The following is a 103310-nucleotide window of genomic DNA, read 5'->3' as shown; positions in this document are numbered from 1 at the left end:
GCTCGTGTACCCCGAAAGGCCTTACCGCTCGACTTGCATGTGTTAAGCACGCCGCCAGCGTTCGTCCTGAGCCAGGATCAAACTCTCCGTAAAAGACTCTAGAAACAACAATCCGAAGATCGTGAATCAGTCAAATGACATCAAGTCCACATCACTAGCAAAAAAACTCAACTAGCATTACAAAAAATCTTCTCACCCCAGACGGGAAGAATGAAGCAAGAAGATGTCACACCCACACCCCAAAAGGCATGAGCACCAAAAACATTCGGCACTGACATTCATCGACACACTGTTGAGTTCTCAAAGAACACGCACACACCGAACAGCCAAGAAACCGTAGCTTCAGGGTGTTTGGGGCAACTTCTCCAGCCTATCCCAGCTTGGTCTCGGATGCAAGCTCCGACTCTTGGTGGGTAGAACTGGAATTTCATGTTCCGTCAGGCTCCGACGTCCAACCTCGTGTCCGGGACCGTGTAGGCCCTGGTCGGTGTCCGTGTCGCTCTGACTCGACAAAAGTTACGCGAGCAGAATCCGTCGCGCAAATCGCCAGGTCGAGGAAATCCTGGACAACATTTCCGCAGGTAGCTCGCTCGTCACGACGAACTCGAAAGCGCCTCGTCGCAAAATTCGTGAATGTGACGCCGGACATAGACGCGTTCAGAATTGTCGAACGAGGGCCAGAACATGCTCGGGCACAGGGATTCTCACGTCCACGTCCGCCGCCCGAGTCGGCTCGGCGAAGTCGTCGCGCACGGGAACGACGCCTGCCCACACTCCACCCGCGTCGACATCTCGCTCGTCGTCCACCGGGTCTCCGGTCCGCGCCTTCACCGATGCCTCGTGGAGCGGGAGGGCGAGCACCACCGTTGCCGCCAACTCTTTCCGCGTGTGCGCACGAAGATGCTCACTGCGCCCGTCCACCACCTGATCGACGATCGCCGCAAGTGCGCGCACGCGTTCCTCGTCGTCGCCAACCAATCGCGGCCGGCCGTACACGACGGCGCTTCGGTAGTTCATGGAGTGATGGAACGCCGACCTCGCCAGAACCAGGCCGTCGAGCACGGTGACGGTCACGCAGATCTCCCCATTCGGCGCATCGACCAAGCTGCGAGCGGCCACCGATCCGTGCACGTACAGAGTGCCGCCGGGATCGGGACCGTCATGATCGACCGCGAACACAGTAGGAAGAACGCGCACGCTCCCGTCGACCACCACGCCGAGGTGGCATATCCGCGCGGTCGCCAGCACGTCCGCCAGGTCCGAGCGATCGGTTCGTGCTCGGACTCTGCCTCGCCTGATGGTGGTGCGTTCGGTCGGCGACAAACCGGCTTCGGTACTCATACTGTCGATCCTCGGTCATGATTGGCCTACTGTCATGATCCAATCAACTCGATTTCCAATAGACCACTTGGAGGCGAGCATGCTGCCGATGTCCCTGATCGTCTCGGTCGACCGGACGGATCCCCGCACGCTGCCGGTGCAGATCGCGGACGGGATACGCGCGGCCATAGACTCCGCTCGTATCGAACCGAACACCCGATTGCCAAGTAGCAGAGCGCTTTCGGTCGAGCTCGAAGTCGCTCGGGGCGTGGTGGAGAGCGCCTACGATCAACTGACCGCGGAGGGGTGGCTACAACCGCGCGCAGGATCGGGAACGTTCGTGCGCCGCCTCAGCGGCGTCACCACACCGACGCGGCCGTCGACCACATCCCGTACCGCCGGAACCACGGAAACCCTAGGCCGTATTCGACTTGCCACCGGAACACCGTGGGTGCCCCCGAGCTCGGCGGCGTGGAAGCGAGCGTGGCGGGACGTCAGCGCAGTCCCGCAACCGCAGGAATACCCGGACCCTCGCGGTGACCACCGACTCCGAGCCGCCCTTGCAGACCTACTGGGCCGCGCGCGTGGGCTTCACACGTCAGCCGAATCCATAGTGGTCACCACGGGGAGCATGCACGGGATGAGCCTGGCCCTGGCCGCACTGTCGACCGAAGACGGCACTTCACGTCCGGTCCTGGCACACGAGAACCCGGGCTACCGGGTCGCGACCACAGCCGCACGACGCTGGGGGTGGTCCGTCTTCGACGTTCCCGTCGACCTCGACGGAATTGTCACCGAACGTCTGGACATGACGCCACGGACCACACGCGCGGTGTACGTCACTCCGTCTCACCAGTACCCCACCGGCGGCCTTCTTACCGTCGGCCGCCGTCGCGCCCTCGCATCGTACGCACGATCACGCGACGCGATGATCATCGAAGACGACTACGATTCCGAATTCCGTTACGACGTAGCACCTTTGCCCACCATCGCGGAGCTGGCGCCCGACCGCACCGTCTATCTCGGAACGGTGGCGAAGACCCTGGGCGGAGGTATCAGACTCGGTTGGCTCGTTGCCCCGCCCGATGTCGTCGAACTCATCGCACACGTTCGCACCGACCTCGGCGACTATCCCTCCACACCGGTCCAACACGCGATGCTCTCGCTGCTACGCGACGGCGAGTGGGACAGAACTGTGCGTGCTGCCCGCCGCGTCTATCGGCAACGCGACAAACTGGTCGCCGCTGCTCTGGCGCCCTTCGGTGAACTTCGTGGTGTCGGCGCTGGAATGCACACCACACTCCTGCTCGACGCCACGGTCGCGGTCGCCGTGGCAGAACGAGCGGCAGCGGCCGGCGTCGATGTCGACACTCTCGCTGGATCCACACGTTCCCCGTCGCCCATCACCGGACTGATCGTCGGATACGGATCGGTGTCCGACGACGAACTGGCCTACGGACTCGACGTACTGGTCGACGCGCTGACGTCCGTCAGCTGACTCGCTCGATGCTTCCGCCGAGCTCCGTCAGGTTCTCCACGAACCTCGGGTAACCCCGATCGATGTGGTAGACGTCGTGCACCTCGGTGACCCCGTCGGCGCACAGTCCTGCGAGTACCAGTCCTGCACCCGCCCTGATGTCGGACGACCACACAGGTGCACTCGACAACTGGGCTACGCCACGCACCACCGCGTGGTGACCGTCGGTACGGGCGTCGGCGCCGAGTCGGATCATCTCCTCGACGAACCGGAAGCGCGCTTCGAACACGTTCTCGGTGATCATCGACGTTCCGTTGGCCACCGCCGCGAGGCCGATCGCCATCGGCTGCAGATCGGTGGGAAAACCGGGGAACGGCAACGTCGCGAAGTTCACGGCGGTCGGCCGCTCACGCTGGACCACGCGGAACCCGTCGGCCTCGGACGTCACCTCCGAACCCGCAAGCCTCAGCTTGTCCAACACGAGTGACAGATGCTTGGGGTTGACGCCTCGAACTCGCACGTCGCCCCGCGTCATCGCGGCAGCGATTCCCCACGTCGCGGCGACGATACGGTCACCGATCACCTTGTGCGTGGTGGGCTTCAACGACTCGACGCCCCTGATGGTCAACGTGGAGGTGCCGGCGCCGCTGACCTGCGCCCCCATCTCGTTGAGCATGTTGCACACGTCGACGATGTCGGGTTCGCGCGCAGCGTTGTCGATGACGGTGTCGCCCTTGGCGAGCACTGCTGCCATCAGGATGTTCTCCGTCGCGCCGACCGACGGGAAAGCAAGACGGATGTTGGCGCCCCGAAGTTCCTCGGCCTCCGCCACGACGCAGCCGTGCTGGATCTCGCTGTGCGCACCGAGCAGGCGCAGTCCCGACTGGTGCATGTCCAACGGACGAGACCCGATTGCGTCACCACCGGGAAGAGCCACCACCGCTCGTTTGCACCGGGCGACGAGCGGACCGAGGACACAGACCGATGCTCGGAACTGCGTGACGGCCGGGAAATCTGCATGGTGCTTGGGTTCCGCCGGCGTGGTGATGTGCACGACGTCGCCTTCCAGCACGACCTCGCACCCCAATCCGCGGAGGACCTCGGCCATCAACGGCACGTCGAGGATGTCGGGGCAGTTGGTGATGGTGCTCGTGCCCTCGGCGAGCAGCGCTGCCGCCATCAACTTGAGCACGCTGTTCTTCGCGCCGCCGACCGACACCTCACCGACGAGCCGGTTACCACCGGAGACCAAAAAGCGTTCACTCACAGTTCGACAGCGTAGCCAGGGTTCGGTCGCCCCATCCGGGCGGTACCGTAGCGCCATGGCTGTGCACCTGACTCGGATCTACACCCGCACCGGTGACGACGGAACCACCGGTCTCAGCGACTTCTCGCGGGTCGGGAAGAACGATCCGCGGCTCGTTGCCTACGCGGACTGCGACGAGACCAACGCGAGCCTCGGAGTCGTTCTGGCACTGGGCAATCCGTCGGAGAAGGTCGTCTCGGTCATTCGAACGATTCAAAGCGATCTGTTCGACGCCGGAGCCGATCTCTCGACACCCGTCGTCGCAGACCCCGAGTATCCACCCCTACGCATCGATCAGTCCTACGTCGACCGGCTCGAAGGATGGTGCGACGAGTTCAACGAAGGCCTGAAGGCGCTCGACTCGTTCATTCTTCCCGGCGGCACTCCCCTGGCGGCGCTGCTGCACACCTCCCGAACCGTGGCGCGTCGAGCAGAGCGCTCGGCATGGGCCGCGGTGGACGCCAACCCCGAGAACACGAGCGTCCTACCGGCGAAGTACTTGAACAGGCTCTCCGACCTGCTGTTCATCCTGAGCAGGTACGCGAACCCCGAAGGTGACGTGAAATGGGTGCCGGGAGCATCACGCTCCACCGACACGTAGATCAGGCGGCGGGCCGACCCCGCCGAGAACGGCCGGACGGACGCGATTCCAGCCACGACATGAATGCGGTGAGCGCACCGCGGTCGAGAGCGATCTCGTAGCCCAGGCCCTGATCGGTCAGCTCGAGAATCGCGATCTCGTCGGACATGATGTCGAACTCGTCGTTGCGTGGGGTGCGCCGCTCCCCGACCTCGATGCCCTGACGGCTCATCCGGTGGTCCGGGCCGGGCCGCAGGCTCGACAGCTTGAAGAACACCAGGGTGTTGTCTCCGTACCGGATGACCCCGTGCCGCCAACCGCTTCCACCCGCAGCGGGCGTCATGCGCAGAATGGCAGCCGTTCCACCGCGACGAAGAATGGTGAGACGGTACAGAAAAGCCGCGACGAGGCCTGCGAGCAGCACAACCAGAATGATCAGAACGATCACTCCCATGTGCATCACAGAACCTCGTCGCGGCTTTCTCTTGGAACCTAGGCCCGCTCGACGGCGCGAATTCGGCCCTTCGCCACAGCGAGGGCTTCCTTGTCGTCGCCGCCGGCGTCGAGGACCGAACGGGCTGCGTCGACGTCGATGTCCTGAGCGAAGTCCGCGGACTCCGCCAGGACCGTGACGGTCTTACCCGTCACGGACAGGAACCCACCGTGAACCGCAGCAACGATCTTCTCGCCGTCGGTCGTCGTGATGGACACCGTGCCTGCCTCGACGAGCTGGCCGAGCACTGGCTCGTGGCCGGCCATGATGCCGATCTCGCCCTCGGTCGTCTGAGCACTGACCAGAGTTGCGTTGCCGGACCACAACTCGCGCTCGACCGCGACGAGAGCGACCTCCATGCCGGAGCTTTCCGCAGAAGTCACGTCGGGCTACTTTCCGGCGATCTTCTTGGCTGCAGCCTCGACGTCGTCGAGTCCACCGCAGCTGTTGAATGCCTGCTCGGGAAGGTGGTCGTACTCGCCCTTGGTGACCTTGTCGAACGCCTCGATGGTGTCCGAGAGGGACACGACCGAGCCGGCCTCACCGGTGAACTTCTCGGCGACGATGAAGTTCTGTCCGAGGAACTTCTGGAGGCGACGTGCGCGACCGACCAGAACCTTGTCCTCTTCCTGAAGCTCGTCCATACCGAGGATGGCGATGATGTCCTGCAGTTCCTTGTACTTCTGCAGGATCCGCTTGACCTCGTTGGCGACGCGGAAGTGCTCCGCACCGACGATGCCCGGCTCGAGGATTCGCGACGTCGAGCTGAGCGGGTCCACAGCGGGGTAGATACCCATCTGCGAAATCGGACGCGACAGCTCGGTCGTTGCGTCGAGGTGGGCGAACGTCGTCGCAGGTGCCGGGTCGGTGTAGTCGTCGGCGGGAACGTAGATCGCCTGCAGCGAGGTGATCGAGCGTCCACGGGTCGAGGTGATGCGCTCCTGGAGCTCACCCATCTCGTCCGCCAGCGTCGGCTGGTAACCCACGGCAGAAGGCATACGTCCCAGCAGGGTCGACACCTCGGAACCTGCCTGCGTGAAACGGAAGATGTTGTCGATGAACAGCAGCACGTCCTGGCCCTGAACATCGCGGAAGTACTCCGCCATGGTCAGTGCGGACAGGGCGACGCGCATACGCGTGCCCGGCGGCTCGTCCATCTGGCCGAAGACGAGGGCGGTGTCCTGGAGGACGCCCATCTCTTCCATCTCGAGGTGGAGGTCGGTTCCCTCACGGGTGCGCTCACCGACGCCGGCGAACACCGACGTACCGGAGAACTCACGCGCGATACGGGTGATCATCTCCTGGATCAGAACGGTCTTGCCGACACCGGCGCCACCGAACAGACCGATCTTTCCACCCTTCACGTACGGGGTGAGGAGGTCGATGACCTTGATGCCGGTCTCGAGGATCTCCGTCTTGCCCTCGAGCTGATCGAAGGCTGGTGGCTTGCGGTGGATGCCCCACTGCTCGCCGTCGCGTCCGAGGCCCGGGCTGTCGAGGCAGTCACCGAGGGCGTTGAACACGTGGCCCTTGACGACGTCGCCGACGGGCACCGAGATCGGCTTGCCGGAGTCGGACACCGAGGCGCCACGGACCAGACCGTCGGTCGGCTGCATCGAGATGGTGCGGACCAGGTTGTCACCGAGGTGCTGTGCAACCTCGAGTGTCAGGGTCTTCGCCACCGTCGGCAGCGTGATCTCTGCGTGGAGTGCGTTGAACAGGGCGGGGATGGAGCCGCGCGGGAACTCGACGTCCACAACGGGGCCGATGACCCGAACGACACGGCCGGACTGAGTGTCCGCTCCGCTCGCGTTCTCTTGGGCTACTGCTGCGGTCATTGCTTAGTCACTTCCTGCGCTGTCAGCCAACGCGTTTGCGCCACCAACGATTTCGCTGATTTCCTGGGTGATCTGGGCTTGCCGAGCCTGGTTCGCCTGACGGCTCAAGGTCTCGACCAATTCGTTCGCGTTGTCCGTGGCCGCCTTCATGGCAGTACGGCGCGCGGCCGACTCGGATGCAGCCGCATCGAGCAACGAGGAGTAGACCCTCGTGCTGATGTACTTCGGCAGCAGAGCCGACAGGAGAGTTCCGGCTTCGGGCTCGAAATCGTACTGAGCCTGAACCTCGGACGCCGACGGGGAATCGGTCAGAGCATCCGCGCCCAGCTCGATTTCCTCGTCCGTGTACGACACCTCGAGCGGAGCCATACGCCGGACCTCGGGCTTTTGCGTCAGCATCGACACGAACCGCGTGTAGACGATGTGCAGTTCGTCGACGCCCTCGACGGTGCCTTCACCGTTGGGAGCCTCGACCTCGGAGCCCGAACCCGCCATGAACAGCTCGACCAGGTGCTTGCTCGCCTTGGCTGCATCCGCGTAACCGGGCTCCTGCGAGAAGCCGGTCCACGCGCCCTTCACGTCGCGCTGACGGAAGGTGTAGTAGCCGAGGCCCTTTGCGCCGAGCACGTAGATGACCGGATCCTTGCCCTCCTTGCGCAGAAGCTGGAACAGCTCCTCCGCTTCCTTGAGGACGTTGGAGTTGTAGCCACCGCACATGCCGCGGTCACTGGTGACGACCAGAACTGCTGCGCGCTTGGGCTCGTCACGCTCGTTCAGCAGCGGGTGGTCGAGCGAACCCGACGCACTGGCCAGCGCGGAGAGGACCTTGGTGATCTCCTCCGCGTACGGCTTCGACGCTGCCACGCGCGCCTGCGCCTTGGTGATTCGCGACGTCGCGATCAGCTCTTGAGCCTTGGTGATCTTCTTCGTCGAGTTGACCGACTTGATCCGGGAACGTAGCTCGAGAATGCTTGCCATCTAGCTGTTCACGCTCCCTTCTCTGCTCGTAAAGACACTTGGCATCTCGTAAGACCTACTTACTGACTGTCTTGCGAGTGACGTTGACCTGCTCCTGGCTGACCTCGTCGGGGTTCAGCGTGTCCGCCTCAGCCTCGTTGACGACGCGGTTGCCCTCGGAGTCGAGGAACCCTGCCTTGAACTTCTCGGTTGCCTCGAGCAGCGACTTCTGAGCGTCGTCGTCGAGAGCCTTGCCGCCGGCGATGCTGTCGTAGACGCCGCTCGCGTTGCGATGCAGGTCCTCGAGCAGCTCGCTCTCGAAGCGACGGACGTCGCCGACGGGAACGGAGTCGTACGTGCCCTGACCGGCGAGCCAGATCGAGACGATCTGATCCTCGACGGCGACCGGTGCGTACTGGTCCTGCTTGAGGAGCTCGACGAGGCGAGCACCGCGGTCCAGCTGAGCCTTCGATGCAGCATCCAGGTCCGACGCGAACGCCGAGAATGCTTCCAGCTCACGGAACTGAGCGAGCTCGAGACGAAGCGAACCGGAGACCTTCTTCATGCCCTTGGTCTGCGCAGCGCCACCGACTCGGGACACCGAGATACCGACGTTGATCGCGGGACGAACACCCTTGTTGAAGAGGTCCGACTCGAGGAAGACCTGTCCGTCGGTGATCGAGATGACGTTGGTCGGGATGTATGCCGAGACGTCGTTGGCCTTGGTCTCGATGATCGGCAGCGCCGTCAGCGATCCACCGCCGAGCTCGTCGGACAGCTTCGCCGAACGCTCGAGCAGACGAGAGTGCAAGTAGAAGACGTCACCGGGGTATGCCTCGCGGCCCGGCGGGCGACGCAGCAGAAGCGAGATGGCGCGGTACGCCTCGGCCTGCTTGGTCAGGTCGTCGAACACGATGAGGACGTGCTTGCCCTGGTACATCCAGTGCTGGCCGATGGCCGAACCGGTGTACGGAGCGAGCCACTTGAAGCCGGCCGAATCGGATGCGGGAGCCGCGACGATGGTCGTGTACTCGAGTGCACCCTGCTCTTCGAGCGCAGCCTTGACGCCTGCGATCGTGGAGCCCTTCTGACCGATGGCGACGTAGATGCAGCGAACCTGCTTCTTCTCGTCTCCGGACTCCCAGTTGGCCTTCTGGTTGAGGATGGCGTCGATGCAGACGGCGGTCTTGCCCGTCTTGCGGTCACCGATGACGAGCTGGCGCTGTCCGCGACCGATCGGCGTCATGGCGTCGATGGCCTTGATGCCGGTCTGCAGCGGCTCTTCCACCGGCTGGCGCTCGAGCACGGACGCAGCCTGCAGTTCGAGGGCGCGGTTCTCGCTGGACTCGATGTCGCCGAGGCCGTCGATGGGCTGGCCGAGTGGGTTGACGACGCGGCCGAGGTAGCCGTCGCCGACCGGCACGGACAGAACGTCGCCGGTGCGCTTGACTTCCTGGCCTTCTTCGATGTGCTCGTAGTCACCGAGGATGACGGCACCGATTTCGGTGGCATCCAGGTTGAGCGCCACACCGAGAACGCCACCGGGGAATTCCAGCAGCTCGTTGGACATCGCCGACGGCAGTCCGGACACGTGAGCGATACCGTCGCTCGTGTCGGTAACCGTGCCGACCTCCTCGCGAGAGGACTCCGGTGAGTAGCTCGCGGTGAAGTTCTCGATCGCGCTACGGATCTCGTCGGAGGAGATCGTCAGCTCCGCCATATTTTTTCCTGCTCTTCCTTCAATGTTCGCGGTGTGAAGGGCTTCGAAGGTTCGAAACGCTTCTTCGTAAGAAGTGGTGTCCGCTCGCGGACTACTTGAGGGTCTTTCGTAGTGCGGCGAGACGACCCGCCCCGCTGCCGTCGATGACCTCGTCGCCGACCCGGACCACCAGTCCGCTGAGCAGTTCGGCATCGACCTCGACATGCACGGTGACCGGCTTGCCGTAGGTGCGTGTGAGTGTCGCGGTCAGCTTCTCGAGCTGGCTGGCGCTGAGCGGAGCAGCACTCCGCACGTGTGCAACAGCCCGATCGCGAACCTGTGCCGCCAAGCCTGCAAGCGCATCGAGTGCGTCCGCAGGTGCCGTCTTGCGCAGGCGGCTGACCGTCTGGATTGCCAGGGCTTCGGTCACCGCGGTGACCTTGCCGTACAGCAACCGGCCCAGCAGCTCACGCTTCGCCTGAACCGGCTTGCCGAGATCCGACAATGCCTGTTCCAGCTGAGGATTCGCGGCGACGATGCGACCGAGGCGGAACAATTCGTCCTCGACCGTGTCGAGCTGATCCTGATCGGCCGCGGCGCGAAGCAGTGCTTCCCGACCCAGTTCGACCAGAGAGTTCAGCAGGTCCGACGCCTTGGACCAGTTGTCCGCGACGGCGGACTTCAGGATCTGCGCCGTGGTGGCGGAGACCTGACCGGCGAACACTTCCTCCGCGAGCGCGCTGCGACGTTCGGCAGAGACCGAAGCGTCGGCCAGCGCAGTACGCAACGTGCGCTGGCCGTCGAGGGCCTCCACGACTGCGAAGAGCTCTGCACCGGTCTGAGCAGCGACCGCTGTCGCGTCCCCCGCCTGTCCCAGTGCTTCGTTCGCAACCGAACGCGTGCGAGCGAGAGCCTCGCGAGAAGTTGCGTACATGGTTATCTCACTTTCCCGCTGCAGAGTCAGCGGTGACGGAGTCGAGTTCGCTCAGGAAGCGGTCGATCGAACCAGCGCGCTTGGCCTCGTCGGACAGCTGCTCTCCGATGACCTTCTCTGCGAGTTCGACTGCAGTGCGTCCCAGGTCGCCACGGAGTTCCGTCACGATCTGCTGGCGCTGCGCAGCGAGCTGGTTGTGGCCTGCAGCCACGATCCGGTCGCTTTCTTCCTGTGCCTTCGTCTTCATTTCGGCGAGGATGGCCTGGCCTTGAGTGCGCGCTTCCTCACGGATCTGCGCAGCCTCGGCGCGGGCGTCGGCAAGCTGCTTCTGGTACTGCTCGAGAGCAGCCTTGGCTTCTGCCTGAGCCTCTTCGGCCTTCTTGATGCCGCCTTCGATCAGATCGCTACGCTGCGCCAACACTTCCTGGAACTTCGGAAGGATGTACTTCCAGAAGACGAAGCCGATGACAGCGATGCAGACCGCAGACCAAACGATGTCGTATGTCGCGGGGAGGAGAGGATTGATGTCCTCGCCTTCCTCCGCGGCCAAGATCGCGATGTTGGTTGCCATAGTGGATTAACCGAACAGGAAGCCGGCGACGATACCGATCAGCGCGAGCGCTTCGGTGAACGCGATGCCGAGGAACATGTTGGTACGGATGGTGCCCTGAAGCTCAGGCTGACGAGCGATGCCCTCGATAGCCTTTCCGACCACGATGCCTACACCGATGCCAGGTCCGATGGCAGCGAGGCCGTAACCGATTGCGCCGTAGCCGCCACCCGTGACGGTGGTTTCGGTGACTTCCTGTGCCAGGTACGCGAGGCTCATTTGATTTCCGTTCCCTTTCTGTTGCCCATCACCGGTCGGTGCGTGGGTCAGGTAGATCTTGGTCGTGCGGTCTAGTGAGAATCGGCGTGCAGATCAGTGCGAGTCTGCATGCAGGGCGAGATCGATGTACACCGCGGTCAGCAGTGCGAACACGTACGCCTGCAGACCGATGACGAGCATCTCGAACAGCGTGAAGCCGAAGCCCGCTGCAAGGGAGAACACGCCGAAAATCTTCATTCCCGCCGCGGCCTGGATGAAGAAGAACTGAGTCGCGCTGAAGAACAGCACGAGCATGAGGTGGCCGGCCAGCATGTTCGCCATGAGACGAACGGTGAGCGTGAACGGACGGAGGATGAACGTCGAGATGAACTCGATCGGAATCAGAATGATGTGCAGTGCGGGCGGGACGTCCGGAACCACGACGCTGCTCTTGACGTACTTGAAGAATCCGTACTTCTTGATTCCCACGTAGTTGAACGTCACGTAGGCGATCAGTGCGAGCACGATCGGCATACCGATTCGAGCGTTCGGCGAGATGTTCAGGAACGGGATGATGCCCGACAGGTTCATGAACAGCACGGCGAAGAAAATCGTCATGATGATCGGCAGGAACCGCCTGCCCTGCTCCTTGCCGAGAATCTCGTCGGCGATCTGCACCTTGACGAAGTCCAGCATGTACTCGATGCAGTTCTGCAGACCACGCGGAACGACCTTCGGGCTGCGCATGGCCACTGCGAACAGCACGACCAACACGAGGGTCATCAGGATGCGGATCAGCATCAGCCGGTCGAGTTCGAAGGGTGTGCCCTCGAACAGCACAGCGGGAGGAAAGAAGTCGGATAGTGACGGCGGGTGGAACTCCGCAGCCAGGTTGGTGACGCTCAGCGGTCTCTCCCGTGTTCGGGCCGCAGACGCCAAAGGACTGCGGTTCGATCGGACATTGACGATCTATCAAGTCGACGAGATCGGCTCGAGGTCGTCAGCAGCTGAGGCCTGGTCTTGAAAGGCCAGCGTCTGTCGGGTGTCGGCGACTCACGTCGACTCGGTAACTTTGCGGCCGCGTCTGTAAGCAATTTCACGCAGCTTCGGTTACCTGCAAGGGCTGTTCTGCACGCCTTTTGTCCTATTAGCGGCAGTCCTACCCTTACTTGGTCGGAACTTTATCAACACAACTACGACGTTGTGTAGGTGGGGCTACTTCTTGACCGATTACGACTGGTCGTCGTACTACGCCTTGTCGGATTCAGGATCGTCGACGTAGGGGGCCTTCGTACGGACGACACCGTATACCTCCGCGCCGAGAACCAGAACCAGTGCGGCGATCACCACCCCGGCAAGAGCTTTTCTGTTGTAGAAATCCATGTCCTTCAGAACCGCGAGCACGACAACGGCGATAAGCATCTTCACGATCCAGCCACCGAGCAGCACCGCGCCTGCCATCGTCGGCGGAAACTTGGACGTCAGGGCGATGGACAGCGCCGTGGTGAGAATGAATCCCCCACCGAGTGCCGCACCGATGAGCGCACCCCACAAACCGGGAAGACCGGCGGCCACCGTGGCGACGACGGCTCCGAGAACCGTCAGCGCAAGGAGGCCGATGATTCCGTACCGAACCGCGGCTCGCATCGAGTCGGACTGATCGGGCACCGGAGAAGGAGAGAAGCTCACAGCCGCACAGACTACCCAGCCATGTCCGACTTCAGGCCCGACGGCCTCGTCCAGCGGACTTTCTGGTGCGCCTGCGCTGCCTGGCCATGTCGAGACGGATGCTCGGCACGGCCGTCACCACCAGCGCGAAGACCAATCCGGCAGCAACCAGCAACACCACTATTCGACGGTCGATCAACGACGAGCCGACGGCGCCGAACGCGAGGACACCGACCCAGAGGTAGATCACCAACACCACGCGCCGGTGAGAGTGCCCGATCTGCAGCAAACGGTGGTGCAGGTGCATCTTGTCCGGACTGAACGGACTTCGGCCTGCGCGCGTCCGTCGGATCACCGCGAGAAGGAGATCGAGGATCGGGATGAACATCACCGCGCCGACCAGGAGCAACGGCGACAGCAGACCGAGGAGGTCGCGTGGGCCGTACGCGACGAGCGGGATTCTGCCCGACGCACTGGTCGCGACCGTCGCGAGCATCAGCCCGATCATCATGGACCCGGAGTCGCCCATGAAGATCCGCGCAGGCTGGAAATTGTGCGGAAGAAATCCCAGGCAGGCACCGGCCAACGTCGCCGCGATGATCGCCGGCGGATAGATACCGGTGTCGCCGCCCTGCTCGTGCAACAGTCCGACGGAGAAGACACAGATGGCGAGCGACGCGATCAACCCGAGCCCTGCCGCGAGGCCGTCCAGACCGTCGACGAAGTTCATGGCATTGACCATCACGACCGTCACCAGCACCGTCACCAGCCCGGCTTGAAGCTGATCGAGCACGAGAGTGCTACCGCCGTCCGGCCCCCAAGGCAGATAGACGATGTTCCAACTCACGCCCATCACGACGAGCACACCCGCCGCCGTCACCTGCCCGACGAATTTGGTGAGCGCGTCGAGGCCCCATCGGTCGTCGATGATCCCCACCGCCACGATGACGAACCCGGCGACGGCCGCAGCTCGGACGTCCTGGTTGTAGGCCGAGTCGAAACCACGTGCGAGAGCAGGCAGCTGCGACGCGAACAACAAGGCAACCAGCATCCCGAGGAACATTCCGGTTCCACCGAGACGCGGCGTCGGCGTCACGTGCACGTCGCGGTCACGGGGAGCGGCGACGGCACCGAACTTGACGGCGAGCACCCGCACACCACCGGTCGCCAGGAAGGTCACCACCGCAGCCGTGAAGAACACCAGCAGGAGTTCGCGGATCGGAACGCCTGCGCCCTGGCCGGACTGAGCGAGAACCTCGACCGTCATATGCCGGGATACGCAGGCTTGCGTGCCACGAGGGTGGTGACCTCGTCCCTGACGGCGGCGAGTTCACGGTCACCGTTGGCGGTGCCTGCCTCGGCGCGCACCGCACGGGCCACGAGAGATCCGACCGCGTTCATGTCCGCCGCGTCGAACCCCTGTGTCGTCACAGCCGCGGAACCGACCCGGATGCCCGACGCCACCGCAGGCGGCGCGGGGTCGAACGGAATCGCGTTCTTGTTGAGGGTGATGCCGGCTGCGGCACATCGTGCTTCGGCGGTACGTCCGTCGATCCCCAGATGCTGGAGGTCGAACAGAATCAGATGTGTGTCCGTCCCTCCGGACACGGCACGCATCCCGGCGTCGGTCAAGGACGCGGACAGTGTCTGCGCGTTCGCGACGACCTGGGCTGCGTAGCGTGCATAGCTCTCGGTCTGCGCCTCACCGAACGCGACGGCCTTGGCCGCGATCGTGTGCATCATCGGCCCGCCCTGGCCGAACGGGAAAACAGCCTTGTCGATGGCGCGTGCGTGCTCCGCGCGGCACATCAACATTCCTCCGCGAGGCCCTCGCAGCACCTTGTGAGTGGTCGCGGACACCACGTCGGCGTACGGCACGGGCGAGGGAATCGCCTTGCCTGCCACCAGTCCGACGAAGTGCGCTGCGTCCACCCACAGGATGGCGCCCACCTCGTCGGCGATGGCTCTGAAGGCCGCGAAGTCGAGCTCACGCGAGTACGCCGTCGCCCCGGCGACGATGATGCGCGGGCGGTGGACCAACGCGAGTTCACGGACCTCGTCGTAATCGATCAGTTCCGTGTCTTTTCGCACGTGATACGGCACCGCGGTGAACCATCGGCCGGAGAAGTTGACCGTCGCCCCGTGGGTGAGGTGGCCGCCGTGCGGGAGGCTCATCGCCAGAATCGAGTCGCCCGGCTGCGCGAAGGCTGCATAGACCGCGAGGTTCGCCGAAGCGCCGGAATGAGGTTGCACGTTGACGTGATCCGCGCCGAACAGTGCCTTCGCTCGTTCGATCGCAATGGTCTCCGCACGATCGACGACCTCGCAGCCCCCGTAGTACCGCGCACCCGGGTAACCCTCGGCGTACTTGTTGGTCAGCACGCTCCCCTGCGCCGCGAGGACAGCAGGCGACGTCAGATTCTCACTCGCGATGAGCTGCAGACCGCCACGTTGACGGTCCAGCTCGTCCAGGACGATGCCCGCGATCTCGGGATCGGATGCCTCGAGCGCCGCGAAGTCGGGTCCGTGGAAACGCGGCTCGGTCATGTCGAACTCCCCTGCGTCAGGCTCTCCGCCGTCACTCCGAGCACCTCGGCGACGGCTTCGGTCGCGATGGCTCCGGCGCGCAGGATCCTCGGCTGCTCGGACGTGAGATCGACGATCGTCGACGCTTTCGCGTGCGCCGCAGGCCCGCCGTCGAGATACACCGCCGCAGATCCGCCGAGCTGATCGCGAGCTTCGACGACCGTCGTAGCCGGCGGTTGTCCGGAGATGTTCGCACTCGAGACGGCGAGCGGTCCGACTTCGCGGAGCAGTTCGAGCGCCACCGGGTGCAGCGGCATCCTGAGCATCACCGTGCCCTGCGCGTCACCGAGGTCCCAGGCAAGGGACGGTGCCTGCTGCACGACGAGGCTCAGTGCGCCCGGCCAGAAGGCCCGAATCAGATCTCTGGTGCGCGGCCTGACACTGCCGACCAGCCCGTCGATGGTGTTCCACGAACCCACGAGAACGGGGACCGGCATGTCGCGCCCACGGCCCTTGGCGCGGAGAAGGTCGGTGACCGCGCTGCCGTCGAATGCATCGGCCGCGAGGCCGTACAACGTGTCCGTCGGCATGACCACGAGGCGGCCGGATTTGAGTGCGCCTCTGGCTGCAGACAACCCTGCTGTTCTTGAATCGGCGTGCTGGCAGTCGTAGACGGTACTCACCCGTTCATCTTCTCACCTGTGCCTCCCGCGGTGCAGGACGCCTCTGCCGTGCGTCGCCTACCCGTCCGGCGGTAGCCGAGTGATGTCAGCTGTCTGCGGACACTGCCCGCGAGGCGACGACGAACCGGGGCCGTCCGGACAGGTCGGGATGCTCGACGACGTCGCCGAACACGCGGCGCTTCTCGAACAGCGCAGCCACGCGATCACCGTGAGAATCGTCGTGTTCGACGCCTACTCCCCCGCCGACGCGGAGCCACCGCGCGATGTTCTGGATCATCGGCTCGATCACCGACAGACCGTCGACACCTCCGAACAGGGCGAGATGCGGGTCGTGATCGATCACCTCGGGATCCAGCTCGGCGCCCTCCGGGATGTAGGGCGGATTGGCGACCACGACGTCGACGCGGCCGTCCAGCTCTCGTAGCAGTTCGCGGTCGGTGACATCGCCGTGGTGGAGGGTGATGGGCGTGTCTCCCCGCTCGGCCCGCAGGTCGGCGTTGCGTCTGGCCCACGCGAGAGCCGACGGGTCGAGTTCGACGGCGTGGACCTGAGCGTCGGGCCTGGCGTTGGCGAGCGCCAGCGCGAGTGCCCCCGATCCGGTACACAGATCGAGAATCACCGGCGGCTTGCGATCGACGCCCTCGAGGAATGCGAGCGCCCACCCGAGCAGCAGCTCCGTCTCCGGCCGCGGAACGAAAACCCCCGGTCCGACCTCGACGTCGATGTTGCCGAGCGCCGTCGTTCCGGTGATGTACTGCAACGGGATTCGCTTGGCACGCTGTTCGATGGTGCGGTTGTAGGCCTCGACCACCTCGGGTTCCACGAGAGGGACCAGCCCGAGCCGACCACGCTCGACTCCGACGAGATGAGACGCGAGGAGTTCCGCGTCCACCCGCGGGCTCGGAACACCGGCCGCTTCGAGTATCGCTGTTGCTTCGAGAATGGCCAGTCGAAGAGGTTTCCGGGTCACGGTTACAGCCTGCCACGTCCCGCCGGCCACCCACGCGACGGTCAGATTCGCTTCAGCAGCTCGGCCTTCTTCGAGAAGAACTCGTCGTCCGTCAGGATGCCTTTGCCGTGCAGTGCCGCCAACGCCTCGATGGCCGACGTGATCTCGTCGAGATTCGTCGACGGTGGCGCTACCGGGCTCGTCGCCGGCGTGGGATCTGGTGCGGAACCGGAGATCGAATCGGCCGGCGCGGGATCCACCAGCGGAAGACTTGCCGCGGTGAACGTTCCGTACTGGCTGGTGAACTCCACCGAGCCTGGACTCCCGCCCTGCTGTTGCTGAACACCGCCGATGGAGTGGTCGAGAGTGTCGTACACCGACAACCGTCCACCGACCAGAACCGCGAGCCGCCGCGCAGCAGGAAAATACGCGTACTGCGAACCGTTCTGACCCCCGCTCGAACTGGGGCTTCCGAGGCCGCTCGGCCACCACTTCCCGCCGAAACCCTGGTTCGACTGCAGCGGCGGATAGATCTGGTGCGAGGCCAGAAGCTCGGACAGATCGCGGCACAGGCCGTCGACGCGAGCTTTGAGACCGTGATCGAACATGTTGCCGACCATCGTCATTCCGCCGCGCATCCACTGCCCGCCGCCACCGAGCTCGGGAATGTGGAACTGCGCCATCGATCCCCGGCCTGCATTCACGGCGTCGAGCATCGCCCGCACAGCGTCGGTGGATACTCCGTGGCGAGCGGCCAGGTCCGCCACGGCGTCCTCGCCGGTGGGTGTGAGCTGCTGATGCATCGGTTCCCCTTCGTGTGCCCGTGCGGTGTCGTGCAGCGGAACCTACGCGCTCACGACCACATCATTCTGCCTGCATCCGAGCGTCGCGGTCGGCCTTGCCCAGAGCGTCGAGGAGAGCGTCGAGCTCGCCGTCGAGCACCGCGTCGAGATTGTGAGACTTGAACCCGATCCGGTGATCGGTGATGCGGTTCTCTGGAAAGTTGTACGTGCGGATGCGTTCCGAGCGGTCGACGGTACGGACCTGGCTCGCCCGACCGGCCGCGGCTTCCTCGTCGGCAGCCTCTTCGGCTGCGGCCTGCAACCGCGCGGCGAGTACCTGCATCGCACGCGCCTTGTTCTGCAACTGCGACCGCTCGTTCTGGCAGGTGACGACGATGCCCGTCGGCAAGTGCGTGATGCGCACCGCGGAGTCCGTTGTGTTGACGCCCTGACCACCCTTGCCCGAGGACCGGTAGACGTCGATGCGCAGGTCGGTCTCGTCGATCTGGACTTCCTCTACCTCGTCGGGCTCCGGATAGACGAGAATTCCGGCGGCCGACGTGTGCACTCGGCCCTGCGATTCGGTCACGGGAACGCGCTGCACGCGGTGGACTCCACCTTCGAACTTCAGCCGCGCCCAGACGCCGTCGAGCGGATCGCCTTTGGCTTTGATCGACAGGGTCGCGTCCTTGTAACCGCCGAGATCCGACACGTTCGCGTCGAGAATTTCGACGCGCCATCCGCGACGCTCGGCGTACCGGACGTACATCCGTGCGAGGTCCGCGGCGAACAGCGCTGATTCCTCGCCGCCCTCACCGGACTTGACCTCCATGACGATGTCGTCGCCGTCGTGCGGATCGCGCGGTGCGAGCAGATCGGCGAGCGTCTGTTCGAGCGACTCGACGGTGTGCTCGAGCTCCGGAATCTCGGCAGCGAAGGATGCGTCGTCGGCGGCGAGCTCACGAGCGGCAGCCAGATCGTCCGTGGCGGACATCAGCTTTCCGTGCACCGACATGATCGGCGCCAGCTCGGCGAAACGCTTGCCTGCCTTGCGCGCAGCGGACGGATCGTTGTGCAGAGCCGGATCGGCCAACTGCTGCTCGAGGCCTGAATGTTCGGCCAGAATGTCGTCGATGGCCGAAGGCTTCGTGGTCCTCGCCATGGTGTCGCTCCGCTCTGCTTCCCTGAAAAAGAATCGGTGGTGAAAAGCCGAACGCCCGCCCTGCAGACATCGCAGGACGGGCGTCGGGAGAGCAGCTAGCTGTCGGCTGCAGCCTTCTTGCCGGCGCGCTTTCCGTAGCGAGCCTCGAAGCGTGCAACGCGACCACCGGTGTCGAGGATCTTCTGCTTGCCCGTGTAGAACGGGTGGCACTGCGAGCACACCTCGACGTTGATGCGCTCTTTGTCGGTGGTGCTGCGCGTCTCGAAAGTATTTCCGCAACCGCACACGACCGTGGTCAGCGTGTAGTCGGGGTGAATTCCTGCCTTCATGGTGTCCCTTTCATATGGTCGCCGGGTCGACCTCGCCGTTCGAGGACGTGAACCGGAACCGGACTCGGCCGTTCAGTATGCCAGATATGCGATCCGACCTGCTAATCGCTCACCGACAGTGGCTTCAACACGAACCCCTGTCGGCTTGTTCCCCGCTGGGAGTACTTGTGTGTCCCAGGGGACACACAAGTACTCACGAGGTCAGTCGTCGAGCGCGCCGGGTGCCGTCTTCGACACCTGGATCAGGAACTCGATGTTGCTCTTGCTCTTCTTCAACCGGTCGATCAGCAGATCGATCGCCTGATGCGAATCGAGACCGGACAACACACGACGCAGCTTGTGCAGCACCGCGGCTTCGTCGGAACTCAGCAGCAGTTCGTCCTTGCGGGTACCCGACGGGTTGACGTCGACCGCAGGGAACACACGACGCTCGGCGATCTTGCGATCGAGCTTGAGCTCCGCGTTACCGGTGCCCTTGAACTCCTCGAAGATCACCGTGTCGCCGGTCGAACCGGTCTCGACCATCGCCGTGGCGATGATGGTGAGCGATCCACCGTTCTCGATGTTGCGAGCAGCACCGAGGAAACGCTTCGGCGGGTAGAGGGCCGTGGAATCGACACCACCGGACAGGATCCGGCCCGACGCAGGTGAACTGTTGTTGTACGCACGACCCAGACGGGTGATGGAGTCGAGCAACACGACGACGTCCTGGCCGGCTTCCACGAGACGCTTCGCGCGCTCGATCGCGAGCTCGGCGACCGAGGTGTGATCGCCCGGCGGACGGTCGAACGTGGAGGCGATGACCTCACCGTTCACCGAACGCTGCATGTCGGTCACTTCCTCGGGACGCTCGTCGACCAGAACGACCATGAGGTAGCACTCGGGGTTGTTGACCGAGATCGCGTTGGCGATGGCCTGCAGAACACTCGTCTTGCCTGCCTTCGGCGGGCTCACGATCAATGCACGCTGGCCCTTACCGATCGGCATGACCAGGTCGATGATGCGCGTGGTCAGGATGTTCGGCGTGGTCTCGAGCCGCAGACGCTGGTTCGGGTACAGCGGCGTGAGCTTGCCGAACTCGGGACGCTTGCGCGCGGCCTCGACGTCTCCGCCGTTGACCGTGTCCAGACGCACCAGCGGGTTGAACTTCTGACGCTGGTTCGACTGCTCACCCTCGCGGGCCACCCGGACGGCGCCGGTGATCGCGTCACCGCGACGAAGACCGTTCTTGCGCACCAGGTTCATCGACACGTACACGTCGTTCGGGCCCGCAAGGTAGCCGGACGTACGCACGAACGCGTAGTTGTCCAGGACATCGAGGATGCCCGCTACCGGCTGAAGAACATCGTCCTCGCGGATCTCGGGCTCGCGCTCGTTGCCACCGCCGCCTTCGCCGCGGTCACGACCACGCCGACGCTCACGGAACCGACGGCCCCTGCGTCCGCGGCCGTCGCCGTCGTCCTCGGCGTTGTCCCGGCCGTCACGCGGTCCGTTGCCGCGGTCTTCGGAACGGTTGTCGTTCTGGTTCTGATTGCGATTGCGGTTCCGGCCGTTCTCGCCGCGCGAGTTCTCCCGGTTGCCGTCACGGCTGTCCCGGTTGCCGTCACCACGGTTGCCGTCACGGCTGTCCCGGTTGCCGTCACCACGGTTGCTGTCCCGGTTGCCGTCACCACGGTTGTTGTCGCGGTTGCGGTCTCCGCGGCCACCCTCGGCGCGGTTGCCCTCGCCGTCCTGGCCTGCCGAATCACGGCCGGGTGCGTCACCGCGCTGTGCGCGAGCACCGTCGTTGCTGTCGGCAGCGTTGCGGTTATCGGCAGCGTTGCGGTTGTCGGCAGCGTTGCGGTTCTCTCGGTCACCACGATCGGCGCGAGCGCGACGCGGTCGCGTCGATGAACCGGTGTCCGACGCCGGGGCATCGAGGGTCGATCCCGAGTCCTGCTGAGCGGCGTCCGAATCGACCGACTGCGAGGCAGTGTCGTCCAGCGGAAGCTGGTCGGGAGCGCCTGCTCGGCGGCCTGCGGTGCGTCGACCACGTGTCCGGCGGGGCGGCTCGGTCGACGCGTCGTCGGACGCGGGCGCATCTGCTGCGGCCGGGGCTTCGGCTGCAGGAGCCTCGGCAGCGGGAGCGGCGTCCTGCGCACGAGCCTTGTCGGCTGCGCCTCGCCTTGTTGCCTTGGGCGCCTCGGTCGTTGCCGACGCACCACCGCCCTGACGTGCAGAGATGGCGGCGATCAGATCGCCCTTGCGCATGCCGGAAATGCTTTTGATTCCGAGTTCGCCCGCGAGAGTACGCAGCTCGGTGAGCACCATTCCGGACAGGCCAGCTCCACGACGCGTCTTTTCGGGCGCAGAGATCAGTTCCGTATCGGTCACGGAGGTCCTTTCCTTCCCTCGCTCGCAGTCTGCGCAGCCAAGGGTTCGTTCCGCAGCTCGAATCTCTTTCGAGCACGGATATTGCCGTTCACGATCACGCCACTTCCGACGGACGACCGACCCGCAGCCGTGTGAGAACCACGGTGGGTCGAAGCCGGCGACTTCCGGTCACTCCGCAGGCTCCTCTCCAAGGACGACCGCCGACTCGGGCGTGGAACCCCCCGAATGCGATGACGTGATTGCCCTGGCGAAAACCGGCGTCTGAAGCGCACGATGTACGGACGACCCTCAGGATAGCGTCGATCCTCTCGGTCGGCAAGAAGCACCTACCGGCGAGTCACGAAAGGTTTTCTCAGGATGTGCTGACGCCGTCGGCGACGTCGAGTTCCAGGACCCGGAGACCGTCGGCGACGGCTTTGTCCTTGAAGTCCTGCGGGAACGGTTCGGTGCAGAGAGCAAGGACCGTCGGTCCGGCACCGGACAGTACTGCCGCGATTCCCCTGGACCGAAGTGAAGCAATCAATTCCGTGGCACCCGGGAGCGCGCTCGCACGTTGCCCCTGATGCAGCATGTCCTCGGTCGCGGGAATGAGAAGGTCCGGACGCTGGGTGAGCGCGACGACGGCCAACGCGCCGCGGCTGACGTTGAACGCGGCGTCACGGTGCGGAACCAACTCGGGCAACAGGCCTCGCGTGTGCGATGTCGACGATCGCTCCGCGGGGACGAACGCCACCACGTGGATGTCGGGGTGCACGGGCAGTCGCACCGCGGAGTACGTCCGCTGCGTGATGCTCGCGGGCTCGCTCCAGGAGACGACGGCACCGCCCAGGACGCTCGCCGACGCATTGTCCGGGTGACCTTCGAACTCGGATGCGAGCTGGACCAACTGGGCATCCGACAAGGCGAACGACGAGTCCAGTTTGGCCGCAAGACCGTTCGCTGCCGACAGTCCACCGACGACAGCGGACGCCGACGAGCCGAGCCCACGTGAATGCGGAATCACGTTGGTGCACATCACGTCCAAGCCGTCAGCCCAGACACCGGCGGCTTCGAGGCCCCGTTCGATGGCGCGGACGACGAGATGCGAAGGTCCCCACGGGACGTCGTCGGCACCTTCGCCCTCGACGTGAATACTCAGACCCGACGCCGTGGTGGTGACCTTGATCTCGTCGTACAGCCCGAGAGCAATCCCCAAGGTGTCGAATCCGGGGCCGAGGTTGGCGCTCGACGCAGGAACCCGCGCCGTGACCGTCAAACCGTGCGGCAGTGTCGTCGTCATGGAACGAGACTCTGCCACTACGCCAACTCGAGCGCAGATGCCACAGCGACAGGGTCGACGGGAATGGGCTCGACCACCGGCATTCCGGACAACGCGGTGTCCGGATCCTTGAGTCCGTTGCCGGTGACCGTGCAGACGACGCGCAGGCCGCTGTCCAGCCAGCCTTCCTTGCGGGCTGCGATCAGGCCGGCGATGGAAGCCGCGGACGCGGGTTCGACGAAGACGCCTTCGGTCTTCGCGACCAGACGGTACGCCTCGAGGATTTCGTCGTCGGTGGCCGCGCGGAAGGCACCGCCGGACTCTTCTTTCGCGGCGACCGCACCGTTCCAGGACGCGGGCGAGCCGATCCGGATGGCCGTGGCGATGGTCTCGGGGTCCGCGACGGGCGCGCCGTGAACCAGCGGTGCAGCACCGGCGGCCTGGACGCCGAGCATGCGCGGCTTCACCGTGGTCAATCCGTCACGGAAGTACTCGGAGTAGCCCCGCCAGTAGGCGGTGATGTTGCCTGCGTTGCCCACCGGCAGCGCATGGACGTCGGGCGCGTTGCCCAGTGCGTCACAGATCTCGAACGCAGCCGTCTTCTGGCCCTCGATGCGCACCGGGTTGACCGAGTTGACGAGGCCGATGGTCGGGAACTCGGCCGTGGTCTTGCGCGCCAGCTCGAGGCAGTCGTCGAAGTTGCCCTGCACCTGAATGATCTTGGCGCCGTGCATGACTGCCTGCGCGAGCTTGCCCATCGCGATCTTGCCCTGCGGGACGAGGACAGCGCAGCCCATACCTGCCTTCGCGGCGTACGCGGCAGCGGACGCGGACGTGTTGCCCGTCGACGCGCACAGCACCGCTTCCTGGCCGCGCGCAAGGGAATCCGTCACGGCCATGGTCATGCCGCGGTCCTTGAACGAGCCCGTCGGGTTCAAGCCCTCGACCTTGAGATGGACTTCGCAGCCCGTCATCTCGGACAGACGCTCGGCGTGGATCAGCGGCGTGCCGCCCTCGAGCAGCGTGACGGTCTTCCAGTCCGGTCCGATCGCCAGACGATCGCGGTACGCCTCGATCAGTCCCGGCCACGGCGTATGCACGGTCATTCGGTGCCTTCCAATCTCAGAACACTGACTACAGAGGTGACGACGTCGAGCTTGTCCAACGCCGAGACGGTTTCGGACAGAGCGGAATCGGCGGCGAGGTGGGTGACGACGACGAGCCTCGCCCCGTCACCCGAACCGGCCTGGCGAACGGTGGAGATGCTGACGTCGCGAGTGGCGAACTCCGCCGCCACGGTCGCGAGGACCCCTGGCTTGTCCGCCACCTGCATGCTGACGTAGTACCGCGTGGGGATGTCGCCCATGGGAGCTACCTTCAGCTTCGCGTACTTCGACTCCAGCGGGCCTCGGCCGCCGTAGAACTTGTTGCGGGCAGCCATGACGAGGTCACCCAGAACTGCCGACGCGGTCGGGGCTCCGCCGGCACCCTGCCCGTAGAACATCAGGCGTCCAGCGGCTTCCGCCTCGACGACGATGGCGTTGAAGGCCCCGTTGACGGTGGCAAGCGGGTGGTCACGCGGAACGAGCGCCGGGTAGACACGCGCCGAGATGCGTTCCTTGCCCTTGGGCGTCGTGATGCGCTCGCAGATCGCCAGCAACTTGATGGTGCAGTCGAGCGAGCGAGCCGTCTCCAGGTCCGCCGAGGTGATCTTCGAGATTCCCTCGCGGTAGACATCCCCCGCGGTCACGCGGGTGTGGAAGGCAATGGACGCCAGAATCGCAGCCTTCGACGCCGCGTCGTATCCCTCGACGTCGGCCGTGGGATCGGCTTCGGCGTAGCCCAACCGTCCGGCCTCGGCCAGGGTTTCGGCGTAGTCCGCGCCGGTCTCGTCCATGGCGGACAGGATGAAGTTGGTGGTGCCGTTGACGATTCCGGCGACCTTGTTGACGCGGTCACCTGCAAGCGACTGCATCAACGGACGTACGACGGGAATGGCACCGGCGACCGCGGCCTCGAAATACAGGTCTGCGCGTGACTTCTCGGCAGCGTCGGCAAGCTCGCCGGTGTACTCCGCGAGAAGAGCCTTGTTGGCCGTGACGACCGACTTGCCCTTCTCCAGAGCCGACAGGATCAGTTTGCGCGGGATGTCGATACCACCGAGCACCTCGACGACCAGGTCCACATCGTCGCGGGCGACGAGGGACTCGGGATCGTCGGTGAGCAACGCGGTGTCGACTCCGCGATCTCCATCGACTCGCCGGACCGCGATGCCGCGAATCTCGAGAGGTGCACCGACACGTGCGGCGAGGTCCTCGGCGTTCTCGGTCAGAATTCGGACGACTTCACTTCCGACGTTCCCGAGGCCGAGAACGGCTACTCCCAACGGCTTCGTTGTCATGGCTGCACCTCCAAGCTGAGCAGGTCTTCGAGTGTCTCTCGGCGCAGGACGAGCCGAGACTTTCCGTCTTTCACCGCGACGACGGCGGGTCGCGTCAGCAAGTTGTACCGGCTGGACATCGAGTAGCAGTACGCGCCGGTCGCGGCGACGGCAAGCAGATCACCGGGGCCGACATCGCTCGGCATCCAGGTGTTCTTGATCACCACATCACCGCTCTCACAATGCTTTCCGACGACGCGAGCGAGCACTGCATCGGCGTCGGAGTCACGCGAGACGAGCCTGCAGTCGTACTCCGCCTGATACAGGGAGGTGCGAATGTTGTCGCTCATTCCGCCGTCGACGCTCACGTAGCGTCGACGAGTCTGCGCGTCGACGGTGACGTCCTTGATGGTCCCGACCTCGTACAGCGTCACCGTTCCCGGGCCTGCGATGGCACGACCGGGCTCGACGTCGATGTTGGGCACCGGAAGACCCACCAGAGCGGATTCCGTGGCGACGATCGACTTCAGCTTCGCGGCGAGTTGATCGACCGGCGGCGGATCGTCGCTCGGCACGTAGGAAATTCCCATTCCTCCGCCGAGATCGACCGTCGAGATCTGGGACGTCTTCTCGACGCCGAACTCCGCCACCACGTCTCGCAGCAGGCCCAGCAACTTGTGCGCGGCCAGCTCGAAGCCGTCGACCTCGAAGATCTGCGAACCGATGTGGCTGTGCAATCCGACGAGGCGGAGGTGGTCGGTCGCGAACACGCGCTTGATCGCTTCGAGTGCCGAACCGTCGGCGAGGGAGAAGCCGAACTTCTGGTCCTCGTGCGCCGTCGCGATGAACTCGTGGGTATGAGCTTCCACGCCGACGGTCACGCGAACCAGAACGTCCTGGACCTTCTTCTCGTCCGCGGCGACTGCGTCGAGGCGGTCGATCTCGATCATGGAATCGAGCACGACGTGCTCCACGCCCGCTCGAACACCGGCCGTCAACTCCGCGACGGATTTGTTGTTGCCGTGCATCGCAATTCGCTCAGCGGGGAAGCCCGCCGCGAGTGCAATCCCCAGTTCACCGCCGGAGCAGATGTCGAGGGACAATCCTTCGTCCGCCACCCACCGTGCGATCTCGCCGCACAGAAATGCCTTCGAGGCGTAGTGAACCCGTGCGGGATCACCGAACGCTTCCGCCATTTCCCTTGCACGGGAACGGAAATCGTCCTCGTCGATGACGAACAGCGGAGTCCCGTACTGCTCGGCCAACTCGGTGACCGGCACACCCGCAAGCGTGACCACACCGTCGTCGCCGCGAGCAGCGTTGCGCGGGTAGACGTGCTCGGGAAGAGCAGTCATGTCGGAAGCGACCTTCGGGCGTTCGGCGAGCCCGTCCTGGGAGCGTACGTCCGCGTGCTTCGGACCCGCCGGATGCGCGCTCACATCCGCTCCGGTGCGCTGACACCGAGCAGGCGCAGGCCGTTGGCCAGTACCTGACGGGTTGCGTTGCCCAATGCCAATCGAGCAGTGTTCACGGGGCCTGGCTCCTCGTCTCCTTGTGGCAGTACTCGGCATGCGCCGTAGAACCGGTGGTACGCGCCGGCCAATTCTTCCAGGTACCGCGCGATGCGGTGAGGCTCACGGAGGTCGGCAGCGCTGGCGACGACCCGCGGATACTCGCCGATGGTCCTGATCAATTCGCCCTCCTGATCCTGCGTGAGCAGGCTCAGGTCCGGATCGTCCCCACTGATACCCAGTTCGGCGGCGTTGCGCGCCAACGACGCGAGCCTCGCGTGCGCGTACTGCACGTAGTAGACCGGATTCTCGTTGCTCGCGCTCGCCCACAGTTCGAGATCGATGTCGATGCTCGAGTCCACCGACGAGCGGACCATCACGTAGCGGGCCGCATCCACACCGATGGCCTCGACCAGGTCGTCGAGGGTGATGACCGTGCCCGCACGCTTGCTCATCTTCACCGCGACACCGTCGCGGACCAGGTTGACCATCTGGCCGATCAGAACCTCGACCGTGTTCGGGTCGTCTCCGAACGCTGCCGCGGCGGCCTTGAGGCGGCCGATGTACCCGTGGTGGTCCGCGCCGAGCATGTAGATGCACAGGTCGAAACCACGTTGCCGCTTGTTCTGGAAGTACGCGATGTCCCCGGCGATGTAGGCGGCGTTGCCGTCGCTCTTGATGACGACGCGATCCTTGTCGTCGCCGTAATCGGTACTACGCAGCCACCACGCACCGTCGTCCTCGAAAAGACTTCCCGAGTTCTTCAGGAATTCGACGCTCTTCTCCACTGCACCGGATTCGAACAGCGAGTTCTCGTGGAAGTACACGTCGAAGTCGACACCGAACTCGTGCAGGTTGTTCTTGATCTGGTCGAACATCAACTCGACACCGATCGACCGGAACGTCTCGGCCTGCGGAACATCGGCCATGGCCAGAACCTCGGGGCTCTTGGCGAGCACCTGCTGCGCGATCTCGTGGATGTAAGCGCCTGCGTAACCGTTCTCCGGAGCAGGCTCACCCTTCGCCGCAGCGATCAGGGAGTTGGTGAACCGGTCGATCTGAGCACCGTGATCGTTGAAGTAGTACTCGCGTACCACCTCCGCGCCCTGAGCCGACAGAATGCGGCCGAGTGCGTCGCCGACCGCAGCCCACCGCGTTCCACCCAGGTGGATGGGACCCGTCGGATTGGCCGAGACGAACTCGAGGTTGATCTTGGTACCTGCCAGCGTCGACGAGGTGCCGTACGCGGCACCCGCGTCGAGCGCCTGCGCGACGATCGCGCCCTGGGCGTCGGCGTCGAGACGGATGTTCAGGAAGCCGGGACCTGCCACCTCTGCACTGGCGATCGATGCGTCGGCGCTCAAGGCCTCGGCGAGCCACCCGGCGAACTCACGAGGGTTCGCGCCTGCCTTCTTCGCGACCTGAAGGGCGACGTTGGTGGCGTAGTCGCCGTGTTCGGGGTTGCGTGGGCGCTCGACCGTCACCTTGTCAGGCAGGACGGATACGTCGAGGCCACGGTCGGCGAGTACCGCACTTGCGGTCGCGCGTAGTAGTTCGGCAAGGTCGGCGGGAGTCACAGGTGTCTATCCTATTGTCTGAGGTGCCCGAGGTTCGAGGCGCCCGTGGTCTGAGGCGGGGACTGTCGGCAACCACTGGCCCGAGGCAACGCGAGCCCGTACTGGCGGCACCTCAAAGCAAGCACTCAGACTAGGACCGTACAGTAAGGGCGCTCTGCGATCACAAGTAGTTTTTGCGCGCCCAACTGCACCTCCGACAACCGAAAGAGCGACGACAGCGATGCCCACGGGTTCCAACAACGGCGGTCCGGACAAGAAGTCTGCAGCCAAAGCCAACAAGGCCATCAAGGCTGCGAAGAAAAGCAGCGGCGTCCCCGCGACCAGAAAATCGGGCGCGCCGAAGAACCGTCAGGTCCCATGGCTGACCGTTGGAGCCGTCGTCGTCGTGGTCGGCCTCATCGCGGCTCTCGCCATCAACCTCTTCCCGAAGTACCAGGACCGCGCCGAGGCGCAGCGCTGGGAGCCCAGCGAAAGCAACCAGGACCCCTCGTCGGAAATCGCCGACGTGGTGGTTCAGCCGTACGAGGCTGCCCTGCACGTGTCCGCCACCCAGCGCGTCGCCTACGACCAGACGCCTCCGTTCGGCGGACCCCACGACGCGACGTGGGCCACCTGCACCGGCGTCGTGTACCCGGAAGCGATCCGCACCGAGAACGCAGTCCACTCCCTCGAACACGGTGCCGTGTGGATCACCTACAACCCCGACGCACTGTCCGAGGACCAGATCCAGGTTCTCGCCGACAAGGTCGACGGTGAGACGTACATGCTGATGTCGCCGTACCCCGGTCAGGAATCTCCCGTCTCGCTGCAGTCCTGGGGACACCAGCTCAAGGTGGACAGCGTCGACGACGAGCGCGTGGACCAGTTCATCTCGGCGCTCCGCCTCAACCGGTACCAGTACCCCGAGGTCGGCGCGAGCTGCTCGACGGTGCCCGGTGGCGGATTCGATCCCGACAACCCACCGCCGTTCGACGCCTCGGCACCCGGCCCCGACGCCGTCCCGATGGACGGCGCAGGCATCACACCCGACGCCAGCGAGACGGGCGCGACCGGCGGCCTGCCGTCGGACCTGCAGCTTCCGAGTGACCTCCAGATCCCGACCGAAGCACCGGCAGCTCCGGCACCTGCTTCCTGATGACTGCTCCCACGAAGCCGAGGGTCAGCAGGCCACAGTTGGTCGCCCTGTTGGCCCTCGGCGTCGTCGCCGCAGTCGCAATCGGGTTCGCTCTGGGTTTCTTGGCACGAACGAACTTCCTCGGCGGAAACGACAACGTTCCTGCATCCGATTCGGTGGACGTCGGCTTCGCGCAGGACATGTCGGTGCACCACAATCAAGCCATCGACATGTCGTCGATCGCGCTGACCAACGCCTCCGACCCACTCGTCCGTAACCTCGCGTTCGACATGCTCACTTCGCAGCAGAACCAGGTCGGCCAGATGCAGGGCTGGCTCGCCATCTGGGACCGCTCCCCCGTCGGGACCGACGGCTACATGGGCTGGATGTCCGGCGACGAGCACGGCCACTCGATGGCCGGAATGTCCGCCGGCTCCGACGGATCCGAGTCGACGGGCCCCGTCGCGGCAATGCCGGGAATGGCGACCAGCGACGAACTCGCCGCCCTCCGCCAGGCAACCGGACCGGCTGTCGACGTCATGTTCCTGCAACTGATGCTGCGTCACCACCAGGGTGGGCTCTCGATGATGGAGTACGCGGCGGATCACGCCGAGACTCCGGCGCTCGTCCGTCTCGCTCAGTCGATGATCTCGACTCAGGAAAGCGAATCCACCCTGATGACACAGATGCTCGCCGAGAAGGGCGCTCAGCCCCTCGGTACTAACTGACGGTCGGCGAGTACGTCCAGTCCGCTACCTCGGGCATGTCCTCCATGTGCTCGACGACGTAGGTCGCATGCCGCTCGAGTTGGGCGTTGCAGTAGGACACCAGCTCTCCGCCGCGCTCCGGTACCCGCCTCGATCGACGCAGGGCCTCGAGCACGAGGTGGTAGCGGCTCATTCTGTTGAGCACCACCATGTCGAACGGCGTTGTGGTCGTGCCCTGTTCGTTGAAGCCGCGCACGTGGAACCGATCGACCTTCGGCCGGCCGTGCAGTAGTTCGTGGACCGCGCGGGGATAGCCGTGGAACGCGAACACCACGTCGGTGTCCGCGGTGAAGAGATCGACGAACTTCTCGTGCGTGAACCCGTGCGGGTGGTCCCCCGGCGTCACCAGCGCCATCAGATCCACGACGTTGACGACGCGGATCCGCAAGTAGGGAACCCACTCGGCGAGGATCTGTGCGGCGGCGAGGATTTCCTGGGTCGGTACGTCACCCGCTGCGGCGAGCACCACGTCGGGTTCGCTGGGGCTCCCGGCGGACTCGGTTTCCGTTCCCGCCCAGTGCCACACCGACGCGCCCGCGGCACAGTGCTCGGCCGCCTGTTGGAGCGTCAAATACTGCAGGTGAGGTTGCTTGTCCACGACGATCAGGTTCACGTGGTCCCTGCTGCGGAAGCAGTGATCGGCGATCGACAGCAGGGTGTTGGAGTCCGGTGGTAGCCAGATTCGCACGACCTCGGGCGAGAGCGGAATCGCGGCGTCGATCATGCCTGGTCCTTGATGGCTGAACCCGTTGTGGTCGTTGCGCCAACACGTACTGGTCAGCAGCACGTTCAGCGACGCCACCGGTTCTCGCCACGGCAGATCGGCGGCGTGCTGCAGCCACTTGACGTGCTGGATCATCATGGACACGCTCACCATCGCGAATGCCTCGTAGCTCGCGAACAGTCCGTGGCCTCCCGCCAGCAGATAGCCTTCGAGCCACCCTTCGCACAGGTGCTCGCTGAGTACCTCCATCACACGTCCGTCGGGTGAGAGGTGGTCGTCCCAGTCCTCCGTCGGGAGTTGCCAGCAGCGGTCGGTCTGCTCGAAGACCGCAGCCAAGCGGTTGCTCGAGGTTTCGTCCGGTGAGAACAACCGGAAGTTTCCTCCACCGTCGTCCGTGGTGTTCCCCGCGTAGATGTCGCGCATCAATTCACCGAGCACCCTCGTCGTCTCGTGGAAACCTGCGCCGGGCGACTCGATCGAGATCTCGTAGTTCTCGAGTGGCGGGATACGTAGTGGTTGCAGCAGACGGCCGCCGTTGGCGTACGGCGTCGACCCCATCCGTTTGTCCCCCGCCGGAGCCAGCGCGGCGATCTGCGGGGCCAGGGCTCCGTCGCCGTCGAACAGTTCGTGGGGACGGTAGGACTGCAGCCAGGTCTCCAACTGCGCCAGGTGCTCCGGGTTGGTCCTGACACCGGACAGGGGCACCTGGTGCGCCCGGAAAGTGCCCTCGACGAGGACACCGTCGACGGTGTGAGGGCCCGTCCAGCCCTTGGGTGTGCGCAGGATGATCGCGGGCCATCGGGCACCGGTCTCGGGCTCCCCGGTTCGAGCGGCGCTTTGGATCGCTCGGATTCTCCGATGCGACTCACGAAGCACGCGGAGCAGTTCCGGGAACACCACACGTGGATCGTCACCGGCCACCACGACGGGTTCCCATCCTTGCCCGTGCAGGAAGTCGACGATGTCCTCGTCGCGACTCCGGCCGAACACCGTCGGCCCCGCGATTTTCGCGCCGTTCACGTTGACGATCGGCAGCACAGCACCGTCGCGTCGTGCGTTCAGGAAAGCCGGGAGCTTCCAGGAGCCCGCGAGCGGACCCGTCTCCGCCTCTCCGTCACCGATGACGCACGCAACCGTCAACTGTGGTCGGTCGAATGCTGCTCCGCCCGCATGAACGAGTGCATAGCCGAGTTCGCCGCCCTCGTGGATGCTGCCCGGTGTCTGCACGCTGACGTGACTCGGTATGCCGCCGGGAGCGGAGAACTGACGGCACAAGCGTCGTATTCCGTCCGCGTCGCGGGACACGTGCGGGTAGATCTCGGTGTACGTCCCTTCGAGATAGGTCGACGCCACGAGCGCCGGGCCGCCGTGTCCCGGTCCTGTCACGTAGAGCCAGTCGGTGTCGGTCTCTGTGATGTGACGGTTGAGCAGGGTGTAGATCATCGACAGGCACGGGCTTGTCCCCCAGTGCCCGAGCAAGCGCGGTTTGATGTGCGACGCATCGAGCGGATCACGCAGAAGCGTGTTGTCCTTCAGGTATATCTGCGCGACGGTCAGATAGTTCGCTGCCGACCACCACGCCAGGTCGAGATCGAGAGCGTCGTCCGAATACTCGTAGTCGGTCATGCCCTCGACTGTCCTCTTGTTGCGTTAACACCAGGTGCGATTTCAGGTGACGGTTGCAATGCGCTAGTCTTGGAGCCGCCCAACAGGCACGCCGAATACGCAGGTTTTCTTCGTCTCGGCGCGCCCCCGTAGCTCAGGGGATAGAGCGTTCGCCTCCGGAGCGAAAGGCCGCAGGTTCGAATCCTGCCGGGGGCACACATTTTTTCCGCGCGGTGCAACAATTGCGCACATGTCCTCCGCCGAACTCGACGACGTTGCAGCCGAGCTGTATTCCGTCGATCCGGCCGAGTTCGTCGCCGCTCGCACATCCGCTGCCGCAGCCGCCAAGGACTCGGGGAATCGAAAACTAGCGGCCGCGATCAACAAGCTCCGTAAGCCGACGACCGTCGGATGGATGGTCAACCTCCTCGTCCGTGAAGAACCCGAGGACGTGGCAGATCTGTTCGACCTCGGCGACAGGCTTCGCGACGCCCAGCGCCGATCGGCCGCCGGGGACCTCCGAGAACTGTCGGCGGACCGTCAGAAATCGATCCGCGCCCTCTCCGCCCGTGCGGTCGAGATCGCCGCCGATCGCGGACGGACCACCACGGAGGACGCGGCCCGCGAAGTCGGTCAGACCCTCGGTGCCGCACTCGCGGATCCCGATGTCGCCGAGCGCGTACGCGGGGGACGAGTGGTGACGGCCGAGTCCTACAGCGGCTTCGGCCCGGCCGTGCTGTCGTTGGCGCCGGAACCGGCCACATCCACCGACACTGCCGAACCCGAGCAGCCGGACGAGGCGACGCACGAGGAGGACACAGAGGCGGCCGCCAGGGCCGCGGAGGTGCGAGCGGTGGCTCGGAAGCGACTCGACGAGGCCAAGGAACGGCTCGAGGAGGCTCGGGAGGACGAGGAGGCAGCCGAGAACGCCGCCGCGGCCGCCGACGCCGCGGCCGAGGCTGCGTCGACCCGATTGACCGAGATCAAGGAGCGGTTGACTCAGCTGCGCTCCGAGTTGCACGACGCCGAAGAGCACGAAGCCGACGCCAGAAAGGACGAGAAATCGACCGAGCGCGAATCCCGCCGTCTACGAAGGATTCTCACCGATGCACAGGCACGGACGGCGGAGCATCGGGCAGCTCTGGACGAACTCGACCGTCAGGATTCCTGAGCACGAGGTACCGGTCCAACTCTGCAGCACCGCTGAGCATCGCGCGCCCGCGAGCATGAATCCGGTCGTGCCAGTCGTCCATCAGATCCACAAGCGGTTCCACCCCGCCCGCGCTTCGAACGTGAGCAATCAGCGGCGCAATCCGGCTCAGCGCAAACCCTCCTCGCCGCAGCTGCCTGATCAGCTGCGCGTCGCGTACCGCGGACTCGGCGTAGACCCGATACCCCGTCTTCCTGTCACGGTCGGGTCGCACCAAACCGGCGCGCTCCCACTTGCGCAAGGTCGCGGGCTCGACACCCAGCTTGTGAGCAAGCGGGCCGATGAACAACCCGGCGCCCGACGAGGCCACAGGCTGCACTCCCCCTCGAGTCGTTCCTGCAGGCTGCACTCCCCCTCGAGTCGTTCCTGCAGGCTGCACTCCTGCCAGAGCATGTTCGACCGAGCGCAGGGTTGCACGTTCTTCGCGCAGCTGTGCGTGTGCGTCGTCGATCGTCTGAAGCGCGGCGTCGACATCACCGGAGTTCACAGCGCACATGATTGCCGTCGACATCGCGTGACCGTGCCCCGCGGTGAGAGCTCGGAACGTCCTCAAGGCTTGCGCGTGCATCGGCGTGTACGTCCGGTAACCGTGCTCGGTTCTCGTGGCCGCGGGAAGTATTCCGGCATCCTCGTAATTACGCACAGCTTGCGTCGACACCCCGTGTTCGCGAGCCAGGTCCACGGGACGCAATCGAGACTTTTCAGCAGCCGAAATGGCAGGATCCTTCCAAAGCTTCAACCGTTGGTTCAACGATAGCGTTCACTGTATGCCTGCTTCGATCGATCACGCCGTCCACCCAGTCGGATCGTCGTCCCTCGTCCGCCTGCTGGGTACCCGGCCGCGCCTGCTCGCCGTGGGAGAGCCGACCCACGGCGCTCATGGACTCCTGGAACTGCGGAACGACCTTTTCCGCGAACTCGTCGAGAAGGAGAAGTACCGCACCATCTCCATCGAAAGCGACTGCCTGATGGGTCGGTTGGTCGACGACTACGTCGTGAGCGGCGTCGGCACACTCGATCACGTTCTGGCACAGGGTTTCAGCCACGAGTGGGGCACGTTGGACGGGAATCGGCAGCTCGTGCAGTGGATGCGAGAGCACAACCGTCGGCGCCCGGTATCCGAGGCCGTTCGATTCGCTGGTTTCGATGCACCGCTGGAGATGGCGTCGGCAGCCAGCCCACGGCACGCGCTCACCGAACTCCATGCCTACCTCGCCCGTTGGGTGGAGTCGGATCTGATCCCCGTCACCGGTGAGACTCTGGATCGGTTGCTCGGTCCGGACGAGCGATGGACCGATCCCGACGCGATGCACTCCCCGTCCCGCTCCTTCGGACGCAGTGCACAAGCCATCGAATTGCGGCTCGTCGCAGACGATCTGGCGAGCCTGCTCGATATGCAGGCGCCACGTCTCCGCGCGGTGACGACCCACGAGTCCTGGTTCGATGCGCACCTGTGTGCTCGGACCGCCGCCGGGTTGCTGCGCTACCACTACTGGATGGCGGACGACTCCGCGGCACGCATCACGAGGTTGTGCAGCCTCCGAGACTCCATGATGGCGGAGAACCTCCTGGCACTCGCCGAGCGGGGACCGACGCTGGTATCGGCGCACAACAGCCATCTCCAACGCTGGAAGAGCAGCATGCAGATGTGGCAGGGGCGAATCGAATGGTGGAGTGCGGGCGCACTCGTCGACGCCCGACTCGGGGCCGACTTCGCGTTCCTGCCGACCGCAGTCGGCACGATCGAACGCCACGACGTCGGCCCACCGTTGCCGAACACGGTGGAGGGCCACCTGTTCTCGTTGCGTGCCGGGCGAAGCCTCGTCGACACTCGCGTGCTGGCCGAAGCGCTGGCAACGGAGTGCCCCGATGCCCGCGTGTCACCGTGGTTCGGTTACGCGCCGCTCGACCCCGATCACCTCGTCGACAACGACGGCTTGCTTTTCGTCGACGACGCCGATCACTCCGCCGAGGACGGTCCAGCGGGTTCGCCCGCTTGATCGTCGGGAACGACGATCGTCGTGATGGCGGTGATGTCGCCGGCGGGGATGGCGAAATGTTCGACCGTGGACAGTGTCGTGTTGTCGTCCAGTTCGATTCGGTACCGTGCGACGACGAAGGACTCCCACTCCTCGATGTCCACGTCACCGACCGCGGTGACGCGACGGTACCGCGACGACTGTTCCAGGTCGTCCCGAATGTGTTGCCCGCTCTCCCCGGTGACGTCGCCGTTCTCGACGCGTCGGCACTCCTCCGCGAGGCGCAATTTGGTGGCGTCGTGACTCGTCAAGGCCTTGATGTATTCGCGTGCCATCGCGACGCGTCCGGTGTCTGCTTGCCTCGTCGCATGCCGGGCGATGCTCGCCAGCAAGGGCTCTGCGAGTTCGGTACGGCAGATCAGCAGATCCGGGAGGTAGGGATGAGACTGGTTGTACAGCAACGGCGTTCCGTCGATGCGTGAGCAGTGCAGGCCTGCCGCGAGGGCAACGCCCACTGGCGCAGCCGAATCCCATTCCCACTGACCGCCCGAGTGCACGTAGGCGTCGGCGTCCCCGCGGACGACGGCCATCGCCTTCGCCCCGGCCGATCCCATCGTGACGACATCTCCACCGACGTCGTCGGCGACCGCTTCGATGTAGTACGGCGGACGGCTGTCGCTCACGACGAGGGTAGGCCTGCCGTTCGACGGCGCCCGTTGCCCCGTCTTCGTGGTCGAGTAGACGGCTCCGAGAGCAGGTTGAGCAACCGCGGACGCGGTCATCCCCTTCCCGGCCTCCCAGAGTCCGACGTGGACCGCCCAGTCCTCACGCCCCTGGATTCCGTACTCGCGCGACCCGTCCAGTGGATCGATGATCCAGACGCGCTGTGCGTCGAGCCGGGCCGGATCGTCGGCGGACTCCTCGGACAGCACGGCATCGCCCGGCCGATCGGCTCTCAATCTGGCGAGGATGAGACCGTTCGCCTCGGCGTCTCCGAGACGGCCGAGCTCGCGCCCTTCCGTTCTTCCGTTCTCGCGCGTACGAATGTCGAGCAGCACTCTGCCCGCGGCCTGCGCAACGTCGGCTGCGAACCGTGCGTCGTCTTCGGGTGTAAAGGATGCACTCACAGGTTCACAATTCCACGATTGCGCTCGATCGTGTGGCGGAGGTGTGCGCGGCGGCCGCCTAGAGTGTCCACCATGGCTCCGACACGCTGGCAGACCGAGAACGACGAGGCACAGTCCAGGAAATACGTCGACAGGTTCGCTCGGCTCGAGGCTCGGGGCGTCGACTTGCACGGTGAGGCACGGATGGTCGACGCGCTCCTCACGCCGGGCAGTTCGGTCCTCGACGCGGGTTGTGGCACAGCGCGTCTCGGCGCGGAGCTCGCCCGTCGAGGACATCGGGTGACCGCAGTGGACCTCGACCCCGTGTTCGTCGACGCAGCCCGCCTGAACCCGGACATCACCGTTCACCAGGCCGACCTGACCCAGCTGGACCTCGGTGAGACGTTCGACGCCGTCGTCGCGGCCGGGAACGTGATGGTGTTCGTGGAGCCCGGAACCGAGCGCAGTGCGGTGGAGCGCATCGCGGCGCATCTGACGCCGGGCGGCGTGTTCGTCGCGGGCTTCGCCACCGACCGGGAGTACACCGTGGGACAGTTCGACGACGATCTCGCCGCGTCCGGCCTGATCGTCGAACATCGTTTCGGCACTTGGGATCTGCGACCCTGGCGATCGGACTCCGACTGGGCGGTCACCGTGGCGCGGGCGGCTCGGCTCCTGGCCTGAAGCTTCCGGCTCGAAGCTGGTCGGGTAGTGCATCGAACCAGTCGAGTGTCGCCTGCTCGTACCTGATTCCGAAATCCAATGTGGCCAGATCGAACACACTCGCGCCGCCCGACGCGGCGCGCTGCTCCCGGTAGCGAGCCAGGGTGTCTGCGTGCCGACGCCGGTGGTCGGCCAGTATCCCCGCCACCCGCCCCGGGGCGAGATGCTCGCCGAACGCCAGAGTCAGCAACAGCGGGTGTCGAATGTTCTCCTCACCGGGAGCCCGGTCGATCCACCGGGCGAACTCCGCCCGCCCGTCATCGGTGATGGTGAACGGTTTCTGAGCCCTGGCTCCCACCGCGCCTTCCTCGATCAGGCCCCTCGTGGTCAGCGCCGCAAGTTCCCGATACACCTGACTCCGCGTGACGGTCCAGAAGCCGCCGATGCAGGCAACGGCAGTGGCATGAAGGTCCCAGCCGGTCATGGAGCCGCGATGCAGGAACCCGAGCAGTGACGCCGCGGTCGCGTTCAACGGTGGTGTTTCGGGCACATCGTCATGCTCCCACACCTTGACATTCCACAGTGGTAGGTCGATGCTGGACACACCCCGACAGTCCACAATGGAACGTCAGCCCGGAGTTGGAGTGCAGATGCCGTACCAACCGAACGTCCGTGAAACGAACTCGAACACCCGCCTGTCCGACGCGCACCGCGACGCCGCCGTCGACCTCCTGACCAGCCATGTGGCGTCCGGCCGCCTGACGATCGAGGACTTCGACGGACGCGCCGCCCAGGCCTACGCCGCCGTCACGCGCGCCGACCTCGACGACGTGTTCCGCGACCTCCCCGCACCTGTCGCCTCGACACCGGTGGCCTCGACACTCATCGAGCCGCAGTCCCCGCAACGTCCACCGATGAGCCGCGAACTGCTGACGTGGGCGAGCGTCGGAGTCCTGTGCCTGACCATCTGGGCCGTCACCTCGGTCGCCACCGGGAACTTCCTCTACCCCTGGCCGGTGTGGGTCATCGGCCCATGGGGAGCGATGCTGGCACTGCACCGGGTCACCGGAATGCCGATGGGTTGCACCAGTCGCTGACACCACGTCACGAACCGGGAATCACGACGACCTTGCCCGGCAGGTTCCCCGCTGCGGCGCGGGCGTGCACCGTCGCGAGCTCACGGAGCGCAACTCGGTCGGCCACGTCGACGACGAGCTCGCCTCGGTCGACACGCGTCGAGAGTTCGGACAGTTGCGCGGCGTCGCTGCGGAGGTACATGTCGATGCCGCGAACACCGCGCGCCTCGTCACTCGGCGCGGGCATCCAGACCGTGGTGTTGACGACCACGCCGCCGTCCGCGACTCGGGTTGCCAAGGCGCCGAACAGGTCCGGCGTGATGGGCGCGAAGTTCACCAGAACGTCGACGGGCGTCGTCAGCGCGACCACGACGTCGACCGCCGAATGATCGACGACCTCGTCGGCACCGAGCTTCCTCAGACGCTCTGTCTCCGACGCACGCCCCGTCGCGACGACGTACGCGCCTGCCGCGTGGGCCAACTGCACAGCGAACCCACCGACGGCCCCGCTCGCGCCGTTCACCAGGATGCGTTGTCCGCGCTTCAGCTCGGCGTGATCGAACAACGCCTGCCACGCGGTCAGTCCGACCACGCCGAGCACTGCCGAATCAGCGAGCGGAATCGACGTCGGAGCCGGTGCGAGCGCGTCGGCGTCGACGACCACGAATTCTGCTGACGCACCGTCCGTGACGAACGGAAGGAATCCGATCACCCGGTCCCCGACCTTTCGGTTGTCGACTCCGTCGCCCAGCGCGTCGACGGTTCCCGCGACATCGACACCCGGGATGTGCGGCAGGGTCAGTGGCATCGGCTCCTGCATGTTGCCCGCCCGGATGTTTCCGTCGACGCCGTTGAAGGTGGTTCCTGCAACGCGAACGCGAACCTGACCGGCTGCGGGAACGGGAGTCCCGACGTCCTCGTACCGCAGAACATCGGCGTCGCCGTACTGGTGGAAGCGAATGGCCTTCATGGTGTTGCCTCTCGTCGAACCCGAAGTGCTTCGATTTCGAAGCACACCGCAAAGCTAGTACTGTTGCGAATTCGAAGCAAGTCTTTCGAATACGAAGCAGTTGTAGAGTGGCCTCATGTCGGAACAACCGCCCGCCCTCGACTCCGTTCAACTCGGCGCGTACTTCGCGCTCATGGAGGTCGCCGGCCTGCTGCGTCACGCGGTGGAGCAGCAATTGAGGGAGGACGGAGACCTCAGCTACGTGCAATTCCAGTTGCTCGCCCGCCTGGCCCTCGACTCGCCATCGGGCAGCGAACGCATGACCGACCTCGCCGACGGCGTCGTCTACAGCCGTAGCGGACTGACCTACCAGGCTGGATTGCTCGAAAAAGCGGGTCTCGTGTCCCGCGGACCGTCGCCCGACGACGAACGCAGCGTCACCGTCACGGTCACCGACTCCGGACGGGCGTTGATCGCCAAGGTGATTCCCGGCCACGTCGAGATCGTTCAGCAGCAGCTGTTCTCGTCGCTGTCGCCGTCGGACACCCGGGCTCTCGGCGAACTCCTGTCGCCGGTCCGCGATCACATGCGCACAGCACCCCCACGCTCGGCGGCAGCCCGCCGGAAGCGCTGAGCAGAACCAGCGCGGAACACGTCGGCCGGCGGACGGCGCAGGGTGAGAAAAGCGGAACCGCCAGGCATGTCGCCTGGCGGTTCCTTCGAGCGAGCGACGGGATTCGAACCCGTGTAAACGGCTTTGCAGGCCGGTGCCTAGCCACTCAGCCACACCCGCATCGAGGACAAGAGTGCCCCAGTGAACCCGATGTGACCATGGTTCTGCTCAGCGTGATTTCAAAGCCACGGCAGACGACGGCGCCCAGGCCGGATGCCATGGGAGGATGGACGGCATGTCTGCTTCGTCGCCGCTTCCACTCGATCCCATTGCAGAGGCCCACCGTCAGTGGACCAAGCATGGATGGGGCGACGTCGCCGACGGGATGGCCGCGGTCACGTCGCTGATGCGCGCGCAGCAGATCATGCTCGCGCGGGTCGAGGAAGTGCTGAAGCCGACTGGTTTGACGTTCTCGCGCTACGAGTTGTTGACGTTGCTGACCTTCACCAAGACCGGTGCGATCCCGATGGCAAAAGCAAGTGCGCGCCTGCAGGTCCACCCGACGAGTGTCACCAATGCGGTGGATCGGCTGGAGACCGCCGGGTACGTGCGCCGGACGCCGCATCCGAGCGACCGACGCACCACCCTCGTCGAAATCACCGACAGCGGCCGCGAACTGGCGGTCGATGCCACCGAGAAGCTCAATGCGCAAGTGTTCGGCAAGCCCGGTCTGGCGAAGGACCGGTTGACGTCGCTGGTGCGAATCCTGGCCGAACTGAGGCGCACCGCTGGCGATTTCGAGGACGACGGGGCCACTGCGGCCTGGTGAATCGCGCTCGCTCACCCGTTTCATGATCAAATGGTCACCGGGTGTGGCGGGGGCCGCTCCCAGGTTGGAGCAAAGCAGTGTTGGTTGTGGGTGTAGGCGCGGGCGCACACGGTGCGCGCGCAATCCTGACGTATCTCGACAGTCCTCATCGCGCGCCGGTGGCGTCGCGTACCGTGCGTCGGCGACGAGGTCAGTCGTTGGTGTCCACGATCTCCGACGGGGTGTCCGCCCTGCATGCGATCGCCGCGAAACTGTCGCTACCGGTGCAGTATTCGGCCATCGCGTACCGGCTGGCCGAGGAAGCCGACGCTATCAGCGCCCACCGTGATCCGCGCTACGCCCAACTCGTGCACGAAACCGCGGCGCAGCTGCGTTACCTTCGGTTCACCGGAACCGTTCCCGCGCACGGCTCGACGGTGCTGTGCGATCTGGGGAGCACCGGTATGACGGTGTCCGTGCTGGATCTGGCCGCGGGCAGAACCGTCGCCGCCCGTCGAACAGAGACGTTCTGCGGTGACGACCTGGACCACCTCGTTCGCCGACATCTCGCCGACCACGGAGTCCGGACGGACATCGACTCGTCCCGCGCACTCAAGGAGCGGCTCAGTGACGGCGGAGTGGTGAGCGCACACGATCCCGACGGCGCCGGCCACCACGTGCTGACGCGCGGCGACTTCGACGACATCATCGCCGGTCCGGTGCGCTACGCGACGATGGTGGTGGAACAGACGATCGAACTGTCCGGCACCAAACCTGCGTCCATCGTCCTGCTGGGTGGAGGCGCCAACGTCACCTCGATCGGCGCGGCCTTCGAGAAACGCCTGCGTCTGCGGACGGTGGTGCCGCAGCGCCCCGAGCTCGTGTCGGCCCGGGGCGCCGCGTTGCTGTCCACGATCAGTGGTGCAACCGATCAGCAGTTCAGCGATTGACGAACTTGGCCTGACGCTTCTCCACGAACGCGGCCATGCCTTCCTTCTGATCCTCGGTCGCGAACGTCGAATGGAACAGGCGACGCTCGAACCTGACTCCCTCGGCGAGCGACGACTCGAACGACCGGTTCACGGCGTCCTTCGCCATCATCGCAACAGGAAGCGACATCTCCGCGATCGTGGTCGCCGTGGCGATGGCGTCGTCGAGCAGGTCGGCTACCGGGACGACACGAGAGACGAGGCCGGCTCGCTCGGCCTCCTCGACCTTCATGTTCCGCCCGGTCAGCACCATCTCCATCGCCTTGGCCTTGCCGACCGCACGAGTCAGACGCTGCGAACCACCGATTCCGGGAATGACGCCGAGCTTGATCTCGGGCTGGCCGAACACCGCGGTGTCCGACGCGATCAGGACGTCACACATCATCGCGAGTTCGCACCCACCGCCGAGTGCATAACCGGACACCGCCGCCACGATCGGCGTTCTGGCCGCGGCGAGACGATCCCACGCCGTGAAGAAGTCGTCGAGGTAGACGTCCATGTAGGACTTGGGCTGCATCTCCTTGATGTCCGCCCCGGCAGCGAAGGCCTTCTCCGAACCGGTGATGAGGATGGCGCCGATGTTCTCGTCACGATCGAGTTCCTCGACGACCGAGACGACCTCGTGCATCAGCTGAGAGTTCAAAGCATTGAGAGCTTTCGGTCGATTCAGGGTGATGATGCCGACGCGCCCACGACGCTCGAGCAGAATGGTCTCGAAATCCGTCACTGTGCTGCTCCTGTCGAACGCTCACGAATGTCGTTGATGATGCCGGAGAAGTCGACATCGGTACCGCCGCCGGACGTCTCCTTGAACTTCGCGTAGATCTCGGCGGCCTGCAACCCCAGAACTCCCTCGACACCGTTGTCGCGCAACGCATTGGCAGCGAGACCGAGGTCCTTGTCCATCAAAGCAGCGGCGAATCCCGGCTTGTAGTCGTTGTTCGCCGGCGACGTGGGGACCGGGCCCGGAACCGGGCAGTTGGTGGTGAGCGCCCAGCACTGACCGGACGCCGTCGACGCAACGTCGAACAGAGCCTGATTGCTGAGTCCGAGCTTCTCCCCCAGCACGAACGCCTCGCTGATCGCGATCATGGACACGCCGAGGATCATGTTGTTGCAGATCTTGGCGGCCTGACCGTTACCGGCCTGCCCGCAGTGCACGACCTTGCGGCCCATTACATCGAGAAGTGCTGCTGCCGAGGCGAAGTCCTCCTCCGAGCCACCGACCATGAACGTCAACGTCCCCGCAGCCGCCCCGCCGACTCCGCCGGACACCGGCGCGTCGAGACCGCGGTGGCCCCCGTCGTCGATCAGCTTGTGCGCGGCGTGGGCGTCGGCGACATCGATCGTGGAACTGTCGATGAACAACGTGCCCGGCGCCGCCGCCGGCAGCAGATCCTTGTACAGATCGAGGACAAGCCGTCCGTTCGGAAGCATCGTCACGACGATGCCCGCGTCCTTCACTGCCGCCACCGCAGAGTCGACGACGGTCACCCCGTCGGACTCGGCCTGCGCCAATGCCGCCGGGACCAGATCGAAGCCCTGCACCGTGTACCCGGCCTTGACCAGATTGGCCGCCATCGGGCCGCCCATGTGGCCGAGACCGATGAAGCCGATCGTCTTCTCACTCATGTGTTCTTCTCCAGTCCCATCGGCCGTTTCTGCAGGCTCCACTCCAGCCCCAGTTCCCTGTCACCCAACGATGCGAAGTACCGATCGACGTCGGCGTCGGTCACGTCGGCGAGCGTCGCCGGCGACCACTTCGGGTTTCTGTCCTTCTCCACGACCTGCGCGCGGATGCCCTCGACGAGATCGTGTGATTCGAGGCTCGCGAGCGAGACTCGATACTCCTCGTTCAACACCTCCTCGAGCGACGACGCCGTAGCCGCGTGCCGCAGCGAGCGCAAGGTCACCTTCAGCGAGACAGGCGATTTCGATTCGATGTCGCCCGCAGCTTTCTCGGCGTCGGGTATCCCGCTGCCGCGCAGTCCGTCCACGATGGCCTGGACACTGTCTCCTGCGTAGTACCTGTCGATCCACTCACGTGATGCATCGAGCGTCGACGCAGGTGCTTCTTCGGTGAACTCGTCGAGAGCGTCGGACAATTCACCGGATTCCAGGGCGACGTAGAATTTCTCCAGATTCTCCGACGGCATGTAGTGGTCCGCAAATCCTGCTGCGATCGCGTCGCCTGCGTCCATGCGCGCCGTCGTCAGGCCGAGGTGGGTGCCGAGTTCTCCCGGCGTCCGCGCGAGAAGGTACGTGCCGCCGACGTCGGGGATGAATCCGATCCCGACTTCCGGCATCGCGATCTTCGATCGCTCGGTGACGATTCGGACGTTCCCGTGAGCGGACAACCCGACGCCGCCGCCCATGACCACACCGTCCATGATGGCGACGTAGGGCTTGGGGAATCGAGCGATCGCCGCGTTGAGGACGTACTCGTCGCGCCAGAAGTCCTTGGACCCGCTGCCGCCCTCTTTGGCGTCGTGGTAGATCGAGACGATGTCACCGCCCGCGCACAGACCACGTTCGCCTGCGCCGACGAGCAGCACCAGATCGATAGCGTCGTCGGCCGCCCACTGGTCGAGCTTCGGCGCAATCTGCTGCACCATCGCGTGATTGAGCGCGTTGATCGCCTTGGGGCGGTTCAGCGTGATCCGGCCGACTCCGCCGGCGACGTCGAACAGCACTTCTGCTTCGGATTCGGTAACTGCCTCGGTCATGCTGCTCCCACTATCGAGCGAGCCACCACGACTCGCATGATCTCGTTGGTTCCCTCGAGGATCTGGTGCACACGAAGATCGCGGACGATCTTCTCCACACCGTATTCCGCGAGGTAACCGTATCCACCGAGCAACTGCAGCGCAGCGTTGGCGACCTCGAAACCCGTGTCCGTGGCGAATCTCTTTGCCATCGCACACAGTTCGACCTTGTCCGCCTCGTCGTTCTGCAGTGCGTCGGCGGCGCGCCAGAGCATGGTGCGTGCAGCTTCCAGTTCGGTCTTCATGTCCGCCAGCCGGAACTGCAGAGCCTGCGAGTCCAGCAGCCGGGCACCGAACGCCTTGCGTTCGAGGAGATAGGCAACGGCCTTGTCCAGTGCGCTCTGCGCCCCGCCGATGGAGCAGGCTGCAATGTTGAGCCGGCCACCGTTGAGTCCGTTCATCGCGATGCGGAAACCGTCGCCCTCGTTACCGAGGACGTTGGCGGCCGGGACGCGAACGTCCTCGAAGATGACCTGGCGTGTGGGCTGGGCGTTCCACCCCATCTTCTTCTCGTTCGCCCCGAAGGACAGGCCGGGCGAATCTTTGGGCACGATGATCGCGGAAATTCCCTTGGGACCCGCAGTGCCCGTTCGGACCATCACGACGTACACGTCCGACGTACCTGCACCGGAGATGAACTGCTTGACGCCGTTCAGCACATAGTCGTCACCGTCGCGAACAGCCTTGGTACTCAAGGCCGCCGCGTCGGACCCCGCACCGGGCTCGGTGAGGCAGTAGCTGCCCAGCTGGTCCATCGAGCACAATCCCGGCACCCACTGGCGACGCTGTTCGTCGTTGCCGTAGGTGTCGATCATCCACGTCACCATGTTGTGGATGGAGATGTAGGCCGCGATCGACGGATCACCCGTCGCGAGCTGCTCGAAGATGCGGACCGAATCCAGCCGCGTCAAGCCGGACCCACCGACGTCCTCACCGATGTAGATACCGCCCATTCCCAGACCGGCCGCCTTGCGCAACACGTCCACCGGGAAGTGCTTGTTCTGGTCCCATTCGACTGCATCGGGAGCGAGGAACTCGTCGGCGAAATCCCGTGCGGTTTCGTTGATCGCCTTTTCGTCTTCGGTCAGTGTGAACATGCGTCAGTCCATGTTGGGGATGACGAAGTGATTGGCAGCTTGCTCCTTGGTGCCCGACGGCCACCGCTGCGTGACGGTCTTGGTCTTGGTGTAGAAGCGCACCGAGTCCGGTCCGTGCTGGTTGAGATCGCCGAAGCCGGAACGCTTCCAGCCGCCGAACGTGTGGTACGCGATCGGCACCGGAATCGGGACGTTGACGCCGACCATGCCGACCTGCACGCGCGAGCAGAAGTCGCGAGCAGTGTCGCCGTCACGGGTGAAGATGGACACGCCGTTGCCGTATTCGTGCTCGGTCGGCAGACGCAGTGCGTCCTCGTAGTCCTCGGCGCGCACCACGATGAGGACCGGTCCGAAGATCTCTTCCTTGTAGATGCGCATGTCCGTGGTGACCTTGTCGAACAACGTTGCACCCGCGAAGAATCCGTTCTCGTGGCCCTCGAGCACGAAGTCCCGGCCGTCGACGACGAGCTCGGCTCCTTCGTCGATCCCGATCTGGGTGTAGTCGTTGACCCGCTTCAGCGCGTCGCTTCCGACGAGCGGCCCGAAGTCCGCGGCCTCGTCGTCGGAGCGGCCGATCTTCAGCGTCGCGACTCGTTCCTTCAGCTTGGCGACGAGTGCATCGGCAGTCTCCTCACCGACAGGAACGGCAACCGAGATGGCCATGCAGCGCTCGCCCGCGGAGCCGTAGGCAGCACCGAGGAGGGCGTCGGCGACCTGATCGAGATCGGCGTCGGGCATGACGAGAGCATGGTTCTTGGCGCCCCCGAAGCACTGCGCGCGCTTGCCGTTCCTGGCGGCTTCCTCGTAGATGTACTGCGCGATCGGAGTCGACCCGACGAAGCCGATGGCCTTGACGCGATCGTCGTTCAGCAGCACGTCGACGGCGTTCTTGCCGCCGTTGACGACGTTGAAGATGCCCGGCGGCAAACCGGCTTCGAGGAACAGCTCGGCCAGCTTGAGCGGTACCGACGGGTCACGCTCGGACGGCTTGAGGATGAACGCGTTGCCGCACGCAATGGCCGGGCCTGCCTTCCACAGCGGGATCATCGCCGGGAAGTTGAACGGGGTGATACCCGCGACGACGCCGAGGGGCTGGCGCATCGAGTAGACGTCGATTCCGCCGCCCGCGCCTTCGGTGTACTCACCCTTGAGCAGGTGCGGGATACCGACGGCGAACTCGACGACCTCGAGGCCGCGCTGGATGTCGCCCTTGGCGTCGGCGATGGTCTTGCCGTGCTCGCTCGACAGCAAGCGAGCGAGCTCGTCCATGTCGCGGTTGATGAGCTGCAGGAACTTCATCAGCACGCGGGCGCGGCGCTGCGGGTTCCACGTCGCCCACTCGCGCTGCGCCTGCTCGGCGTCGGCGATGGCCGCCTCGACCTCGGCGTCACTGGCCAGCGGAACGAGCGCCTGAACCTCGCCGGTATTGGGGTCGAACACGTCGCCGAAATTCCCCGACTCTCCGGGAACGTGCTTGCCGCCGATGAAATGCGTGAGTTCGCGAGCCATGGAATCCGTCCTAACAGGTACGAGAATGAAGTGTGCTCATCCTATAGTCGGACTTCCATGTATGTCCAGCACGTGAGCGGGTCAGAGCCGGTCGTACAACGCCCGCAGCTCGGCAACAGCCCGGCTGACCTCGGCCTCGTTGGACCCGTCGGCTCGGAAGACCTTGCGCAGGATCAGCGGGTCCAGGTCGTCCATCGCCGGCGCCGACGTCGGTTTCGGAAGAGCCGGCAGTCTGGCGTCGTCCCCGAACCAGTCGCCGGAATCGAGTTCGTCGTCGCCGTCACCGACGCCCTCGATCAGTTGATCCAAATCGACGCCGCGGAGCGTCAGAATTGTCGCGGCGGACGCATCGACGTGTTCGGCGGCGATGTACATCAACGCAGCCGCATGCTTGCACGGCCAACCGTCGTCGGGGCAGGTGCAGTCGAAGTCCAGCTGACCGCGGTCGTGCGGAAGAAGAATCGACGCCAGTGCCTGTGGGATCGAGTTGGACGCCAGTTCGGCCAACATTCCTGGGTTGGATGCGACGCGGCTCATCAGCGCCGAGATCTGACCGTCGGTCAGCGGATCGACGGTGATCGACGCCGAGAACGGTTCCAGCTGGCTGCCCTGAACCTCGCCATAGATCTGGCCGCGTTCGACACCGAGATTGAGCACCTGCCCCTGTCGCGCGTACGTCCGGCCACGGGCGATTCTGCCCGGATCGGCCAGGTCCTCCATGGCGGTGACGAAGTGCCTCCCCCACCAGGTCTGGCCGAATGCGCCGCGCTTGTTGCGGGACTCGATGCCGCCCTTGGCTTTCCGACGCTTGCCGTACTGACTGAAGTCGACCATCACTCACCTACCGCGTCTTCGCTGAGACGAAACAGTTCGTGCAGTTCTGCGGTATCCATCTCGGTCACCCAGTTCTCGCCGGTGCCGACGGCGAGATTCGCGAGGTCTTGTTTGGAGTGCAACATCGAATCGATGCGCTCCTCGACCGTTCCGACGCAGAGCAGCTTCTGCACCGAGACATTCTTGCGCTGGCCGATCCGGAAGGCGCGGTCGGTCGCTTGGTTCTCGACCGCCGGATTCCACCAGCGGTCGAGGTGCACGACGTGGTTGGCTGCGGTGAGGTTCAGCCCGGTTCCACCTGCCTTGAGCGAGAGCATCATGATCGGTGGGCCGCCGTCGGCCTGGAAGGCCTCCACCATCGCATCACGCTTCGATTTGGTGACGCCGCCGTGCAGGAACGGCACGTCGGTGCCGAACCTTTCCGCGAAGTACGGCGCGACGATGTCGCCGAACTCCCGAAACTGCGTGAACAGCAACGCTTTCTCGTTCTCCCCGAGGATCGAATCGAGCATGTCCTCGACGAGGCCGATCTTTCCGGAGCGATGGTGCCCGCGCTTGAGCACCGGCGAGCCGTCCGACAGGAAGTGCGCTGGATGGTTGCACACCTGTTTCAGCCTCGTCAGCGCAGACAGCACGGCGCCCTTGCGCTTCATTCCCTTGGCGTCGGCGATCTGGGCCATCATCTCGTCGACGACGGCCTTGTACAGGCCCGCCTGCTCGGCGGTGAGGTTCGAGCGCACCGTCATCTCGTTTTTCTCCGGAAGATCGGAGATGACGGCGGGATCGGTCTTGACCCGTCGGAGAATGAACGGAGAGGTGATGGCGCGCAGGCGTGTCACCGCGTTCTCGTCTTTCTCGCGTTCGATGGGAACGGAGAAGCGCTTGCGGAAATCCGTTGGTCTGCCCAGCATTCCAGGGTTGGCGAAGTCGAGGATCGAGCGGAGCTCGTCCAGTCGGTTCTCGACGGGCGTTCCGGTGAGGGCGATCTTGTGCTCGGCCGGAATGGCGAGAGCCGCCTTCGCCTGCCCCGTACCCGAGTTCTTGATGTGCTGCGCTTCGTCGAGCACGACCCGACGCCACGTCCGCTCCGCCAACTGCGCCCGATCGCGCGCCATCAGTGCATACGTCGTCACGACGAGATCGTGCGCGGAAATGGCGTCTCGAAGTTCGTCACCGCTCAACCGCGCCGCACCGTGGTGAACCATCACGCGTAGGCCGGGGGTGAACTTCGCGGCTTCGCGCTGCCAGTTTCCGACGACCGACATCGGCGCCACCAGAAGCGTCGGCGTCGTACTCCGTTCGTGCGCGAGCAAGGTGAGGACCTGCAGAGTCTTGCCGAGCCCCATGTCGTCGGCGAGTACCGCTCCGAGTCCCAGCCTGCTCATGAACGCCAGCCACTCCACACCACGCTGCTGGTACGGCCGCAGGGTTGCGTTCACGCCCGGTGGAAGCGGAATCGGCTCCGGGCTCGCTCCCGGCTCGAGCAGCGCCTTCGCCCATCCCGTCGCCCGGATGTCCTGAACGGACGCCGGAGGCGGATCGGCAAGGGTCATCTCGCGCATCAGCTTGCCGAGCGGGGTCCCGTCGCCGTGGTGCTCGGCGACGTATTTGGCGGCGCGGGCGAGTTGACCACCGTCGGCGAGCACCCACTGCCCGCGCAGACGCACCAGGTCACCCTTGGACACGGCCAGGCGATTCATCTCGGCCTCGGTGAGGACCATGTCGCCGAGCTGAAGTTGCCAGTCGTAGGAGACCAGTTCCTCCATGCCGACGGCTCGGTCGGCGGCGGCCTTGGTCACCGCGGGTGATTCCACCCGCAAGCGCATCGACGGATCCAGCCGCGTCCATGCCCGGGGCAGCAGCACCGTCGTTCCTGTCGCCTGCAGTGCCGTCGCACCGTGCTCGACAAGATCGATCACCACCGACGTGGGCAGCAGGAGATCCAGCGTGCCGTCCTCCGACGGCAGATCCCGCAGCCGCGGGTACGCCGCCACGGCCTCGCCGAGCTTGCGCACGGCTGTGGAGAGCAGGGTCGCGTCGACGCGGCGGTTCATCGGAACCGGCACGGGCGCTTCACCGTCGGCGCGCAGACACACCTGCAAGGTCCAGAACGCTTCGCCGAAATCCGCAGAATCTTCGGGCTCGTCGTCGGTGGGTTCGAGCAATCGCAGTACCAGCGACGGCTCGTCGACGGTGAGGGCTTCCCGCCACTTCTCCAGCAGAGTCGACGCCTGCTGAGTGCCTTCCACGTAGGGGTCGTCCAGAACGAGGGCCGACAGCAGCGGGTGTTCCGGATAGGGTCTGCCCAGCACCGACCTGACGATGGGATCGGTCAGCTCGGCCAGCATGTCGTCCAGGATTGCCTTGGGTCTGTGTGCCGCACGCTGCACGGACGGCATGGCCGCGGCGAGTTCGCTGGCCCAGGCCCGTTGGCGCTCCCCGCCCACCAGACGCCACCTCGGCCACCACGTCCCTTCCAGTCGGACGAGCGAGGGTACGACTCTGCCTGCGCGCGCCCACCGCTCGATGCCGTGCGCGACGTGCGCCAGATACTGCAGATCACCTGCGATCAGCGGATGCGGCGTGATCCTGAGCAGCAGGTCGGCTGCATTGAACGGCACGAGCGCGATCGCGGGAACGCTGGCCGTCGGGGGCCGCCCCCCGTCGGTCGGCGGGAACGTGACCTCGACTCGGTGACGAAACGGTCTGCCGAGTACCTGCGCGAGCGCGGCAGGTAGAGCGGGCTCCGTACCGGTGGTGACCTCGTCGTCCCACAGCGCCAACCCGCTGCCGGGAGACCAGAGACCGTGAAGCACTCGTCCATCCAACCAGGGTGCTCGGTCACGGATGGGCGTGGTGTGCCGGTTGCCGCACCGTGCGCGGGGTCCGTGCGACGCCGACGGGCGAGAAATTGCACACCTCGCCCACCGACTACCGGACATTTGGCACAGTGGATGAATGATCGCTTATGGGTTCAGTGAGTACGGAGGTCCCGAAACCGAGTATTTCCTCGACGTGCCGATTCCAGACCCCGGACAGGGACAGGTGCTGGTAGCGGTGCATGCAGCCGGGGTGAACCCTGCCGATTGGAAGGTGCGGGCCGGCAACCGCAAGGACACCGTACAAACGTCCCTACCGGCAGTTCTCGGCCGTGAGGTGTCCGGCACGGTGGTTCAGGTCGGTACCCATGTGGACGGTTTCTCGGTGGGCGATCGAGTGTTCGGATCCACCGCGGCCGGTCACGGCGGGTACGCGCAGTACACGGTGCTGAACGCGTCCAGCGCCGCACACAAGCCCGATGCCGTGACGTTCGCCGCCGCCGCCACGCTGCCGGTTGCGGCAGGTACGGCCTACGACGGTGTCGACCAGCTGGGCCTCGCGAGCGGTTCGACGTTGCTGGTACTCGGCGCGGGCGGCGGGGTCGGTTCCGCCGTGCTGCAGATAGCCAAGGCGCGCGGTCTGAACACGATCGGCGTGGCCGGCACGGGCAAGCAGGAGTGGGTGTCCGGCCTCGGGGCTCGTTTCGTCCCCTCCGGCGAGCACTTCGCCGACGCCGTGGACACCGTGGTGGACGGCATCTTCGATCTCGTCGGCGGGGACACATTGAAATCGGCGGTATCGCTGACCAAGCCCGACGCACCTGTCGTCAGCGTCGCGGATCCCGTGCTCGCGACGTCCCTGGGCGGGTCGGGCGTGCACCGCAGGCGAACCACGGAGGCGTACGAGGCCGTGGCCGACCTGGTGGCCACCGGTGTGCTGACACCTCGGATCGACCAGACCTTCCCGCTCGAGCGGGCAGGTGAAGCGCTCGCGACGGTGGAGAGCGGCCACGCAACCGGCAAGGTGATCATCGAAGTCGGCTGAGCAATCACTGTCGGTGGGGTGCGGCACAATCGTGTCCGGATAGACCGAGTACGACGATTGGGCGTGTGTGAAGAAGCTGCGTGTGGCGCTGCTGTTGCTGGTGGCCGCTCTGGCCATGACTGCATTCGGGTCCTGCGACAGAGCGTCGATTCCAGGTTTCTCGCCGCCTCCCCCGGCGCCGGGTAGTCCCACACGAGTGCAGATCGAGGATCTACTTGCACGGGTTCAGGTGGTCGCGGACAGGCCCGACAACCCGGGATACGAGCGGGGCTGCAAAAGCGGGGAGGGCTGCGTGTTCGGTCCGGCGTGGACCGACGATTACGACGGGCCCGGCGGTCACGACGGCTGCGGTACCCGCGACAACGTCCTGGCGCGTTCCCTCACCGAGGTGACGTTCCGCGACGGGACTCGGAACTGCGTGGTCACGTCGGGGGTTCTCGCGGACCCGTACTCCGGTGAGTCCGTCGAATTCGTCAAGGCCGACGCAGGCAAGATCCAGATCGACCACGTCTACCCACTGTCCGCGGCCTGGGACATGGGCGCGAACGCATGGACACCGGACAAGCGAGTCCAGTTCGCCAACGACATCGACTTCAACCTCCTTGCCGTGAACGGGCCCGACAATCAGTCGAAGAGCGACTCCACTCCAGCGCAGTGGCTACCACCCAACGCCGCGTACCGATGCTTCTACGCGGGCAAGTATCTGTCCGTCGCGGCGCAGTACGCGCTGCCGATCACACAGGCGGACCAGCGCGCGCTCTCGTCGGTGGCGCAGAACTGCTGAGAGTAAAGTCCGAACGATGTCCTCGCGCAGCTTCCTCGACCGTGAAACACAACTGTGCATGTCGCTCTCCGGTCGCCCGAGCAACATCGGTACCCGTTTCCACAACTACCTCTACGACGAACTCGATCTGAACTTCGTCTACAAGGCCTTCACGACGACGGCTCTCGCTGCCGCGATCGGAGGCGTCCGCGCTCTCGGAATCCGCGGGTGCGCAATCTCGATGCCGTTCAAGGAAGACGTCATCGCATCGATCGACGTGATGCACGATTCCGCGAGCGCCATCGAATCTGTCAACACCATCGTCAACGAGAACGGCGTACTGCACGCGTACAACACCGATTATCAGGCAGTCGCGAATCTGCTTGCGTCATCAGGCTTCTCCACCGACTACACGGTTTCGGTGACCGGTAGCGGAGGAATGGCCAAAGCCGTCGTTGCAGCACTTCGTGATTCGGGATTCACCCGAGGCACCGTCGTCGCCCGCAACGAAGTCACCGGTCCGGCTCTGGCCGCCGCCTACGGATACGAGTGGTCGGCCCGCACCGTCCAGGCCGACCTGCTCGTCAACGTCACCCCCGTCGGAATGGCGGGCGGCCCCGACGCCGATGCCTCCCCCTACTCCGACGAGCAGATCCACGGCGCCCACGCAGTGTTCGACGTAGTCGCCATGCCGTCGGAAACGCCGTTGATCGTAAAAGCCCGGGCCGCAGGCAAGCCCGTCATCACCGGCGCCGAGGTCATCGCACTTCAAGCCGCCGAGCAATTCGTCCTCTACACCGGCATCCGGCCGACGAACGAGCAAATCCAGCGAGCATCCGAATTCTCGCGGAGCTAGCCCAACGACCGTGCAGGGTTGGCCTGGGGAACGCTTGATATTCGCACTCCATCACACGGTGACTTCAGGACAATCGAACGTAACGTCCGTGCAGGCTGGAGCCTGTATCGAGGCTATCGGGCCGATCGATTCCGAAACAACGCCCTCGGTAGTCCGCATGGTCGGTATCCCCCTACACGTAGGTACCGCGATTCCGGGGCAACTCCCAACGAAAGTGTCGTTCGATGTAATCGTTCAGCGCGGTTGTCGGGGCGTCGGCGGGCCCGGAGTGTTCGACGACGAAATCGACCGAGGGAAGCTCGGGAAGGCGAGTGGCTTCTTCCAGACCACCAGGAATCGACGTGGACGCGTACACGCTGTACCCCACGCCCGCGAGTGACGCCAGGTGTGCCTCGCGGCGCGAGCACACCTCGGTCGGTGTTCGATAGCCGTAGCCGCCGAGATTCAGCACCTCGATTGCCGCGTCGCGGACCCAAGTGGGTGGGAGATAGACGACGACGGACTCGCGGGAGCGGGAAGGACATCTCGAGTGAGGAGCCCGAGCCCATACGAGTCGGTCGTGACCGACGACGGTGCCGGCGGAACTTGCAGGTCGACAAGCCATCAGTGCGGAGTCGATGTCGTGCGTGCCGAGACGACGCCGGAGTTGCTGGGCGTCGTCGTCGACCACGAGTTCCAGCGTGACATCGGGGTGTTCTTGTCCGAAGTTGCGAAGCACCACCGGAACAGGCCCCGCCAGTAGATCCTCGGTTGTCCCGAATCGAACACTGCCGGACGCACGAGGTGCGGAAAAGAAGGTGGTTGCTGCCTCGTGCGCCGCGAGTATCCGTCCTGCATGTTCGGTCAGGACACCACCCGCGGCCGTCGTCGTCACCCTTGTTCTCCGTCCGGAAGACCGAAGAAACAAGGTTTGCCTCGTTGCGTGTTCCAGCCGAGCTACATGACCGCTGACCGTCGACTGACGCAGACCGAGGGTGTCGGCCGCAGCCGTGAACGAGCCTGTACGTTCGACTGCGAGGAACGTTCTGAGGAGGATCGGGTCGAGCATGTTCAGGTAGTTGCCGACGTGCAGCCGATTCGGTTGAACCGTTTTTCTCGCGTGATGCGCCGCATCTCCGGGTCTTGCCCGACCAGGTCGGCGAGTTCGCGATGAAGAGCGACCCCGACTCGATCGCAGAATTGTTGCGATTCTTCTGCGGCATCCGGCAATTCGGGAATGACGAGGTCGACGATTCCCGCGTCGAACAGATCCAGTGATCGCACTCCTTGCTTGGTCGCCATGTCAGCGGCGTGCGCGATGTCGCGGTGAACTATTGCGCTTGCCCCCTCCGGAGGCAACGGCGAAAGCCATGCGTGTTGGGCCGCCAGCACGCGGTCGGCCGGCACGAGCGCAAGAGCCCCTCCGCCGGTCCCCTGGCCCAGAAGCAACGAGACGGTCGGGGTGTCCAGATCGACCATATCGGCTATGCACCTGGCTATTTCACCGGCCAATCCGCCTTCCTCCGCCTCCTTGGACAGAGCCGCCCCCGCGGTGTCGATCACCGTGACAAGTGGGAGTTCCAGATCCTGCGCAAGTCGCATACCGCGTCGCGCCTCGCGCAGAGCCGCAGGACCGAGCGGCGTCGTCGCCGTTTGGGTCCGACGATCCTGACCGAGCAGGACGCACGGCATGTCACCGAAACGTACCAGCGCGAGAATCAACCCGGGGTCGGCTTCACCCTGACCGGTTCCATTGAGCGGCAACACGTCCGCTGCGGTGTTGAACAAAAGTTCGCGAACTCCCGGGCGGTCCGTCCTACGCGATGCGAGTACGGACGTCCATGCCGGTACGTCGTCGATTTTCCATTCCGACGTATGGGAAGTGCGCGCACGGCAGGAGGGCGGGTCGGAAATGATGCGCAGTGCACGATCGACTATTTCGGCGAGTTGCTCGGGCGCTCGGATCGCGTCGACGAGACCGTGTGCCTGTAGGTTTTCCGAGGTCTGCACGCCCGCGGGGAACTCGGCATCGTAGAGCGCCTCGTAGACGCGTGGCCCGAGAAAACCGATCAGGGCACCTGGTTCGGCGACGGTGACGTGACCGAGGGAACCCCAGGACGCGAAAACCCCTCCCGTGGTGGGATTTCTCAAGTAGACGATGTAGGGCAGGTGAGCGGCCTTGTGTGCGGTGATGGACGCAGTTATCTTCACCATTTGCAGGAACGCCACGGTGCCCTCCTGCATCCGCGTCCCACCCGATGTCGGAAGCGCGAGAAGCGGTAGCCGCTCCGCAGTGGCCCGGTGCACTGCAGTCACGAGCCGCTCGCCCGCAGCCACACCGATCGAACCCGCCAGGAACGAGAATTCGCACACCAGAATGGCGACTCTGCGGCCCCGGATAGTGGCGGATCCTGTGATGACGGATTCATCGAGCCCGGTCTTTTCGCGGGCCGCTGCCAATTCCTCGGCGTACGTCTCGTCGACGACGTACTCGACGGCAGGTGTATCCCATGAGTCGAAACTGTCTGTGTCGACGACGATGTCCAGCAGTTCGTGCGCTGTCATTCTGGTCATCGGATCGCTTCTTTCAGCCATGCTCGGACGAGTTCGTCGTCGGCACCGAGGACCGGCGGGGCAAGGTGGCGGGTTTCGGTGACCTCGGTGCCGTCTGATTCGAAGAAGCGCAGGGGTGGTCCGGGGAGCGTGACGGTTCCCAGCGTTTCGTGTTGGACGTCGACCAGCAGACCTTGAGATTTGGTCTGCTCCCACTCGTAGACTTCCTGCAGGTTGCGTACTTTTCCTGCGGGAACACCGATCTCGTCGAGAAACTTCAACAGAGGTTCGGTCTCGTAGGTTCCGAAGATCTTCGATACCAGTTCGATGACCTCGAGACGCGACTCGACGCGCTGTGGGTTGGTTGCCATGCCTTCCAGATCAGGGTCGATGCCGAAGCCGTCGCAGAACCGGTGCCACAGTCCTTCGCTGCCTACTGAAATCTGAACTGCACCGTCCGCGGTGGGAAAGAGGCCGTAGGGACAGATGGACGGGTGATGATTCCCCTGCGCCTGACCTACCTCGCCCGCAACGGTCCATTTCGTCCCCTGAAAGGCGTGCACACCTACGATGCTGGCCAGCAACGAGGTTCGTACCACCTTGCCGCGTCCGGTGCGATCACGCTCGCGAAGTGCTGCGAGAACACCGAAGGCTCCGTACATGCCGGCGAGGAGATCGGCGATCGGGATTCCGACCCGCTGGAGATCGTCGGGTCCGGAGCCGGTCAACGACATCAGACCCGCCTCACCTTGCGCGATCTGGTCGTACCCCGAACGCCCGCCTTCTGGGCCGTCGTGCCCGAATCCGGTGATCGAGAGCACCACGAGACCGGGGTTGATTTCGGCCAAACGAGCGGGCGAGAATCCGAGCCGGTCCAGTACGCCGGTCCGGAAGTTTTCCAGCAGCACGTCGGCCTGCTCGATCATGTCGTGCAATGCCTCTCGGCCGTCGTCGGTCTTGAGATCGAGGGCGATCGATCTCTTGTTCCGGTTGGCCGACAAGAAGTACGTCGACTCGCGATCCACGCCCTCCGGGGCGACGAACGGTGGGCCCCAACCTCGGGTGTCGTCGCCGCCTTTCGGCGTTTCGACCTTGACGATGTCGGCGCCGAGGTCCCCCAGCATCATCGACGCGTGCGGTCCGGCAAGGGCGCGCGTCAGATCGATGACCACCGTTCCTTCGAGTGGTCCGGTTCTGCCTGTCGTGTTGAGCGGCATCGAAATCAACTTCTTCCGGGTGCGAGAGCGAGAGGTAACCTTGGCCTAGTGGCCCAGTGGCCTAGCCAATTTAATTGGACCAGCGATGCGAATGGATGTCAAGAATGTGTCCGCGACGCTTTCGGTAGGTCGCGACACACTGCGGAGGCCGCTACAGCCAACCGGGCACTACCAGCAGTCCCCAGGCAATGATCGGACCGAGTACCACAACGAGGGCGCTGTACTTCAGGATCTGTTTGTAGAACACGTCCTTGTCGATGCCTTGTGCGTTGGCCAGGACAAGAGCTCCGTTGGTCGAGAATGGGCTGACATCGACGATTGTCGAGGAAATGGCAAGTGCAACAATGACTCCCACGGCGCCTACTTCGCCGGCGAGCAGGAATGGGACCGCGAGCGGAATGGTGACACCGAGAATCGCGGTCGAGGAGGCGAACGCGGAAACAATGGCACCGATGTAGCACAGAAGCAACGCGACGAGGAGAGGTACTCCGATTCCCGCTACCGCGTCACCGACATACCCGACCGTTCCGGCTTTCTGTAGCACCCCGACAAATGTGAGCACACCGCCGATCAGGAGGACCGTCGACCAACTGATCTGATTGATCGCCCCTTTCTGCGCCTTCGGCGAGGCCAGAGCAAGGACTACCGCAACCGTCATGGAGATGAAACCGACATCCAGGTCCAGGATCAGCGAGAGCACCGCCAAGGACGCCAGGCCGATGAGCGTCAGAATCTGATCGAAGGTGACGGCCTTGACCGCAGTCGCCAACGGCGGGGCGTTCTCGACCGTCACCGTCTGGCCCGAAGGCTTCGGCGTACTCGATCCGAACCCACGCATGACCGTCGAGCGGCGTGCGCCACCGCCGACCCCGCCTGTGTCGCCGTCGGGACGGGTGCCGTCGTCGTCGTGCACGCTGCGGCCGAGCAGCGAGCGACCACCCAGGAACACGAACAGGGCGGCACCGATTGCAGCATTGAAGATGAAGCTACCGAGGAACAGTGTCAGCGGGCTGTTGGTGAGTCCGGCGTCGGCGGCGATGCCGTTGACCGTGACTCCGTAGATACTGATCGGCGAGAAGCCGCCGGCCTGAGCTCCGTGAATGACCATCATGCCCATGAGCAGGGCGTTGATCTTGTAGCGGGCAGCGAATCCCAGCGCAATCGGAGCCACGATGGCGACCGCGGCGGGCCCGAGTGCCCCGATCGACGTGAGCACCGCGGTGATGCCGAACATCACCCATGGAATCAGGGCGACGCGCCCCCCGACCAGGCGTACGGCACCCCGGACAAGTAAGTCCACTGTGCCGTTGTTCTGCGCTATCGCGAACAGGTAGGTGATCCCGACCAAGGTCAGAAACAAACTGCTCGGGAATCCGCCGATGATTTCGTCGGTACCCATACCCACGGCGAGGGTACCGACGAAGAACGCTGCCACGAAGCCCAGCGCACCCATGTTGACGGGGAACACCGTGGCTGCAAGGAACATGACAACAAGAGCAAGGATTGGAATCAGCTCGGTCGACATCGAGGTCTCCGGTTCATCTGTGGCGTCACCGAAGCGGTTGCTTCGGGTGCGCAGTGGCCAATTGGACTAGCCACTGGGTCAATAAGGACTCAACCAGTGAAGTGGATCACTTGTCAACCCTCGATGTGCTCGTCGTTACTACCGAGCGGTCCGTTAAACTTGTAGGCCTAGAGGAACAGAGAGCGAGTGACACAGTGGCTGAGCAAATTCGCCCGGTGGCCAGGCCGCGGTTGTACGAAGTGATCGTCGAACAGCTCTGTGCACACATCGTCGATCGCGACATGAAGCTCGGCGATCGACTTCCCGCCGAACGCGAACTCGCTGCGCAACTCGGCGTCAGTCGAGCATCCCTCAGCCAGGCACTCGTCGCTCTCGAGGTTCAAGGCATTCTGTCCGTGCGCCATGGCGACGGAGCAGTACTGGTTCGACGCCCGGTGGGAGATATCGCAATTCGTGCACTACGCGAGCATGCCGACCGACTTCCGGAGGTTATCGAAGCCCGAGAAGCGCTGGAAGTGAAACTAGCGGAATTGGCCGCACAGCGTCGCAGCGACGCGGAGATGGCTGCCATCGATCACGCACTGTCCGTGATGGCGACCGAGATCACCGGCGGCGACCGCGGCGTGTCAGGCGACGAGATGTTTCATCGCTCTATCACCGACGCTGCACATTCCCCTCTCCTCGCACGCCTCATGGGCGAAATCGCGGAACTGATCCGCGAAACACGCATCGAATCCTTGTCGCAATCCGAGCGACCGAAAGCATCGCTCGAAGGCCACCGCCGAATCGCCGAAGCAGTACGAGCGCAGGATCCGACCACGGCAGGCAGAGCCATGGCCGACCACATCCGCCTCGTCTCCGACGTTGCACTACTGCGAACCAGCGAGGCATGAGGTAGACCTCCGCGCACTGCACCACCGACCGAAACGCTCGTGACACGGTCGAACCCACACCGATGGTCTGGTGGCCGTCGATTCCGGCAGACCAGGCGAGATCGGTGACTTCCGAAGTAATGAAAGGTGTCCCGGGGCAGCTCTGTACGGGTGTTCGTAACCGGGACGAGTCCACCGGCGGCCGCACCAATCGTCTAACCGTACAGTCGACTCCTCGCAGTCCAACCGATCTGGTGCGCAGCGTTGTGGACCTTGTTCGAGGCGATCAGCATGCGTCCTGTCGGGCAATGGACCATCGGCTGCGCACTGCTCGCGTCGATCGAAATACCAAGTCTCGTCGTCTACATCCGACTGCCCACGGTTCGCTGCGCACGGCAGGAATAGGTTGCCAAAAATCCTTGAGGGTCGTTCGAGACCCTCTGCGCGACGGCGGGTTTGCCGCCCCGCCGTCGCATCCAGTTCTACTCAGTCGCACACCGCTTTCGCTGCGTCCTCCGCGGTTGCGAGGGAACCGGTTTCGTATTCTCCGATTGCCGCGACCTTCGCTGCTGATGCCGATGTCGGGTCGAAGGTGTAGCCCAGCCATTCCCTTACCAGGCGACGCGCGAGTTCGATTCCGATGACACGCTGGCCCATGCACAGCACCTGGGCATCGTTGCTGAGTACGGCACGCTCGACCGAGAAGCTGTCGTGTGCCGTGACGGCCCTGATACCGGGAACCTTGTTGGCGCTGATGGCCACTCCGAGACCGGTGCCGCACACCAGCAGCGCACGGTCGGCCGACCCGTCGGCGATCATGCGTGCCGCGGTGACGGCCACGTGCGGGTAGGCGGTGTGCTCGTCGGTTCCGACGCCCACGTCGGCGACCGATTCGACTCGATCGTCCTTCTCCAGATCGGCCAACAGTGCTTGCTTGTACTGCAGTCCGGCGTCGTCGCATCCGACGACGATTCTCAGCTTGCTCATGATCTACGTTCCTTGCTTCGTGAAGAGTTCGGCGACGGTGGCGACGCACATGCTGAGCGACACCGCGCCCGCGTCGGGGGTCCCGACGCTTTTCTCGGCCAGGGGACGTGCTCGTCCCACCTTCGGACGGAGTTCCGCGGTGCGCTGCGCAGCGTCACCTGCCACGTTCACTGCGTCGGACCACGCAGTCCGCCAGTCACTTCCGCCGGCCACGGCTTTCTCGACGGCGCCGACGAACGGGTCGAGAGCGTCGAGCATGGTCTTGTCTCCCAGCGATGCACCACCCAGGGATGTCAGGGCGTCGTACCCTGCTCGCAGTGCTTCGGCGACGGCCGCGTCGTCCGGTACGCCGTTGTTGCCCAGTCTGTTTCCGATGGCTGTCAGTGCGGCACCCCACAACACTCCGGAGGTTCCACCTGCTTTCGCTGCCCATGCCGAGCCTGCGGCCGCGAGCACCGATCCGGTGCCGCCGTCTCGGTTGACGGCATCGTCCGCGGCTTCACGTGCAGCAGCCGTCCCCTTCACCATTCCTCGGCCGTGGTCGCCGTCTCCCGCGACGGCGTCAATGCGGCCGAGTTCGTCCTCCGCAGCAGCCATTCTCTCCGCCAGGGCTTCGAGGGACGATGCCACGAACCGAGCGCACTCCCGCGAATGTTCGTCGGACTCCGGCATTACCGCGGACGCAGCCTCGGCCACGTCGTCGGCCGACCTCCGCTCCCCTGTGTCTGCAGCGACAACTCCCTTGCGATAGGCGGGAGTGTCCGCCGGCGCGGTCCAGAACCTCTCGAGTTCCTCGTCGAGCCACATGACGGTGAGCGAGCAGCCTGCCATGTCGAGGCTCGTGACGAGTTCCCCCACTTCCGGGTCGACGACGGTGTATCCGTGCTCGCGTAATCGTCGTGACACCGTCTGCCACACGACGAACAGTTCCTCGTACTTGGTTCGGCCGAGCCCGTTGAGGATCACCGCGATGCGCTCGCCGCTGCCTTCGGGCTTCTCGGCGAGCACGCCATCGACGAGCAGGTCCGCAAGCTCGGCGGCCGTCGGCATGTCGTGGGAGGACACCCCGGGCTCTCCGTGAATACCGAGACCGAGATCCATCGTCCCCTTCGCCACCGTGAACAGTGGGTCCTGGGCACCGGGCATCGTGCAGCCGTCGAAGGCCACGCCCAGCGTGCGGGTGGCGTCGTTCGCGGCGATTCCGACCCGCTCGACACCGTCCAGGTCGTATCCCTCGTCGGCAGCGGCCGACGCGCACCGGAACACCGTGAAATCACCGGCGATGCCGCGCCTCTTGGCGATCTGATCCTTCGGTGCGCTGGCGATGTCGTCGGTGACGGCGAGGTATCGAGCGTCGATTCCCTCGGCTCGCAGCTTCTGCACCGCGAGACCGAAGTTCATGACGTCGCCCGCGTAGTTGCCTGTCGTCAGCAGCACTCCCCCGCCGCGCTCGACTGCACGAGCCACCGACGCGGCGTCATCGGCCGATGGCGAGGTGAAGATGTTTCCCACCACGGCACCGTCGGCGAACCCACGACCCACCACTCCGCAGAACGCCGGATAGTGCCCGGACCCGCCGCCGACGACAACCGTGGCCTTGCCCTCGGGTGTTGCCGTCGCGCGCACCACCCCGCCGGGGACACCGACGACGTACCGCGAGTTGGCGTCGAGGAATCCGTCGAGCATGTCCTCCATGAACGACGCTGGGTCGTTGAAAAGCCTTGTCATGACTGGTCCTATCGGAGTCTGAGACCGGATTCGCGGTCGAACAGGTAGATGCGTTCGGCCGGAGCGGAGAGCGCGCATCGATCGTGGCTGCGGTAGCTTTCGCGTGCGGGGGTCTGCACCAGAAGTTCGCCGCCGCCTGCGACGGAAATTTTCGCCTGGCCGAACTCCATCAGGTGTTCGAAGTAGTCCACCGACGCCGCGATCTGCCCGTCACCGGCCACGCCCGCGACGATCGACGCGTCCTGCGGGCGGATACCGACCTTGACGGATGTGCCGTCGGAGACATCGGTGACGTTCACCGACAGTGTGCCGTCACCGATTTCGACGACACTGGACGTTCCCGAACGACGGACGACACCGTCGAGAACGTTGATCTGCGGCTCGCCGACGAACCCTGCGACGAACAGATTGGCCGGATCGTCGAACACTTCGTCCGGAGTGCCGAACTGCTGAATTACTCCGCCGTCCATGACCGCCAAGCGGTCCGCGAGGCTGAGCGCCTCGACCTGGTCGTGGGTGACGACGATCGTGGTGTACCCGAACTCGCGCTGCAACATCTTGAGTTCGCGTCGAACCCGTTGGCGTGCAGAGGCATCGAGGTGCGAGAGCGGCTCGTCGAGGAGCAGCACCGGAGGGTTCCGAACGAGGGCCCGCGCCAATGCGACGCGCTGCTTCTGCCCACTCGACAGTCCTGCTGGACGCAGCTCGAGCAGATCCTCCATCTCGAGCCTGCGAGCGATGGAGTTCACGAGCTCGTCGGCACCCTTGACCTTGCGCGCCTTCAACCCGTACGCGAGGTTCTCACGAATGGACAGCGGCGGGTACAGCGCGTAACTCTCGAATCCGACCCCGACCTCACGTTTTCCGGGCGGAAGGTCCGTGATGGTCCGGTCGCCGATGCGGATCTCTCCACTCGTGACCGTCTCCAGGCCCGCGATCATCCGCAGAGTCGTGGTCTTGCCGCATCCGGACGGGCCGAGGAGCGCAATCAGTTCACCGGGCTCGATGGTGAGATCGATACCCTTCACGGCCTTGAATTCTTCCCGCCCACGCGACGAGTAGGTCTTGACCAGGTTGTCGAGCGTCAGGCTCTGCGCGACGGTCGTGGTGTGTACGGCAGTCATCTACTGCTCCTTGCTGTCTGCCGCGCCCAGGCGACGAGTTTCGACGTCCGACGCCCCGTCGGTGCCGTCGAAGATGTGGATGTCCGACGCGTCGACCGACACGGTCACCGTCGCACCTTCGGTGATGTGACGTCCGCCCTTCGACAACGCGATGAGAGTGGTTCCGCCGAGATCGACGGACACCTCGACGTCGCGTCCGAGACGTTCGGCGAGTACGACGGTGCCCTCGAAGTTCACCTTCCCCGGCTGCGTCGACGCCTGCGCGAGCACGTCGACGTCGCAGGGCCGAATGCCGATGCGCGCGTTATCCCCTCTCGACAGCATTGCCGGAGCGGACACCTCGATGCTGCTTCCCAGCACGCGCAGCGATCCGTCGTCGACGGTTGCGTCGTAGAGGTTGATCTCGGGCTGACCGAGGGCCTTGGCGACGAACGTGTCCGCCGGTGTACGCCAGATGTTCTCGGGAGTATCGACCTGGACCACACGCCCCTCGCGGAGGATCGCGATGCGATCTCCTAGGGCGAGGGCTTCCTGATAATCGTGGGTGACGTAAACGGTGGTGGTCTTGGACATCTCACCCAACTGCCTCAGTTCGACGCGCATGGCCGCACGAAGCTTCGCATCGAGGTGCGAGAGGGGCTCGTCCAGCAGGTAGACGTCGGCCGGACGGACCAGCACGCGACCGAGCGCGACACGCTGACGTTGACCGTTGGACAGCTCGCGCGGAAACCGCTTCAGCAGGTGGTCGATACCGAGAGTCGTCGTCACGGACTTGATGCGTTCGGTCTGCTCGGCTTCGGTGTACTTGCCGGTGCGGCCGGACTTCAGCGGCGATGCCAGGTTCTCCGACACGGTCTTCTGCGGGTACAACGCGTAGCTCTCGAACGCCATCGCGACGTTGCGGTGGTACGGCTCCACAGCTGTCATGTCCGTGCCGCCGATGTGGACGGCACCGTCGTCGACCTCGACCAGTCCTGCAATGGACTTGAGCGTCGTGGTCTTGCCCGCCCCGGACGGACCGAGGATGACGAAGAACTCGCCGTCCGCGATGTCGAGATCGAGTCCGTCGATTCCGATCTTCTTGCCGTACTTCTTGCTGAGTCCTTTGACTGCAAGCTGTGCCATCTAGGATTTCACCGCCCCGAACGAGAGACCGCGAACCAGGTAGCGCTGAATGGTGAGCGCCAGGATCAGCGGTGGGAGTGCTGCGATGACTGCTGCCGCCGCAGTGAGGTTGTAGTAGGCCTGTCCGCCACCGCCGAGGTACTTGGTGATCGCGACGGTGACCGTGCTGGCGTTGCTGTCGGACAGGATGAGCGGGAAGACGTAGTTGTTCCACGCGAAGATGAAGGCCAGCAATGCAGCTGCAGCGATGCCCGGACGCACCAACGGAAGAGCGACCATGACGAACGCCCGCGAGCGGGTGTACCCGTCGAGAAGCGCGGCCTGTTCCAGATCCTCCGGCAGATCCTGGAAGTAGGAGCGCAGGATCCACACGACGAGCGGCATGGTCACCAACTGCAGCACCCAGATCATGCCGACCTTGGTGTCGAACAACCCGATCTGGTTGTAGATGACGAACAGCGGCACGATCACCATGAGCTCGGGCGCGAATCGGAACGAGAGCATCTGGAACATCAGATCGTTGCTGCCCTTGTACTGCCAGCGACCCGCCGCATAGGCGGCGGGGATACCGATGACGAGCGAGACGATGACCGCGCCGCCGCAGTTGATGAGGCTGGTGAGCAGAGACGACGTGAAATCGACGCTGGTGAGGTCGGTTCCGCGTTGGCTGAGCACGGTTCCGAAGTTCTCGAACGTCGGCGTGAAGGAGAAGTACGTGCTCGTCTGCTCGGCGTCGGACTTCAGCGCCAGTAACACCATCCACACGATGGGGAACAGCGAGAACACGAACCACACCAGCAGTACGACGTCCGCGGCGACCGAGGCCGGGGTGAACCGGCGCTGCCCTGGAAGCAATTCCTTTGCCATGATGTCAGTTCTCCGCTCCAGCGGCGCGCCGCTGTGCTTTGCCGAGCACGCTCACGAGGAAGCGCGCGGTGATGAACACGAGGATCCACAGCAGGAACATGTAGGTGCTGCCGCGGGAGTAGTCGAGGTTGATGATCGAGTCCTCGAACGCACCGATCTGCAACGAACGGGTCGCGACACCCGGCCCACCGGCCGTCAGAACCCATGGCACGTCGAAGAACTTGAGGTTGTCCATGAAGCGGAAGATCACCGCGACGAGGATGTACGGCCACAGCATCGGCAACATGAGCCGGCGGAACATGTAGAACCAGCTCGCGCCGTCGACCTCGGACGCTTCGAACGGTTCCTTCGGCAGGGAACGGATGCCGGCGAGAACGAGAATCGCGACGAACGGCGTGAAGATCCACAGGTCGACGAGGATCACCGAGAACAGCGCGTTCTGACTGCTCAACCAGTCGAACGTGTTGCCCAGTCCGAGAACGTGATTCAGCACACCGAACTGCGGGTTGAACATCAGCTTCCACACCACCGCGGCGATCACCGGCGCGATCATCAGCGGAAGGATCAGCACCTTCTCGAAGATGCGGCCGACGATCGACGACCGGTTGAGCAGCAGCGCGATGATCACGCCGATGACGGTCTCCACGATGGTCGCCACCACTGCGAACGTGCCCGTGACGCGCACGCTCGACCAGAACTGCGCGTCACCGAGAACGCTGGCGTAGTTGGCGAAGCCGACGAACACCGGGTTCGGGTTCACGGCAGCGTAGTTGAGGAACGAGTACCACGCGCCGACGAAGAACGGGTACAGAATTCCGACGACGATCAGGACGGCGGGAACCGACAACAGATACGGACGCAGCCGACGACGCCACCGCGGCACCTCGGGCTTGGCCGTGGAACCCGGAACAGGCGCGCCCGTCGAACGCGAAGGCTCAGTGCGCGTGGCCATGACGTACCTCTTTCTGAAAAGTCATCACAGGTTCACCTTCGAGGTGTTGGTTTTCGCCAGTCCGTCGAGCCGGGACTGAGCATCGTCGCCGCCGTAGATGTCCTGGAGTGCCGACGCCCAGTTCTGCGTGGTGTCGAAGAACTTCTTCTGCGGAGTGAACTGGATCTTCGACTGGTCGATCACGGTCTCGAACGTCTCGAGATAACCCGCTTGGTCGGCGACCTGGTCCTTGAAGACACCGTCGAACACGGACTTGCGAACCGGGTCGGCGTAGATCCCGCCCTGAACAGCTTTCGACATCGCTTCCTTGCCCGTGGCCCACTGCATGAACAGCCACGCTGCGTGCTTGTTCTTCGACATCGAGTTCATCGCCAGCGACCACGTCCACAGGTTCGTGGCGTAGCTGCCGTCGGGACCTGCAGGACCGGGGTACCACCCGATGTTGCCTGCCTGTGCCGACGCACCCGGCTTGTTCTTCGGGTAGGTCGCACTGTCGGCGTCGAACACCATCATGGCTTTGCCGTCACCGAGATCACCGGTGGCGTTGGGGTAGTCGTAGGACGTCCACGACGTCGGTCCGGCCTTGTGCTGCATCTCGATCCACTTCTCGGTGAACGCAACTGCCTTCTCCGAGTTCATCCGGGCCTGCAACTCGCCGTTCTCGAAGACGTAGTCCTGCGCACCTTCACGCGTGAACTGGGTCATGAAGCCGGGGTGAATCGTCGCCCACGACTTGGACCCGCGAGTCGCGATTCCGTAGCGGTTCTGCGAACGATCGGTGAGGTCGATGGCCAGCTGCACGAAGTTGTCGAAGGTGTCCGGCAGGGTGATGCCGTTGTCGTCGAAGAACTTCTTGTTGTACGCAACGACGTTGTTCTCGAATCCCCACGGCAGCGCCCACTGACCACCGGTACCGAGCGGTGAGCCCTGCTCGAAATCCCAGCTGGTCGACGTGCGCAGACCCTCGTAGATGTCCTCGAAGTCGTACTCGGCGCTGGTGGCCGAACTGTTCTGCAACCAGGGGTTCAAGTCCTCGAGCCATCCGGGCGGGCCGTACTGCCAGATGAAGTACGCCCCCAGCATGAAGACGTCGTGTTTGCCGGTACCGCCGGCAAGTTCGGTGTTGAGCTTGGTGAAGTAGTCCGCCTCGGGCACCAGGTCCGCATTGACGGTGATGCCGGTCAGCTGTTCGAACTCGGCGAGCAGCGGTTGGAACGACTGCTGGTACGGATGCGGGGTCTGCAGGATGTTGAGGGTCGTACCCTCCACGGCCTTCCAATCGAACGACCCGCTCACTTCGCCGGCGCCGTTGACGGCGTTCACGCCACCTCCGACTCCGCAGGACGACAGAATCGGCACCGACGCTGCGGCGACGCCTGCCAGCCCCATCGCGCGGAGCATGTCCCGCCTCGAGAATTGACGATAAGTCATGGGTAAGTCTCCAAAGTGCTTCGTGCAGGAGCGAATCAGGACGGAATCAGCGAAACCTTGACCGACTCTGCGCCGCTTCCGACGAGGTCGAGACCCTTCTGGAAGTCAGCGAGGGGTAGTTGATGGGTGCAGATCTTGTCCATCGGCAAGACACCGGACTCGATCATGCGGATGGCTGCGGGCCAGCAGTACGGGCCGAGATGCGCGCCGAGAACGTCGAGTTCCTTGTCGTCGGAGATGATCGACCAGTCGACCGTGACATCGCTTCCGAAGACGCCGTATTCGACGTACGTGCCGAGCTTGCGAAGCAGGTTGAGTCCCTGCGGAACGGCAGTGGGATGTCCTGTCCCTTCGAGGTAGACGTCGGCGCCGTATCCGTCGGTGAGGTCCTTGACGATCTTCTCGGCATCCTCGTTGCGGATGTCGACGACGATGTCGGCGCCGCATTCCTTCGCGAGCGCCAGCTTCTCCGGCTGCATGTCGAGCGCGATGACATGCGCGGGGTTCTTCGCCCGTGCGCCGGCGATCATACCCAGGCCGATGGGGCCGCATCCTGCGACGACGACGACGTCGTCGAATGTGATCCCTGCCCGCTCGACGGCGTGCAGCGAGCAGGACAGGGGCTCGGTGAATGCTGCGTGCGCGGCGGGGATGTCCTTGGACACTTTGTGCACCAATGCTTCTGCGGGGTACACCATGTAGCTGGCCATTGCGCCGGGGGTGCGACGCTTGAATCCGTACAGGTCGTGCGGCGCGCACATGTGGTACTGGCCGCGCAGGCAGAAGCGACACTTCCAGCACGGCACGATCTGCTCCGACACCACACGGTCACCGACCGAGACGTTCCACCTGGCCGACGCCTCGTCGTCGATCACAACGATTTCACCCACGAATTCGTGACCGGGAATGACGTCGGTCTCGGCCCAGGCGGGTCGGTTCTCGTCGCCCCAGAACTTCGCTGCGCCGTGGTAGCACTTGAGGTCGCTTGCGCAGATCCCGACCGCCTCGACGCGAACCAGGGCTTCGCCGGGCCCGGGTACCGGTACCGGCACTTCCTCGAGCCGGTAGTCCTCCGGGCCGTGGCAGACCACAGCCTGCATCTTCTCCGGGATTGTCGTGTCCGGCATCTATGACTCCTCGTTCAGCAGTTTCGTGTCCGCGCGGTCGTCGCGGGTGAGGCGAGACATTGCCTGTCGGCGATGTGTTGGCGCTCACATTAACGAACAGGTATACATATGTCCAGAACGAATGTTCAGCAATTCAAACTCCGTGCACATATGTTCAGTGGGATACTTCCGACCATGGCGATCACAGGATCTGCGAGCGAGAACCCCCTGTCGGGCCAATCGGCCGACGGGAGCCACTTCGCGCCGACCTTGCTCTACACGGCGGCCAAGCTCTACTACGACGAGGACGCCACTCAGGCCGAGGTCGCCGCCAAACTCGGAACCAGCCGAGCGACGGTCAGCAGACTTCTCTCCGAGGCGAGGCGTCAGGGAATCGTTCGTATCGAGGTCGTGCCACCGAGCAACTACTCGCAGGACGATCTGGCGGACAGCGTTGCGTCCGCCCTCGGCCTCGAGTACGTCTACCTGTCGGCACCCCTGCCCCCGGCCACGCCGTCGAAACCGACGGTCGATCTCATGGGTCGCTACCTCGCTCCCGCAGTGTCCAAAGCACTCGCCGCGGTCGGGCTCGTCCCCGGCGACATCCTGTTGGTCTCCTCCGGCAGAACCGTGTACGAAGTGGCTCAGTTCGACCTGGACAGAATCCCGGGAATCCTGGTGGCTCCGACCGTCGGCGGCAACGACCAGCCCGAGGAGTGGTACCAGACGAACGAGATCACCAGACTGATCTCCAACAAACTCGGCGGACGAGCCAACTACCTGTTCGCACCCGCGCTTCCCGGTGCCGATCTGTACTCGATCATCCACTCGGACCCCGCAATTCAACGCGTGCTCGAACTCTGGCCCCAGGCCCGGTGCATCCTGATGGGCGTCGGGGCACCTCCCCTCCTGCGCTCCGACATACCCCGCTTCGTCCCGACCGACTCCGCATCACTGCGAGACTCTGTCGGCGACGTGTGCTCACGCTTCTACGACCGGGACGGAAACTCTGTCGAGTTCCCCGGCTCCGATCGTCTGATCGCGGTGGAACTGGATGCACTGCAGAAGATTCCGGTCGGGATCGCGGTGGCAGTCGGGTCGGACAAAGTGGTGCCGATCGTCAGCGGCGCGCGAGCGCACTTCTTCAATCGACTCGTCACGGACCCGGCGACCGCACAGGACATCCTGTCCCACATCACGACACTCGACGAGGAAGACACGGCATGACACCTACGATCGACCGATCCACGACTCCGAGCCTCGACGGCAAACGCGTGCTGATCACGGGCGCAAGTCGCGGCATCGGCGCCGACATCGCGCAGACGTTCGCCGCGGCAGGCGCGCGCCTCGTTCTCTCCGGTCGAGATCACGAATCGCTCGAAAGCTTCTCTCGCACACTCGACACCGAGACCGCCATCGTCGTCGCAGATCTGTCGACAGCAGCGGGTCCGGACACGCTCGCCGCCGACGCCGTCGACGCGTTCGGCGGCGTCGACGTACTCGTCAACAACGCCGGAATCTCCTACCCGGAAACGGTGGACGCACTCGATACAGCGCACTTCGACGAAGTGATCCAGGTCAATTTGAGAGCCCCGTCGTTGCTCGCAGCGCGTATCGGCCGAGCAATGGCGGACGGCGACGGCGGATCCATCGTCACCGTCGCATCGGCCGCGGCACTACGACCACTCCCCGAGCACTACGCGTACTGCACGTCCAAAGCCGGACTCATCATGGCCACCAAAGTGCTCGCGCTCGAACTCGGCGGGCGAGGCGTCCGGGCCAACTCCGTCTGCCCCACAGTAGTTCTCACCGACATGGGCCATAAGGTATGGGGCGACCCGGTGAAATCCGCACCGATGCTCGCGCGGATCCCCTCCGGCCGATTCGCCGAGCCGTCGGAGGTGTCGGCGACTGCGCTGTGGCTCGCCTCCGACGCGTCGGCGATGATCAATGGAATCGACATTCCGGTCGACGGCGGTTACCTGGTCAGTTGAGCGCCCGCGTGCACGATGTCTCGCGTCGCCGGGTAGAGCTGGAGCCAACTGGCATACAGGTCGTCGTACAGGGCGCGGTGTGCAGGATTCGGCGGCACCTCGGATGCCACGGTGGCCCAGTCGGTTTCGGGCGATACCTCCCCGACCCCGATAGCGGCCAGCAGGCCGTCACCGTAGCTCGCCCCGATGGCCTGCTCGGTGACGAGCTGCGTCTGTCCGGTGATGTCGCTGAGCGCCTGCGCCCACACCGGACTCCGCAGCCCACCACCCACGGCGACGGCTCGGTTGACCGGCGTGGCCGCGTCGTCGAACATCTCCAGAATCTGCCTGATACCGAAGGAGATTCCCTCGTACGCAGCCCGGAAGATATGACCTCGTCCATGCCGAAGAGTCAGTCCTGCCATCACACCGCGGGCATCGGCGTCGAACACCGGCGTTCGCTCGCCTGCGAGGTACGGCAGGATCAACAACCCCTCGGCCCCTGCTGGAACGGCCGATGCCTCACGCATCAGCTCCTCGAACGGCGCTCCACCGGTGAGTGTCCGAAGCCACGTGGTCAGTGAACCGGCGGTGGATGTTCCCGCCGCGAGTGCATACGTGCCTGCCTGCACTCCCGTGGTGGTCCACAGCGCAGAATTCGTGTGATAGTCCGCCAACACCTGCACCAGGAACATCGTCGATCCGTACATCAACATCAGATCACCCGGATGCCGCACTCCCACACTGAATGCCTCGGCGTACGCGTCGACAGTTCCCGCCACCACGGGCGTGCCGACAGGGATGCCGGACGCAGCACTGCCGCGCGCATCGACATGTCCGACGACCTCGCTCGGCCACGCCAACCTCGGCACCTCGAGTCCGCCCAGAACTCGGTCGATCCAGTCTGCGTTCCAACCGAATTCACGAACCGAGTAGAGAGGGTCGCACTGACTGGCCGTGTGATGGTCCTGCACGTACTCACCGGTGAGCTTGGCGACGATGTACGAATTGGATCCGTACCACCGTCTCGCACGATCGAACACCTCCGGCTCGTTCTTGCGAACCCACTCGATCTTCGGCCCCACTGCCTGACTGGACAACGATTTGCCACATCGCTCCAGAATGGCGTCGGCACCGAAATGCTCGGTGAGCTCCTCGATTTCGCACGAGGCCCGCGAATCGATCCCGTACAGGATCGCCGGCCGCACCGGACGCAGTTCGGAGTCGGTGAGCACCAGACACGGACCGACCCCACTGACACAGACGCCCGCGACCTCGGAACCCGACGGAACCCGGTTCATCAACGCCGATGCGATGACGCACACGTCACCCCACCAGACCGCATCCGCATCCACTTCCGCCCAGCCCGGGTGCGGTAACGACATCTCGTGGGCTCGCTGCTCCGAGGCGAGAACCTCTCCGTCGGCGGTGACGAGGACGCCCTTGCTGCTGCCGGTGCCCATATCGATTCCCACGAACAACTTCACGATTGCAACACTAACGGAGCACATCGGCCGCTGTGGCCGGTAAGCACGCATCCACGATTACCGGCGTACCCCCACACAGGGCATCATTGCTGTTCGTGGCAGAGCCGACCCGATCGACACCGAGCGCACTTCAACCGATCCTCGCGGGCATCGTCGCCGCGCTCGTCGGTTTCACCAGTTCGTTCGCCGTGGTGCTGACCGGTCTTCGCGCGGTGGGCGCGTCACCGACGGATGCAGCGTCGGGGCTCCTGGTGATCTGCGTGACTCAGGCTCTCGGAATGATCTACCTCTCCCGGCGGTATCGCCAACCCATCACCCTTGCCTGGTCGACGCCCGGTGCCGCGCTGCTGGCCGGGACAGGAGCGGTGGCCGGCGGGTGGCCCGCTGCCGTCGGCGCGTTTCTCGTCGTCGGCGCATCGGTGATCACCACCGGGCTGTGGCCGCGTCTCGGCGCACTGATCACGTCCATTCCCACATCTCTCGCGCAGGCGATGCTCGCGGGTGTCCTGTTGCCGCTGTGCCTGAAACCGGTAACTGCATTCGCCGCATCACCCGGGGCGATCGCACCGGTCATCGTGGTCTGGCTGGTGCTGCAGCGTTACTCTCCGCGGTGGGCCGTTCCCGCTGCATTCGGCACCGCAGCCGTGGTCATTGCCATCGATGTCGCTGTCGCGCAGCGTATTCCCCCCGCCGCGGACTTGATTCCGCACGTCGCCTTCACCGCACCGGACTGGACGTGGCAAGCAATCGTCGGGATCGCGCTGCCGCTGTACATCGTCACCATGGCATCGCAGAACATCCCGGGCGTCGCCGTCATGAAGTCCTACGGATACGACGTACCCTGGCGGCCCGCGATGGGGGTCACCGGCCTGGGAACGATGGTGGGCGCACCGTTCGGTGGGCACGCCGTCAACCTCGCAGCCATCAGCGCAGCCCTGGCCGCGGCGCCGCAGGCGCACCCCGACCCCCAGCGTCGCTGGATCGCAGCATCGTCGGCAGGCTGGTTCTACCTTCTCCTCGCAGCATGTTCGGCTGCCGTGGCGACTCTTGTGTCCGTTGCGCCTGCCGGTGTGGTCGAAACCGTTGCCGGACTGGCGTTGCTGGGCACGCTCGCCGCCTCGCTCGCCGGTGCCCTGAAAGACGAGAACGGGAGGGAGTCGGCCGTTCTCACGTTCGTGATCGCGGCGTCGGGCATCGGCATCTTCGGTATCGGCTCCGCCTTCTGGGCGTTGGTCGTCGGCCTCGTCGTTCGCTGGGTTCTGGCGCGCGGCCGATAGAGTCAGCAACCATGACCGCCTCCGCCGGCCAGCGAGCCGAACGCAACACCGCCGCCGAGTACCCGGCCCTCTGGCCGATCGCCACGCGGTGGGACGACAACGATCACTACGGGCACGTCAACAACGTCACCTACTACTCGTACTTCGACACCGCGGTGAACGGTTGGCTGATGCACACCACAGGCGTGGACATCAGGGCACTGGATGCCATCGGTGTGGTCGCCGAGACGTCGTGCAAGTACCACAGCGAGTTGTCGTTCCCCGACGCCCTGCAGGTCGGCCTGTCGGTCGAGAAACTGGGCACCCGCAGCATCGTCTACGCGCTCGCTCTGTTCCGCGAAAGCCCGGGCGACGAGCTGCACCTGGCAGCCACCGGCCGATTCGTCCACGTGTACGTCGACGCGCAGACGCGTCGTCCCGTCGCCATTCCCACCGAGATCGATGCCGCCGCCCGCACTCTTGTGGCCGGGAGTGGAGCCGGCAGGAACGACCCCAGCTAGACCGGGAGTGGAGCCGGCAGGAACGACCCCAGCTAGACCGGGAGTGGAGCCGGCAGGAACGACCCCAGCTAGACCGGGAGTGACTAGGCGGAGATTTCAGAGGCCGATGTCGTCGGCGGTGCTGAGAGCCCGGGCGATGATGTCGTCGATGAGGGTCGTCGTGGGAGAACCGGCGTCGGCGCGGTTGCGGGCGTCGGCTTCCGCTCGTCGCATGACGCCCTCGGCGATGATGGACAGCTTCCACAGCGCGAGCACCTGCCAGAATCCGACGGCTGTGACGTCGCGCCCCGTCTTCGCTGCGTAGTCGGCCGTCAATTGCTGTCGGGTCGGGAAGCCGGGCAAGGTCGAGGCCATGAACGGCCCTGCGACGGCGTCGCCCGCTTCCGGCCAGTAGGCGAGGAGCCCGCCGATGTCCGCGAGTGGATCACCGAGCGTGCACAGTTCCCAGTCGACGACGGCCACGATGTCACCGGCGGTGGGTGAGGTGATCACGTTGTTGAGGTGGAAGTCGCCGTGCACCAACGTCAGTTCTCGTTGATCCGGGATGTTCGCTGCGAGACGCTCGGCGAGAGTGTCGATTGCCGGTACTTCACGTGTCTGCGTGTGCTGCCACTGTGTTCGCCAGCGCTTGAGTTGCCGCTCCGCGTACGGCTTGTGGCTGGCCAGGTCCGTGAGCCCGACGCTGTCGAGGTCCACCCGGTGAATGCTCGCGAGCGCGCTCGTCATGCTGGATCCGATTGCCCGGCGAATGTCGGGTGCGGTGGCCTCGGCTTTCTGCACCGAATCGAGCACGACGCCGTCGACGTAGCTCATGAGCACCAGAGGCACGTCGGACACCTGTGAATCCTCGGTCACCGCGATCATCTTGGGGACCGGAACACCGGTGTTCTGCAGGGCGGTGAGGATCCGGTATTCCCGGACGACGTCGTGTGCGGATGCCAACAACGTGCCGAGTGGCGGCCTCCGCAGTACCCAGCGACTACCGCCGGCGTCGGCGACCGCGTACGTGAGGTTGGATTGTCCGTTGCCGACCCTGTCGTATGTCAGCGGGGCCACTGCACCGATGCCGAGGCCTCCGATCCATTCGGAGACGGCGTCGAAGTCCACACCTGTCGTCATACGCTCGAAGGTCCTTTCACTTGCGAATCAACACTCGTCACTGTCGCACGGACGACGCGTGACCGAGCGTGGATTCGCCGAACAACGAGCTGCGACGTGTCGTACGACGAGCGACGCCGCGGACGCACCCGTGTGGGCGTCCGCGGCGTCGAATGGATGGTGAGAAGTACTCTCAGCTGGCCTTCGGGAGCTCGGTGTCGGCGGCTGCGTCGACGATCGGGGCGGAAACGTTCACGTCCTCAGGGCTCGATTCCGTGACGTCGCGGCGAGCGGCCACCTCGTCGACATCACCGACGAGCAAGGACACCAGCGCGTCGGGCTCACTCGTCCACGCCGCGGACATCGTGCGCATCTCGGACGGGGAGAACAGCCCGCTCATACGAAGGGCGTCGATCCACTCGGCGACGGCGTCCGGCGTAGCCGCCGGAATGGACTCGCGGTCGAGGCGAGCTACCTCGAACTCGCACGAGAAGAACGCGCGCATCATCTCCAGCTGAGAAGAGGACAGCGGCGCCGAATCGACTGCGGCGTCCAGCACTGTGGGTGTCGCGTCCGCGAGATCCTGGCGGGTGTGTGCGAGGGTCATGATGTCTCCTTCGATCGGCGTCGCTGTGCGGTGCCAGGTCAGCCGCTCGGCCCAACCTTCTCGGCACCGTTCTCAGATCGTTACGAAGAGATTTGTAACGAATTTGCACTCCTGTCCGATCCATCGAAACTACGCTTCCGCCCGGTTGTGTCGCCAGACCAAACCGAATGATGTGATAAGCGTCACACGAGTCGCCGGCATCCGGCGACTATCCAGCTACGAATGCTTACCAAGATCGTCCACCCACGACCTCTCACCGCGGGCTCGACGCAAACAACCAGGTAGCGTGCGTGCAGTGATCGACAAGGCCGCAATCTCGACAGCCGCTGCCCGCCGCGCCCGCGCCGCCGTTTTCGGAGTGTTCGCCGTCAACGGCTTCCTCTTCGCTATCTGGGTCGTGCACATTCCGACCGTCGAGCGTCAGGTCGGTATCTCGCACGCCACCCTCGGATCGCTGCTCCTCGTCTTGGCGGGCGGAGCGATCGTGGGGATGCAGGCCGCCGGCCCGTTGGCCGACCGATACGGCAGTTATCGAATCGTTACTGTCGCCGGAGTGCTGCTGTCCACCGCAGTCGTCGGTCCGGCGCTCGCCACGAATGCCGCCACCTTGGGTGCAGCGCTCTTCGTGTTCGGCATCTTCAACGGTGCTCTCGACGTGTCCATGAACTCTCAGGCAGTGGACGTCGAGCGCGTCTACGCGCGACCGATCATGTCCGCATTCCACGCTCTGTTCTCGGTCGGTGGCGTCGTGGGTTCACTCGTGGGAGCCGCCACCCTGTCCATCGGCATCCCGATCCTGTCGACCACGATCGGAGCAGCCGTTGTCGGCATCGGCGTGTTGGCCTGCTGCCGCCCGTTCCTGGTCCCCCGCACGTCGCCGCACACCGGGGAGTCCGAAGCCGACGGTTCCGCGCGGGGCCGATTCTCTCCGCGCGTCCTGGCGCTCGGAGCCCTTGCGTTCGCCCTCCTTCTGTCCGAAGGGGTCGCCAACGACTGGAGCACGTTGCAGGTGAAGGAGCACCTCGCCACGTCGGACAGCACCGCAGCTCTCGCCTTCGGATTCTTCGCGACGATGATGACCGTCGGCAGGTTCTGTGCGGATCGAGTCAGCGCGCGCTTCGGCCCGGTCGCGGTGGTCAGGTACGGCAACGCGATCGCGGCAGCGGGGATGGCTCTGGTCTTGGTCTCGGACGTGCTGCCGCTGACGCTCGCCGGATGGGCGTTGTTCGGCCTCGGATTGTCCGGCAGCGTTCCGCAGATCTTCACCGCCGCAGGCAACCTCGGAGGCGGCGCGGCGACCAACATGTCTCGCGTCGTCGGAATGGGATACGTCGGGCTGCTGGCCGGACCTGCGATCGTCGGCTGGATCGCCCACTTCGTGTCCCTCACCTCGGCGATGGCTGTCCCGTTGGCGCTGACGATTGTCGCTGCAGCCGCGGCGGGAACTGTTCGACCGCGCACGGTGTTGCCCGAACGGGATTGACGGAACCTTCACACCGCACGCTCAGAGTCGTACGGCATCCTCGTAGCCGAAGGACAGGCGTGCGGACAACGCAGTAGTACTACAGGGGCGACACGAAGGGGGTGTTGTAGGCAGTGAGTGCCGACACCGACAGCATGGAATTGGTGCAGCTCGAGGGCATCGAGATCGACCACGACGCACTGGCTCGAAGCAGGCGATTGATGGCACGGCTCGTCGCAGTCGCCGGGCTGCTGGGAGTACTGGCCGTGGTACTCGTGGTGCTTCCGCTCGCGGGCGTGACGTATCCGTATTCGCGGGCGCTGGTTCCCAGCTTGGACGGACCCGCGAACGCACTGCTCGAAGCGTTCGGAGTCACCCCCGTTCTGGTCGCGGTGGCAGGTCTGACGGTGGTGTCGCTGATTCGTAAGCTGCCGTACGGGATCGGTGCCGTCATCGCCCTCGTACTCGGAGCGTCTCTGACGACGGCAGCGGTGCGGTCGTGGGCCGACGGCTGGGTGCCGGCGTCGGCGCTGCCGAACGGGTACGTGACGGCGTGTGCATCGTTGGTGTGCGCGGCGACACTCGTCGCGAGTGCGCGGTTCCTGCCGATGGTGTGGGGACTCGGCGCGGTTGCAGTGGCGACGGTGTCCGCGGCGGCCGTCATCGGCGGTTCGGCGACAGTCGTGGGCATCGTGACGACTGTGGCTATCGTGACCGCGTGGTGGGCTGGGTCGTCCGCAGTCATGTTGTACTCGCCCGTCGCTGCCGAGCGTGAGGCCCAGAATCCGTTCGACACCGCTGCTCTCGCACTGCGAAGACTGCGCTAGAACGCCGATAGCCCGGTGACCGTGTCAGGCCACCGGGCACTCGCACCGAAGAACGAACTACAGAGCTTTGAGCTCCTCGATCACCGAGTTGACGGACTTCTTCGCGTCGCCGAACAACATCGAGGTGCGATCGGCGGTGAACAGCGGGTTGTCGATACCGGCGTAACCCGAGCTCATCGATCGCTTGAGCACGATCACCGACCGCGACTCGTCGACGTTGAGGATCGGCATACCGTGGATCGGGCTCGACGGGTCGTTGCGCGCCGCCGGGTTGGTGACGTCGTTGGCGCCGATGACGATGGTGACGTCGGTGCGATTGAACTCGCCGTTGATGTCGTCCATTTCCTTCATCGCGTCGTACTCGACGTCGGCCTCGGCGAGCAGCACGTTCATGTGCCCCGGCATACGGCCGGCAACGGGGTGGATCGCGTACTTGACCTCGACGCCCTTGCTCTCGAGGATCGACGCCATGTCCTTGACGGCATGCTGAGCCTGCGCGACAGCGAGGCCGTACCCGGGCACGACGATGACCTGCGATGCGTACGCCATCTGGATCGCTGCATCCGCGGCCGATGTCGACTTGACCGTGCCACCCGATGCGTCCGCGCCCGGTCCGGCATCGCTGCCACCGCCACCGAACGACCCGAACACGATCGCCGGAATGGACCGGTTCATCGCCGTTGCCATCAGGTTGGTCAGGATCGAACCGGATGCGCCGACGATCATGCCTGCCACGATCATGGCCGTGTTGTTCAACGCAAGACCGGCAGCCGCTGCCGACAGTCCGGTGAGAGCGTTGAGCAGCGAGATCACGACGGGCATGTCCGCGCCGCCGATCGGGAACACCACGAACAGACCCATCAGCCCGGCTGCGACGAGCACCAGCACGATGAACCACACCGAGGTGCCCTCACCCGGAGTCGACTTGACACCGATGTAGATCGCGACCGCCACGGCGAGGACGAGCAGCACGATGTTGGTGAGCTGGAAGATGCGCGCATTCTTCACGAACGCCTTCTCGACGTTCTTGTTCAGCAGTTCCTGCAGCTTGAGGAAGGCCACGAGCGAACCCCAGAACGACACCGAACCGATGACTGCGGCGAACAGCGATCCGACGACGATGTGCACCGTCGGCTCTTCACCGTGCTGGAACGCCGAGAACCCGTCGGTCTCGATGAACTCCGCCCACGCGATGAGCGCGACGGTGCCGCCGCCGACGCCGTTGAACAGCGCCACCAGCTGCGGCATGGCCGTCATCTTGGTGCGCTTGGCCGGCGGAACGCCGAGCAGAACACCGATCGCGAGACCGGCGGCGATGAGAATCCAGTTGATCGCGGCGGCGTCGCGCACCTCGATCAGGGTCGCGACGACGGCGATACCCATACCGACAGCGGCGATCCAGTTGCCGCGGACGGCGGTCTTCGGGCCCGTCAGGCCCATCAGACCGTAGATGAACATCGCGAACGCAACGATGTAGAGAATGTTGACGAGGTTGTTCATCAGGAGTCAGCGCCCTTCTCGACAGCCTTGGCGGGCACCGGCTTGGACTTGAACATGCTGAGCATGCGGTCGGTGACCAGGAAGCCGCCGACGACGTTGAGCGTGCCGAAGATCAGCGCGACGAACGCGATGATCCGCACACCCCACGACGCATCCTCGGGCAGACGGCCGAGCACGATGAGCGCGCCGAGCACGACGATGCCGTGAATGGCGTTGGTGCCGGACATCAACGGTGTGTGCAGCGTGTTGGGAACCTTGGAGATGACGGCGAATCCGACGAAGCCCGCCAACACGAGAATCGCGATGTTCGCGAGAAGAGCGGTGTACATCAGGCGTCAGCCTTTCTGGTGACACAGGACTGCGCGACGACCTCGTCGGAGAAGTCCGGCGTGAGTGCGCCGTTCTCGTCGAGAAGCAGTTCCAGCAGTGCGGAAACGTTCTTCGAGTACAGCTCGCTGGCGTGCTCGGGCATGGTGGCCGGCAAGTTCAGCGGCGAGGCGATGGTGACGTCGTGCTTGACGACGGTCTGGCCGGGCTCGGTCAGCTCGCAGTTGCCGCCGGTCTCACCGGCGAGGTCGACGACGACACTGCCGGGCTTCATGCCCTCGACAGCGGCGGCCGTCACCAGACGCGGAGCCGGACGACCCGGCACCAACGCGGTGGTGATGACGACGTCGAAACCCTTGATCGCTTCTTCGAGTGCCTGCTGCTGCTGGGCACGCTCGTCCTCGGTCAGCTCACGTGCGTATCCGCCCTCACCGGCAGCGTCGATCCCCAGATCGAGCCACTGCGCACCGACGGAACGAACCTGATCGGCCACCTCCGGGCGCACGTCGTAACCGGTTGGCCGGCCGCCGAGACGCTTCGCTGTCGCCAACGCCTGCAGACCCGCGACACCTACGCCGAGGACCAGCACGGTCGCCGGCTTGACCGTGCCTGCGGCGGTGGTGAGCATCGGGAAGAAGCGAGTCGATTCCGACGCGGCCAACAGAACGGCCTTGTACCCGGCCACGTTGGCCTGCGAGGACAGTGCGTCCATCACCTGTGCGCGGGAGATACGCGGGATCGCCTCGACCGCGAACGCCTGCACCCCGGCGGCGGCGAGTGCGTCGATCTTGTTGTCGGCGTTACGCGGCGCCAGGAATCCGATCAACGTCGAACCCGACGACAACTTCGAGATCTCGGCATCCGTCGGCGGGGCCACCTTCACCACTACGTCGGCGGACCACGGGTCCCCGATCGTTGCTCCGGCCGCGGCATACAGCTCGTCCGGAATCAACGCTCCCGAACCCGCACCGGACTCGACGACGACCTCGACGCCCTTACCGATCAGCGACGCGACGACCTTGGGCACCAAGGCCACTCGGCGCTCGCCGTCCGCGGACTCACGCACGACACCGACACGTGTCGTCCTGCTCTCTGTGCTCTGCGATGTTTCCAATTCTCCGACTTTCGTATGTTGAATGGCGCCCGTGGTACGGCGAACGGGGGTAACCGCGCGGCAAACAGGCAAAGCCCAGCGTCAAGGCACAAGGTCCCTGATGATAGCCAAATGAGGCAGACCTCAGGTAACCCAGACCACAACTGTGGTTTGTTCTGAATCGAATCCGACGCGCCCCGACGTGCAACCCTTCCATTTGCAGTGACGGACATCACAGTGGGCATGTCGGCGCCCACCTACAGTTGCGGCGTGAACAACTGCGTGTTCTGCGCCATCGTCGACGGCGATGCCCCCTCGGTCCCCGTGTACGACGACGACGACGTCGTGGCGTTTCTCGACATCAGACCGATCACTCGCGGCCATCTCCTGGTGATTCCGAAAAGACACTCGCAAGACCTCGACACATTGGATCCGCGCCTCGGCGGCGCAGTGTTCGCCGCCGGACAACGACTGTCTCGCGCGATCAGGCGGTCGGATCTTCGTTCGGACGGCGCCAACCTCGTCCTCAACGACGGCAAAGCCGCCTTCCAGACCGTGTTCCACACGCACCTTCACGTCGTACCGCGATGGACCGGTGACACACTGCGGTTCGTGACGGGATTCGTGACGCGACGGCTGAAGAATCCCGAGGCGACGGCGTCGGCGATCAGGACGGGTTTGACGCGTTTGGACGAGGAAGAGTCCAGGTGAAGCTGTTTCTGGCGTCGTACCGGTTCGGCGCGCACGTCGACGAATTTCTCGCCCTGACGTCCGGTCCGGGTCGCGTCGCCGTGATCGCGAATGCCGCGGATGCGTGGCCCGCCTCGGCGCGGCAGTCTGCCGTCGTCAGCGAACTGCGGAGCCTGAGCGAACTCGGTTACGTCGCCGAGGAACTCGACCTCCGTCGATTCCGAACCGACCGCGACGCGCTCCGCCGAGAACTCGACGCCGTCGACACGGTCTGGATCCGCGGGGGTAACACGTTCGTGCTGCAAGCTCGGCTCGAGATCGCGGGCGCCGACGGCGAGATCACCTCGCGAGTGCGGGACGGTTCCCTCGTGTTCGCTGGGTACAGCGCGGGCGCGTGCATCGCCTCACCGTCGCTTCGAGGAGTGGAGGCAGCCGACGATCCGACGGAAGTCGAGGCGGCCGCCGGTCGAACAGCATCGTGGACCGGCCTCGGTCTGACCGACCACTCGTTCGTCCCGCATTTCGGGTCGATTCTCGACGAGGACGGCGCCGCGCAGGCCATGGTGTCAGTGTTCGAGCGCGAGAACGTCCCGTACCTGACGCTGACCGACGAGCAGGTCGTCGTGGTCGACGGCGATCGCTTCGAGCGCCTCTAACCGAACTGTGCGATCGGGGCCAGCCGGTCCAGCGAGATCCACGCCATTTCGCACCGGCGGCGCGTCACTTCGTCGGCGTCGATCAGCAGCATGTCCAGCAGCATCTTGGGCCGTCGCTTCCACGTCTGTTCGGCGTCGGCGACGGTGGCACGCTCGAACAATCCGGACTGCGCGAGTGCGGTGACCCACTCCTGGACGTCTCCGCGGTGGATCGCCTCGATGGTGTCGTAGTCGACTCCGCCGTCCTGGAATTCGTACGAGAACATCGCAGCGACGTGGTTCCACGACTTCTGTTTCGGCTCCATCATTTTCGGGCCTCCTCGCTGACACAGGGGCCGACCGTGTGTGCCACTCCCGGCCCTGGACGGACCTGACGACCCGCCTTCGCAGGACGCTAGACCTCGCAGCTACAACATTGCGTTGCGTGCGCGCATCGATCAGGTAACGGAAGTGACTGAAGTTACTGGTGTGACTCACGTCGGCCGTGCGCAACGACATCCAGCACTCGACTCGGTAGGCTCCACAACCGTGTGGAAGCGGGCAACCATCATCGGCGCGGTAGCGGCAGTGACACTTGCCGCCGGATGCTCCGGCTCCGACGACACCGACGGCGGCGCCTCGCCCACGACAGAGCCGGACTCCGCGCAGACCGAAGAACTGTTCGTCGGAGAATGCGGTTCGCTGACCGACGAAGAACTGACGTCCATCACCGGGGTCCGCGGGCTCGCCTCGTCGTCGAAGAACGCTGTTCGCTGCCGCTGGGACGCCGTCGACACCGGCGCATACGCGATGTTCACCTGGTATCGAGGAAGCCCGATAGACCGCGAACGCACCGTCGCCGGCCAGATGGGACGCGAGATCGGCGTCATCGATGCCGACGGGCACCCGGGGTTCACCGCACGAGGAAGCGACGCGTCGTGCGAGGCAGGCGTCGAGTCCGGCGACGGCTTCCTGCACTGGTCGCTCAACTACGTCTACGCCGCACCACCTCGCGACAGTTGCGACGTGGTCGAGGACCTCGTGCGCGCGACCGTCGAGAATGCGAGATAGGCACTGCCATGAGACGTCGAGCTTCCCTGGCCGCGGCCGCAGCGGCACTGTCCCTACTCGTCGGCGGCTGCAGCACGACCGTCTCCGGAACCCCCGTCGCGCAAGGCGCGGGTGACGTCGACACAGAATTCGACAAACTACTGCAGGAATGCGTCGCCGTGCCGGACGACAAGATCGCCGAGTCGGTCCAAGCGGACACCGTGAGCCAGTACTTCTTCGGTGCGGTCTGCATGTGGTCCGGATCCGGCCCGTCGGGGCTGATCGACGTCACGTTCGCCTGGTACGAGGACAATTCGCTGGGCCGCGAGCGCGAGCTGTCCGAGAAACTCGAGTACTCGGTGGAGCCGGTCACGGTGGGCGGCGCGAGCGCCTTTCTGTCCCGGCGGCCGGGCGACCCCGCGTCCTGCGGCATCACCGCCTCGTACTCCGGCACCATCACCTGGTGGGTTCAGTACCGATCCGGAACAGTCGATCCGTGCGCCGGAGCAACCAGACTCGCGGAGCTGACACTGCAACGCAATACGTAGCCGACCTAATTCTCGCGGTTTCAATCAACTCCGGTTCATGCCGCGGGCTCCACTCCTAGTCTGGGGTGATGACCGACCTGACCGAACTGCGCCGCGCACTCCCCGAGGGATCCGTCATCGTCGATCCCGACATCACCGAGGGATATCGACGAGATTGGGCGAAGGACCCCGATGCCGGATCACCGCTGGCCGTCGTGCGAGCAACCTGCACCGCCGACGTGCAGGCGGTCATGAAGTGGGCCACCGCGCATCGCGTCGCGGTGGTTCCCCGGGGCGCCGGTTCCGGATTGTCCGGCGGTGCAACCGCCGTCGACGGCGGAATCGTTCTCACGACCGAATCGATGCGGGACATCCATGTCGATCCCGTGACGCGTGTAGCCGTGACCCAGCCCGGTCTGCTCAATGTCGAGGTCAAGAAAGCCGCCGCCGAGCACGGCCTGTGGTATCCGCCCGACCCGTCGTCGTTCGAGATGTGTTCCATCGGCGGCAACGCAGCCACCAACGCGGGCGGTCTGTGCTGCGTGAAGTACGGCGTGACCACCGACTACGTGCTCGGCCTCGAAGTGGTCCTCGCCGACGGCACAGCTGTGCGTCTCGGTGGCCCTCGGCTGAAAGATGTTGCGGGACTCTCTCTGACCAAGCTGTTCGTCGGCAGCGAAGGCACCCTCGGGATCATCACGGAGATCACCGTTCGACTGGTGCCCGCACAGCCGCCCGCGAGCACCGTCGTCGCATCGTTCTCCTCGGTGCGCGACGCGACGACGGCGATTCTCGCGATCACCCGGAATCTCCGTCCGTCGATGCTCGAGTTCATGGACCGTGCGTCGATCGGAGCGGTCGAGGACGCGATGAAGATGGGACTGGATCGGGGTGCGGCCGCGATGCTCATCGCCCGCTCGGACTCCCCCGGCGCAGATCGCGGACGGGAAATCGACATCATGGCCTCGGCGTGCACCGAAGCAGGGGCATCCGACGTGTTCACCACCGACGATCCCGACGAGGGTGAAGCCTTCGCTGCAGCACGGCGATTCGCGATCCCTGCGGTGGAACGGATGGGTAGCCTCCTGCTCGAGGACGTCGGGGTTCCATTGCCGGCGCTCCCCGACCTGGTCGAGGGCATCGAGAGGATCGCGGAGAAGTACGAAGTACTGGTCGCGGTCATCGCACACGCAGGCGACGGAAACACCCACCCTCTGATCGTGTTCGACCCAGCCGACGCGGACATGGAGCGACGCGCGAACATCGCGTTCGGCGCCATCATGGATCTCGCGATCTCGCTGGGCGGCACGATCACCGGTGAACACGGAGTCGGCAGGCTCAAGAAGGCCTGGCTACCGGATCAGGTGGGCGAGGACGTCATGAAGCTGACTCAGCGAATCAAGTCCGCACTCGACCCCGACGGCATCCTCAATCCCGGAGCCGTTCTCTAGTCGAGGGCGGCGGCGCACTCGTCGGAGACGGTCAGGACATCGTCGAGAATCTCCAGGCCCTGTCGGAGTTCGTCCTCGGTCGTCGTCAACGGTGGCGCGATCTGAATTCTGTTGCCCGCCATGAACGGCCACAGGCCGCGCGCTTTCGCCGCCGCGGTCACCTTCCCCATGGGTTCGGCATCCTTGCCCGTCGCCGCGAACGGCACCAACGGGTCACGCGTCTGCCGATCCTTGACCAGTTCCACAGCCCAGAAGAACCCCCGACCTCTCACCTCCCCGACGCTGGGATGGGACTCGGCGAGCTTGGCCAGTCCGGCGCCGAGCACGTCGGCGCCGACGCTTCGGACGTAGGGCAGAATTCCGTCGCGTTCGAACACTTCGATGGATGCCACACCGACCGCACAGGCCAGCGGATGCCCCGAGTACGTCAACCCGCCCGGATAGGGCTTGTGATCGAATTTCGACGCGATGGCTTCGGAAATGACGACGCCGCCCAGCGGGACGTAGCCGGAATTGATTCCTTTCGCGAAGGTGATCAGGTCGGGCTCGACGTCCCAGGCCTGGCAGGCGAACCATTCCCCGACCCGGCCGAATCCGACCATGACCTCGTCCGCGATGTAGACGATGCCGTACCGGTCGCACAGTTCGCGCACCCCCGCCAGGTAACCCGGCGGTGGCACCAGGACACCGTTGGTACCGACGACGGATTCGAGAATGAGGCCCGCGATGTTCCCCGGGCCCTCGAGCTCGACGACCTGTTGCAGATGGGACAGCGCCGCTGCGGTCTCGTCCTCGGGAGTCGTTGTGCCCCAGGGTGACCGATAGGGGTACGGACCGAAGAACCGGACGACGTCGACGTTGGTCGGTTCGGTGCCCCACCGCCTCGGTTCACCCGTCAAGCCGATGGCCACACCGGTTCCGCCGTGGTACGAGCGGTACGCGGCCAACATCTTCGTCCGGCCGGTGTGCTGGCGGGCCAGGCGCACGGCGTGCTCGACGGCTTCTGCTCCTCCGGTGGTGAAGAAGACTCGGTTCAGATCGCCCGGTGCTCGCTCCGCGACGAGAGCCGCGAGCTTGCTTCGGGTGGAGTTGGCGACCGTCGGGGAGATCGTCGTCAGCACACGGGCTTGGTCGACGATCGCCGCCACGAGATCCGGGTGCTGATGACCCAGGTTGACGTTGACGAGTTGCGACGAGAAGTCGAGGTATCGATTCCCCTTGTCGTCCCAGAACCAGGACCCTTCGCCGCCGTCGACGGTGATCGGGTTCAACTCGGCCTGCGCCGCCCAGGAGTAGAACACGTGGTCCATCTACTTGCCGCCTTCCTCCGATCCGACGGATGCAGTCGTCGCCCCTGCCAGATCCGGGATGACGTGCTCACCGTAGGACTCCAGTGTCGCCGATTTGGCATCGTGCTGGAGGTACACCGAGAACTGGTCGACACCCAGCGCTTCGAGCGCCTTCAGCTTCGTGACGTGCTCGGCGGGGCTGCCCAGGATGCAGAACCGGTCGATCACGTCGTCGGGCACGAACTCGGCGTGCGAATTCCCGGACTTACCGTGCTCGTTGTAGTCGTACCCGGTGCGTGCAGCGATGTAGTCGGTCAACGCAGCAGGTACACCCCCACCGTCGTTTCCGTATCTAGCCACGATGTCCGCGACGTGGTTGCCCACCATTCCCCCGAACCATCGGCACTGATCACGCGCATGCGCGAGTGCGCTCGCGCTGCCGTCGGTGACGTAGGCGGGTGCTGCCACACAGAACTTGATCGACGACGGATCCCGCCCGGCGGCGTCCGCGGCGGCCCGGACTCGTCCGATCGTCCACGACGCGATGTCCGGGTCGGCGAGCTGCAGAATGTACCCGTCGGCGACTTCCCCGGTGAGGTCGAGCGCCTTGGGTCCGTACGCGGCAACCCACACCTCGAGTGTCGATCTCGTCGCCCACGGGAATCGGACGACGGTGTCACCGAGCGACACCGACCGGCCGTTGGCGAGCTCGCGGATGACATGAATGGACTCGCGCAACTGGGCGAGCGTCGTCGGCTTTCCGCCGAGGGTGCGAACCGCCGAGTCACCTCGACCGATTCCGCAGACCGTACGGTTGCCGAACATGTCGTTGAGCGTGGCGAACGTCGACGCCGTCACCGTCCAGTCACGGGTGGCGGGATTGGTCACCATCGGCCCGACGACAACCCTCCTGGTTTCCGACAGGATCTGGCTGTGAATGACGTACGGCTCCTGCCACAGCAGGTGGGAATCGAACGTCCAGACATGCGAGAAACCATGCGTCTCCGCGCGTCTGGCGAGGTCCACGACGCGTGATGCAGGCGGAGTGCACTGCAACACGACTCCGATGTCCATCGGTCACACGAGATTCTGCGACAGCTCGCGCTTCACGAACCGCCCGTCTCCGGCCGAACCACGATATTCGCCGCCGTCGACGATCACCTTGCCGCGGGAGATCACCGTGTCGACGTGTCCGTCGATCTCGAAGCCCTCGTAGGCGGAATAGTCCATGTTCATGTGGTGCGCCTTTCCGAGTCCGATGCTGGTGTGGCCGTTCGGGTCGTAGATCACGAGGTCACCGTCCGCACCGGGCGAGACGATGCCCTTCCTCGGGTACATGCCGAACATGCGCGCGGGCGTGGTGCAGCAGACGTCCACCCACTTCTCCAGGGTGATCCTGCCGTTCTTCACCCCCTGGAACATCAGGTCCATGCGGTGCTCGACGGATCCGATTCCGTTGGGAATCTTGGAGAAGTCACCGATGCCCATTTCCTTCTGGTCCTTCATGCAGAACGGGCAGTGGTCGGTGCTGACGGTGGCGACGTCCCCCGTTCGTAGGTAGCGCCACAATTCGTCCTGGTGGCCTTCGGCGCGGGATCTCAACGGCGTCGAGCACACCCATTTGGCGCCGTCGAATCCCGGCGCGCCGAGCTGCTCTTCGAGCGAGAGGTACAGATACTGCGGGCAGGTCTCGGCAAACACGTTCTGTCCGTTGCCTCGTGCGACCGCGATCTGTTCCAGTGCCTGCTTCGCGGAGACGTGTACGACGTACAGCGGGGCTCCGGTGACGTTCGCCAGCATGATGGCACGGTGGGTTGCTTCTTCCTCCAACTGCCACGGTCGCGAGGTGCCGTGAAAGTACGGTGCGGTGTCGCCGCGCGCCACCGACTGTGCGACGAGCACGTCGATGGCGATCCCGTTCTCGGCGTGCATCATCAGCAACGCACCGGTCTCCGCTGCGGTCTGCATGGCGCGCAGTATTTTTCCGTCGTCGGAGTAGAACACGCCCGGATACGCCATGAACAGTTTGAAGCTGGTGACACCTTCGGACACCAACTCGCTCATCGCTTTCAGCGAATCACTGTCCACGTCGCCGATGATCTGGTGAAACCCGTAGTCGATCGCACAGCGCCCGGCAGCTTTCTCGTGCCACTGCGCCAGCGTGTCCTGAACTCGTTGCCCTGGAGTCTGGATGGCGAAATCGACGATGGTGGTGGTGCCGCCCCACGCTGCGGCCCGGGTGCCGGTCTCGAACGTGTCCGACGCGAACGTGCCCCCGAACGGCATCTCCATGTGCGTGTGCCCGTCGACTCCACCGGGGAGCACGTATTTCCCGGTCGCGTCGATCACCGTGTCCGCCGTCTGGGTCAGGTCGGCAGCGAGCACCGTCGAACCTGGTTGCAGCACAGCGACGATGGTGCCACCGTCGATCAGCACATCGAGCGGTTGGGCACCCGTCGGCGAGACGACTGTGCCTCCGTGAACGAACGTCGTCCCCATCTCAGCACCTCCGGCCGGCGGTCATGGCTCCACCAGCGGCGCGTAGGCGTCGGGTCTGCGGTCCCGATAGAACGCCCACCGGTCACGGACCGTCTTGATGAGATCCATCTCCAGGTCACGCACGATCAACTCGGGCTCGCTGTCCGAGGCGACGTCACCGACGAACTTGCCTTCGGGGTCGACGAAGTAGCTGGTGCCGTAGAAGTCGTCGTCGCCGTACTCCTCGATGCCGACGCGGTTGATGGCTCCAATGTAGTACTCGTTGGCCACCGCCGACGCCGGCTGCTCGAGTTTCCAGAGGTAGTTGGACAACCCGCGCGAGGTGGCCGACGGATTGAACACGATCTCGGCTCCGGCGAGACCCAACGCACGCCACCCTTCCGGAAAGTGCCGGTCGTAGCAGATGTAGACGCCGATGCGACCTACTGCGGTGTCGAACACCGGCCAGCCCAGGTTGCCGGGCCGAAAGTAGAACTTCTCCCAGAAACCGTTCACGTGCGGGATGTGGTGTTTGCGGTATTTCCCCAGGTAGGTACCATCAGCGTCGACCACGGCCGCGGTGTTGTAGAGCATGCCCGGTTGTTCCTGCTCGTAGACCGGCAGGATCATGACGATGCCCAATTCCTTCGCCAGTGCCGCGAACCTGTCGACGGTGGGTCCCGGAACCGACTCGGCGTAGTCGTAGAACTTCGAGTCCTGCACCTGGCAGAAATACGGGCCGTAGAACAACTCCTGGAAGCAGACGACCTTCGCCCCTTGTTCGGCCGCTCTGCGCGCGTATCCCTCGTGCGCCTCGATCATCGTCTGCTTGTCGCCGGTCCAGTTGGTCTGGACCAGAGCCGCTCGAACTGTCGTCATGGCTGACCACTTCCGTCCCTCGTTCTCGATGGGCCTGTTCAACATAAGTGATCCACGAGGTACACGTGCGGTCAATGGTGTTACAACATGAAGTGAGGACGTTTCGGCCGGGTAACGACTCAGGTCGACGGCATCAACAGGGCCCGCACGGCGTCGATGGTGTCCGCATCCGCGGGGGTCTTGTCCGGCCGATACCGCAGCACGCGTGCGAATCTCAGTGCCACACCACCCGGATAGCGGCTACTGGTCTGCGCGCCGTCGAGCTCGATCTCCACGACCAGTTCGGAGTTCAGGTAGACGGTGTGCTCGTCGCGCGATCGCTCGTGCTCGAGAAATTCCTCGGTCTGCCACTGCAACAACGCATCGGTGAGACCTTTGAACGTCTTACCGACCATGATCGGGTCACCGCCGTCCGGGTCACGCGCTCCCAGATGCAGGTTGGACAACCACCCGGTGCGTCGCCCGTAGCCCCATTCCGCAGCCAACACGACGAGGTCGAGAGTGTGCTCGGGTTTGACCTTCTGCCAATCCTTTCCCCGTCGTCCGGCCGCGTAGATCGAGGACAGCGACTTGATCATCACCCCTTCGTGACCGGCGTCCAACGCCGCATCGAAGTGAGCGGCGGCCGAATCCGCGTCGGGTCGCACCAAGGACGGGATCCGATGTTGCGGAGCCACGCGCTCGAGGGCGTCGAGTCGTCGTTCGAGCGGTTCGTCCAACAGGTCAACTCCGTCGAGGTGGATACAGTCGAAGAAGTACGGCTGCAAGAGCAATTCGTGTGCGCTCTGCGCGCCGAACCGACTCATCGTCTCCTGGAACGGCCGGGGTCTCCCACCGTCGGTCAGCGCAAGGGTTTCACCGTCCAACACCACGGACTCACAGGGAAGTGTGCGAATCAGCTCCACCAATTCCGGTACGCCGACGGTGATCTCGCGCAACGTCCTGGTGTAGATGTGCACGTCGTCTCCGAGCTTGTGCACCTGGATCCGTGCACCGTCGAGCTTGTACTCGACGCTCACATCTCCCTCCATGTCCGCCCAGGCGGACGCCAGCGTCTCCGCCGGCGAGGCGAGCATGGGACGAACCGGCCTTCCGACCTGAAGACCGAAGCCTGCCAGTGCCTCCTCCCCACCGTTCAACGCAGCAACTGCGGTCGCGTCGAGACGCCCGGACAACATGAACGCCCGGCGCACCGGCGCCGGATCCAACCCGGCGGCCTTGGCGATCGCATCGGTCATCACTCCTTCGAGCGCACCCTGGCGAAGTTCACCCGTCATCAGGCCGACGAGAAACTTCCGTTCCGCCCCGGTCGCCGACGCCCAGAGGTCGACCAGCAGTTCACGCCGCCGCGCGGCCGAGCCAGGTCCCGACGTCGACGCGACGGCCGTGATGGCGTCGTCGACCTCGCTCACCGTCAGCACACCGTCCGGAGCGGCCGGGACGTCGATGTCTGCCAGAGTGCGCCACCCGACCCCGATGCGGCCCTGCGGCAGCTCCCCGGACAGCCAGGACACGACGACCCCCACGTCCGCGGACTGCAGGTCGGCGAGCAGCAGGCGTAGAGCCTCGGTCTTCGCCTTGCGGGAGCGCGTGGCACCGACGGCCGAGGAGGTGTCGATGATTCGAGTGAACAGCACGTACCGAACGTAACCGGAAGGTCGGACACTCAATCCTTCCGCGGCGCGAGCGTGCTCGGTCGACGTGTGTCAGCTGAAGCCGAGTACCCGGTCACCCCACGCCACCCTGGTCTCCCCGTCCGGGTCGTCGACGACGTTGTCCTGGCCGTCGATCACCAATGTGGCACGAGCCGGCTCGGTGTACAGCGGCCAGTGTTTCGCGCCGTCCAGCGTTGCGGGAACTCCGTGACGCGCGAACGCCGTCCACCGCTTCATCACACGGGCCGAGACGGCCGTCGCAGCTTTGCGGCCACCGAGCCAGAACGTCGGGTCGCGGTTCAGGGTGCCGAAGTTGCCGAAGACGTAGGGCAGTTCCGTTGCGTGACCGGCTCCGATCCGCGCGGCTTTCAGCATCGGCGTCGCGTGGTCGAACCGGTACATCCAGACCGGCGAATGCCTGCTGTGCGCGTCGGCGATCCAGAGGCTGGGCATCTTGAATCCCGCGTCGGTCGACATCGCGAGTGCCCCGGAGGTCTTCGATCGTTCCGGGTACGCCGACATGATCTCGGCGACGCGGAAAGCAGGCAGTTCCGCGTGGTCGTTCGCGATCGCCCGGAACATCTCGGACACGGTGTCCGAGGTGACCGGCATCAGCGGCGACTTCATCAACCGGAAGATCGACGCCTCGTCGTTGTTGGTTCCGATGATCAACGGAATTCGGTGGGCGAACCCTTTCTGGAACGCCGCGACCGGATACCGAGGCACGATGTCGCCGTCGACGACCGGCGCGAGCCCGAGTGTGCCGGGCACCTTCGTCGGGATCTCGTAACAGAGCGTGTCGCCCGCCTCCACGAGCCGCATGAACTCGATGGTCTTCAGCTCGTGGATTCGATCCGGCGTGACGTCGACGAGTTCGAGGAATCGTCCCGCCACCTGCGCAGCGCGGTCGGGGCCGTACACCGACGTCGCGGGTGCGCTCTGCACTATCGCGCGGTGGAACAACCCCGCGGCCTTCGGCGACGTCATCAGCGTCGTCACCGACGCGCCACCCGACGATTCACCGAACAGCGTCACGTTCGACGGGTCACCGCCGAACGCGTCGATCGATCGGCGCACCCACTCGAGCGCCGCGATCATGTCCCGCAAACCCAGATTCGATTCGAACACCGTGTCGTCGGTGGAGAACGAGGACAGGTCGAGGAATCCGAACGCGCCGATCCGATAATTGATCGTCACGATCACCAGGTCGCCGACTTCCGAGAGACGCCGACCGTCGTACACCGCCTGAGACGAGGACCCGAGCGAGTAGGCGCCGCCGTGAATCCACACCATGACCGGTCGCGTGGTTCCGTCCGGCTCCGGCGCCCACACGTTGAGCGACAGGCAGTCCTCCGACATGGGGATGTCGGGATCGATGGGTACCGGGTTGTCCAGGCCCTGCGGAGCGACGGACCCGAAGTGCCGGCAGTCCCGCGGCTGTGTCCACGGTTCGACGGGGCGAGGGGATCGAAATCGATGTTCACCGTCCGTCGGCGCCGCGTAGGGAATGCCCTTCCACGCGTGGACCGACCCGTCCTGATGGCCGATCACATCACCGTCGGGCGTGCGCACCTGGCATGTCGTCTCGCTCATGGCCCCTCCTACGATCTACCGGCGTTCGCCAACGTACCAACTCCCCGTCGGCGCGGATCGTCGTTCATGTCCGCGACGTTCTTTATGCTGAGCCGTATGACGCGGGTTCGGATCTACGCTGGTGCAGCGTGCGGGCTTGCCGCCGTCCTCCTGTCCGGGTGCAGCACGCAGTCGTCGGGGAACGCAGCGGCGCCGCTCGCGACGGTGGACACCGATCCGCCGTCGGTGATCCGGACGACCACACCCCCGGCCACGACAACTCCCGCGCAGACGACCACTCTGCCGTCGACCACTCTGCCGACGACGAACTCGACCACTACGCCCGCAGTCGCCGACCCCGCTCGTTACGAGGGGCTCAGCGGTTTCTACTACTTCACCTCCCCTACCGGGAAATTCGAATGCGCCGTGTTCATCACCGATGCGTCGGTCGCCGGCTGTCACGGCGAGTTCCCGCCCACTGCTCCCCGGGTCGAGGGCAGCGGCGCTCCGGATTCTCGAGTGGCTCCCAACACGATCGAGCTGACGGCCGGCACCGCGGCGCGATTCCTGAGCTCCGGTGACCCTCGGTTCCATCGGTTCGACGCCATCGCCACTCCGCTCCCCTACGGTGAAACGCTCTCGATACCCGGGTCGGGTACGTCGAACGGCATCACGTGCAGGGTCGACGAGCTCGCCGGGGTCTCCTGCACCGACCAGGTAGGGCATGGTTTCACCGTGTCCGACACGGCGTTCGAGTTGAAGTGACCGGTGTGTTTCGCAGTGCGAACGACCGGGCATAAGCTGACAGCCGTACGGCGAGACCGCCGCACGATCATCTGTCGCGGCCGAGAGCACTGAGCTCTCCGACCGGGAAGGAGTTTTCCCGATGTCCACCACGCCGACTCGACGCAACGCCAAAGTCATAGGCGTCAGCGTCGCCGCCGCGGTCGGCGGCTTCCTGTTCGGTTTCGACAGCTCCGTGATCAACGGGGCCGTCGACGCCATCGAAGGCCGTTTCTCACTTGGCTCGTTCACCACCGGCTTCGTCGTCGCCATCGCGCTGATCGGGTGCGCCGTCGGCGCCTGGTTCGCGGGCTCGCTCGCCGATCGATGGGGCCGCAAGAAAGTGATGGTGCTGGGCTCGGCCCTGTTCACCATCTCCTCGTTGGGATCGGGCCTCGCCTTCAGCGTCCCCGACCTGATCCTGTGGCGCATCCTAGGCGGCCTCGGTATCGGTATCGCCTCCGTCATCGCGCCCGCCTACATCGCCGAGATCGCTCCCGCGAAATGGCGCGGAAGTCTGGCGTCACTGCAGCAACTCGCCATCACCCTCGGGATTTTCGCCGCCCTTCTCTCCGACGCCCTGCTGCAGGGCGCCGCGGACGGTGCGTCCAACGACCTCTGGCTCGGTCAGGAAGCCTGGCGCTGGATGTTCCTCGTCGGCGTCGTACCGGCCCTGATCTACGGCCTGCTCGCAGTCACCATCCCCGAGTCACCTCGCTACCTCGTCGGCAAGCACCTCGACCAGGAAGCTGCCGACATCCTCGCCAACATCACCGGTGAACTGCATCCCGACGAGCGAGTCCACGAAATCCGCCTCACTCTCCGCAAGGAGGAGAAGGCCTCGTTCGCCGACATCCGCGGCCCTAAGTTCGGGCTCCAGCCGATCGTGTGGGTCGGCATCGTCATGGCCGTCCTGCAACAGTTCGTCGGCATCAACGCGATCTTCTACTACTCGACGACGCTGTGGAAGTCCGTCGGCTTCACCGAGGACCAGTCGTTCACGACGTCGGTCATCACCTCGATCATCAACGTCACGATGACCTTCGTGGCCATTCTGTTCGTCGACCGAATCGGCCGACGCAAACTGCTCCTGGGTGGTTCCGTCGGCATGTTCGTCGGCCTGCTGATGGCAGCGATCTCGTTCTCCCAACAGATCGGCAGTGGCGACGACGTGTCCCTCCCGAGCCCGTGGGGTGCCGTCGCGTTGGTCGGAGCGAACCTGTTCGTGATCTTCTTCGCGGCGACGTGGGGACCCATCATGTGGGTTCTTCTCGGCGAGATGTTCCCCAACCGTATGCGCGCCGTCGCCCTCGGAATCGGAACCGCCGCGAACTGGCTGGCCAATTTCGCTGTCACACTTGCCTTCCCGCCGCTCACCCAAGCGATCGGCCTGTGGGCGATCTACGGATTCTTCGCCGTCATGGCGGCAGTCTCGTTCTTCTTCGTCAAATCGAAGATTCCCGAGACCAACGGCAAGGAGCTCGAGGACATGCAGTAACGGATCGCCGACGAGAGTGCTAGGGTCGGCGATGTTCTGACACGGGGTGCGTCCGTACATGCGGATGCTGAGATCACACCCGTCGAACCTGATGCAGGTAATGCTGACGAAGGGATGTCAAGGCGATGACAACGCCTGTGCACTCGGTGCACTCGGAAAAACCCGGCGATTCCGGTCGCTACACGGATCACCTGTGGGACGCGACGGCGGATCTGCGCGCCGCGATCGACGATCTCGAGTTCCTCGAGCTCCTCGGTGACGGCACGCTTCCGCTGGACGCGTTCCGCACGTACATCGCCCAGGACGAGCTCTACCTGGCCGGATACGCCAAAGCCCTGTCCATCCTGGCGTCGAGAGCGCCGGACACGCAGACCGCGGCGTTCTGGGCATCGTCTGCGGCAGGTGCCGTCGCCGAAGCGTCACTTCATGCGTCGCTGCTGTCCAGCGACGCGCTACCGAGCCCCGGTGCCGAGATCGAACATTCACCGGCGTGCCTCGGCTACGTCTCGTACCTCGTCGCCACCGCCGCGACCGAGCCCTACGCAGTCGCGGCCGCGGCCGTACTTCCGTGCTACTGGATCTATGCCGACGTGGCAGTTCGCTTGTCGCTCGCGGCACGGGAAGTCCTGCAGCGCGACCCCGAACACCCCTATGCACGGTGGGTGTCCACGTACGATTCCGACGAGTTCCGCACGCTCGTCGACGGCGCCCGCGCCCTCGTCGACGACGCGGCTGCTGCGGCGACGGACGTGCAGCGCCGCGCCATGACGCAGGCGTTTCGCGTCGCCACCCGGTACGAACTGATGTTCTGGGACACCGCACTTCACCCGACGCCGTGGCCGGTGGCACGATGAAACGTCTCCTCGCCCTTGCGTGCGCCGCGATCTCCGTGGCGGGCCTGACCTCGTGCGCGCAAACGAACGATTCGGACACCATCAGGTTCGCGCTCGACTGGACACCCAACACCAATCACACAGGCTTGTACGTTGCCCTCCAGGAGGGCTACTTCGCGGACGCAGGGTTGAACGTAGAGGTGTTGCCGTACAACAACACTTCGTCGGACACCCTCGTCGATTCCGGTAACGCGGAGTTCGGGATCAGCACGCAGAGCTCCACCGTCTTCGCGAAAGCCGCCGGTGCGCAGATCGTTTCGGTGCTCGCCCCCCTGCAACACTGGGCGACGGCAATCGGTGTCCGCGCAGACCGCGACGACATTCCGAGCCCCAAGGCATTGGACGGCAAGGTGTACGCCGGCTTCGGCGACACCGGTGAGCAGGCAGGCCTACGACAGGTCATCCAGAACGACGGTGGTAGAGGCGAGTACGAGACCGTGGTGCTGGGGACGTCGGCGTACGAAGCCGTGTACTCCGGTACCGCGGACTTCACCGTCTCCTATCTCGCATGGGAAGGCATCGAAGCCGAGCACAGCGGGACCCCGATGAAGTACTTCGAGAACACCGACTACGCGTTCCCCGACGCGTACGCCATCACCATCAGCGGCAACGAGAACTGGCTGGCCGACAACCCCGATGAAGCCGGGAAATTCGTCCAGGCACTGCAACGCGGGTACCAGCTTGCGGCCGACGACCCCGATCGCGCCGCCCAGGACGTCATCGACGCCAACCCGGGAACCTTCACGGACGAATCGTTGGTCTTCGAGAGCCAACGAATGTTGGCGGACAAGTACATGCGCACCGACGACGGCACGGTCGGTACGCAGAACCTCGACAAGTGGACCGAGTACTCGAAATTCTTATACGACAACGGGGTTCTGGTGGACGAGAACGGCGCGCCGCTCACGTCCGAGCCCGACTGGTCCACGTACTTCACCGACGAGTACGTCGCCGAATGACTACCTCGGCGATCGGCGACGCGTCTTCCGAGGCGTCTCCGGCCGCACGCGGTGTCAGGCGATGGCCGACTGCCGGAGCGGACGGGCGGGCTCTCGTTCGCTGGGCCCTGCCGTCGGCAACCATCGTCGTCGTCCTCGTCGCGGTGTGGCAGATCTACGTCACCGTCAGTGGAATTCGGCCTCAGGTACTTCCCTCACCCACGCGAATCCTGAGTCAGGGATGGGCGCATCGAGACGCGATCGCGGCCAATGCTGCAGCGACACTGCAGGTCACGGTCATCGGCTTCACCGTATCCTGCGTCGTCGCCTGGATTCTCGCTGTCGCCGTCGACTTCTCGCCCTGGCTGCGTCGAGCAGTCGTTCCGTTGTTCGTGGTGTCGCAGACACTGCCGATCATCGCGATCGCGCCCCTGCTGATCATCTGGTTCGGGTTCGGCTTGCTTCCGAAAATCCTCGTCATTGCGTTGGCGACCTTCTTTCCCATGGCAATCGGCCTGATCGAGGGCTTCGCCTCGGCCGATCGCGACGCCCGAGCGCTCCTGTCGAGCATGGGAGCCGGCCGCTGGCAGCAGTTCAGATACGTGCGTCTACCGTCGGCGATGCCGCGGTTCTTCACCTCGCTCCGAATCGGCATCACCTACGCCGTCGTCGGTGCGATCTTCGCGGAATATGCCGGCGCGAGCGCGGGCCTCGGCATCTACATGAGCCAGCAGAAGAACTCGTTTCGTACCGATCTGGTGCTCGCTGCCGTCCTCGTCACCGCCGTCATCAGCGTCCTGCTCTTCTTGCTGACGTACGTCGTCGAGAGACTGTTCATACCCTGGGCTCGCGACGAACGGGGACGAGAGGAACAGCCGCGATGAGCAGAGTGCACGTGGCAGGCCTGACGAAGTCCTACGGCAACCGCACGATCCTGGACGGCATCGACTTCGACGTCGAACCCGGTGAATTCGTGTCGGTGATCGGCCCGAGCGGATCCGGCAAGAGCACCATCTTCAACATGGTGGCCGGCCTCGACTCGCCGGACGGGGGTGTCGTCGAAGCACCCCGCAGTGCCTACATGCCGCAGAAAGACCTGCTGTTCCCCTGGCGGTCGGTGCTGGACAACACGACCCTCGGCCTCGAGGTGCAGGGCGTTCCGAAGAAAGAGGCGCGTACCCGGGCTCGGGAGCTGTTCGACGTCTTCGGACTCGCCGGGTACGAGAACGCTCGGCCCTCGGAGATGTCCGGGGGAATGCGCCAGCGCGCCGCACTCCTCCGGACCGTCGTTCAAGGCCACGACCTACTCCTGCTCGACGAACCGTTCGGCGCGTTGGACTCGCTGACCCGAACAGACATGCAGGAATGGTTGCAGGACGTTTGGCTTCGCTACCGCTGGACGGTACTGATGATCACGCACGACATCCGAGAGGCCGTGTACCTCTCGGATCGCGTGGTGGTTCTGTCCGACAAACCGGCCCATGTCCGACGCCAAGTCGCCGTTCCCCTGCCGAGGCCACGTGAGCCGATGGTCGTCACGACACCCGAATTCGCTGCCGTCGAGTCGGAACTGATCGACGTACTCGTCAGCGCACGTCGGTCACGAACCCAGTCGGGACGCTAGAGCTGCCACTGCGGATCGTGCGTCCGCGAGGCTCGCTTCCGCCTGCGGAGTCAACGCCGCCATCGCCGGAACCCGGGAGGCGAGCGTCAGGTCCACGGTCACGACGAAGACTTCCATCCCCAACGCCACACCGAGCACCTGCTGCAACTGCGGCACCGTGTGATCGGCACCGAAGTCCGGCGTTCCCGGGCCGTACTGGTTGCCTCGCGACGACACCACGACAACCGGCTTGCCTTCGAGAGGCCGAGTCGGCGCGTCGAACGGCACGGTGATGCCCGGAACGTGGATGTAATCGATCCACGCTTTGAGAGTCGACGGAACGGACCAGTTGTACATCGGCGCACCGACGAGAAGCACATCCGCGGACACCAACTCGTCGATCAGTTCCTTCTGCAACGCCTCCGCCTCCGGCGGCGCAATCTCGTCCGAAGTTCTCAGATGCGGCGCCCAGTGCAACGCGGACGTCGGCAGATGAGGCGGCGGATTGCGATGCAGATCCCGATAGATCACAGAATGATCGGCACCGAGCGAATGCCAGGTGTCCGAAAAATGTGCGGTCACCGCTCGACTCACGGACGCAACAGGATCAGCGGAAGAATCTAGATGCAACAACTGCGGCACGGACACTCCTTCTAATAGCGGTCACTAGAGAATATGCCCAGCATGGGAGCGGAGCCTGCAGATAGGCTCGAGGCATGGATCATCGGTACATTGCATCGGCGTTGTCGCACCGTGATGCACAGTTGGTTTCCGCCCGCATTGCGGAGTCGGGTGATCGTGTACCCACTGTTTCGCTCGATGGAGTGGAACTCGACATCGACGAGTCGGGCCGACGAACTGTCGTGGAACTGCTCCGACTTCTCGCCGGGGGTACGTCGGTGACGGTGGGCCCGGTGAGCGAGCTACTGACGACGTCGCAGGCAGCCGAGATCCTCGGTGTATCCGACACTTACGTCCGAAAACTGGCCGACGCGGGCGACCTCGCGATCGAGATGCGCGGCACTCACCGCAGGTTCCGCCTCGAAGATCTTGTCCGACTTCGGGAGACGTTCAAGAAGAATCAGCCGGCTTCGCGGCCGAGCAACTCGGACTGAAGGGTCAGCAGGTCCCGGAAGGCCTCTCCTGATGCACGCCACAGCTGTTCGCTGTCGATGAAGTCGACGCCCAGCAAGTTGACATCTCCACGGTAGGCGCCGACGTCGACGGACAGTTTGCGAACGATCATGGAGATGTCACGCTCGAGGTATCCGGAGTCGCTGCTTTCCAGGGCCCGGAACTGAGCGGAAAAGTGGTCGGCCGAGATCCGTCGGTCCACGAATTGCGCAACAAGGATGACGAAACGCGATGCGTGCAGCGATGGGGATCGAAACGAATGCTCCACGGAACTTTGCCTCCCTGGTCGACAACGCCACTCGTCGTCGCCATCGAACTCAACGGACCGAGACGCCGACGTAGCTGGGCAGCGGATCCGCCGGGGACCTTGCCGTGCGAGGGGTGTCGAACGTCTCGATAACAAACAGGAACTTCACCCACGATAGGGAGTAGAACCTGATCGATCCGCTGTTTCTGGGATTGCTATGACCGTTCACAACAGAACGGTCGGTCCACTTGTGACCTACAGAAGCGACCCGAGCGGCGCGCGTTCAGGGGTGTCGAGCTCCCAGAATTTCCAACCGTCGCAGACCTGCGCATCGCCGCTGATATGTGTCGCGACGGCACTGGCGGCCTCGGTGGGATCTTCGAATCTACGGCCCTCCATCGGTCCACGCACGATCTCGAGGCGCGAACTGTCGGGGTCGTACCGCGCACTGAGCCGGTAGCCGTCGAAGTCGGCAACGACACGAACGCGCAGGTCGATAACCTCTTCGACCGACGCGGAACGCTTTGCATCCGTTCGCCGGGTCTTCTTGCCGACGCGATGAGACGCCGCGGAGTGCGCTGCTTCTGCCAGCGTCGGGTCAGCGTCGACGTTCAACCCCAGAAGACTCCACCTGTCGTGACCGTGTTGCACCCGGCCGACAGCGATTGCGTGGTGTCCGGTACGAGAGCGCAACGGAGAATCCTGCACCCACAGATCGACCTCGCCCCTGATGTCCGCGGCCATTTCCTCTGACGACACCATGAAAAAAGACGGATCCGACTTGCCCAGATCCACGAACACCCAGTACGTCGAGCCGGTGTCATCGGTGGCCAGCGACTCGTCCTGCCGACGCGCCTTCCAGTCACCCTCCACCTTGGACCTGACTCGGACCACGCAGCTGGAACCGTCGACTGCCCACACCTGGACCGGATTGCGACGCGACGTGGTGAGCCGCTCAGCGCGACCCCCGTGCATCACCACCGCTTCGATGAATGCGCGTATGCCCTGCTCCGAAACGTCTTCCACGGTGCTACCTCTGTTCTGCCTACCCGTGCAGATGAAGAGAGGTGCCTACGACGGGTAGCACGCGCACGACTCGGGAATCTGACCTCAGCCTAGTGGTCCGGCGCCTCACGTGGATACCGTGCACAATCGACGCATGAACGTACGGGCCGAGCACGACGCCGAAAGAAGCAGATTCGTGTTGTACTCGGACACCGAAGTTGCCGCGGTATCCGAGTACTTCGACGTCGGAGACACCCGCAATTTCTTCCACACCGTGACACTCCCCCAGTACCGCGGCAGAGGGTACGCCGCGGTACTGACGGAATACGCGTTGAACGACACCCGCTCGCACGAACTGTTCGTTCAGCCGTCCTGCTGGTTCGTCCGCGAATTCATCGAAACGAACGCAGACAACTTCGGCGACCTGCTCACTTCTCCCGGATCGCCCGGCGAGCGGTAGCGAACAACGGGTAGTTGTCCGTATGCTCGCCGTCCTCACCCTTCTTCTTCCGGTACCGTTCCAACGACTTCGCAACGCGCAGTTCGTGTTCACGGATTACGTTCTCGTACAGATACATGGGAACTCCTCGAATAGCTTTGCAGCCCAGCATGATCAGGACAGGCGAAGACGCCGAATGCCCTGCGAATACGAATAGCGGAATGGACGTCGCTACTCGAACGAGAGTGCGGCACGGGACACCGTAAACGGATGCCCGGCAATGTTTTTGAGTTCTGTCACCAAGTCGCACCCCTTTCGGTCCATGTACTCGCCGTGTTCCGTGCACCATCATGCTGCACAACTCTCACAGGCGCCACCGAATTAAATTGCACGGCACATCGCGCCGGCTCGTCATCGGGTCGCGGGCAATCGGAGTGCCGTCGACAGCAGCGTCGGTGACCATGTGGCACGTGCGTGAGCGGCTGTGTACCTGAGAGCGGCGGGGTGACCTCATGTTGTGCGTGTGGGGGTGGTGTCAGCGCACATTCGGGGGGTGTTTTTAGTGGGTGGTCGCTGTCCGGTGTCGGATGCACGGCGTAGTGCTAGCACTGGGGTGAGCGTCCGGCACTGGGGTGAGCGTCTGTGTGCACGGGCCCGGTGTGTCGGTGCGGGGTGCATGGCTAGCACTGGGGTGAGCGTCCGGCCCGTGGGCGACCGGTGGCTCGTGGGGGTCCTGCATGGTGGGGTGTTTTTTGTTCGGGTATGCAGAACACCCCCGGGTACCGTGTGGTTCCCGGGGGTGTGCTGTGAAAGTGTGTTCGGCGGTGTCCTACTCTCCCACACCCTGTCGGGTGCAGTACCATCGGCGCTGGAGGGCTTAGCTTCCGGGTTCGGAATGGGACCGGGCGTTTCCCCTCCGCTATGGCCGCCGTAACTCTGTGAAACAGTGTCACGAACGAACCGAAGTCGGAGACACACACAGTGTGTGTGTTCGTTCTTGGTTTTCATGTAGTTGTGTACCTGAAA

Annotated in this window: 98 protein-coding genes, 2 tRNA genes, 2 rRNA genes, 1 pseudogene and 1 riboswitch; of the genes and pseudogenes, 35 read left to right on the top strand and 68 right to left on the bottom strand. The window is 64.6% G+C overall.

Translation table 11 applies throughout. From position 1 onward, the window contains the following. Nucleotides 1-93, bottom strand: a 16S ribosomal RNA gene (locus H292_RS0124750); the annotation flags it as partial. A 564-nt stretch (nucleotides 94-657) separates the two neighbouring features. After that, the gene (locus H292_RS0124745) at nucleotides 658-1341 is read right to left on the bottom strand and encodes a pyridoxamine 5'-phosphate oxidase family protein (RefSeq protein ID WP_020113171.1); all 684 of its coding nucleotides are present in this window, start codon (nucleotides 1339-1341) and stop codon (nucleotides 658-660) included. A gap of 79 nt (nucleotides 1342-1420) precedes the next feature. Here H292_RS0124745 and pdxR point away from each other — a divergent pair, with 79 nt between their 5' ends. After that, a complete protein-coding gene (gene pdxR / locus H292_RS0124740) occupies nucleotides 1421-2818 on the top strand; it encodes a MocR-like pyridoxine biosynthesis transcription factor PdxR (protein WP_020113170.1) in 1398 nt (465 codons plus the stop codon). Here pdxR and murA read toward each other — a convergent pair. After that, a complete protein-coding gene (gene murA, locus H292_RS0124735; protein ID WP_026348160.1) occupies nucleotides 2811-4064 on the bottom strand; it encodes a UDP-N-acetylglucosamine 1-carboxyvinyltransferase in 1254 nt (417 codons plus the stop codon). The genes pdxR and murA overlap by 8 nt on opposite strands. A gap of 55 nt (nucleotides 4065-4119) precedes the next feature. On the opposite strand from murA, the gene H292_RS0124730 reads away from it, so the two are divergent. Then, nucleotides 4120-4704, top strand: a complete 585-nt coding sequence (locus H292_RS0124730) for a cob(I)yrinic acid a,c-diamide adenosyltransferase (protein WP_019667288.1) — start codon at nucleotides 4120-4122, stop codon at nucleotides 4702-4704. Nucleotide 4705: 1 nt separating this feature from the next. Here H292_RS0124730 and H292_RS0124725 read toward each other — a convergent pair whose 3' ends face one another. The 23 genes from H292_RS0124725 to argS form a co-directional block, all read right to left on the bottom strand. Then, on the bottom strand, nucleotides 4706-5143 hold the full coding sequence (locus H292_RS0124725) for a DUF2550 domain-containing protein (protein ID WP_026348159.1): 438 nt from the start codon (nucleotides 5141-5143) through the stop codon (nucleotides 4706-4708). 32 nt (nucleotides 5144-5175) lie between these two features. Continuing rightward, the gene (locus tag H292_RS0124720; protein WP_019667286.1) at nucleotides 5176-5535 is read right to left on the bottom strand and encodes a F0F1 ATP synthase subunit epsilon; all 360 of its coding nucleotides are present in this window, start codon (nucleotides 5533-5535) and stop codon (nucleotides 5176-5178) included. Between the two features lie 30 nt (nucleotides 5536-5565). After that, the gene (gene atpD / locus H292_RS0124715; protein ID WP_019667285.1) at nucleotides 5566-7014 is read right to left on the bottom strand and encodes a F0F1 ATP synthase subunit beta; all 1449 of its coding nucleotides are present in this window, start codon (nucleotides 7012-7014) and stop codon (nucleotides 5566-5568) included. 3 nt (nucleotides 7015-7017) lie between these two features. Continuing rightward, complete coding sequence (locus H292_RS0124710; RefSeq protein WP_019667284.1) at nucleotides 7018-7992, bottom strand: F0F1 ATP synthase subunit gamma; 975 nt, start codon at nucleotides 7990-7992, stop codon at nucleotides 7018-7020. A gap of 55 nt (nucleotides 7993-8047) precedes the next feature. Then, nucleotides 8048-9691, bottom strand: coding sequence for a F0F1 ATP synthase subunit alpha (gene atpA, locus H292_RS0124705; RefSeq protein WP_019667283.1), 1644 nt, complete (start codon nucleotides 9689-9691; stop codon nucleotides 8048-8050). A gap of 91 nt (nucleotides 9692-9782) precedes the next feature. After that, complete coding sequence (locus H292_RS0124700) at nucleotides 9783-10604, bottom strand: F0F1 ATP synthase subunit delta (RefSeq protein WP_019667282.1); 822 nt, start codon at nucleotides 10602-10604, stop codon at nucleotides 9783-9785. Nucleotides 10605-10611: 7 nt separating this feature from the next. Next, nucleotides 10612-11175 carry a F0F1 ATP synthase subunit B gene (locus H292_RS0124695; RefSeq protein WP_019667281.1) on the bottom strand — a complete coding sequence of 188 codons (564 nt, stop codon included), beginning with the start codon at nucleotides 11173-11175 and terminating at the stop codon, nucleotides 10612-10614. Nucleotides 11176-11181: 6 nt separating this feature from the next. Then, nucleotides 11182-11433: an ATP synthase F0 subunit C gene (locus H292_RS0124690; RefSeq protein WP_019667280.1), complete on the bottom strand. Its 252-nt coding sequence runs from the start codon at nucleotides 11431-11433 to the stop codon at nucleotides 11182-11184. A 93-nt stretch (nucleotides 11434-11526) separates the two neighbouring features. Beyond that, on the bottom strand, nucleotides 11527-12252 hold the full coding sequence (atpB, locus tag H292_RS0124685) for a F0F1 ATP synthase subunit A (RefSeq protein ID WP_020113169.1): 726 nt from the start codon (nucleotides 12250-12252) through the stop codon (nucleotides 11527-11529). 408 nt (nucleotides 12253-12660) lie between these two features. After that, nucleotides 12661-13101, bottom strand: coding sequence for a hypothetical protein (locus tag H292_RS0124675; RefSeq protein WP_019667277.1), 441 nt, complete (start codon nucleotides 13099-13101; stop codon nucleotides 12661-12663). A gap of 31 nt (nucleotides 13102-13132) precedes the next feature. Next, entirely contained in the window at nucleotides 13133-14347 is a 1215-nt protein-coding gene (locus tag H292_RS0124670) for a glycosyltransferase family 4 protein (protein ID WP_019667276.1), read from the bottom strand. Then, complete coding sequence (gene glyA / locus H292_RS0124665; protein ID WP_019667275.1) at nucleotides 14344-15627, bottom strand: serine hydroxymethyltransferase; 1284 nt, start codon at nucleotides 15625-15627, stop codon at nucleotides 14344-14346. The genes H292_RS0124670 and glyA overlap by 4 nt, the downstream gene beginning before the upstream one ends. After that, nucleotides 15624-16289 carry an L-threonylcarbamoyladenylate synthase gene (locus tag H292_RS0124660; RefSeq protein ID WP_027499063.1) on the bottom strand — a complete coding sequence of 222 codons (666 nt, stop codon included), beginning with the start codon at nucleotides 16287-16289 and terminating at the stop codon, nucleotides 15624-15626. The genes glyA and H292_RS0124660 overlap by 4 nt, the downstream gene beginning before the upstream one ends. Nucleotides 16290-16374: 85 nt before the next feature. Further along, the gene (gene prmC, locus H292_RS0124655) at nucleotides 16375-17259 is read right to left on the bottom strand and encodes a peptide chain release factor N(5)-glutamine methyltransferase (protein ID WP_026348157.1); all 885 of its coding nucleotides are present in this window, start codon (nucleotides 17257-17259) and stop codon (nucleotides 16375-16377) included. A gap of 41 nt (nucleotides 17260-17300) precedes the next feature. Next, the gene (locus H292_RS0124650) at nucleotides 17301-18041 is read right to left on the bottom strand and encodes an SHOCT domain-containing protein (RefSeq protein WP_020113166.1); all 741 of its coding nucleotides are present in this window, start codon (nucleotides 18039-18041) and stop codon (nucleotides 17301-17303) included. Nucleotides 18042-18102: 61 nt separating this feature from the next. Further along, nucleotides 18103-19182 (bottom strand): peptide chain release factor 1, encoded by a 1080-nt coding sequence (prfA, locus tag H292_RS0124645; protein ID WP_019667271.1) that lies wholly within the window; start codon nucleotides 19180-19182, stop codon nucleotides 18103-18105. A 95-nt stretch (nucleotides 19183-19277) separates the two neighbouring features. After that, entirely contained in the window at nucleotides 19278-19511 is a 234-nt protein-coding gene (rpmE, locus tag H292_RS0124640; RefSeq protein ID WP_019667270.1) for a 50S ribosomal protein L31, read from the bottom strand. 201 nt (nucleotides 19512-19712) lie between these two features. Continuing rightward, nucleotides 19713-21821: a transcription termination factor Rho gene (gene rho, locus H292_RS0124635; RefSeq protein WP_020113165.1), complete on the bottom strand. Its 2109-nt coding sequence runs from the start codon at nucleotides 21819-21821 to the stop codon at nucleotides 19713-19715. Nucleotides 21822-22236: 415 nt separating this feature from the next. Then, on the bottom strand, nucleotides 22237-23163 hold the full coding sequence (gene thrB / locus H292_RS0124630) for a homoserine kinase (RefSeq protein WP_020113164.1): 927 nt from the start codon (nucleotides 23161-23163) through the stop codon (nucleotides 22237-22239). A gap of 17 nt (nucleotides 23164-23180) precedes the next feature. Beyond that, complete coding sequence (gene thrC / locus H292_RS0124625) at nucleotides 23181-24248, bottom strand: threonine synthase (protein WP_020113163.1); 1068 nt, start codon at nucleotides 24246-24248, stop codon at nucleotides 23181-23183. Then, nucleotides 24245-25543 (bottom strand): homoserine dehydrogenase, encoded by a 1299-nt coding sequence (locus H292_RS0124620; protein WP_019667266.1) that lies wholly within the window; start codon nucleotides 25541-25543, stop codon nucleotides 24245-24247. The genes thrC and H292_RS0124620 overlap by 4 nt, the downstream gene beginning before the upstream one ends. Then, nucleotides 25540-26961 carry a diaminopimelate decarboxylase gene (lysA, locus tag H292_RS0124615; protein WP_020113162.1) on the bottom strand — a complete coding sequence of 474 codons (1422 nt, stop codon included), beginning with the start codon at nucleotides 26959-26961 and terminating at the stop codon, nucleotides 25540-25542. Before lysA ends, H292_RS0124620 begins: the two co-directional genes overlap by 4 nt. Then, nucleotides 26958-28610 (bottom strand): arginine--tRNA ligase, encoded by a 1653-nt coding sequence (argS, locus tag H292_RS0124610; RefSeq protein WP_020113161.1) that lies wholly within the window; start codon nucleotides 28608-28610, stop codon nucleotides 26958-26960. The genes lysA and argS overlap by 4 nt, the downstream gene beginning before the upstream one ends. Before the next feature lie 220 nt (nucleotides 28611-28830). Between argS and H292_RS0124605 the strand changes: the two genes are divergently transcribed. Continuing rightward, on the top strand, nucleotides 28831-29745 hold the full coding sequence (locus H292_RS0124605; protein WP_019667263.1) for a DUF3105 domain-containing protein: 915 nt from the start codon (nucleotides 28831-28833) through the stop codon (nucleotides 29743-29745). Then, nucleotides 29745-30452 (top strand): DUF305 domain-containing protein, encoded by a 708-nt coding sequence (locus tag H292_RS0124600; RefSeq protein ID WP_020113160.1) that lies wholly within the window; start codon nucleotides 29745-29747, stop codon nucleotides 30450-30452. Before H292_RS0124605 ends, H292_RS0124600 begins: the two co-directional genes overlap by 1 nt. Here H292_RS0124600 and H292_RS0124595 read toward each other — a convergent pair. Continuing rightward, on the bottom strand, nucleotides 30445-32841 hold the full coding sequence (locus H292_RS0124595) for a phosphoketolase family protein (RefSeq protein WP_020113159.1): 2397 nt from the start codon (nucleotides 32839-32841) through the stop codon (nucleotides 30445-30447). The genes H292_RS0124600 and H292_RS0124595 overlap by 8 nt on opposite strands. 122 nt (nucleotides 32842-32963) lie before the next feature. On the opposite strand from H292_RS0124595, the gene H292_RS0124590 reads away from it, so the two are divergent. Both H292_RS0124590 and H292_RS0124585 read left to right on the top strand, forming a co-directional pair. Then, nucleotides 32964-33036: transfer RNA gene (locus tag H292_RS0124590), tRNA-Arg, on the top strand. A 34-nt stretch (nucleotides 33037-33070) separates the two neighbouring features. After that, nucleotides 33071-33991 carry a hypothetical protein gene (locus H292_RS0124585; protein ID WP_020113158.1) on the top strand — a complete coding sequence of 307 codons (921 nt, stop codon included), beginning with the start codon at nucleotides 33071-33073 and terminating at the stop codon, nucleotides 33989-33991. Here the strand turns inward: H292_RS0124585 and H292_RS27510 are convergent. Then, entirely contained in the window at nucleotides 33921-34712 is a 792-nt protein-coding gene (locus H292_RS27510) for a TioE family transcriptional regulator (protein WP_020113157.1), read from the bottom strand. The genes H292_RS0124585 and H292_RS27510 overlap by 71 nt on opposite strands. An 85-nt stretch (nucleotides 34713-34797) precedes the next feature. On the opposite strand from H292_RS27510, the gene H292_RS0124575 reads away from it, so the two are divergent. Beyond that, nucleotides 34798-36030 (top strand): erythromycin esterase family protein, encoded by a 1233-nt coding sequence (locus H292_RS0124575; protein WP_020113156.1) that lies wholly within the window; start codon nucleotides 34798-34800, stop codon nucleotides 36028-36030. Here the strand turns inward: H292_RS0124575 and H292_RS0124570 are convergent. Beyond that, nucleotides 35991-37136, bottom strand: a complete 1146-nt coding sequence (locus tag H292_RS0124570) for a 3'(2'),5'-bisphosphate nucleotidase CysQ (RefSeq protein WP_020113155.1) — start codon at nucleotides 37134-37136, stop codon at nucleotides 35991-35993. The genes H292_RS0124575 and H292_RS0124570 overlap by 40 nt on opposite strands. 72 nt (nucleotides 37137-37208) lie before the next feature. Between H292_RS0124570 and H292_RS0124565 the strand changes: the two genes are divergently transcribed. Beyond that, complete coding sequence (locus tag H292_RS0124565) at nucleotides 37209-37799, top strand: class I SAM-dependent methyltransferase (RefSeq protein WP_026348156.1); 591 nt, start codon at nucleotides 37209-37211, stop codon at nucleotides 37797-37799. Here H292_RS0124565 and H292_RS0124560 read toward each other — a convergent pair. Further along, nucleotides 37765-38382 (bottom strand): PadR family transcriptional regulator, encoded by a 618-nt coding sequence (locus H292_RS0124560; RefSeq protein WP_020113154.1) that lies wholly within the window; start codon nucleotides 38380-38382, stop codon nucleotides 37765-37767. The genes H292_RS0124565 and H292_RS0124560 overlap by 35 nt on opposite strands. A gap of 46 nt (nucleotides 38383-38428) precedes the next feature. Between H292_RS0124560 and H292_RS0124555 the strand changes: the two genes are divergently transcribed. Next, nucleotides 38429-38875, top strand: a complete 447-nt coding sequence (locus H292_RS0124555) for a DUF1707 SHOCT-like domain-containing protein (protein ID WP_033190598.1) — start codon at nucleotides 38429-38431, stop codon at nucleotides 38873-38875. Between the two features lie 7 nt (nucleotides 38876-38882). Here H292_RS0124555 and H292_RS0124550 read toward each other — a convergent pair whose 3' ends face one another. Further along, nucleotides 38883-39824, bottom strand: a complete 942-nt coding sequence (locus H292_RS0124550; protein ID WP_020113152.1) for an NADP-dependent oxidoreductase — start codon at nucleotides 39822-39824, stop codon at nucleotides 38883-38885. Nucleotides 39825-39939: 115 nt separating this feature from the next. Here H292_RS0124550 and H292_RS0124545 point away from each other — a divergent pair, with 115 nt between their 5' ends. Continuing rightward, entirely contained in the window at nucleotides 39940-40437 is a 498-nt protein-coding gene (locus H292_RS0124545) for a MarR family winged helix-turn-helix transcriptional regulator (RefSeq protein ID WP_020113151.1), read from the top strand. A gap of 88 nt (nucleotides 40438-40525) precedes the next feature. Here H292_RS0124545 and H292_RS0124540 read toward each other — a convergent pair. After that, a tRNA-Cys gene (locus H292_RS0124540) sits at nucleotides 40526-40596 on the bottom strand. A gap of 115 nt (nucleotides 40597-40711) precedes the next feature. Between H292_RS0124540 and H292_RS0124535 the strand changes: the two genes are divergently transcribed. Beyond that, complete coding sequence (locus H292_RS0124535; protein WP_026348155.1) at nucleotides 40712-41245, top strand: MarR family winged helix-turn-helix transcriptional regulator; 534 nt, start codon at nucleotides 40712-40714, stop codon at nucleotides 41243-41245. Nucleotides 41246-41322: 77 nt separating this feature from the next. Then, a complete protein-coding gene (locus H292_RS0124530; protein WP_231383920.1) occupies nucleotides 41323-42174 on the top strand; it encodes a hypothetical protein in 852 nt (283 codons plus the stop codon). Here H292_RS0124530 and H292_RS0124525 read toward each other — a convergent pair. From H292_RS0124525 to H292_RS0124495, 7 genes are all read right to left on the bottom strand, one after another. Continuing rightward, complete coding sequence (locus H292_RS0124525; RefSeq protein WP_019667249.1) at nucleotides 42164-42940, bottom strand: enoyl-CoA hydratase; 777 nt, start codon at nucleotides 42938-42940, stop codon at nucleotides 42164-42166. The genes H292_RS0124530 and H292_RS0124525 overlap by 11 nt on opposite strands. Further along, the gene (gene mmsB, locus H292_RS0124520) at nucleotides 42937-43845 is read right to left on the bottom strand and encodes a 3-hydroxyisobutyrate dehydrogenase (protein ID WP_020113149.1); all 909 of its coding nucleotides are present in this window, start codon (nucleotides 43843-43845) and stop codon (nucleotides 42937-42939) included. The genes H292_RS0124525 and mmsB overlap by 4 nt, the downstream gene beginning before the upstream one ends. Then, entirely contained in the window at nucleotides 43842-44939 is a 1098-nt protein-coding gene (locus H292_RS0124515; protein WP_020113148.1) for an enoyl-CoA hydratase/isomerase family protein, read from the bottom strand. Before H292_RS0124515 ends, mmsB begins: the two co-directional genes overlap by 4 nt. After that, a complete protein-coding gene (locus H292_RS0124510; protein ID WP_019667246.1) occupies nucleotides 44936-46075 on the bottom strand; it encodes an isobutyryl-CoA dehydrogenase in 1140 nt (379 codons plus the stop codon). The genes H292_RS0124515 and H292_RS0124510 overlap by 4 nt, the downstream gene beginning before the upstream one ends. A gap of 3 nt (nucleotides 46076-46078) precedes the next feature. Continuing rightward, nucleotides 46079-47584, bottom strand: a complete 1506-nt coding sequence (locus tag H292_RS0124505; RefSeq protein ID WP_020113147.1) for a CoA-acylating methylmalonate-semialdehyde dehydrogenase — start codon at nucleotides 47582-47584, stop codon at nucleotides 46079-46081. An 81-nt stretch (nucleotides 47585-47665) separates the two neighbouring features. Continuing rightward, a complete protein-coding gene (locus tag H292_RS0124500) occupies nucleotides 47666-48418 on the bottom strand; it encodes an SWIM zinc finger family protein (RefSeq protein ID WP_020113146.1) in 753 nt (250 codons plus the stop codon). Next, nucleotides 48418-51234 carry a DEAD/DEAH box helicase gene (locus H292_RS0124495; protein ID WP_020113145.1) on the bottom strand — a complete coding sequence of 939 codons (2817 nt, stop codon included), beginning with the start codon at nucleotides 51232-51234 and terminating at the stop codon, nucleotides 48418-48420. The genes H292_RS0124500 and H292_RS0124495 overlap by 1 nt, the downstream gene beginning before the upstream one ends. Before the next feature lie 142 nt (nucleotides 51235-51376). Here H292_RS0124495 and H292_RS0124490 point away from each other — a divergent pair, with 142 nt between their 5' ends. The 3 genes from H292_RS0124490 to H292_RS0124480 all read left to right on the top strand — a co-directional run bounded on the left by H292_RS0124490 (nucleotide 51377) and on the right by H292_RS0124480 (nucleotide 53901). After that, nucleotides 51377-52282: an NADP-dependent oxidoreductase gene (locus H292_RS0124490; protein ID WP_020113144.1), complete on the top strand. Its 906-nt coding sequence runs from the start codon at nucleotides 51377-51379 to the stop codon at nucleotides 52280-52282. Nucleotides 52283-52397: 115 nt separating this feature from the next. Next, nucleotides 52398-53066 (top strand): HNH endonuclease family protein, encoded by a 669-nt coding sequence (locus H292_RS0124485; RefSeq protein ID WP_037140428.1) that lies wholly within the window; start codon nucleotides 52398-52400, stop codon nucleotides 53064-53066. Nucleotides 53067-53082: 16 nt separating this feature from the next. Further along, the gene (locus H292_RS0124480) at nucleotides 53083-53901 is read left to right on the top strand and encodes a shikimate 5-dehydrogenase (RefSeq protein ID WP_020113142.1); all 819 of its coding nucleotides are present in this window, start codon (nucleotides 53083-53085) and stop codon (nucleotides 53899-53901) included. A 172-nt stretch (nucleotides 53902-54073) separates the two neighbouring features. Here H292_RS0124480 and H292_RS27505 read toward each other — a convergent pair whose 3' ends face one another. The 4 genes from H292_RS27505 to H292_RS0124460 form a co-directional block, all read right to left on the bottom strand. Beyond that, nucleotides 54074-54949: a LysR family transcriptional regulator gene (locus H292_RS27505; RefSeq protein WP_020113141.1), complete on the bottom strand. Its 876-nt coding sequence runs from the start codon at nucleotides 54947-54949 to the stop codon at nucleotides 54074-54076. 2 nt (nucleotides 54950-54951) lie between these two features. After that, the gene (locus H292_RS0124470; RefSeq protein WP_020113140.1) at nucleotides 54952-56454 is read right to left on the bottom strand and encodes a carboxyl transferase domain-containing protein; all 1503 of its coding nucleotides are present in this window, start codon (nucleotides 56452-56454) and stop codon (nucleotides 54952-54954) included. Next, nucleotides 56451-57650, bottom strand: a complete 1200-nt coding sequence (locus tag H292_RS0124465) for a CaiB/BaiF CoA transferase family protein (RefSeq protein WP_020113139.1) — start codon at nucleotides 57648-57650, stop codon at nucleotides 56451-56453. The genes H292_RS0124470 and H292_RS0124465 overlap by 4 nt, the downstream gene beginning before the upstream one ends. A 151-nt stretch (nucleotides 57651-57801) precedes the next feature. Beyond that, entirely contained in the window at nucleotides 57802-59175 is a 1374-nt protein-coding gene (locus tag H292_RS0124460; protein ID WP_020113138.1) for an SLC13 family permease, read from the bottom strand. A gap of 194 nt (nucleotides 59176-59369) precedes the next feature. Here H292_RS0124460 and H292_RS0124455 point away from each other — a divergent pair, with 194 nt between their 5' ends. Further along, nucleotides 59370-60068, top strand: coding sequence for a FadR/GntR family transcriptional regulator (locus H292_RS0124455; protein WP_027499061.1), 699 nt, complete (start codon nucleotides 59370-59372; stop codon nucleotides 60066-60068). A 465-nt stretch (nucleotides 60069-60533) separates the two neighbouring features. Here H292_RS0124455 and H292_RS0124445 read toward each other — a convergent pair whose 3' ends face one another. From H292_RS0124445 to eltD, 8 genes are all read right to left on the bottom strand, one after another. Then, nucleotides 60534-61034 (bottom strand): ribose-5-phosphate isomerase, encoded by a 501-nt coding sequence (locus H292_RS0124445; RefSeq protein WP_020113135.1) that lies wholly within the window; start codon nucleotides 61032-61034, stop codon nucleotides 60534-60536. Nucleotides 61035-61037: 3 nt separating this feature from the next. Further along, a complete protein-coding gene (locus H292_RS0124440; protein WP_027499060.1) occupies nucleotides 61038-62762 on the bottom strand; it encodes a dihydroxyacetone kinase family protein in 1725 nt (574 codons plus the stop codon). 8 nt (nucleotides 62763-62770) lie between these two features. Then, on the bottom strand, nucleotides 62771-63886 hold the full coding sequence (locus H292_RS0124435) for an ABC transporter ATP-binding protein (RefSeq protein ID WP_019667191.1): 1116 nt from the start codon (nucleotides 63884-63886) through the stop codon (nucleotides 62771-62773). Continuing rightward, a complete protein-coding gene (locus tag H292_RS0124430) occupies nucleotides 63887-65011 on the bottom strand; it encodes an ABC transporter ATP-binding protein (RefSeq protein ID WP_019667190.1) in 1125 nt (374 codons plus the stop codon). Beyond that, nucleotides 65012-65878 (bottom strand): carbohydrate ABC transporter permease, encoded by an 867-nt coding sequence (locus H292_RS0124425; protein WP_019667189.1) that lies wholly within the window; start codon nucleotides 65876-65878, stop codon nucleotides 65012-65014. A 4-nt stretch (nucleotides 65879-65882) separates the two neighbouring features. Then, on the bottom strand, nucleotides 65883-66830 hold the full coding sequence (locus H292_RS0124420) for a carbohydrate ABC transporter permease (RefSeq protein ID WP_019667188.1): 948 nt from the start codon (nucleotides 66828-66830) through the stop codon (nucleotides 65883-65885). Between the two features lie 24 nt (nucleotides 66831-66854). Next, nucleotides 66855-68231: an ABC transporter substrate-binding protein gene (locus tag H292_RS0124415; protein WP_020113133.1), complete on the bottom strand. Its 1377-nt coding sequence runs from the start codon at nucleotides 68229-68231 to the stop codon at nucleotides 66855-66857. Nucleotides 68232-68296: 65 nt separating this feature from the next. Then, a complete protein-coding gene (gene eltD / locus H292_RS0124410) occupies nucleotides 68297-69388 on the bottom strand; it encodes an erythritol/L-threitol dehyrogenase (RefSeq protein WP_019667186.1) in 1092 nt (363 codons plus the stop codon). 174 nt (nucleotides 69389-69562) lie between these two features. Here eltD and H292_RS0124405 point away from each other — a divergent pair, with 174 nt between their 5' ends. Both H292_RS0124405 and H292_RS0124400 read left to right on the top strand, forming a co-directional pair. Further along, nucleotides 69563-70594 carry a sugar-binding transcriptional regulator gene (locus H292_RS0124405; RefSeq protein ID WP_051104989.1) on the top strand — a complete coding sequence of 344 codons (1032 nt, stop codon included), beginning with the start codon at nucleotides 69563-69565 and terminating at the stop codon, nucleotides 70592-70594. Beyond that, the gene (locus H292_RS0124400) at nucleotides 70591-71361 is read left to right on the top strand and encodes an SDR family NAD(P)-dependent oxidoreductase (RefSeq protein ID WP_020113132.1); all 771 of its coding nucleotides are present in this window, start codon (nucleotides 70591-70593) and stop codon (nucleotides 71359-71361) included. The genes H292_RS0124405 and H292_RS0124400 overlap by 4 nt, the downstream gene beginning before the upstream one ends. Here the strand turns inward: H292_RS0124400 and H292_RS0124395 are convergent. After that, complete coding sequence (locus H292_RS0124395) at nucleotides 71346-72827, bottom strand: FGGY-family carbohydrate kinase (RefSeq protein WP_020113131.1); 1482 nt, start codon at nucleotides 72825-72827, stop codon at nucleotides 71346-71348. The two genes, H292_RS0124400 and H292_RS0124395, sit on opposite strands and share 16 nt — an antisense overlap. Before the next feature lie 86 nt (nucleotides 72828-72913). Here H292_RS0124395 and H292_RS0124390 point away from each other — a divergent pair, with 86 nt between their 5' ends. Both H292_RS0124390 and H292_RS0124385 read left to right on the top strand, forming a co-directional pair. Continuing rightward, nucleotides 72914-74104: a benzoate/H(+) symporter BenE family transporter gene (locus tag H292_RS0124390; RefSeq protein ID WP_019667182.1), complete on the top strand. Its 1191-nt coding sequence runs from the start codon at nucleotides 72914-72916 to the stop codon at nucleotides 74102-74104. An 11-nt stretch (nucleotides 74105-74115) separates the two neighbouring features. Beyond that, nucleotides 74116-74604: an acyl-CoA thioesterase gene (locus tag H292_RS0124385; protein WP_020113130.1), complete on the top strand. Its 489-nt coding sequence runs from the start codon at nucleotides 74116-74118 to the stop codon at nucleotides 74602-74604. Nucleotides 74605-74700: 96 nt separating this feature from the next. On the opposite strand, the gene H292_RS0124380 is transcribed toward H292_RS0124385, so the two are convergent. Continuing rightward, nucleotides 74701-75723 carry a phosphotransferase family protein gene (locus H292_RS0124380; protein WP_019667180.1) on the bottom strand — a complete coding sequence of 341 codons (1023 nt, stop codon included), beginning with the start codon at nucleotides 75721-75723 and terminating at the stop codon, nucleotides 74701-74703. Between the two features lie 172 nt (nucleotides 75724-75895). Beyond that, nucleotides 75896-76309 carry a hypothetical protein gene (locus tag H292_RS0124375; protein ID WP_020113129.1) on the bottom strand — a complete coding sequence of 138 codons (414 nt, stop codon included), beginning with the start codon at nucleotides 76307-76309 and terminating at the stop codon, nucleotides 75896-75898. A gap of 286 nt (nucleotides 76310-76595) precedes the next feature. Between H292_RS0124375 and H292_RS0124370 the strand changes: the two genes are divergently transcribed. Both H292_RS0124370 and H292_RS0124365 read left to right on the top strand, forming a co-directional pair. Next, a complete protein-coding gene (locus H292_RS0124370) occupies nucleotides 76596-77792 on the top strand; it encodes an MFS transporter (RefSeq protein ID WP_020113128.1) in 1197 nt (398 codons plus the stop codon). A 113-nt stretch (nucleotides 77793-77905) separates the two neighbouring features. After that, complete coding sequence (locus tag H292_RS0124365; RefSeq protein ID WP_019667177.1) at nucleotides 77906-78598, top strand: hypothetical protein; 693 nt, start codon at nucleotides 77906-77908, stop codon at nucleotides 78596-78598. Between the two features lie 57 nt (nucleotides 78599-78655). On the opposite strand, the gene H292_RS0124360 is transcribed toward H292_RS0124365, so the two are convergent. The 3 genes from H292_RS0124360 to H292_RS0124350 are packed head-to-tail and all read right to left on the bottom strand — an operon-like array spanning nucleotide 78656 to nucleotide 81539. Next, a complete protein-coding gene (locus H292_RS0124360; protein WP_020113127.1) occupies nucleotides 78656-80098 on the bottom strand; it encodes an NAD(P)(+) transhydrogenase (Re/Si-specific) subunit beta in 1443 nt (480 codons plus the stop codon). After that, the gene (locus H292_RS0124355) at nucleotides 80098-80427 is read right to left on the bottom strand and encodes an NAD(P) transhydrogenase subunit alpha (protein WP_020113126.1); all 330 of its coding nucleotides are present in this window, start codon (nucleotides 80425-80427) and stop codon (nucleotides 80098-80100) included. Before H292_RS0124355 ends, H292_RS0124360 begins: the two co-directional genes overlap by 1 nt. Beyond that, on the bottom strand, nucleotides 80427-81539 hold the full coding sequence (locus tag H292_RS0124350; RefSeq protein WP_019667174.1) for a Re/Si-specific NAD(P)(+) transhydrogenase subunit alpha: 1113 nt from the start codon (nucleotides 81537-81539) through the stop codon (nucleotides 80427-80429). The genes H292_RS0124355 and H292_RS0124350 overlap by 1 nt, the downstream gene beginning before the upstream one ends. 249 nt (nucleotides 81540-81788) lie before the next feature. Here H292_RS0124350 and H292_RS0124345 point away from each other — a divergent pair, with 249 nt between their 5' ends. Beyond that, nucleotides 81789-82229, top strand: coding sequence for an HIT family protein (locus H292_RS0124345; protein ID WP_026348142.1), 441 nt, complete (start codon nucleotides 81789-81791; stop codon nucleotides 82227-82229). Next, a complete protein-coding gene (locus tag H292_RS0124340; protein ID WP_020113124.1) occupies nucleotides 82226-82864 on the top strand; it encodes a Type 1 glutamine amidotransferase-like domain-containing protein in 639 nt (212 codons plus the stop codon). The genes H292_RS0124345 and H292_RS0124340 overlap by 4 nt, the downstream gene beginning before the upstream one ends. Here the strand turns inward: H292_RS0124340 and H292_RS0124335 are convergent. Then, nucleotides 82861-83172 carry a hypothetical protein gene (locus tag H292_RS0124335; RefSeq protein WP_020113123.1) on the bottom strand — a complete coding sequence of 104 codons (312 nt, stop codon included), beginning with the start codon at nucleotides 83170-83172 and terminating at the stop codon, nucleotides 82861-82863. The genes H292_RS0124340 and H292_RS0124335 overlap by 4 nt on opposite strands. A 220-nt stretch (nucleotides 83173-83392) precedes the next feature. On the opposite strand from H292_RS0124335, the gene H292_RS0124330 reads away from it, so the two are divergent. From H292_RS0124330 to H292_RS0124320, 3 genes are all read left to right on the top strand, one after another. Then, nucleotides 83393-83914 (top strand): DUF3558 domain-containing protein, encoded by a 522-nt coding sequence (locus H292_RS0124330; protein WP_230595570.1) that lies wholly within the window; start codon nucleotides 83393-83395, stop codon nucleotides 83912-83914. A gap of 8 nt (nucleotides 83915-83922) precedes the next feature. Beyond that, the gene (locus H292_RS0124325) at nucleotides 83923-84441 is read left to right on the top strand and encodes a DUF3558 domain-containing protein (protein WP_020113121.1); all 519 of its coding nucleotides are present in this window, start codon (nucleotides 83923-83925) and stop codon (nucleotides 84439-84441) included. A 68-nt stretch (nucleotides 84442-84509) separates the two neighbouring features. Then, nucleotides 84510-85871 carry an FAD-binding oxidoreductase gene (locus H292_RS0124320; RefSeq protein WP_020113120.1) on the top strand — a complete coding sequence of 454 codons (1362 nt, stop codon included), beginning with the start codon at nucleotides 84510-84512 and terminating at the stop codon, nucleotides 85869-85871. Here the strand turns inward: H292_RS0124320 and H292_RS0124315 are convergent. The 6 genes from H292_RS0124315 to H292_RS0124290 all read right to left on the bottom strand — a co-directional run bounded on the left by H292_RS0124315 (nucleotide 85868) and on the right by H292_RS0124290 (nucleotide 93765). Beyond that, nucleotides 85868-87181: an aspartate aminotransferase family protein gene (locus H292_RS0124315; protein WP_020113119.1), complete on the bottom strand. Its 1314-nt coding sequence runs from the start codon at nucleotides 87179-87181 to the stop codon at nucleotides 85868-85870. The genes H292_RS0124320 and H292_RS0124315 overlap by 4 nt on opposite strands. Continuing rightward, entirely contained in the window at nucleotides 87182-88234 is a 1053-nt protein-coding gene (locus H292_RS0124310; RefSeq protein WP_019667166.1) for a TIGR03842 family LLM class F420-dependent oxidoreductase, read from the bottom strand. Nucleotides 88235-88237: 3 nt separating this feature from the next. After that, on the bottom strand, nucleotides 88238-89659 hold the full coding sequence (hydA, locus tag H292_RS0124305; protein WP_019667165.1) for a dihydropyrimidinase: 1422 nt from the start codon (nucleotides 89657-89659) through the stop codon (nucleotides 88238-88240). 21 nt (nucleotides 89660-89680) lie between these two features. Further along, on the bottom strand, nucleotides 89681-90517 hold the full coding sequence (locus H292_RS0124300; RefSeq protein ID WP_026348141.1) for a nitrilase-related carbon-nitrogen hydrolase: 837 nt from the start codon (nucleotides 90515-90517) through the stop codon (nucleotides 89681-89683). A gap of 119 nt (nucleotides 90518-90636) precedes the next feature. Beyond that, nucleotides 90637-92154 (bottom strand): ATP-dependent DNA ligase, encoded by a 1518-nt coding sequence (locus H292_RS0124295; RefSeq protein ID WP_020113118.1) that lies wholly within the window; start codon nucleotides 92152-92154, stop codon nucleotides 90637-90639. Nucleotides 92155-92223: 69 nt separating this feature from the next. Next, nucleotides 92224-93765, bottom strand: coding sequence for a carboxylesterase/lipase family protein (locus tag H292_RS0124290; protein WP_020113117.1), 1542 nt, complete (start codon nucleotides 93763-93765; stop codon nucleotides 92224-92226). Nucleotides 93766-93861: 96 nt separating this feature from the next. Here H292_RS0124290 and H292_RS0124285 point away from each other — a divergent pair, with 96 nt between their 5' ends. From H292_RS0124285 to H292_RS0124260, 6 genes and pseudogenes are all read left to right on the top strand, one after another. Continuing rightward, on the top strand, nucleotides 93862-94509 hold the full coding sequence (locus tag H292_RS0124285; protein WP_020113116.1) for a hypothetical protein: 648 nt from the start codon (nucleotides 93862-93864) through the stop codon (nucleotides 94507-94509). A 73-nt stretch (nucleotides 94510-94582) separates the two neighbouring features. Then, nucleotides 94583-96025, top strand: a pseudogene (locus tag H292_RS0124280) (sugar porter family MFS transporter); the annotation flags it as partial. A 32-nt stretch (nucleotides 96026-96057) separates the two neighbouring features. Next, nucleotides 96058-96157: riboswitch (TPP riboswitch) on the top strand. Continuing rightward, nucleotides 96151-96879: a TenA family protein gene (locus H292_RS0124275; RefSeq protein ID WP_027499056.1), complete on the top strand. Its 729-nt coding sequence runs from the start codon at nucleotides 96151-96153 to the stop codon at nucleotides 96877-96879. Its footprint overlaps the riboswitch before it by 7 nt. Continuing rightward, the gene (locus tag H292_RS0124270; RefSeq protein WP_230621089.1) at nucleotides 96876-97877 is read left to right on the top strand and encodes an ABC transporter substrate-binding protein; all 1002 of its coding nucleotides are present in this window, start codon (nucleotides 96876-96878) and stop codon (nucleotides 97875-97877) included. The genes H292_RS0124275 and H292_RS0124270 overlap by 4 nt, the downstream gene beginning before the upstream one ends. Continuing rightward, entirely contained in the window at nucleotides 97874-98740 is an 867-nt protein-coding gene (locus tag H292_RS0124265) for an ABC transporter permease (protein ID WP_020113113.1), read from the top strand. Before H292_RS0124270 ends, H292_RS0124265 begins: the two co-directional genes overlap by 4 nt. After that, the gene (locus tag H292_RS0124260) at nucleotides 98737-99480 is read left to right on the top strand and encodes an ABC transporter ATP-binding protein (RefSeq protein WP_019667156.1); all 744 of its coding nucleotides are present in this window, start codon (nucleotides 98737-98739) and stop codon (nucleotides 99478-99480) included. The genes H292_RS0124265 and H292_RS0124260 overlap by 4 nt, the downstream gene beginning before the upstream one ends. Here the strand turns inward: H292_RS0124260 and H292_RS0124255 are convergent. Further along, on the bottom strand, nucleotides 99457-100101 hold the full coding sequence (locus H292_RS0124255) for an FMN-dependent NADH-azoreductase (RefSeq protein WP_027499055.1): 645 nt from the start codon (nucleotides 100099-100101) through the stop codon (nucleotides 99457-99459). The genes H292_RS0124260 and H292_RS0124255 overlap by 24 nt on opposite strands. A gap of 74 nt (nucleotides 100102-100175) precedes the next feature. Between H292_RS0124255 and H292_RS0124250 the strand changes: the two genes are divergently transcribed. Further along, complete coding sequence (locus tag H292_RS0124250) at nucleotides 100176-100574, top strand: helix-turn-helix domain-containing protein (RefSeq protein WP_020113112.1); 399 nt, start codon at nucleotides 100176-100178, stop codon at nucleotides 100572-100574. Here the strand turns inward: H292_RS0124250 and H292_RS0124245 are convergent. Together H292_RS0124245 and H292_RS0124235 are read right to left on the bottom strand one after the other, a co-directional pair. Beyond that, nucleotides 100541-100861 carry a hypothetical protein gene (locus tag H292_RS0124245; protein WP_019667153.1) on the bottom strand — a complete coding sequence of 107 codons (321 nt, stop codon included), beginning with the start codon at nucleotides 100859-100861 and terminating at the stop codon, nucleotides 100541-100543. The two genes, H292_RS0124250 and H292_RS0124245, sit on opposite strands and share 34 nt — an antisense overlap. A 234-nt stretch (nucleotides 100862-101095) precedes the next feature. Next, nucleotides 101096-101866 (bottom strand): hypothetical protein, encoded by a 771-nt coding sequence (locus tag H292_RS0124235; protein WP_026348138.1) that lies wholly within the window; start codon nucleotides 101864-101866, stop codon nucleotides 101096-101098. A gap of 133 nt (nucleotides 101867-101999) precedes the next feature. Between H292_RS0124235 and H292_RS0124230 the strand changes: the two genes are divergently transcribed. Beyond that, nucleotides 102000-102305: a GNAT family N-acetyltransferase gene (locus H292_RS0124230; RefSeq protein ID WP_020113110.1), complete on the top strand. Its 306-nt coding sequence runs from the start codon at nucleotides 102000-102002 to the stop codon at nucleotides 102303-102305. Between the two features lie 795 nt (nucleotides 102306-103100). On the opposite strand, the gene rrf is transcribed toward H292_RS0124230, so the two are convergent. After that, nucleotides 103101-103217, bottom strand: a 5S ribosomal RNA gene (gene rrf, locus H292_RS0124220). Nucleotides 103218-103310 lie beyond the last annotated feature (93 nt).

It is taken from the genome of Rhodococcus sp. 114MFTsu3.1 (assembly GCF_000383555.1).
Taxonomy (GTDB): Bacteria; Actinomycetota; Actinomycetes; order Mycobacteriales; family Mycobacteriaceae; genus Rhodococcoides; species Rhodococcoides fascians_E.
Note: the sequence above shows the minus strand (reverse complement) of the source record. Positions and strands in the feature narration are given on the sequence as shown.

What these genes read in the sequence shown, in the direction of transcription:
- prfA (WP_019667271.1), bottom strand. Translation starts at nt 19,182, where the DNA reads ATGGCGAGGACCACGAAGCCTTCGGCCATCGACGACATTCTGGCCGAA.
- H292_RS0124605 (WP_019667263.1), top strand. Translation starts at nt 28,831, where the DNA reads ATGCCCACGGGTTCCAACAACGGCGGTCCGGACAAGAAGTCTGCAGCC.
- H292_RS0124315 (WP_020113119.1), bottom strand. Translation starts at nt 87,181, where the DNA reads ATGGACCACGTGTTCTACTCCTGGGCGGCGCAGGCCGAGTTGAACCCG.
- H292_RS0124470 (WP_020113140.1), bottom strand. Translation starts at nt 56,454, where the DNA reads ATGACCAGAATGACAGCGCACGAACTGCTGGACATCGTCGTCGACACA.
- eltD (WP_019667186.1), bottom strand. Translation starts at nt 69,388, where the DNA reads ATGCCGGACACGACAATCCCGGAGAAGATGCAGGCTGTGGTCTGCCAC.
- H292_RS0124325 (WP_020113121.1), top strand. Translation starts at nt 83,923, where the DNA reads ATGAGACGTCGAGCTTCCCTGGCCGCGGCCGCAGCGGCACTGTCCCTA.
- H292_RS0124730 (WP_019667288.1), top strand. Translation starts at nt 4,120, where the DNA reads ATGGCTGTGCACCTGACTCGGATCTACACCCGCACCGGTGACGACGGA.
- H292_RS0124620 (WP_019667266.1), bottom strand. Translation starts at nt 25,543, where the DNA reads ATGACAACGAAGCCGTTGGGAGTAGCCGTTCTCGGCCTCGGGAACGTC.
- H292_RS0124360 (WP_020113127.1), bottom strand. Translation starts at nt 80,098, where the DNA reads ATGAACAACCTCGTCAACATTCTCTACATCGTTGCGTTCGCGATGTTC.
- H292_RS0124710 (WP_019667284.1), bottom strand. Translation starts at nt 7,992, where the DNA reads ATGGCAAGCATTCTCGAGCTACGTTCCCGGATCAAGTCGGTCAACTCG.
- H292_RS0124505 (WP_020113147.1), bottom strand. Translation starts at nt 47,584, where the DNA reads ATGGCTCGCGAACTCACGCATTTCATCGGCGGCAAGCACGTTCCCGGA.
- H292_RS0124670 (WP_019667276.1), bottom strand. Translation starts at nt 14,347, where the DNA reads ATGACGGTCGAGGTTCTCGCTCAGTCCGGCCAGGGCGCAGGCGTTCCG.
- H292_RS0124700 (WP_019667282.1), bottom strand. Translation starts at nt 10,604, where the DNA reads ATGTACGCAACTTCTCGCGAGGCTCTCGCTCGCACGCGTTCGGTTGCG.
- H292_RS0124265 (WP_020113113.1), top strand. Translation starts at nt 97,874, where the DNA reads ATGACTACCTCGGCGATCGGCGACGCGTCTTCCGAGGCGTCTCCGGCC.
- H292_RS0124460 (WP_020113138.1), bottom strand. Translation starts at nt 59,175, where the DNA reads ATGTCGACCGAGCTGATTCCAATCCTTGCTCTTGTTGTCATGTTCCTT.
- H292_RS0124385 (WP_020113130.1), top strand. Translation starts at nt 74,116, where the DNA reads ATGACCGCCTCCGCCGGCCAGCGAGCCGAACGCAACACCGCCGCCGAG.
- H292_RS0124400 (WP_020113132.1), top strand. Translation starts at nt 70,591, where the DNA reads ATGACACCTACGATCGACCGATCCACGACTCCGAGCCTCGACGGCAAA.
- H292_RS0124435 (WP_019667191.1), bottom strand. Translation starts at nt 63,886, where the DNA reads ATGACTGCCGTACACACCACGACCGTCGCGCAGAGCCTGACGCTCGAC.
- H292_RS0124575 (WP_020113156.1), top strand. Translation starts at nt 34,798, where the DNA reads ATGCCTGCTTCGATCGATCACGCCGTCCACCCAGTCGGATCGTCGTCC.
- atpD (WP_019667285.1), bottom strand. Translation starts at nt 7,014, where the DNA reads ATGACCGCAGCAGTAGCCCAAGAGAACGCGAGCGGAGCGGACACTCAG.
- H292_RS0124695 (WP_019667281.1), bottom strand. Translation starts at nt 11,175, where the DNA reads ATGGCAACCAACATCGCGATCTTGGCCGCGGAGGAAGGCGAGGACATC.
- H292_RS0124690 (WP_019667280.1), bottom strand. Translation starts at nt 11,433, where the DNA reads ATGAGCCTCGCGTACCTGGCACAGGAAGTCACCGAAACCACCGTCACG.
- H292_RS0124275 (WP_027499056.1), top strand. Translation starts at nt 96,151, where the DNA reads ATGACAACGCCTGTGCACTCGGTGCACTCGGAAAAACCCGGCGATTCC.
- thrB (WP_020113164.1), bottom strand. Translation starts at nt 23,163, where the DNA reads ATGACGACGACACTGCCGCACGGTTTGACGGTCACGGCGCGGGTTCCT.
- H292_RS0124270 (WP_230621089.1), top strand. Translation starts at nt 96,876, where the DNA reads ATGAAACGTCTCCTCGCCCTTGCGTGCGCCGCGATCTCCGTGGCGGGC.
- H292_RS0124445 (WP_020113135.1), bottom strand. Translation starts at nt 61,034, where the DNA reads ATGAGCAAGCTGAGAATCGTCGTCGGATGCGACGACGCCGGACTGCAG.
- H292_RS0124535 (WP_026348155.1), top strand. Translation starts at nt 40,712, where the DNA reads ATGTCTGCTTCGTCGCCGCTTCCACTCGATCCCATTGCAGAGGCCCAC.
- H292_RS0124260 (WP_019667156.1), top strand. Translation starts at nt 98,737, where the DNA reads ATGAGCAGAGTGCACGTGGCAGGCCTGACGAAGTCCTACGGCAACCGC.
- H292_RS0124650 (WP_020113166.1), bottom strand. Translation starts at nt 18,041, where the DNA reads ATGCATCAGCAGCTCACACCCACCGGCGAGGACGCCGTGGCGGACCTG.
- hydA (WP_019667165.1), bottom strand. Translation starts at nt 89,659, where the DNA reads ATGGGGACGACGTTCGTTCACGGAGGCACAGTCGTCTCGCCGACGGGT.
- glyA (WP_019667275.1), bottom strand. Translation starts at nt 15,627, where the DNA reads ATGACCGAGCCGCGTTTCCACGGACCCGACTTCGCGGCGCTCGAGGCA.
- H292_RS0124300 (WP_026348141.1), bottom strand. Translation starts at nt 90,517, where the DNA reads ATGACGACAGTTCGAGCGGCTCTGGTCCAGACCAACTGGACCGGCGAC.
- H292_RS0124405 (WP_051104989.1), top strand. Translation starts at nt 69,563, where the DNA reads ATGGCGATCACAGGATCTGCGAGCGAGAACCCCCTGTCGGGCCAATCG.
- H292_RS0124320 (WP_020113120.1), top strand. Translation starts at nt 84,510, where the DNA reads ATGACCGACCTGACCGAACTGCGCCGCGCACTCCCCGAGGGATCCGTC.
- H292_RS0124585 (WP_020113158.1), top strand. Translation starts at nt 33,071, where the DNA reads ATGTCCTCCGCCGAACTCGACGACGTTGCAGCCGAGCTGTATTCCGTC.
- H292_RS0124380 (WP_019667180.1), bottom strand. Translation starts at nt 75,723, where the DNA reads ATGACGACAGGTGTGGACTTCGACGCCGTCTCCGAATGGATCGGAGGC.
- H292_RS0124420 (WP_019667188.1), bottom strand. Translation starts at nt 66,830, where the DNA reads ATGGCCACGCGCACTGAGCCTTCGCGTTCGACGGGCGCGCCTGTTCCG.
- H292_RS0124725 (WP_026348159.1), bottom strand. Translation starts at nt 5,143, where the DNA reads ATGCACATGGGAGTGATCGTTCTGATCATTCTGGTTGTGCTGCTCGCA.
- H292_RS0124600 (WP_020113160.1), top strand. Translation starts at nt 29,745, where the DNA reads ATGACTGCTCCCACGAAGCCGAGGGTCAGCAGGCCACAGTTGGTCGCC.
- H292_RS0124565 (WP_026348156.1), top strand. Translation starts at nt 37,209, where the DNA reads ATGGCTCCGACACGCTGGCAGACCGAGAACGACGAGGCACAGTCCAGG.
- H292_RS0124250 (WP_020113112.1), top strand. Translation starts at nt 100,176, where the DNA reads ATGGATCATCGGTACATTGCATCGGCGTTGTCGCACCGTGATGCACAG.
- rpmE (WP_019667270.1), bottom strand. Translation starts at nt 19,511, where the DNA reads ATGAAGGCAGGAATTCACCCCGACTACACGCTGACCACGGTCGTGTGC.
- pdxR (WP_020113170.1), top strand. Translation starts at nt 1,421, where the DNA reads ATGCTGCCGATGTCCCTGATCGTCTCGGTCGACCGGACGGATCCCCGC.
- H292_RS0124550 (WP_020113152.1), bottom strand. Translation starts at nt 39,824, where the DNA reads ATGAAGGCCATTCGCTTCCACCAGTACGGCGACGCCGATGTTCTGCGG.
- H292_RS0124430 (WP_019667190.1), bottom strand. Translation starts at nt 65,011, where the DNA reads ATGGCACAGCTTGCAGTCAAAGGACTCAGCAAGAAGTACGGCAAGAAG.
- H292_RS0124335 (WP_020113123.1), bottom strand. Translation starts at nt 83,172, where the DNA reads ATGATGGAGCCGAAACAGAAGTCGTGGAACCACGTCGCTGCGATGTTC.
- H292_RS0124290 (WP_020113117.1), bottom strand. Translation starts at nt 93,765, where the DNA reads ATGAGCGAGACGACATGCCAGGTGCGCACGCCCGACGGTGATGTGATC.
- H292_RS0124440 (WP_027499060.1), bottom strand. Translation starts at nt 62,762, where the DNA reads ATGACAAGGCTTTTCAACGACCCAGCGTCGTTCATGGAGGACATGCTC.
- H292_RS0124465 (WP_020113139.1), bottom strand. Translation starts at nt 57,650, where the DNA reads ATGCCGCTCAACACGACAGGCAGAACCGGACCACTCGAAGGAACGGTG.
- H292_RS0124595 (WP_020113159.1), bottom strand. Translation starts at nt 32,841, where the DNA reads ATGACCGACTACGAGTATTCGGACGACGCTCTCGATCTCGACCTGGCG.
- H292_RS0124285 (WP_020113116.1), top strand. Translation starts at nt 93,862, where the DNA reads ATGACGCGGGTTCGGATCTACGCTGGTGCAGCGTGCGGGCTTGCCGCC.
- H292_RS0124425 (WP_019667189.1), bottom strand. Translation starts at nt 65,878, where the DNA reads ATGGCAAAGGAATTGCTTCCAGGGCAGCGCCGGTTCACCCCGGCCTCG.
- H292_RS0124515 (WP_020113148.1), bottom strand. Translation starts at nt 44,939, where the DNA reads ATGACCGAGGCAGTTACCGAATCCGAAGCAGAAGTGCTGTTCGACGTC.
- H292_RS27505 (WP_020113141.1), bottom strand. Translation starts at nt 54,949, where the DNA reads ATGCTCGACCCGATCCTCCTCAGAACGTTCCTCGCAGTCGAACGTACA.
- H292_RS0124375 (WP_020113129.1), bottom strand. Translation starts at nt 76,309, where the DNA reads ATGACCCTCGCACACACCCGCCAGGATCTCGCGGACGCGACACCCACA.
- atpA (WP_019667283.1), bottom strand. Translation starts at nt 9,691, where the DNA reads ATGGCGGAGCTGACGATCTCCTCCGACGAGATCCGTAGCGCGATCGAG.
- thrC (WP_020113163.1), bottom strand. Translation starts at nt 24,248, where the DNA reads ATGACCGTGCATACGCCGTGGCCGGGACTGATCGAGGCGTACCGCGAT.
- H292_RS0124230 (WP_020113110.1), top strand. Translation starts at nt 102,000, where the DNA reads ATGAACGTACGGGCCGAGCACGACGCCGAAAGAAGCAGATTCGTGTTG.
- H292_RS0124490 (WP_020113144.1), top strand. Translation starts at nt 51,377, where the DNA reads ATGATCGCTTATGGGTTCAGTGAGTACGGAGGTCCCGAAACCGAGTAT.
- H292_RS0124745 (WP_020113171.1), bottom strand. Translation starts at nt 1,341, where the DNA reads ATGAGTACCGAAGCCGGTTTGTCGCCGACCGAACGCACCACCATCAGG.
- H292_RS0124480 (WP_020113142.1), top strand. Translation starts at nt 53,083, where the DNA reads ATGTCCTCGCGCAGCTTCCTCGACCGTGAAACACAACTGTGCATGTCG.
- H292_RS0124500 (WP_020113146.1), bottom strand. Translation starts at nt 48,418, where the DNA reads ATGGTCGACTTCAGTCAGTACGGCAAGCGTCGGAAAGCCAAGGGCGGC.
- H292_RS0124415 (WP_020113133.1), bottom strand. Translation starts at nt 68,231, where the DNA reads ATGCTCCGCGCGATGGGGCTGGCAGGCGTCGCCGCAGCGTCGGTGCCG.
- H292_RS0124485 (WP_037140428.1), top strand. Translation starts at nt 52,398, where the DNA reads ATGACTGCATTCGGGTCCTGCGACAGAGCGTCGATTCCAGGTTTCTCG.
- H292_RS0124510 (WP_019667246.1), bottom strand. Translation starts at nt 46,075, where the DNA reads ATGTTCACACTGACCGAAGACGAAAAGGCGATCAACGAAACCGCACGG.
- H292_RS0124720 (WP_019667286.1), bottom strand. Translation starts at nt 5,535, where the DNA reads ATGGAGGTCGCTCTCGTCGCGGTCGAGCGCGAGTTGTGGTCCGGCAAC.
- H292_RS0124310 (WP_019667166.1), bottom strand. Translation starts at nt 88,234, where the DNA reads ATGGACATCGGAGTCGTGTTGCAGTGCACTCCGCCTGCATCACGCGTC.
- H292_RS0124355 (WP_020113126.1), bottom strand. Translation starts at nt 80,427, where the DNA reads ATGTACACCGCTCTTCTCGCGAACATCGCGATTCTCGTGTTGGCGGGC.
- H292_RS0124545 (WP_020113151.1), top strand. Translation starts at nt 39,940, where the DNA reads ATGTCGGAACAACCGCCCGCCCTCGACTCCGTTCAACTCGGCGCGTAC.
- H292_RS0124555 (WP_033190598.1), top strand. Translation starts at nt 38,429, where the DNA reads ATGCCGTACCAACCGAACGTCCGTGAAACGAACTCGAACACCCGCCTG.
- rho (WP_020113165.1), bottom strand. Translation starts at nt 21,821, where the DNA reads ATGGTGCTCACCGAGCTGCGTACTCTCGCGGGCGAACTCGGAATCAAA.
- mmsB (WP_020113149.1), bottom strand. Translation starts at nt 43,845, where the DNA reads ATGAGTGAGAAGACGATCGGCTTCATCGGTCTCGGCCACATGGGCGGC.